The sequence below is a fragment of the Olsenella sp. Marseille-QA0557 genome (assembly GCF_965119725.1).
Lineage (GTDB): Bacteria > Actinomycetota > Coriobacteriia > Coriobacteriales > Atopobiaceae > Coprovicinus > Coprovicinus avistercoris.
On record NZ_CBCPMI010000001.1, the window covers coordinates 1 to 115,343 of the forward strand.

The following is a 115,343-nucleotide window of genomic DNA, read 5'->3' on the forward strand; positions in this document are numbered from 1 at the left end:
CAGCTCAAGGTTTACGCGCCGTAGCTCGCGTACCGGAAGCAGTTGCTGCTAATGCTATGACTTTCGATGTGGAAGTTCAGCAGGGAGACCGCTGCGACCAGGAGCGATCGGGACGTTGTTGGATGTTTGCTTCGCTCAATACGATGCGTTTCCGCATTATCCAAAAGTACAACCTTAAAACATTTGAGCTTTCACAGGCCTATCCCCTGTTCTTTGACAAGCTTGAGAAGTCCAACTGGTTCTTGGGCAACATTATCGACACGCTGGATGAGCCGCTGGATAGCCGCCTTGTAGCATTTCTCCTTACCGACCCCATAGGCGATGGTGGTCAGTGGGATATGTTCCGCGCACTGGTACGGAAGTACGGTGTTGTGCCCAAGGAAGCCATGCCCGAAACAGCATGCTCGCGCAACACTTCAGATCTCGACCGGTATCTCACGCGCTATCTGCGCGCTTGCGCAAAACGACTGCGCGATGCACATGCCGCCGGCTCTAACAGCGACGAACTCGCCGCTATGCGCAAGGACATGATGGGTAACGTTTGGCATTTGCTTGCCGTATGCCTGGGCGAGCCACCCGAGCACTTTGAAGTTCGTCTGCGCGATAAAGACAACAAGCTTGCACTTGCTGGCAGCTTTACGCCAAAGGAGTTCTTTGCCGAAGCCGTGAACATGAACCTGGACGACTATATTTCTCTTATCTCCGCTCCTACAGCAGACAAGCCCTTTGGACACACCTACACCGTTTCGCGCTTGGGAAATGTTGTAGAGGCAGGTCAGGTACGCTACCTCAACCTGGAGCCCTCCGAGCTCAAACGTGTTGCTATCGCCCAGCTCAAAGATGGCCTGCCTGTATGGTTTGGCTGCGATGTTATGCAGAGCTACCTGCGCGACGAAGGCATTATGGACACCGCCGCTTTGGATATCGACTCCCTCTTTGGCTTTGAGGTGGAAGGCGCACTCGATAAGGCTGCACGCCTGGACTATGGCGAGTCTCTCATGACACACGCTATGGTATTGGAAGGCGTAAACCTCGATACTCACGGCAATCCAACGCTGTGGAAAGTCGAGAACAGCTGGGGTAAAGACCATGGCCGCAACGGCTTTGACACCATCTCCGATGCATGGTTTGACGAGTATGTTTACCAGGTGGTTGTTGACAAGAAATACCTCACGCCCGAGCAGCGTGACATCTATGACAACGAAGAGCCTACGGTGCTTGCCCCGTGGGATCCCATGGGATCACTTGCTTAAAAAGGAGTACGTATGAGTATAGATGCAGCATCTACGGCAATTATCCCTGAACAGGTTTCTGACCTCTCCCGTGTATTTTCCGAAAGCCGCGCCAATCGCATTGCCCGCAATGCCGTAACCTCGTCCGACATAGTTAAGGCGGCGCGCAATCCCAGCGCCATGCGTACGTATCGCGATACGTACGGCATTAGTCGTAAACGCACCGGACAAGTTACCAACCAGCGCCAATCGGGACGTTGCTGGCTGTTTGCCACTTATAACGTAGCCCGCGCTAAAACTATGGAGTTGCTCGACGTAGACTCCTTTGAGTTTTCGCAGGCTTACGGCATGTTTTACGACAAGCTCGAGAAAGCCAACGCGTTTCTCTGCCACATCTGTCAAACTGCCTCGCTGCCTATGGGAGACCGCTCAGTAGCATGGTTGTTGGACAATCCTATTAGCGACGGTGGTGAATTTCGTTTTGCCGCCAACCTCATCGCTAAGTGGGGCTTGGTACCTAAAGATGTAATGCCAGAAACGGCATGCTCGAAGAATTCGTCGCAGATGAACACGCAGCTTGAGCGCCTGCTGCGCCACGATGCCGTAATTTTGCGTAAACATGCAGCTCAAGGAGCTTCTGCTGATGAATTGGCAGACCTTCGTAAGGAAATGCTCGCTGGGGTGCACCGTATACTGAGCGTGTGTTTAGGTGAGCCCCCAGAGCGCTTTGATTTTGAGGTTGCAATTGGCAAGGATGCACAGGTAAACACCGGTGTTATCAGCGAGGTCCTTCCAGGAGAGCAGGCCAAATCTGACACGGACGATTCTGCCGACAATGCCAGCACTTCTCCACGGCGCATTCTACGTGACATGAATATCACGCCGGTTGAGTTTCGCGATCGCTATGTGCCATTTGATCCTGCCAATTACGTTGAACTTATCTCTGCGCCTGGTGAGGAGCATCCATTCAACCATCTCTTTGGCATTCCTCTTATGGATACCGTTGTAGGTGGCGACCGTTGGCGCTTCCTCAACGTGGAACCCACAGTTGTTGAACAGGCTGCTATCGCCAGCTTGAAAGCAGGTGTGCCTTGCTACATGGCTTGTGATGTAATGCAGCAGTTTGGTCGTAATCTCGAGGATTTCCCTGGGGTACTTGCTTGCGACACCATGGATTTTGAGGGCTTGTTTGACGTGGATCTCTCCATGACGCGCGCAGAAATGTTTGATTATCACGAGACTTCGTTTACTCACGCCATGACATTCCAGGGCGTAGAGCTTGACGGCGATGGCTCTCCGCTCGCTTGGCGTGTTGAGAATAGCTGGGGTAAAGATGCATGTAAAGACGGCTATCTCATTATGAGTGCAGACTGGTTCCGCACCTATGGCGCCAATGTGGTGGTTGAGCGTCGCTTTGTAGATGACGCCACTCTCAAGCTATGGGATACACTTCCTATCGAAGACACGACACCCTGGAGTGGGCTGGGCACCGCTTTTAGCAAGAAATAGCGCCGGTGCTGCAATTTAGTTGCAGTCGCTGTGCAGCGCCCGGGAGTAGCCCAGAATAATCTTGAGTAATTTCGAGGGCCGTATACTCGCTCTGCGATTTGAAAGCCGCAGGGCGAGTATGTTTATGCGAACACAGCCTTGCGACATTAAGGCGAGAAGAAAAATGAGCGCACCACTTCGTGGCGATTGTGGTAAGGCCTGCGGGCGTGGGTACGCAGCAAGCATTCGCACATACCATTTCACTTCGATTGTGGTAAGGGTTTCGGGCATGAGTGCCATCCCATAATGATTGTGGTAAGAGTGGCCAGCTCTATGGAAGTGATAAGTGCCACAAACGTGCTCGTTTGGTCGTATTTTGAGGATATGTACCATTTCACATCGATTGAGTACACTCTGGCTTTACCTAAAACGTCCTCGTTTGGTAAAAACAACGCTCTTCTTACCTCAATCGATGTGAAATGGTCTCAAAAACCCTCTTTTACAAGCTCTCTTGCTACTCTCGTTTACCACAAACGTTATGGAATGGTATGCGCAGCTGTACGCTTACCACATTCGACATGGCATGGCACGCTCGCGCACGCACAGCCCCGCAAGCCTACCTCAAACGCAGTGGCATGGTACGCGCGAGCATGCACACGCGACCCCGCCCACTTACCTCAAACGCTGTGAGATGGTAAGGCACGGCATCGTATCCCGTTACAAGGCACAACGCCACACCTGTACGCACAACCATCAGCAGCGAAAAGTGCCGTCAGTTTTAGTAGATATTAAACTCCGAAATAACCGTATCGTCGTAATAGCTACCAGGACGAACCTCAAGAATTTCTACTCGAACGTAGCTGGTAAGATGCGTATTCTCAAAAGAAGCTGCCTGCATTTCTGTTCCTGACGTCAGAGAATCTTGCAGCGTCATTTCCATTGAAGCACCATCCGATAAGGACACACGAACGCGCGTTGGGCAGCCATTCTGTTCAAACAGTTTTTGCGACTTTGCATAGCCGGGACATAAAGCAACGCCGAACACTTCCTGCGGAGAAGAGAAATTGATCTGGAACCACTGCCCTACACCCGGGCCGTCTACACCCTCGGCCCAACCGGTACCCAGATCTCCATCTATCAGATTGTCTGGACCGTAATAGCTCGTTACATTGTCACCGGCAAGCGTAGAACTTGCTTCGGTTGAGGAAACAGCAGCCATTCCTTGCTGAGCAGAGCTTGTAGAATCTGAAGCGCTATCGCTCGAGCTGTTGTTCTGTGAATCCTTCTGCGCAGTCCCCTCATCCGCAGACTCGTTATCCTGCGTATCGCTCTCGTCTTTATCGTCAGACGTTTCTTTCTCTTCATCCTCTTTGTTTGCATCTTGCTCTGTGTTTGCGTCCTCCTCTTCATGTGTATCGGAAGACTCATTCGCAAGCCAGGGCAACGGCAAGCCTGGGCCCAAGAAATGGTAAGCCGTAAGGCCACCTGCAGCGAGTAGTACTACGCAGAGAATAACCACAGCAATAATGGGTCCGCGAGAACGCTTGCGCCGCGGCGGTTCGCTTGGCACAAAGGGCGGCTGACTTTCCGTTGGCTGTTGCTGCACAGTTGGCTGTTGTTGGACACTGCTCCCGTAGAGCGGCTGTGTGAAATCAGGCGTTTGAGCATTGGGTACCGTGTTGCCCGGAACTGCATCGGCTGAAAAAGCACTATCAGCTGTAGGAGTAGAAGGATCTTTTTCGTTGGCCACAGCAGTTGACGCGCCGCAATTGGTACAAAACGCTGCATCATCAGGAATTTGTGCACCACACTCAGTACAAAACATCAGATCCTCCGTATACATATAAGCCATTTTGACAACGGCTTTATCTCACTATTTGCCAAATGCCCAAGCGCACTTAGACTAAAACTCGGAGAACATCGGATTGCCCACCTTGCAGACATCCTCGCCAGCCATAAGTTCGCACATGGTATCTACAAACGCTTGTTCTTCTCCGGAACGAAAAGCGCAGGTAAGCTGTACGTCCTCTGCAAAGATAGTATCGCATATATGTCCCGAGCAATCCGACACAAGCCGTTCAACACGGCCATAGGCAGCATACGGAAGCACACACGTTACGCGAGTCACCAGAGTCATTTCTACGATGCCGCCAGCTTGTGCCGCACTATCTACCGCAGCTTGTATAGCCGCTGTGTACGCACGTACTAAGCCTCCAGGCCCCAGCAGCGTGCCACCAAAATATCGCGTTACCACACAGCACACGTCCGCCAAACCAGCACCACGCAACACCTCCAGCACCGGCATGCCTGCCGTACGCTGTGGTTCACCATCGTCGGAACAGCGCTCGCGACCGTCTACCAAAATCCATGCGGGTACATTGTGACGCGCATCGTGATGACGCGCGCGTACTTGGGCGAGAAAAACCTCAGCTTCTTGCTCGGATGAAACGTGTACCAGCTGCGCGATAAAGCGGCTTCGCTTTTCGACTATCTCGGCAGAATATTCGTTGCCCTGCCGAAGCGTTGCGTATCCTTCGCGCATGTATAACTCCCTGAGTTCGTATTTCCTCATATTATATGGTGCCTGCAGACATACAAGCATGCTACAATCTCACGCGCGAGGTGAGCTAGACGACCGCGGGGCGCACGAGCAATCGTGTGTCATGAGGAAAGTCCGGGCTCCACAGGGCAGGAAGCCGGCTAACGGCCGGGCGGGGTAACCCGACGGAAAGCGCCGCAGAAAAGAAGACTCCCACTGGCGAAGAAAGCGCTCACGCGCTGAAACGCAAAGAGAAAAGCTGAAACGGTGGTGTAAGAGACCACCAGCGTCGTGGCAACACGGCGGCTTGGCAAGCCCCTTCCGGAGCAAACGCAAATAGGAGCGCCATGGTGTGGCCCGCACTGCGCTCGGGTTGCGCGCTCGAGACGGTTGGCAACGACCGTTCTAGATAAATGGCCGTCCACGACAGAACCCGGCTTATAGGCTCACCTCGTGTTTTGTTTGTTTAGTTGCCCCTCTGATGATATGCGGTGGTGCAAGCAGTGGTGCAACGCAGTGGCGAAGCAACGGCGGCAGCCGGCCCACTTCTGGCAATAGCTCCTACAGCTTTACTACCCGTGTTCCATGGACTTCAGATACACCTATCTGCTGTGCAACAGATTCAGCGTTTTCCCAGGTAACTCCGCCGCCTGGCAAAATAGATATGCCAATACGCCTGCTCTGCTCAGCAAGTGTTTTTAGATGCGTAAGAGTACTTGAAATAGGCTGTGAAAGCGCGCCACCGTGAGTAAGAACCCGGTCAACGCCATGAGATGCAAGCCAAGTAAACGCATCAGATTGCGCTTCTTGATGAATTTCATCAAATGCCATATGGAAAGTGACAGATAAGATCCGCTCATTTGGAGCATGAGCTGTGTCTAACAGCAGGTTTGTTGCTGAGGTATCGAGCAATTGATTGCGTATACAACCGAAAACAACACCGTCTGCTCCGAGTTTTCTCGCCCATTCAATATCATGACGCATAATCTCAAGTTCATCGGCAGAGTACGAAAAATTACCCCCACGAGGGCGAATCATAACCATCACACTTGCTGATACAGCATGCGCATAAGAGCATGCAGCCTGAATAACACCTGCTGAGGGAGTTGTACCTCCGCAGGCAAGGTTGTCGCATAGCTCAATGCGTTCTGCACCAGCTGCTAAGGCTTGTAGAACGAGCTCGACATTTTCAGCGCAAAACTCTTTTCAGAAGCATGCTAGCTCCCTATCCTGCAAATTCTTGAGAAATGAAATTCTTCATCACTATGCCATATTGCATCCAAAAGTATGCGCTGAGAGATCAAGTGATCTCCCGCATTTCTCGCCCTCTGTTGTTCGTAAGGCCCTTTTTCTAGAACTTTGCATCGTCTAGAGACGTGGGCTCCTTACAAAGTATTGGCTCCCTCTTGATTTGCCGTTCCTCCATTTGTGCATTTCGTACAAACCGAAACACCCCTAATTCAGAGGGGGGGTGCGCCCATAATCCTGGAGACCTTGTCATCTCAGGAGATGGATATGACCTACCCTCAAGAAGTTGTAAATAACGTCCTTGGATATCTCCGCTCAGGACATACCGTAAGACAGGCAGCTGAAAAGTTTGGAGTTAGCCCTTCTATTGCTGCACAATGGCGCAGAACCTATGATGGCAAACTCAAAGATGTGCCCCCCATAAAGTACAATATTCTCAAGAGGTGGTAAGACTTGCTCTTGGTCTTGCATATGGCGGTTTCGGATTTAAGCTCGGTGAAGTTGCTCATATGTTGGGAATATCAGCAAATACTATCTCTCAGTGGAAAAAGAAGTACCTTGTAGGTGGGCATATGGATATTCCTAAGGTCACTCAGGGTGAATTAAAGCACTTGAGTGCAGATGATCTTGAAGCAATGACACTTAAAGATCTCAAAGCCTATATTCACAAGCTTGAGCTTAAGAATGCCATCCTCGAAGAGAAGATGAAACTTTTAAAAGCAGAGGGCATCGACAAGCTCAGTAATAACGAACTTTCTGTACTTGTCGATGCCCTTTCCCAACGATTTGCAAAAACAGAGATTCTCAAGGCTCTTGGTATGTCCTCAAGTAGCTACTACTACACCAAGACAAAGAGCAAAAGACCTGATAGGTATGGCGCAGCACGAGCTGCCATAAAAGAAGAGTTTTACCGTGTAGGAGGAAGACGAGGATACCGCTATATACGGCAGCGTCTCCGTATGCGAGATGTCCCTATTATTCTTTCAGGAAAAACGGTACGTCGTCTTATGGCCGAAGAGCACTGCCATGTCTCATATGCCTGCAAGAGACGTAGGTATACCTCCTACAAAGGAGAGATAAGTACCGCCCCTGAAAATATTGTTTCTCGCAACTTTCATGCAGATGAGCCTAACAAGCTCTGGCTCACCGATATTACAGAGCTTCATATTCCTCAGGGTAAAGTCTATCTCAGCCCCATTATCGATTGCTTTGACGGGATGCCTGTAGCCTGGAAAAGCAGTACTCATCCCAATGCAGACCTTGTTAACTCCATGCTGGATGAAGCAGTAAAACAACTTGGTAGTACAGATCATCCCGTCTGCCACAGTGATAGAGGGTGTCACTATCGCTGGCCTGGCTGGATCGATCGCTGCGATAAATATGGCATCACTCGCTCAATGTCACACTTAGGGTGCTCGCCAGACAATGCTGCAATGGAGGGATTCTTCGGCAGACTTAAAAACGAGTTTTTCTACGACAGGGACTGGAAGGGAGTGAGTATCAAAGACTTCATGGATCAGCTCGACAACTATATGCTCCATTATAGAAATACCCGTATTAAAGAATCCCTCGGTTGGATGAGCCCGGTACAGTACAGAAGGTCACTTGGTATTGCAGTTTAGCCTCTCCAGTTTTTGGGGCGCATCCCCGGGAACACAAATGAAATCAGGCAACTAAACTAGAAAACCCTTTTCCACCAACTAACAGGAAGAGCTTTACGATACAAACGTGTGCCAGAAAAGGCATTCACATACATCTGCTAGGTAACTTTGGCGAAGGCACTGACGTTGGGAGCATATAATTGTGCTTCCAGAATGCAAGATATGGGATTAAGGCGGTAAGCAAATCGGCATGGGTAGAGGCAAAGACAAGGGCAAGATAATCATTGAGCCCGGAGTCAACGTATGGCCTCACGAGCTAAAGACAGCGGAGGCACTGGCAATGGCGGGCTACACCGTTGAGTTCGTACGGCGCAGTGAGCAGAAGCGGATGCACTCAGCAGACGTGCTGATAGACAACGAGCTTTGGGAATTCAAAGCACCAACCTCAGACAAAGTGTCCGCAGTAGATAAGAATGTGCGCAAGGCATTGCATCAGGCAAAGCACGTAGTGTTCGACTCTCGCCGAATGAAGAAAGTGTCCGACATCCAGATAGAACACGAGTTGCGCAAGAGTGCGCAAGTTCTGCGCAGTATGCGGCATTTGGTTTTTGTGAACCGTCATGCCGAGGTGATTGACATCAAGTAGGAACCGGATACTATACAGTTAGCAAAGCGCCCGAACGGTGTGTAATACACCTACCTCCGGCGCTTTCTTCATGTCTGTAGCTTAAATTCAGGGTTAAAGGACAAAAAATGTGTCCGATTTATCCCAATCTGAGCAGGTAGACGCCTAAAAATAGGGCGCTCAATCTCCGTCGACATAATAGGTAACTTTTTTCACTGTGCCGTCCACGAGCCCTTTAGTGCATCATATATCTCATTCATTGGCACGCATGTCAATGAGCAGTTCGCGCAAGGCCACCGGAAGCAGATATGCGTGGTCGTTAAAAAACAGACTCAGTCGATGTTTCCAGCTAAATCGTACGGGAACGAGATAACCCTTAACAGCTTCAATCCCTCCAACGTCGAAAGCCGACCAGAACTCTTCCTCTTTCGGATTGGCAGGAAACGCAGACCGCAAGGGCCCGTTGCCTTTAACAGCCTCGGAAAGCGACTTCTTAATCGTATGGAGACCCGTAAGAAGCTCGACGACGCTTTTTCCTTTTGGAGTATTGGCCAGAACGAGACTGATACCCTCCTCCGTGTTTCTGTTCCTTCTCGTCTCGGAAACGTATCCCCAGAAGTCAGCCAGCGTTATATCGCTCACGCGCCCTGTTCCAACGTACGGACACTCATGGCATACCTCCTGCGTGATGTAGTCACCGAGAAATGCCCGCAGGTAGAGATCTTCGACTGTGCACCATGCACGGAGACGGTGTTCAGTCTTGAATGTCAATTCAAGACTGAACACCGTCCATGATGGCTCCTTCTTACGAAAGCGTGCGCCGATGATCTCATCACCCTCCTCCCACTCGCGGTAGTCGAGATACGCGCGCCAGAACCGAGGAGAGGGCGCACCGTGGCACAGGACGTCAACAAGGAGAAGGCTGTCTGCGTACCTGCTCCCGGCGACGCGTCGCATGGCGTCGACTTGGCAAGATACCCCCGTGAACAAAACCTCCTCGCCGCCCTGCAGGTGGGCAAGGCATTCGGCAATCGCCTCTGAAACATCGCTTTGCACGTACTTCGAGCCCCGCATGTCATCTACGACTTCTCGATCACGGGTCACGACATGTCGCACAACCATGTCTTGACCCATCACCGCCCCGCAAACCCAGCCGCCCCGAGCGAGAACGGCGTCAGCGACGAGCATGAACGCACCGCCGGATGTCGCCTTCGCCCTGTCGTCGGCGTCCTTGTCCCATGCTGCCAAAGTCGCCAGCGGCTCGGTCTTCTGGGTTGCCGCGCCCACGGCCGGGCAAGCGAAGGCGCACGCTCCGCAGTCCCTGCACCTCTCTGCATTCACGTCGGGGCGGTAGAAGCCCTTGGCATCGGGAACCATGCTAATCGCCCCAAAGCCGCATGAGGCATAGCATGCCCCACATCCCATACACTGCTCGGGCGCCGCAAGCTCGATTCGCGTTCCACTCGCTCGCATCATCTGCCCTCTTTCAGCAATCCGACTATTCGTTTCCAAGTATCCTGGTACCGTACTGCGGTGAATATGATCAGAACAGCAGAAACTCCCAGCGCGATCACGGTAGCCGAGGGTATGTCCAGGCTAAGGATGATCACTTCGGCGAAAAGGGCGCACAATCCGACTGCCTGATAGACGATGTCGATCCAGACCCGCACCAGCTTCCTGGTGTCAAAAGCCCGCAGAAGGGAGATCAGCGCGTAGGCGACAACGGCGCCGATGATAGGGCCCCACGCTCCGACGAAGCCGCTGAGCATCACCCCGACGGCGATGTTTGCGAGCGCCCCAACCAAGGTCGTAACGAAGATCATCCCGTTCTGCTTCGCCGCGTTATAGAGCGTGCCGAAGTAGGTCGAGTAACCGTTCATGACGGCCCCCAACATGAGGAGAGGGACAAATAGCCGTGCCTCGTAGAACTCGCCGCTGAGCATTATCTGGGAAAGGGGGTTGGTGAGCGCGATTACCAGCGATCCGGCGCAAAGCAGCGCCGACGAGAACACTCGCAGCACGGTTCCGAAAGACTCGTCTCTATCTCCAGAGGAGTACTCACGGGCCGAGAAGATCTGCCACGCCTGCTGAAAGATCGTAACGACCATGTTCATGACCGCCGGCAATTTCGAGGCGGCGGTGTAGAGTCCGGCAACCGCCGCACCCTCTGCGAAGAGGACCACATAGCGCCCTGAAAGGTTTACGAACCACCAGGCGAGAGCGTTGGGAATCATCGGGAGGCTGTAGCGGAGAAGCATCCGTATAAGGCTGCCATCGACGGCCCTTGGGGAGAAGTATCGCCATATCCTCGCCCCGTAAGCGACGATGACGATCTGGAGGAGCTGCGAGACCAGAAGCGCCGTCAGGTATCCAGAGACGCCGGATCCGAAGACGCCGAGCAGCAGGTAGCCCAAGATGCAGAGCGCAAGCGTGCTTGCCACGCCGGACGCCGCGTAGAGCTTGGTCATTCCAAGCCCCTTAGCAAATTGCATGCACACCGCTCGAAAGGAGGAGGCAAGACAGAGTGCGACGAGGTACCAGGTGTAGTCAAATCCCGTGAGAGAGTAACCGGCAACGCCGACAGCCGCGACGACAGGCACCAAAGCAAGCGAAACGGAGAAGCTCGACGAGAACACCTCACGCTTGTTTGAGTCACGGTCGACCGCATAGCGGAAGACGCCCTCGTAGATCCCCAGGCAGCACATGGGGTACAGGAGCTCGGACATGTTGTTGACGAGCTCGCCAACGCCGTACTGCTCGGTGGTCAGCAACGCCGTATACATCGGCAGCAGGAAGAACTGTATGAGCTTGGTGAGCATATTGCCTGCAGCGAAAACGAACGTATCGCTCGCGAGGCTCAGGTAGCTCTGCTTCACGCAACCACCCCCAGGATGGAAAAACGAAACACAGTTACATCGCCTCGATGACATCTTTCAGCCCCTCGTAATAGGACACCGCGAACGCCGGGGCGGGAGCCCCGTCAGGATACCTCTCCATGAATCCTTTTGTGAGTGAGGGAACTTGCTCGAGACCTTCGGCGACGGCAATCGCCTCGTCTCCGGCATTCGTGAACCATTCGGCCTCTGAAGTCACCTTATGGTCTGTGGTGCGAAGCACTACGACCGGCGTTCCGGCAATTCGGGCGAAAATAGTTCCGTGGTAGCGGTCGGTTACAACCACCCTATAGCGAGAGTACGAAGCGATTACATCCTCGATGCGTCTCCAAGCCTCGTCAGAGTTCAAGTCGACGCCCCTCCAGTCAACGGTAGTGTCGGTTCGATCAAGAGGGCCAAGCGCGGAGAGTTTATCAGCCAATCGATCGATCTCTTTGTAGGAGTAGAGCTTCTCTCCGTCGTTTCTTGTGCAGAAGAGCAGACCGCCTCTCGGATCGCGGAAACAGTATCGTCCGATAAGCGAGGTGACAACGTCAGGGTAGAGGCGAACGTCAATGTCCGGGTAGAGCTCGCGCGCCTTTCCAGCGGACACAGGATCACGTGCTAGAAATAGGATACGGGGATGTTTGTTGATAGCACTAGCATCTTTCAACATTCCCCGCTTGCTCACGAACTCGATACTCGTCGGGAAGAAGACAACCCTGTTGTCTGGGAAAGCATCAGGGATCGCACGATGAGCGGTCTCATCCGGGTGCAGGCCGTCCATTGTATGCCCGCTTTGCATGACGATAAGGTCTTCCGGGCTGATGGCCTCGCGAATCGCCGAAATAGTTCTATGGACGCTACCGTTGAAGCAAGCACTCGGAATCTTGATAACTCGATACGTGGGGTAGTTTCGTGCCAGCCAGGATAGAATAACGAACTTCTGAGCCTGATCGCCAAGGTTTTGGTGCGTCGGCACACCAAAGTACCATATGTTGTGTTCATCTCTAGACGCGTTTTGCGAGATACACTTAAGGAGCTCACGATTGTTCTCCCTCAGCCTCGGAAACGCCAACGTAAATTTCAGCGATCTCACGATTGTACGATTAGCCGTTTTAGCTAAAGTGGAGATTACGGGGACCGATTTGATTGCCATTTTTAGTCGGTTATCCATCTTCTAGCCTTTTCTGGTCGTTTGCATTTAAGCGCATTGCCTAGGAGTACTAGACCCCCAACAATGCTTCAATGTTCGAAAAGTCGATTGCATATGGAATAACCCCTTGCCATTCGGGCCTGGTAAAACCAACTACCAAGAAATAGGCAAGAACTATCGAGCAAATCATTACTGACAGCAGGTTTCTTTCCTTTGATTCGGCAAACTTAAGCGCACAAGGGATTGACAGAATGGTGAAGATTTCAAAGTAGTAACCCAGCCTTCCAAAGATCTCGGCCTGCATCCCGGTAAGCTGGAACAACAACCAGAGCATCACCGCATGTTGGTAGACTGCCACCGACCCTTTTGCCGGTAAACCCTTCTTCTTTCCTATCTCTAGATAGTTCACGACAAACAGTGCAATGAAGGCAATGAAAGCCAGCTGGATAAGCGCGCCGAAGTAATTTGATGACATATACATGCTTCTGTACACCTCATCGCGACCAAGAACAAACCGCGCCGCGTTCATCACTATATCGTTGAATGCGAAAATGACGACAATGGCCGCAATTGCGTAAATAAGCAGATGTCTTGCCCTAAAGCCAAGTTCAGAAAGAGGTAACAGCACAAGTGTGATCAGCGAATACACATGGAACAGAGACGATGCGAGGATACATAAAACAAAACCTATATCTTTACGTTTGACGAGACACAGGAATGCTAACATCACTAGAGCGATGCACATTCCCTGTCTCATTACATTTAGATAGCTCGTAAAGATGTTTAGCGCAATAAATAGGTAACAACTTAGCGTAACGTTCTCGGAGAGACGATAGATCACATAACCGATCGGCACGTAGGTAATAACCGCCGTAGCAAACAGAAGCATCTGATAGTTACTCGATATTTGGTTTAAGAGAAGACAGAGCGCGGTGAAGCCGGGCTCGTATCTCTCAATTTGAAATGCATAAACACCTTCGATGTCGATACGTCTGTATGCTCGTACGAACTGCTCCGTATCGGCACCGACTGTATAGCTTCGGCAAGCCGCAACAACTATCAATATCACGAAGACGATGGAGACATATGTTGCCTTCGCCCTCTCCGAGCTAGAAGGCCTAATGATCACCGATAAGATTACCGCGGCAAACAGTAGCACTATATAGAAAAGCATCAGCAACTCACCTTACGCCCAGATGCTCGATATGCCCCGTCCAACCCGAAGGTGGAACAAACCGAAACATCGCAGGAACCTCGCCTATTTCGACATAAGGCCCTCCATTGATGCTACATCTGAGGCTATTGGCCCTCCCATCTATAAGCGGAAGCTCTTGAATATCAAACGCTTTCGCAATTGATGGCACCTTTTCGTAGTCAAACCCTATCAGCTTCGAAGCAATAACGTCTATGGCAACAGGGTTATTCCCGCAGATAAGTATTCCAGCCTCGACGCGGTCGGGTTCCAACGGACCCTCTCCCTCTCCTGCCACCACACCATCTACTATTGCGACATAACGACGAGCGACGGCTTCTCCTATGTTCCCTTTTGTATCCCCATAGAAAAGAATTTTGTTCAAATCGAGGATAGTTCTCCAAATTGTGTCATTCCCGTACCAGCTACCGTTTCTTACAACGGAGCGGTTGTCGCCCATGAGCTTCTTTGCCGCCCACTTCATGGGGACAAGCAGACGGGCAGCGATACGCGATGACCGGGCCAAACGCTTCGCCTTCTCGGTCATTGCGCCTTCAGCCTTTCGCGATGCCCCGCTAGAGGCAAATTGATCTCCTCCTATTTCCGGAGTGCCGGCAGTGTGATGAGGGAGAAGGTTTTTGTTTGTGCTTACCCCTACAAGGTTCTTAAGGCAGCAGGTCATCCCTGCCTTCTTGTGTGTCTTGAGCTTTGGGAGGTTCACAAAAACATCCGAGAGCATCACAGATGCGCCCATCTCGTATAGATTGTTTATACCATCATGCGCTCTGTTCGTTTCTGCCGTGTCGTAGCTTGCTCCGTAATAACCGCCTGGAGTAACCTTCTTTCCATGGAACTCGCTTAACCGGTCTTCGAGGTTGTACAGTATCTTTCCATCAGGATCTCCAGGCAACTGGAATGATTCAAGTATCACACCGTCTTTTGAGGTGTTCCAGCGCTCATTGCGCATGTCTACGAGGGAAAAGGCGACCCCGTTTTCTTCGCAGTGTTTGCGCCACCGCTCCAAAGGCATAAGCTCGATAATCTTACTGAAATCTGCAGGGGTCATCGGACTGTCCCCGAGGATTATCGACCCATTGCCCTGCAGTCTCTCCACGACGAGATCGAGCGTCGCAGTTATGACCGCCGGATGGGTGATCATCTGCTCCCATTCATCACGAGTCTGATGCCTTTCTTGAACCCAATTCGGCTTAATGAAGACCCTGTCACCCGGCCTCACGCAGTCCAAGACTGACGAATCCGCTATCGCGGCTCGCAGGCGTTCGATATCGTATTGCTGGTTCGTATAGCAATAGCAGCTCGTGCTCGCTAGCACTTCACCGCCCGCATACTTAGCTTTAATCATGCAACGCTCCTATAGAAATCGAGCAGAAGGGCGGACGACGATTTCAGTGAGTAGCCAGCATCGGCAACAGATTTCTCGCCGTCTGGATTCCTCCCTTTGAGGGCCGAGTCCATAAGCGCGCAGCTCCACTCCGACAGAGGCGCGCTCCTATCTACAAATGACGAGACATTTGCTATATCCGCCTCGGCGGGAACGTCGCATGAGAATACGCACCTGAGACCCGCTGCCTGCGCTTCAACCGCAGCAACGGGTAACCCCTCACAAAGCGAGGGCATCGCCAAAACATCCATGACCGAGTAGAGTTTATTGACGTCTTCTCTAATTCCTAGAATATGGACTTTTTGCTGCAACCCCATCTGCATAACGAGCCTCATAATCTTTTCCTCTTCAGGCCCGCTACCTGCAATAATCAGCTCTGCATGGTTTTCCGTTTTTAAAAGCTCTTGAAAGACCTTGAGCATGAACGGGTAGTTCTTCTGCTTCGCAAGGCGGCCAACGCATCCGATTACTGGAAAGGCGGATGGATTCGTAAGTACCTGACCTTTCAGGATTCGAGCCGCCTCTTCGTCGTACCGGAACTTGTCTACATCAATGCCGTTCCGAAATACTCGAAAGGGTTTTCTTCCGAATAGGTAGCGCCCCGCCTCCTCGGAGCACGCAAAGTTGTGTGTGGCGAACCTCTTGCCGTATTTGATGAGAGGGTAATTTCTAATCCGGCGGACTAGGTGCTCCGAACTCGTAGCAAGATGGCTGTGGATGATCCTGGTTTTTATCCCGGCATTCGCTGCCGCCCTGAGAACGCAAAACGCCGTGTTGGGAACATGGCAGTGGACAATGGAGTAGCGATATGCCTCTCCGCCTATAAACCTGTTTACATATCTGATGTAACCAATGGGGTCTTTTGCCACGTTGGGCGCTTGGATCATCCTCGAACCCGACGCCATAGCCTCTTTCTCGAATGAAATTTTCGAAGGTATGTGATAGAGGAAATCGAACTCGAATTCCTCCTCATTAGACCCCGACATCATATTCCAGACGTAGCGCATGACCCCAGACTCTTTGCTCATCGCTGGGACTATTTGCAGTATTCGCTTCTTTTGGGATGTCATTTTTTAGCACCCCCCCCCTTTTTTTCGCGGGAAACGAAGCGATCGATCGCTTCCAGTAAAACACCAAGAATTCAGTTTTGTTTCCGCCCAATCTGAAGAACCTCCCCCCAACGTTTGATAAACTCATCGGTAAAATAAGGAAGCACGCCGACGGCGGGTGAGAATGTGAGTTCGCCGAAGTAGACCTTTCCGCCCCTCTCGTAGAGGTCGACCCTCACGAAATCGAAGTCAGATGAGAGCGTTCTGGCCATGTCAACCATTTCGGAAAGAGCGCTCGGTCTAGCGATTCCGGCGGCATTCTTCATGGAGCCTTGAAGCCCCTCAATGGCATTCCAGTCGAGGTCATAGAGATTGAGCTTGAGGGATTTCTCCCTGTTCGAACAGGTAAGCACGAACGAGGGCACACCGTTGAGGCAGTGGAACTTGTAGTCGATCACGCCATCCATACCACCTATGTACCGCTCTGCGTAAATTCGGTGCGGGATAAGCTTGTAATGTGGTTCCACGCATGCACGCGAGTAGTCACTCGCGAGCCATCTCTGGGCATGAGTGACCATGTCGTCAACATTTAATGTCGACTTGTCACGGCAGATGTAGTTCATCTCGCAACCGTGTGTGGCTTTGAGAACAAATTGATGTGGAAGAGCATCAACGTTTATGTCATCAGCGCTCGTCCAGGGACCACCACATAGCGGGATAAGAGCATCAGACAGACCTTTTTCCGCCACGTATCCTCTTACTTCGAACTTGTCGGTGAGACGCGCCATCGTTTCGCGATCGCCGTTGAGCTCGAGCCACGAGATCTTGTCTGCAAGGGTTTGCGGATTGACCAGATCGAGCCTGCGCCCATAACGGAAATGAGCATCGAACAATTTAGCTCGCCTTGTTCCGAGACAACGAGCAAGACCGTTGAGCAATCCCCTGTATACGTCTCTTCCGAATCCAGCTGACGTCACGACTAGTCCCTCCGAAATAGGTCGCGAGTGTAAACTTTCTCCGACACATCGGCAAGCTCGTCCGACCAGCGGTTGGCAACGATGAGGTCGCAGCGGGACTTGAACGTTTCGAGGTCGTGGGTAACCTCACTGCCGAAGAACTCGGGGGCGTCGAGCGTGGGTTCGTAGACCACCATCGGCACGCCCTTGGCCTTCACGCGCTTCATGATCCCCTGAATGGAGGAGGCGCGGAAGTTGTCGGAGCCGGACTTCATGGTGAGGCGGTAGACACCCACCACCGGCGCCGGGGTGCCGGAGTAGGTCAGCTTCGCCACGCGCTTGAGCACCTCGTCTGCGACGAAGTCCTTCCGAGTGCGGTTGGACTCCACGATGGCGGAGATGAGGTTCTCGGGGACGTCGCGGTAGTTGGCGAGCAACTGCTTGGTGTCCTTGGGCAGGCAGTAGCCCCCGTAACCGAAGCTCGGGTTGTTGTAGTGGGAGCCGATGCGAGGCTCCAGACACACGCCCTGAATGATCCGTTTGGCGTCGAGACCGCGAGCCGCCGCATAGGTGTCAAGCTCGTTGAAGTAGGCAACGCGCAGAGCGAGATACGTGTTGGAGAACAACTTCACGGCCTCCGCCTCGGTGGACTCCATGATGAGCACGGGAATGCCCTGGCTTCCGTCGGTGTTCTCGCGTTCCCGCTCGGCGGGAGCGGCACCCTCTTCCAACAGCCGTGCGACCCTCTCCGCAGCGCCTAGCAGAAGCTCCCGCTCGGAGTCGTCCCTCGGCACGCCGACGATGATGCGGCTAGGGTGCAGATTGTCGTAGAGGGCATGGCCCTCACGCAGGAACTCTGGGGAGAAGAGGAAGCGACCCTTTGGGTAGCGTGAGCACAACTCGTCGGTGTAGCCCACCGGCACGGTAGATTTAATTACCATAACCGCCTGCGAGTTGACCTCAAGCACGAGCTCGATCACCTGTTCCACGTAGGAGGTGTCAAAGAAGTTGCGGTCTGGGTCGTAGTTGGTCGGTGTCGCAATGACAACAAGCTCCGCCTGCGCGTATGCGGAGTAGCCGTCGAGTGTCGCCTTGAGCGAAAGCGGGTGCTCACCTGACTCCGCGTCCGCAAGAAACCGTTCTATCTCCTCGTCGCGGATAGGGCTCTTCCACCTGGCGAGCATATTCACCTTCTCCGGCACCACGTCTACAGCAGTCACGTCATTATGCTGCGCCAGAAGCACCGCGAGCGAGAGGCCAACATACCCCATGCCGGCAACGGCTATGTTCATGATTACTGCCTTCCTTTCTTGCCCGACGTCTGCTCTGTGTACAAGCGCTTCCACACCGCCAGCGCCGCGTAGCGCGCAAAGCAGTAGAGGCTCGTATGGAGCGGCAGGTGCTCGACCTCGCGGTAGAGTCGCCACACGCCCTGAGCCGCTTTAGCCTTGTTACTTGAGAGCGACCCCTCAACCCTGCGGTAGGCGCAGAGCACGTCGGACAGCCCGTAGCAGTTATGACCCGCCTTGAGCACCTGCAACCAGGTAGCAGCGTCTTGCCGTCGTCGCATAGCGGGCATGATGAGCAGCTTTCTATCCATACGAGATGTATCAGCCATGATTCCTACCGTCTGCAGCAGGTTGTGGGTGAGGAATCCCATGTAGTCGCACTTATCAAGCATGCGTACTGTGCGTCCAAGAGGAACGCCATCCTCGCCAATCACTTCGTAGGAGCAGCAAGAAAACGCTGCTTTGTAATCACTCATAAAAGCAATCTGGCGCTCCAACTTCTCCGGGTACCAAAGGTCATCGGAGTCGAGATAAGCGACGTAACGTCCGTGTGCATGCGCAAGTGAGTGGTTACGCGCTGCAGCAGCACCGCTATTCTCCTTGAGCGGGAGAAGATGCACGCGGGAGTCAACCTCAGCAATGTCGGCCACAATCTCACGTGTAGAATCAGTCGAACAATCGTCGGTAACGAGAAGCTCCCAGTCGCTCAAGGTCTGTTTCTGTACCGATCGAATCGCTTCTCTTATATGCCGCTCTGAGTTATAAGAGGGCATAATTACACTCACCAAAGGAGCCATCATTATCAGTTCCCCTGAGCAGTGAGCACGCAGCCCACGGTTTGTACGATTAACTTGAAATCAGCCCACGCCGAGCATTGCTTGATGTAGAGCAGGTCAAGATCAACCCATTCATCAAACGTGATGGAATCGCGGTTGCGTCGTGTTTGCCAATAGCACGTAAGCCCGCCTTTCACCAGCAAGCGCTGGCGCTCACGCGGGGTATACAGCGCAACCTCTTTCGGCAGTGGAGGTCGAGGCCCCACAATGGACATGTCACCTTTAAGGACGTTGAGAAATTGAGGCATTTCATCAAGAGAGGTCTTGCGAATGAGCCGACCAACACGGGTAACGCGCGGATCGTCGCGTATCTTAAAAACCGGCCCGGTTTTCTCGTTAAACGCCAGGAGCTCATCAAGCTGCAGTTCTGCGTCTGCTCGCATGCTGCGGAATTTATACATACTGAATTGCCGACCATCTTTTGTAACGCGTGTCTGCTTAAACAGAACCGGACCCTGTGGGTCATCCAGCTTTATTGCAAGCGCAACTATCACGTACAGCCAGCTAAAACACACCAGCACAACGGCGCTAAACACAATGTCAAAGGCACGCTTGATAAACCGGTATCCATACCGATGCACCAAACCTTGAGCAGCTGCTGTTGCCTCAGGATCTTCCCCGAACTTTTTCGGATCGATAGATCTTGAAACGGCAGTATCTGCAGGCGCCGCTGATATAGCGTCACCATGAGCCGCCATGCCTAAAGCACCTTCTGTTGTAGCAGCCACAATGGGTTCTACAACGGACATGTCTCTCTGTCTCATAAGACATCACCGTGCACAGAGCACGTCAGTTGCCGTTGTAGTTTCCTTGAAAACATGCAACCCCCCCCCGCACTTTTCGCGGGGTTTTTCCTTTCTTGGCTCTTCGTTCCGACGTTTCTCCTCTTGGACGCTCAAGCTGTTTAACAGGCGATCACGTTCGAAAATGAGCAGCTCGTACGCGGTATTCATTCCGTGCGCGAGCGAGATAGGTGTAGTGCTCAACGCGATGTGCGTCGCTCGCAATAAAGCTGTAGAGGTTTTCTTCGAAGAGCTTTTTTGCAGGCTTTTTCTCGTTTCCAAAACGCCCGCCAGCAATAAAATCCGCAGAGGCCTGCAACTTGCAGCCCATACGTACAAACTTGCGCGCAATTTCAATGTCGTTTTGCACTGCGCGATAGCGCTCAGGATGGGCGATTATGACAGTATAGCCCATGCCCTGAAGCTCAAATACCGTGCGCTCATACTCGGCAAATTGTAGATTGTCTGCCGTGGTAGAGAGCTCAAGCAAAAACTCTTTTCCACCATCAAAAGCGAGACGACTCGCCCACTCCATGCCCAAATCCATAAGCTTGGCATGGTTCACTTCAAAGCCCATGGTAAGCGGGAAACCATCTGCATGGCTTTTGAGCAGTTCAAAAGCGTCCCACATCGCGTCGTAATCAAAATACGGATCGCGGCAGTGAGGAGTGCACACAATACTCGTCACTCCCACGCTCTTGGCAGCTTCCAACATGCGCAAGCTTTCATCAAGATCACGCGCCCCGTCATCCACCCCCGGCAATATGTGGGAATGCATATCTCGCATTGCAGTACACCTCCTTTTGTGGTTAATGCATCCAGCTCAAATCGGATCTCATTCCATGCGCAGTACATCTCCCCCTACCTGCGCTTTTATCGGCACAGGAAGAGAGTTGCCTTACGAGGGATGTCGTCGTGAATTTGTGTACGGATCTATATCGCGATGTCGTGTGACAGGCTGAACTGGCTGTACGGTTTGTGCGGCAGCAAGAAACTGTGCTGTCGAAGAGGGATCAACCGAAGAAGCGGGCTTTGCTACATGTGATGACGAGACGTCCTTATCGGCAGACGCCGCAGCATCAAAACTTGTGGCACTGCGCTGTACAGGCATAAAAGATGATTTCTCAGCCTTGTGTTTGCGCACACGCTTGCCGTCTTCGTTGTAGTAGGCGTAGTAATACTCGTTGGCTTCCACCTTGCACATGTTCATAACCGCGCCAATTACATTGGCGTCAGCCTTCTTGAGCTGCGCGTATGCTTCAACAATTTCATTGCGATGAGCAAAGCGCTCGCGCACAACAAAAAGCGTGGCATCGGCCATAGCGGCTACCACTGCTGCATCAATAAAAGCACCCACAGGAGGCGTATCTATAACCACATAGTCATAGCTATCGTGCAGCGTTTTCATGAACTGCCGAAAGCGCTGAGAGGAAAGAATGTCCGCTGGGTTTGGAATGTTAGGCTCGCTATCCAAGAACCAAAGGTTGGTATACGGCGTGGATACTGCTGCACCTTCAAGACTTATCTGTCCTGCAAGCACGGCATATACGCCATAACGAGCATGGGCGCCAATACGCTCTGCGAGCGTACGGCGACGCATATCACATTCCACGATGAGTGTGCGTTTGCCAGACGATGCCATTGCTTGCGCAAGGTTATAAGCGACAGTGGATTTACCCTCGTGCGGAATCGACGAGGTAATCACCACGGTTTTTACCGGTTCATCCACACTGGCAAAACGTATATTGGCCAGCAAGGTTTTTACTGCGTTTTGAACAACCTGCTCTTCGGCAGCCTTTTTTGAGGTACGACGCATGCTAATTCACCTTCTTGAATTCAGGCACGCGCCCAACAACAGGTAGACCGAGCAACTCTTCTACCTGCTCGGCACTGCGAACGCGGGTATCCATCATGTCCATGACAACCACGGCGGCCACAGCAACAAATAACCCGGCCAGAGCCGCCACTACTACATACAGCGGACGATTAGGACCGCTGGGATTAACCGGAACTGAAGCTTCGTCAATAACGTTGACGCTTTGGACATCCATAACCTGTTGCGCCACATTGGACACCGTGGACGCCATTGCATTGGCTACGTTTGCCACACCGCGAGGATCTGACCCTGTTACAGAAAGCGTGATAACGCGCGTGGTAGTTTCGCTGTTTACGGAAATGTCGTAGTCACTCAGATCTGCCAGACCAAGAGAGGCTGCAGCATCATCCTTCACACGGTCGCTTTTCAGTAAAGTCACCGTGTCGTTTGCAAGCATTTGACTCGCACTGAGGTCGCTTGAAAGCTGCGAGTTGCTCTGCTCGTTGGTGGGTGCGAGCACATACATGCTGGTGCTGGCAGTATAGGTATCACGCAATAAGAAAAGGCTTACTACCGCTGTCACAAACACGCAGATGAGCGGGAGTGCTACCACAAATTTTATATGCTTGCGTAGAAGCGTTATGAGCTCCAGAAGTGTCATTGAATACCCTTCATGCACTGGAGCACTACTCGATGCATGCATCGCACCAAGAGTTACTCCTGACACTTTGGAAATGTGTTTATGTACACTTTTTCGCGCGCCATTTCATGACGTGGAAAGCTCTATCTATGAGTTGTGAAAACTGGTGATTTTTTAGGAAAAAGAGTGAGGGGACATATATAATTGCCTAAGTTTGAAAGTGTTGGAAAGGTGTACTTTTTCACGCGCCCGTACACATGTTAAAAAATCCCTCTTTATCTGCGGAAATGTAATAATCAATTGCAGCTAGTTAGCAACTGCTGTCACTATCTTGGCGCAACCACTTATTAAATGTACTGATGGAGACTTTCAGTTTTGCTGCAGCTTCACGCTTGGTAATTTCATGTCTCAAAAAGCTGTCCCGCAAAGAATAATAGTTCTGAGGACGGTGCTTTTCCGGCCTCCCAAAGCGAACGCCACGAGCCTTAGCCGCGGCAATACCTTCTGCCTGACGTTGACGAATATTCTCACGCTCAACCTGTGCCACATAGCTCAAAAGTTGGAGCACTATGTCACCAATAAGAACGCCTGTAATACCGCGCCCTTCCTGACGTGTATCCAGCAGTGGCATATCCAGTACAACTACTGCCGCGCCAATATGCTTAGTAATATCTCGCCACTGTTCGATTATCTCTTCATAATTACGACCAAAACGATCGATGCTCTTTACTACAAGCACATCACGCTGCTGCAGTAAAGCTTTCATACGTAACCATTGCGGCCGTTCAAAATCTCGACCACTTGCTTTATCTGCAAAGATCTCATCTACCCCAAAGGCTGAAAGCGCATCTACTTGTCTCGCAAGATTTTGGTCACGAGAACTAACTCGCGCATAGCCATATCTTTTTGCCAATAGAAAACCCTCCCTGTCTCTTTCATAAAACATCCCCTCATCTGCTGTTTTAGTCCAAGGCACATCCAAGAAGGTTTCCAGCACACGTGCATTCTGATTCTTTTTTGTCTTTCTCAGCAGTTATACTAGTATCTATAGAACATCTGTTCTCCTTTGTAAGGAGCTGTGAGATGGACACGCTTACTAAATTGGGAATTCTTGCCGAAGCAGCCCGTTTTGATGCAGCTTGCACCTCCTCGGGTGTAAACCGTGGTCCAGCGCCAGGCAAGCTTGGCATCGCTTCAAGTGCAGGATGTTGCCATACTTTTACGGCAGATGGGCGCTGCATTACACTTCTCAAAGTACTCATGAGTAACGCCTGTAGTTACGACTGCGCATATTGCGTTAATCGCAGTTCTGCTTCTTGTGCACGTGCCACGTTCTCTCCACGCGAGCTTGCAGAGCTAACCGTAGATTTTTATAAACGCAACTACATTGAGGGACTTTTTCTCTCTTCAGGCGTCATGGGTTCTCCGGATGCTACCTCGGAGCGCATGCTGGAATGCCTGCGTATTTTACGCAAGGATCTACACTTTGGCGGCTATGTGCATGCAAAGCTCATTCCCGGCACTTCATCCGAGCTCATTCACACCATCGGCCTGTTGGCAGACAGACTTTCTGTCAATCTTGAACTGCCCAGTTCTCATTCGCTTGTTTCTCTCTGTCCAGATAAAACCGCAACAGATATCCTGCAGCCCATGGCGCAGATAAAGCACGAGCGGGATGAGGAAGAGCAATGCTTGTTAGAAGCTAAATCCTCCAAATCGCGCCGTTTGTCTCAAACTTCCTCCGCTGCCGCCCGCCCTGCTCATATTGAACAAGCAGATAAATCTATACATCAGTCATTGGCCTCGGGTACATCGCGCTCATCTTCCAGTAAGGGGCACACAACACGAAGCTACTCTGCCACCAGCGCTATGCTTATGCATGGTTCTGCTCTTGTAATGCGTAAGCACTCACGCGTTGCCGCCTCTCGGCGCACGTTCGCTCCCGCCGGTATGGCAACCCAACTTATTGTTGGCGCTTCTCCCGAAAGTGATAGACATATCCTTACGCTTACTAGCTCTCTTTATCAGTCTTACGACTTAAAACGCGTGTTTTTCTCCGCTTATATTCCTATGTTGTCAGATAATCGCCTTCCGGAGCCTGGCACTCCGGTGCCACTTCGTAGAGAACACCGTCTCTATCAGGCAGACTGGCTAATGCGCTACTACGGCTATGATGCTGATGAATTGGTAACCCCCGAGGCACCTTGGTTAGATCTGGAAGTAGACCCAAAACTCGCGTGGGCGCTGCGCAACATTGATCAGTTTCCTGTTGAGGTTATGGATGCCTCACTGGAGCAGCTTCTTCGTGTACCGGGGATTGGGCCGGTTGGCGCACGGCGCATCGTGGCTGCACGCAGAAGCACACGTCTTGATTTCGAGAGTCTCCGCAAGCTCAACATTACCCTCAAACGAGCTCGTCACTTTCTCACCTGCTCAGGAAAGCGGGATAAGGCATGCCCTCTCGATCCTGAACTTATACGCACAAGGGTGATAGCAGATGCCAAACAAAGTTCATACAACCGTACACGCCGCACGATTGAGTCAGACCAGCTCTCACTCTTCTAGCAGCTCCCTATCAAATACAACCAGATGCGAGCCAACATCTGTACGGGAAGTAGCTCGCAGTATTCAGGAAGCATGTGCATCGGGGATGAATGTCGCGCTTGTCTGTGGTGCTTCCGTTGAAGAACTTCTCTTGACAACCGGTGCTGTCTATTTAGCTCGCCCAGAACACGACGCGGCCGCTATTCGCCTGGTATTACGCGATGCTTGCCAGCCGGCGTTAGGCGAAGCCCTTATCGAAACACCTCCATGTACCTCCGAAGAAGAACTCGCTTTTGCAAAACGTGTTTGGACTGGGTTTGAACATGCTACCGCTGGAAAGGGCGCGCCAAAATCGAATACAAATCTTCGGCACTTTGCCTACGCATGTGCCACGGAAGATGAAACAATGCCCGAGATTGTCCATCGCTACCTGCGCCTGGGATTTCGCGAAGGCCCATCCATTTATGCCAATATCACCAATGCGCATGTGGAGCAGTTTTTATCGCTCGTACGACGCACCTCCAATGAGTGTGAGAAAACGCGCCAATTTGCCCGCTTTACGCAGCAAACCGATGGCTCATTTGTTGCAGCCCTATCCCCCGCTGCCAACACTATCCCTCTGGTCGCCTCATATTTTGCAGCCCGCATGCGTCCAGAGCGCTTTGTCCTTATCGATAAAAAGCGTCGCATCGTTGCGTTTCATGAGCGCAATAGGGCTCGTTGTGCTCTTGCGGCTGTTGAACAATCTTTTATTGAAGAGCTTACTGCATCCAAACACACCTCATCTGAGGAGCAATACATCCAAGCCATGTGGAAGCATTTCTATGATGCCATGGAACTTGAAGGACGTAGAAAAGAGCAGCGCGGCTATGATCTGCGGGTAAGTTGGATGCCCAAGCGCCTTTGGGCAGATTTGCCCGAGCTCTCTGCACTCTCAGATGATCCGGGCACGTTTGTTCCCAAGCGCTATGCAAGTTCTCGTGATTCAGACACGTCCAAATTGAGCGCGCCTATCTCCAATGCATCTTTATCCAAACTGGGGAGTCCTGAACGCAGGCATGCCATAGATTGAAACGTGTTTTTGAATAACGTCTCAAGCAACAGTAGTCCAAAGCGTAGGCTTATGTCTGAAGACACCTTTAGAGACACCTTTAGCTTTGTTGAATTCAAAGCTCCTCGATGAAGCGCTTAGTCTTAGCATTGCAAATCATTCATTTCATCCAAGAGTCGCGAATTCCAGCAAGGGGCTGAGTATGCACCTCAGTATGGCAGTACACGTACCATACACGTGCCATCCCAGGTCGATTGTGGTAATGCGTGCAGCGGCGCGTACGTTGCAAGCATTCGCACGTGCCATTTCACTTCGTTTGTGGTAAGGATTGCGGGGGTGCGCGCCATTTCATAGCGTTTGTGGCAGGGTTTGCTGGCGTGGATGCCACTTCAATTCGATTGTGGTAAGACGCGCAAGCGCGCGTGCCATTTCATAACGATTGTGGTAAGAGTGGCCGGCTCTATGAAGGTGATAAGTGCCACAAACGTGCTTGTGTGGTCGTATTTTGGGGATATGTACCATTTCACATCGATTGAGTACACTCTGGCTTTACCTAAAACGTCCTCGTTTGGTAAAAACAACGCTCTTCTTACCTCAATCGATGTGAAATGGTCTCAAAAACCCTCTTTTACAAGCTCTCTTGCTACTCTCGTTTACCACAAACGTTATGGAATGGTATGCGCAGCTGTACGCTTACCACAAACGTAGCGAAATGGTACACGCAAGCACGCACACGCACGAGCGCGAGCATGTGCCCGCACACCCACGCGGTCACGCACCCGCACCCGCACGCCTTGCCAACAAAAAAGGGGTGCTGAACTGCGTCAACACCCCTGAAACGGGCGGGATTATTTTGAGAGTCCCTCACAATACATTCAGCCGCAATCACAGATGCTCGCGCATGCGGCTGAATGAGCAACAACTAAGTTGTTACAGCCTAGTCCAGATCATCAACATTTACTGGATTTGCATTTGCTGCAGGTGCCGGAGTAGGGCTCACTGCAACTGGCGAAGCGGCACTTGCACGGTAAGAAGTGCTTGCCGAACCATTAGGTGTTGAGAGCACTTCGCTGGGGAATGCCGCATCAGCGTCATCCATAAAGTGCTGCAGCAGTGCCTTGTACTCAGCGCGGAACTCTTCACGGGACTGCTTGAGACGATCAATCTCATCAAGCTCGTTCTGCTTCTCGGCGAGTGCCTGACGGATGACCTCACGTGCCTTCTGATCAGCATCGGTACGAATCTGATCGGCTGCTTCACGAGCCTCTGCAACCATGCGATCGGCACTCTGCTGGGCAACGATAAGAACCTTGGAGATCTGGCTCTCAGAAGCACCCAGATCATTGCTCGGTGCAGGAGCAAGAGCTGCAGGCTGGCCAGCATCTTGCAGCTGAGCAATTTGAGCCTGTGCGGCAGCAAGCTGCTGCTCAGAAGTATTCAGACGCCCCTTAAGATCGGCGATCTTCTGAAGCATGGCGCTAACTTCCTCAGTCAGCTGCTCAAGGAAAGCATCCACCTCCTCAGTATCATAGCCGTGCTTGGATGGGGAGAAGGTGAGCTGTTCGATATCAGTTGGAGTAATTGCCATGTCTTTCCCTTTCCAGTTGAAACGGCGCGGAATACACCTTGGACCTCATGGTTCAGATGAGTATACCCACAACGAGCTGTTGGACGACACCAAGCACCACAACAGCAATAACAGGACTGAAGTCAATACCAGCGATAGCTGGAATAAACCGACGAAAAATAGAGAGATAGGGTTCAACTATCTGTGCAAGGACTGAGCTTATATCATCAATAAGACCACCTGGCTTGCGCGGAATCCACGAAGCAATGCACCACAGAACAATGAGCAGCTCATAAAAGTTGAGCAGTGCAATCACAACGCTTACGAACGAGTACATGTCTTAAAGAACCCTCTCTGTCTAGTTTTACTCGCGAACGATAGTGCCGTCTGCAACGAGCTTATCAATATCAGACTGGGATAGTTCACGACCTGCGGGCAAAACTACAAAACACCGATCTCCCAACTCCTCAATAGCGCCACCTACGCCGCAGGCGAGGCCGGCGCAGAAGTCGAAGATGCGCTTTGCAGCATCAATGTTGGTAGTACGGAACGAAAGAACTACCGGCTGATTAGTGCGCACGCGACGCACAACAGACTGCACATCATCGTAAGATTGCGGCTTCAATACATACGCAGGAAGCTGGCTTGAGCTTGGGCGAGGCACTGCCGTAAGCTGATGATCTTCATGCTTCACTGGCTTCTCTTCAATGGAAGCCGGTGTATAGCTGCGTGTGGGTGTGGGAGTATACCGCCTCGGTGAAGGAGCTTCATCATAATGACGAGATGACTCCGAGTAGGAATAGCTCTCGCGTGCAGCTCCCATACTCTCAGAGTGACCAGCGCCATTTCCTCCCAGAGGACGGCCAGAGCGTGTATAGACAGAGACGCTGTCTGCCTCAGGGCGAGGCGTATTGCCTAACAAGCCGCTGGAGTGAGGTTCCTCTTCACGGCGACCAGACTCATCGTAATCGTCATACTCGTCGTACTCATCATATTCATCGTACTCGTCATCGTAATAGCCATTGTCAGCAGAATCGATACCGAGCCTGTCTTTTAGTGTGTCGAGAAAACTCATTGCTCCCTCCTCCTTTCAAACCGGCTGCAGCCACCGGCGCACCGTTATTGTTTGCCCAAAGACTGATAGCCGGGGTCAAAGGCAACTCTTCCAAGCCTAACCAGCGTTGAGCCCTCTTCGATTGCGATCTCGAAATCATCACTCATTCCGCAGGAAAGTGTTGCAAGTTCAAGCCCGGTAGCGTCTCGCATCCGCTCAGCAAGCTCTCTCAGGCCAGAAAAAGTACGCCGGGCAGCATCTGGATTATGGGCAGGAGCCATCGTCATAAGGCCTTCAACAGAGATACCTTCGAGCTCCATAAGACGCGGAAGCGCATCGAAAGCCTCCTGTGGCGTAAATCCCGACTTGCTCTCTTCTCCAGAAACATTGACTTCTAAAAGCACTCTGCTTACAACCTCGTGCACCTGAGAACGCAAAGCGACGGCCTGAGCCAGATGTTCAGATGAAATGGAATGAATAAGGCGAACTTTACCCACCACAAGATTGATCTTGTTCGTTTGCAAGTTGCCAATCATATCGAAGCTTGCCTGTGCTGCAGCAAGCTCATCTGAAAGTTCGCTCAGCTTCTTCTTAAGCTCCTGAGGTCTATTTTCTGCAAAATGACGCCATCCAGCTTGTAAAGCCGCACGAACTTGATCTGCACCAACAGTCTTGGAGACCGCTACCAACGAGATGTCTTGAGGGTCTCGCCCAGCTCGCTGCGCTGCATTGCAGATACGTTCAAGAATTTCTTCACGGCGGCGAACTGAAAACTGCTCATACGATTCTGTTGTAGTCATATTTGCTCGCCTCCTTCAGAGATATCAAGCGTATTTCTTGTCGCATCTGTTCAAACAGACATGTTGTTGTTACCCCATGGCTCCATTGGGCGACACGAGCGCTGCTATAGCACCATGACGTCCACAGGTACCCGCCTCTGCTCTATACGAATAGAACTTGTCGGTATGACTGGGTGTGGACAGGTTGGAAACAAGTATTTGATCTGAGGTAATCCCCTCGTCTTCAAGCGCAATACGAATAGCCTCCGCCAAGCAGAGATAGTTGCCTTGCGCATGCGTTCTTACGCGTGGACCAAACTCAGCAACAAATCTTCCAAGCAATTCTTTTGATACCTCATAGTCTTCAGCACCAATATGAGGACCCACATACGCAAGAACCTCTGATGGTTGAGAGGCAGTCTCAGAGAGCAGAACACGCGCTGCTTTTCCCGCAATTTTTGCCATAGTGCCACGCCACCCTGAATGAATCACTGCAAATCCATTCGGGGTGACCAAAATAACGGGAACACAGTCTGCAAAACACATGAGAACAGGTACGTCAGAAGCAACACAGACAACAGCATCGCATCCTTGCGCCACCTCATCCCGTACGCGTGCAAGCTCATGGCTCTCTGAACTGTGAATAACACAAACGTTATCTCCATGCACCTGGTTTGGAACAATAAGGTTATCCTCAAACTCAGACAAACCCATTGCCGTAAGAACACGCCTGCGGTTTTCTTCTACCGCACCAAGATCGTCTCCTACATGAGCTCCCAGATTAAGACTTGCGTATGGCACAGACGAAACGCCACCCATACGCTCTGAAAAGGCAAGCGAAACCCCGCAGGGACGACGCCAGTCGCCCAGCAGGGTTACACCTTCACAGGTTCTCTCTGTAAGCTCAGGAAACATCTTAGGAACGACTACGCCTGAGGAACTCAGGGATATCGAAGTCGTTATTTCCGCCGCCGAAGCCCGAATTGGAGCTCGAGCTTGAAGATGCGGGCTTAGAGCTTGTATGAGACGGCGCATGGGAAGTCATGTTAGAAGACGGACGCGATGGAGCTGCCTTCAGGCCTGCATCGAACGAAGTCTGTGCATTTGAAGTGTTAAATCCAGTGGCAATAACGGTTACGCGCACCTGATCGCCAAGCGACTCATCCACAACAGTACCGAAGATGATATTTGCATCCGGATCAACATTTGAAGCAACCAGATCAGCGGCGTCGTTGATCTCTTGGATACCCAGATCTTTATTGCCTGCGATGGAGAGCAGTACGCGTGTAGCACCATCGATGGAGCTCTCCAGCAGAGGACTGGAGATGGCCTCCTGTGCTGCATCAGCAGCACGGTTATCGCTTGAAGCAATACCAATACCCATCATGGCTGTACCGGCACCACGCATAACGGTGCACACATCGGCAAAGTCGAGGTTGATAAGGCCCGGAACCGTAATGAGATCGGTGATACCTTGAGTGCCCTGGCACAGCACGTCGTCTGCCATACGGAAGGCCTCGAGCATCGTGGTCTTCTTCTCAGAGATGGAAAGCAGGCGATCATTAGGAATAACAATGAGGGTATCCACCGCATCGGAAAGGGTACTAATGCCATCTGCAGCGGCATTGGCACGCTTACGACCCTCAAACGAGAAGGGCTTAGTAACAACCGCAACCGTAAGTGCACCAACGTCGTTCTTAGCGATGTCTGCTACAACAGGAGCAGCGCCGGTACCCGTACCGCCGCCCTCGCCAGCAGTAATGAAGACCATGTCTGCACCAGCAAGCGCCTGCTTGATATCGTCACGGCTTTCCTCGGCGGCTTGTGCACCCACCTCAGGATTGGCGCCAGCTCCAAGACCCTTGGTAATATCGGTACCAATGTGTACCTTGATGTCTGCGTCAGAGATGGCAAGAGCCTGTGCATCAGTGTTGATAGCCACAAACTCGACACCGCGGATGCCTTCTTCAATCATGCGGTTAACCGCGTTGGTGCCGCCACCGCCCACGCCGACGACCTTAATGACGGCGAGATAGTTGCTCGGGATGTCGGTGTCGTTCATGGTTCCTCCTTGCGTGGTTTTTGTCGCGTGTATCGCACTGTGTGACGACTTAGAACGCCTACGCGACGCTGTGCTACGTGCTTTGTGTGTCTTTGCTACCATGTCTCAACCCTCAAGCTCAAGTTAAACTCGATGTATTGGGTAAAGCGATTTATGTTGACACACTTATCGCTCAATTACCAGTAAAAATTGAAAAAAGTATGTTTTTGCAGGTAAATAATGCCATTTACAGCAGTTCAAACCCTGAAGTTTAAGGTTAGTCTTTCAAAATTCCTGCAGAAATATCCCTCAACCTTCTAGATCTTTCCTATAAAAAGCCTCTATCCCGCCGAGAGTGAGGGATCGATTTCTGCAGAAGATCCTCCGGAACTCTCATTGGTAGAGCTCTCGTTACTTGACTCATCCTCTTGTGAGGTGTCATCAGATTCATCTTCTGAATTTGTCTCAGAATTCGATGAGGTATTACTGCTGTCTTGGTTGGCAGTGGTCTCATCGTTATTGTCAGTAGTCTCTTCATCTTCGTTGAGTACGCGCGCTCCCGAACCAGCCACAACATTATCAGCAGAGATGGAACGATAGCTCGGACTTGATGGAACACGAACATTTATATAGGTAACCTGATTGGGATGTTCGGCAAGGATCTGCGTAATAATCCGCTCCTTGGCGTTGATATCAGTTGCATTGCCAAGAGAAACCTCAACACCGTTGGTGAGGGTGCAGGCAATAGCATCAACACTTGTGGCAGAGAAGCTCGAAATCTGAGAGCGGAAATCTTCCGAGAATCCATTGAGATACTCCAGAACAGCAAGGATGGTATCATCCGTTACCTCAGCCCCTGCCTGTGGAGAAACCGATGATGGAACATCGGTAATAAGCAAGCAACCCAACTCAGATGCACGCTCAAGCGCAACCTCTTCTGCAGAACGTTTGTCAGACGTATTGAGCTGAACAGGTTCTATCCAAACACCATCGGATCCCAAACACCAGGCCGCATCACCAGAGCCCATCAGAACAATGGCGCCCACTTCACGTTCGGTTACCACAATGCGTAAACGATCTGGGAACTCTCGAATTATTTTTACAGAACCAACCCACGGATTGCGCTGCACATTCGCCGTTATCTCGCCAGTATTGAGGTTGAGAAGCGTTGTTCCTTCCTCTACTTCGGCGAGACGAGCAATAGTTTCTGCATTTACATGTTCAGTTGAATCTGCATCAATTGCTGTAATGACAAACACAGGAAGCTGCGACAAAACGAGCAATGCAACCAATCCCACCACGGCAAGGGCAGCTACGCCAGCCGCAATGAGTGCGGGCATAGGAATGCCTGTTGAGGCGGACTTTCTGTTCTTGTCACGGTTGCCCAAAAAGCCTTTACCACCACCGGACCCACCGGGCGTGTTCAAACGTTTCTTTTTTTGAGAAGTGCCAAGCCCAGCTGTTCCCGATCTACGAGATGTCGCCCCTGAAGTGGACTGACGTAACCTCGCGCGGTCCTTATCTGAGGCTGTATTCCTACGTAAACGAGCCGAGGAATTTGACTTCTGGCTGAAGCTCAATGCCATAGTCTTCTTTCACCCTTTGGAACATCTGGCGCATCACTGCAAGCGCATCCTGAGCTGTAGCGCCACCATTATTGACAATAAAGTTTGCATGTATATCTGAGATTTGCGCACCGCCAACGAAATATCCCTTAAGGCCACATGATTCAAGCAGTTTTCCCACCGATTGTCCTGGTGGGTTGCGGAAGACCGATCCACAGCTCGGCTTTCCTGTAGGCTGTGTGCGATGACGCGCCTGCAATCTCCTGTTCATCTCTCGAGAAATACTCTCGCGATCAGACGGCGTAAGCGCCAGTGTGGCTTCCAGAATAATCTCGTTAGCAGGAATTGAAGTTTTGCGATACTCCCATGCAATCTCAGATGCATCGTAACGTACCAGACCATGACCGGGACGCAGCGTTACCACATCGCTCACTACGCTCCCGATCCATTCGTGTGCAGTTCCTGCATTCATTGAAACCGCTCCACCAACGCAGCCTGGTATGCCAACACAGCATTCAAGGCCTGCAAGGGAACGTTTGAGCACCTCTCCCACCAGGCGAGCGAGAACGACGCCAGCACCTGCGGTTACGATGCCATCTCCTGCATCAGAACTAATGCGTGAAAAATCACGACCAAGGGTTATAACGCATCCGTTATAACCCTGATCGCTCACCAATACATTGGAGCCTTTACCAAGAATGACCCATTCCACACCCTCACGACTTAACACATCAATTGTCCGCGTAAGAGCTGTCGTTGTATTCGCGCGGACATAGAGTGCGGCAGGACCACCGATACGCCATGAGGTATGACGACTCATGCGCTCTTCTCTGAGCACCTCTCCATCAATTGCGCCTGAGAGCGCAACATAGGCATTAAACAGGCTCACCGAGCCGCTTCCTCCTTCTCAAGACGCTCACGAAGCGCATCAATAATCTGTGGTCCAATAGCAGTAACATCACCTGCACCCTGCGTAATGAGCAGATCGCCAGGCTGTAACTCGTCACAAAGTGCATCGATGAGCTCATGGCGATTGGGAATGTAGCGAACAGAAGACACCTTTCCTCGCTGGGCTACAGCGCTCGCTACCGTCCTACCAGAGACACCCGGAATCGGCATTTCCCCTGCTGAGAAAACATCCATAACAAAAAGAATGTCAGCATCGTCAAAAGCGGTGCCAAATTCTTGTGCAAGCATTTGTGTACGAGAATAACGGTGGGGCTGGAAACACTCAACCACACGCGAGAAGTCCAATTGAGCTGCTGCTTTTAGTGTGGCAGCTATCTCGGTAGGATGATGACCATAGTCATCTACCACCGTAATACCTGCAATATCTCCAACATGCGTAAAGCGTCGATGTGCACCACGAAACGCTGAAAGAGCCTGAGCAGCTTGCTTAACATCAAACTCAAGTATGTCTGCCACTGCAAGGGCAGCTGTTGCGTTCACCAGATTATGAACGCCAGGATTTGCTGAAAGCACAACCTCAACCGAGGCACCCGATGGTGTTGTAACCGTGCAGCTGGTACGAAGCCCTGGACCAGCCGATGCGGGAGCACAGACATAATCACAGGCAGAAGAGATGCCATAGGTCACGAAACGAGCGCCACATCTCTGCGCTACGTTCAGTGCGCGTTCATCATCGCCGCAGACAACCACACAGCCCTTATCGCCAACAAGTGCCATGAACTTCTCAAAAGCACGCTCAACATTTTCGATTGAGCCATAGTGATCGAGATGGTCGGCCTCTACATTAGTTACGACTGCAATTGAAGGCGTGAGATACAAAAATGATCCGTCTGATTCATCCGCCTCACAGACAAAATAGCCACCTTTGCCATCCCGCCCATTGGTGGCATATTCCTCAACAATGCCACCAATCAAAAATGAGGGGTCGGCACCAAGATGATCAAGCATTGAAGCAATCATGGAAGAGGTAGTGGTTTTACCGTGTGTGCCGGCAACGGCAACCTCACTAAATCCAGATCCCAACGCTGCTAGCATCTTTGCACGAGGCCATACCTCAATACCAAGCTCGCGTGCCCTAATAACCTCAGGATTGGTTTCGGGAATAGCCGAAGAGGTTACTACCACGTCAGGGTTTGTTTCATCGATTGTGGCTGCATCGTGGCCAATGTGTACATCAACACCAGCTTCTTCGAGCTCACGCACATAGCGAGATGCCTTCAAATCAGAACCGGTAACGGTGCATCCGCGCTCATGTAGAACAAGCGCGATACCGCTCATACCAGCTCCACCTATACCAATGAAGTGAGCACTGTCAAAAGGAAGTGCAGCTTTAGCCTCAGCCATAGGTGAGACTCCCTTCGATGTTTGTCATGAGATGCCAAATTTTGGCCGTGATATATCACTTTATCGCATCAGTATTGGATGGAGTGTCTGGAACCACACTCTCCACTTGGTCTGCGAGAGCTTCTGCAGCTCTATCTTGTGCAAGACTACGAGCCGCCTCACGCATCTCCTCTCTCGCCTGAGGACTGTCGAGAAGCTCAAGAAGCTCTGACGAAAACACCGGAGAATCAAGTTCATCATCTGGCACGAGACGCGCAGCTCCACAATCCACTAGATAGTGAGCATTTGTGGTTTGATGATCCGCGGTTGCAAAGGGATACGGCACCAGAATGGAAGGAACCGCAAGTGCAGCAATCTCTGCCACCGAAGAAGCGCCGGCGCGTGAAACCACCAAATCTGCTGCAGCAAGCATAGCTCCCATATCAGAGATGTAGGGAACCACGTTCCACCGATGCTGCTCCTCATCAGAGAGTTGAAGCTCGCTCAGTGCCTCATCATATCCATCCGCTCCAGTGGAATGGATAACATGCACATCCGGACGAGAAAGAATGTCCGCTTTCAGCGAAGCGAGAGCTTTATTGAGATGCGCTGCTCCCAAGCTTCCGCCAAATACCAGCAAGAGACGTTCCTCATCGCTTATGCCCAACTGCTCACGTGCAGCCCCACGCTCGGCAGAAATCACGCTCGAGCGCACGGGATTGCCCGTTACCACCAACGATGCTCCCTGAGAAACAAGCGGCTTAAAAACATCAAGCGCATGAGGAAAGGCGACGCAGATAGTATTTGCTATGCGTGCTGAAACTTTGTTAGCCAAACCGGGTGCAGAGTTTTGCTCGTGAATAACACAAGGGACCCGATGGGCGTGACACCACTCGATAAGCGGCAGCTCCACGTAAGCACCGAAACCTACAGCAACATCAGGTAAACCCACTTGAGCAAAGCGGCGTCCAAGTGTTCGGCGAGCAGCAGCAATACGCACAAGGGAGGACACCAATGTCCAAGGCCTTGAGCGGTCAAACCCCGTAACCGTTATTGGTACAAAATCGAAACCCGCTTCCGGAACAAGACGCGCCTCAAGACGTGTAGGTTGCCCATAAAACGTTACATGATGTCCGCGATTGCGGAGCTCCTCGGCAAGCGCAAGGGCGGGATTAACATGTCCGGCAGTACCACCGGCTGCGATAGCAATTTCTAGCGAGTGAGAAGACAAGATCTGCTACCTCCTACCTATCAAACCGAGAAGATCTGTTGTTGGAACTGTTACGCGATGACCTTGAAGGCCTCAATCTATCGTAGGCACCGCGTCCAAGATCTATGCGATTGCGACTCGTATTCCCTCCTGACACGAGCGTTAAGCCTCGTGGTCGCATGCTCGGTACGCCACCTTGATTCTGAGAAGTGCTTGGCGATGTTGGCGCTACACCAAGTTGACTTCTCCTCCGATCATGCACGGTTTCAGGAAGATTACTCGCCCGGGATACCGATATTATGAAGCCCACGAGCATCAAACAACTCATTATTGAAGATCCACCATATGAGATAAACGGCAAAGGTTTGCCTGTCATAGGAGTAATGCCCAATATGCCGCAGACATTTACCAAAAATTGGAAGCCAATGAGCGTTGTGCACCCCGCAGCAATAAGACGCCCCGACAGATCGGATGCATAGCGTGCAATGCGCATGCCCGCCCAGATAAACAGCGCAAACAATCCAACAACAGCGAGGGTTCCCACGAGTCCACATTCCTCACCAATAACTGCAAAAATAAAATCATTGTGAGCCTCGGGCAGATAGGAATATTTCTGACGAGAAAGGCCTATGCCCACGCCAAAGAGTCCTCCATTTCCAAAGGCGTAGAGACCCTGATTGAGCTGGTAGCCCGCACCATAAGGGTCGGCCTGTGGATTGAGCGCGGTGAGCACACGGCTTCGTGAATAATCATCGCCCAAAATGAGGACGAGCAAAAATGCGCCGCCAAGGCCAAGAACGAGCATGATATACCGCAGAGGCACGCCTGCAAGATAGGCCATCACAAGGAGCGTAACAACCAAAATAATGGTTGTGCCCTTATCGGGCTGTATCAAGATGAGGCCGAGCGGAAGCACCACACCAAATGCCAAATAAAGAAGCATCTTTGAAGAGGAGTAATCATGCTCTTCAAAGAAATGCTGAGCGATATTGGCCGCTGCAAGCACTACAACGATCTTTGAAAACTCAGAAGGCTGAATGCTTATGCCAGCTATTTCTATCCACCGAACAGCTCCTTTGGTAGCAACACCTGTAGCTGCAGTAAAGAGCAGAAGCGCTATTGCAATCGCCCAGATAACGAGCAGCAAATGCTGACTCCAGAGGTGGTAATCGGTTTTAGCCAAAATAATCGCAGCCACAACACCAACAGCCGTGGTCAATACTTGGCGTTTAAAGTAGTAGGCAGCATCTCCGGTGCTTGTAAGCGCCTCTACGGAGCTTGCTGAATACACCATGAGAAGACCAAAGGCCACCAACAGCACGGTGGCAACAATGAGCATGATGCGCGGCTGCATAAAGCGAGCAGGTACTACATGTTCGCGAGAGCGGCCTGTTGTAGATCTACCACCAATGGCCATTTATTTGCTCTCCTTATCAGCAAGATCCTGCGCAACCAAAGCCTTAAAACGCTCACCGCGCTCCTCAAAACAAGAAAACTCATCAAATGACGAGCACGCTGGAGAAAGCAGCACCGTTTCGCCTGCATTAGCAAGAGAGCGTGCAAGCTCATAGGCATCCTGCATATGAGCAGCTTCATACACTTCAAGATTTCCGTGCTCACAAGCGTTTTCCTCTCGAAAAGCCTGAGCTATACGAGAGCCCGCTTCACCATAGCAAACAGCCACACGACAGGTTGCAACCACATCGCGAGCAAGAGATGCTAGCTCGGTTCCTTTATCATGTCCGCCTGCAAGCAATACGATTGTGCCTGGAGCAAAAGCAGTAAGGGCCTTAGATGTTGCATCCACATTGGTGGCTTTTGAATCATTGACGTAGCGTACGCCATCAAGTTCACCACAAGGCTCGATACGATGCTCAAGTGGTTGAAATGCACAAAGACCCGACCGAACATCCTGAGGAGTAACACCTGCTTCCAAAGCAAGCGCTGCAGCAGCAAGTGCATTTTGATAGTTATGAACGCCTGCAATAGCAAGCTGGTTGGCGCTCACCAGCTTATGTGTGTCGCCATCGAGACGAACTACTAACATCTCACCGTCTAAATAGGCAGCACAGCTTCCACCAGGATCACCAGTCACATCCAGCGTGCATACACGCACACCACGCTCGTTAAGGCTGTTTGCTATGGAGCGACAGTACTCATCAGAATTGGAGATAACTGCCAAATCGCCGGCGTTCATATTTTGGAAGATACGTGCCTTTGCCGCGGCATAGTTGTCCATGGTCTTGTGCCACGCCAAATGGTCGGGCGTAATATTGAGAAGACAGGCAGCAACAGGATGGAATGCCTGCGTTGTTGCAAGCTGATAGCTGGAAAGCTCGGCAACAAGCCACTCGCCCGCTTGACGCTCTTCCACCTCAGTTATGGCTAGTTTGCCGATATTGCCCACAGCTTCTGCCACAAAACCACCAGCGCGCAACAGGTCGCGCACAAGCGTCGTAGTCGTGGTTTTACCGTTGGTACCTGTAATAGCAAGCCATCTAGAAGGGCTTTCCCGCCAGGCGAATTCTGGCTCAGAAATAACTTCTTTCGAACAAGCTTTGGCAGCAAGAAAGAACGGAGAAAACTCCGAGATGCCAGGTGAGGCTACCGTAAGGTCATAAGAGCCTTCAACTGCCTCGGTGCCCAAAACAACAGTACAACCCATCTCTTGAAGAGCACGCGTCTCATCATTTGCTTGAGAAGTTTTCCCACCAAAAACTGTCACACTGGAAATACGCGTACCCAAACGCTTGGCAAGATACCTTGCCACCGCTTGTCCGGTTGATCCCAGTCCTAACACACACGTATTTCCGAGTGCAGTAACCCTACTCGTGGCAGAACTATCTTGAAACTCCATAGGTCTTCCCTATCCAAGTTGGAAATAAAGTGCAAATCCAATCATGGCAAACGCCGCAGCAACAATCCAAAAACGAGTTACCACCTTAGTCTCGCTCCAACCGAGCTTCTCAAAATGGTGATGAATTGGCGCCATGAGAAAAACGCGTTTGCCCGTAAGCTTAAAACTTGCAACTTGGATAATGACTGAAAGAGCTTCAACAATAAACAGGCCACCCATAATGAGTGAGATCACTTCAGTTTTTGTAAGCACTGCTAAGGCAGCAAAAGCAGCACCAAGTGCAAGCGATCCCGTATCTCCCATAAAAATGGTAGCGGGAAAGCAGTTATACCAGAGGTATCCAACGAGCGAACCTGCTATTGAAGCTGCAAATACTGCAAGGTTTATCTCGTCATAGCGGAATGCAACCATAGCCATAGCAAGCATAACTACGAGCGTACAACCACCCGACAAACCATCGAGGCCGTCGGTCAGATTCACCGCGTTGGACATACCTGCCATGAGCAGGAAAACGAAGATGAGATAAACCCAAGGAATAGTCAACTGCCCGTCGCCGATAGAAATAGTGGTGCTCAGAAAACCAAGGTCAACAGAGAAGCCACCTGGAAAGAGAATCACAGGAGCAATTCCGCAGACATTAACTGCTGCAAGACAAAAGATAACAGCTATAAGAATGAGGCCGATCATCTTTTGCGAAGGTGTGAGGCCGAGTGAACGTCTATGCGCCACGCTCTCAATGTCATCGAGCAGACCGAGCAAAGCTGTTGCAATTGTAGCTAGTACACAAAGAATCAGATCTGGTGTCCAGCGCGCCATAATAAAGCAAGTGAGCACCATAGATAGCAGAATAACTACGCCACCCATGGTAGGCGTGCCTTGTTTTACGAGGTGTCCCTGAGGACCATCAGCTCGAATCTGCTGACCGACGCCCTCACGCCGCATCAAGCGAATAAAAAGCGGCATGAGCACAAGCGAAATGACGGCCGCAATGCCAATGGAAAGAAATACTTGATAGGTAGGGTAATCGGGATTACCGAGCATATGAGGAGAGCACCTCCTTGACAAAGGCGTCCAAACCGGCTGCGCGCGAAGCTTTCGCAAGTACCAAATCCTCAGGACAAAGTACTTGACCCAGCACCTGAGCAGCAGCCTCTGCGGATGCAAATGTCTCTATCGAATCTGTTGACATTCCCATGGTAATAGCACCTTCACGCATGGATGCGGCATCCTTGTCGCCAATCAAACAAAGCATATCAAGTGGCTTTGCAGCAGCATAGGCACCAACCAATGCATGAAGTTCTTGGGCATTATCGCCAAGCTCGCCAATCTCACCCAATACTGCAATACGCCGTCCAGAACACGGAAGTGAACACAATACATCGAGCGCAGCAGCCATGGATGAGGGGCTTGCATTGTAGGTATCATCAATAATTCGAGGGGCACCATCACTACCCCCTCGTACTTCAAGGCGCATGTGGGTGGGAGGCATAGCTTCTACTGCCTTACATGCTGCCTCACGATCCACACCCAACCGCCATGCAACCGTCAAGGCAAGCAAAAGATCGGGAACAAGGCGTTTTCCAGGAACAGGAAGGCGTGTGTGACGAGACCATCCATCGGGATAGCTCACCACACATGAAGCATGTCCCTCTTCGTCAATTTCAATCTCAGAGGCACGCACTGCGTCCTTATCGCTTGTTCCCACATAGGTAACGGCCACGCCGGCAGGCTCTGCAAAATCGTGAGCAATAAAGTCGCAGAAGTCATCTTCACCTACGAGTATGAGCTCGCGTGCTACTTGTTCTCCTTCGGGCAAAGTGGCGTCACACATACCCGAAACAATCTCTGCTTTTGCTCGCGCAATATTTTCACGAGAACCGAGAAGCCCAATGTGACTCGTTCCAACATTGGTAATAACAGCGAGGGTGGGTTTAGCCATTGCAGCAAGCGCTTCTATCTCGCCCGGATGGTTCATACCCATTTCGAGAACAACAACTTCAGTTTCTTCTGGTGCTGCGAGAAGCGTGAGTGGCGCTCCAATAAGATTGTTGAAATTCCCCACAGTGGCATGGACGCAGTATCGAGGGGAAAGAGCACAGGCAAGCATATCTTTTGTTGTGGTTTTGCCCACCGACCCCGTAACACCAACTACTATCCAATTGGGGTGAGCTTGACGCCATGCGCCTGCAAGGCGTAGGAGAAACGCTTCACCATTGTCTTCGCTTGCGCGCAAGACAGCGCAGTTTTTCTCAGCACAAATTGCAAGGAGTTCCTCGGTTGGGTCAGCCGTAATAACAACACAAGCCGCACCCGCCTGAGCAGCGCGCGGAGCATACGTATTACCATCCACCCGCTCGCCTGGAAAGGCAACAAAGAGCATCCCCGGCTCAACGTTACGTGAGTCTATACACACACCTGAACAAACTCTTGTACCAGAACCAGCAATAAGCTGAGCGTCAGTCGCACAAACCACTTGAGAAACTGTCATTTCAACCATGTGTTGCGACCCTCCTCTTTGAGCTATTACGACGTAGGCTGCACACCTGTGTCGGTGAGGGCCTCTGACATAATAGCCGAGAAAACGTGTGCTGCAGAAGAAGATGCAAGATATGCAGTTCCATTTAATCCTACATAAACCATAACATTCGGATCATCTGCATTTGCAAAACCAATGAGGGAGCTTACGTAGTAGAAATCCTCGTAGCCGTTTTCTCCAGCTTGTTCTCCAGTACCGGTCTTACCAGCAACATCATAACCCTCAACCTGAGCAGCCACACCAGTGCCCTCATTTACAACAACGCGCATCATATCGACAACCTCATCGGAGGTTTCCGAGGAAACGACACGGGTATCCCCCTCACTCCAATCAACAGTCTCGCCATTTTTTGAGATGAGAAAATGTGGGGTTGTCATAACACCATCGTTTGCAATTGCTGCCATAGCACGAATGACTTGAATCATTGGTATGGCCACACCTTGTCCAAACGACATAGTTCCCTGTGTGGTTGATGAATAGTCATCAAGGCTTGTTACGATGCCTGTTTGTTCGCCAGGAAAATCTATACCGGTAGTCGAGCCAATGCCAAATTTAGTCATACCTTCAGCAAATTGCTCTGCTGTCAATGTTCTTCCAACCAAAATCATGCCGGTGTTTGAAGAGCGCCGCAAGATTTCCGTGCAATCCATATCCATGGTGTAATCGCGCTCATCATCATCGCCCACCAGATCGTCGCCAACCTGTATCTTTGGTGGTACCGTAAAGGTACTTGTAGGAGTAATTGTTCCTGCATCAAGTCCTATGGCCATAACGATCGGTTTCATAATTGAGCCGGGCTCATACGAATTCGTAACCAGCTTGAGCTGCATGGCTTCATTGGTAATCGTTGACTGGTCGGTCGGATCAAGCAATGGAGTTGAGCAAGCAGCAAGCACTTCTCCTGTTTGCGGGTTCATAACCAAAGCAGAGCCGGAATCAGATTTGTACTCTTCCACACCTTCTTGAATTTGCTCTTCAACAACCTGTTGAATATTCACATCTATCGATAGGACAACATCTTGCCCATCAATGGCGTCTTCCACTTCATAGGCACCGCCAGCAACAGGAGTGCCATCGGCACCTCGCTCAACATACATTTGTCCATCAGTTCCGGATAGCACATCGTCATAAGTCAGTTCTATGCCTGACAGACCATGGCCATCGTCACCTACAAAACCAAGGATCTGGCCACCTACATTGCCGTAGGGATATACGCGCTTGGTGTCGTTTTCATAGTAGATCCCAGTCAGGTCAGCATCTTCTAAGTCCTGCTTGAGCTTATCAGCCTGATCGGTATCAACTTTCTTCTTGATATAGGCATACTGAGAATCGCCTGAAAGTGCCTCGGTAAAGTCGCTTGCACGACCACCAAGATCTTGCGCAAGAATACGAGCTGTCGCCTCAACATCGCTCACCTCTTGCGGATTACAAACTACTGTTTTGCAATCAACCGTAGTTGCCAGCACATTGCCATTGCGATCATAAATAGTGCCGCGTTTTGCCGTAATAGCAACCGCACCCGATCGCGCCGACTCCATCTTGTTTACTAAATCGCCTGCCTCAATAACTTGCAGATCGATAAGACGAATGCCAACCACTACAAGTGCAAAAAAGAGCATCGCCATAATGACGACAGGACCCTTTGATGGACCAGGGCCTGCAGCTGGTCTCACTTCACCACGAGAAGTAACCCGTGGAGACTCATCGTAGGAGGAACCACGGGTTGATCGTGTTGTTCTATATGAACGAGAATTATTTGTAGCGCGATTACGCCCTCCGCGAGGAGTGGGGCGCTGGTCTTGCCTAGACATACTGTTTCCTACTGCTGAGTAGAAGAAGTTGCCCCATCCGCCGTAGATGTCGAAGAGGATGCAGCCTGATCTTCAAGCGTAATCTTTTCTGTCTCTGTAGGAGCCACCATGCCGTAGTTTTGTGTAGCGATCCTATCGATACGTGTTGAACTTGAAAGCGTCGATGCGCTTATCTGAAGATCGCTTTTTGTTGCCTGTGCAGAAGCAATTTGTGTGCGAAGGTCTTCGTTGGCAGTAAGGCTACTTACTGTCGCCGAATAGAGTGCTACACGGGCTAATCCCAAAACTATGAAGATGGCAACTGCGATGAGCACCACGCGAACACGGAGCAAAAACTCAGGGGAAACCCCTTCACGGACCCTAGCATCAAGTCCCGCGCCCTCGACTACCTCGAAAGACGGTCGAAGTGGCATACGCTCTACAGTATGTTGTGACCGCCTCCTCTCGGCGGTCTCGAGACGCTGAGCCTCGGAGCCTTGGTATCTCATGATCTCCCCTTCGTGCAAGTCGCTTAACAAGCAACTCCGGCCGGTCACCTAAGACCGAGTGGTGCGAAATAGTGCGATGGTTGTGCGTTTAAGCTTCGTCGTAGTACGGTAGTGGTGCATTTCCCTTTATGCACGAGGTCCTGAGACCTTGGTGCCTGTTTGAGCAAAGACCTTTGTCGTTAAACCTCGCATCTTATGGCGACACGGGTCTTTGCGCTTCGCGCTCGTGGGTTTGAGCGCACCTCCTCGTCAGATGCAACGAGGGGCTTTTTTGTCTTCACGCGAAGTGCCGGCACATTTCCACACACGCACACCGGAAAATCTGGTGGGCAAGTGCAGCCGCGAGAGAGCTCGGAGAAGACGTGTTTGACGATGCGATCCTCCAGCGAGTGGTAGCTAATAACACAGATCCTCCCGCCAGGGTTAAGCCAGCGCACTGCCGCGCGCAAACCACGTTCGAGCACCTCAAGCTCATGGTTCACCTCAATACGCAAGGCTTGGAAGGTCTTGCGTGCTGGATGATGACCGTGACGCCTATCAGCTGCAGGAATGGCTGCTTTAACCACGTCAACCAATTCAAATGTGGTTTGGATTGGTTGTTTTGCTCGACGGCGTACAATTTCTCGTGCTATACGAGATGCATGCCGCTCATCGCCGTAGGTTCGCAGAATCCGGATGAGGTCGGTTTCGTTATAGGTGTTAATGACCTCAGCTGCGGTTGTGGTACATACATCCGGAGACATGCGCATATCGAGCGGAGCGTCCTCGTTATATGAGAAGCCCCTTTCGGCAATGTCGAGCTGTGGCGAAGAAACACCGAGGTCAAATAAGAAACAATCGACCCCGTCTATCTCTGCCTCAACGAGAAGATCGTCGAGTTCGCCAAAATTTCCTTTAAGGAAGAGATGGTTCCCATCTGGAACCTCGCGCTCAAAACGCTCGGTTGCTGCGGTAAGAGCCATATCGTCCTGATCGATGCCAATAGAGAGACCATCTGGCGCTATACGCTGAGCGAGAGCGACCGTATGGCCAGCTCCCCCTAACGTGCAATCACAGACGATGTCTCCTTTGTGAGGGTCCAATGCGTTCAGAACCTCTTGAAGCATCACGGGTACGTGCCGGTATTCCTCTGTCAAGACGCTTCCCCCTTTTTATTTTTCGTAGAGCAAAGACTCAAAGTCATCATCAAAGGCTTCCTGAGCTTTATTCCATTTCTCAGCATTCCAAACCTCGAAATGGTCATAAGCGCCAATCACCACAACGTCACCTTCGAGTCCAAGCTTCTGACGCCTTCCAGGCCGAGCGTTATCGATTTTGCCAAGCGCAACTCGCCCGGCCGAATCGATATCAACCTCAACGGAATTGGCGGTTATGCCAACTCGAAGACGTTTATCAGCCTGGTTGCGGGGATTAAAACCCTGACCGTCCCGCTCAAAGAGCGATTCGATCCAGGAATTAAACCCCTCAGGGGTAAAGCCATTCACGCAATCACCGTAGGGAACAAGTACGATCTTCTTGTCCATCTGTTTTCTAAACGAGGCGGGAAGCGTTACACGCGCTTTGGCATCTACCGTCATCGGAAAGGTGCCCAGCAACATGTTGTCCCCTCCTTCCCCGAACGAATACAGGTGTCCTCTGGTGAGGCGTGGGACTACTATACGTCAAATGCCACACTTTGCCCCACCAGAAAACACAATCCGACATTTTTTGTCCCTTCAATGGTTTAGGATCTTTCAATCTGTTGGCAACCCCCACCAGATATTGGGGTTGTCACCGTCTCTAGACACTAGAGCGGAACAAACCCTCAACTTCCGGTGAACATAATTGTGTCGGTGTGGTGAATCCCCTGGTCAGGCATGGTGAGAGGAGAAGTTATTCATCCATGGAATAGTATTTCACCAGGTAAATGCCGGTAAGTAAGACCATACGCAATCATTTACGTATGGCATGAAATGTTGCTAAGCCTCAATGTTTAAGTGATGGTGAGCTAAGAGTTAGAGCTTTTCTTCGTGAGCGCGTGGATGCGCGCAGAGGTATGTCATACGAATGTGTGTTCTATCAACATGGGTGTAAAGCTGTGTGGTAGAGACACTTGCATGGCCAAGCAGCTCTTGCACAACACGCAAATCAGCACCACCCTCTAAGAGGTGAGTCGCAAAACTATGTCTCAACGTATGAGGATGGAGACCTTCGAGTCCGACTAACCGCCCGCGCTTTGCAACAATCATATGCACTGCTTGGCGGGTTATACGCCCACCGCGCGCATTGAGAAAAACTGCTCCGCCCGAGCGTTGTGAAGCAAGCACGCCACGTGCATTGTCTAAATACTCTGTAAGAGCGCCCTTGGCAGTCCCAACAAGAGGTACTAAACGCTCTTTTGAGCCCTTGCCAAAAACACGAACAATTTCATCGGCAAGTGAAACCGATACAAGATCAAGTCCGCAGAGCTCTGAAACACGTAGACCACAGCCATACAAAACCTCAAGAATGGCACGATCACGCATATCGGTAGATCTTGTGCCAAACGGTTGATCCAAAAGGCGCATGGCGTCTTCGGGAGAAATAACATCTGGAAGTGTTTCTGGAGCTTTAGGGAGTGGAAGCTCTGCCGTAGGAAAGTTCTTAGTAATTTGTTCTGCCACCATAAAACGATGAAACCCTTTAATTGCAGACAGGGCTCGTTCCACAGAAGATGGCGCAAGGCCCACATCACGCAATGCTGCGATGTGGGCCTCAACGATGTTTCTAGTTACGTCATCTGGATTATGAATGTCCTGCTCAGCAAGGTAGGTAATATACCGTGTGAGATCGCGTCCGTATGATTCGATCGTGTTCAAAGAACTGCCCCGCTCAACCGTGAGATAGCTGAGATATTCCTCACGCGCACGAGCAAGATCCATACGGCAGCAAACCTTCTTATACGACGACAACCAAAGAGATTCGTTATCTAGTTTATTCAGTTTCACCCGTATGTGCATAGGCAGTCACATCATGGCGATCAATGCCCTCATGGTGCGCAATGGCCGCGCGGACAAACTCGCGGAAGAGCGGAGCTGGACGATCGGGACGGCTCTTAAACTCAGGATGCGCCTGGCTTGCCACAAACCAAGGATGCACCTCTTCGGGCAGCTCAATCATCTCAACAAGACGCTCGTCTGGAGACAGGCCAGAAATCCTCAAGCCTGCCTCAATCAAGCGATCACGATACGCATTGTTTACCTCAAAGCGATGACGATGGCGCTCGTAGACCAAGCTCTCGTTATATGCCTCAGCTGCCAGAGTATCTGGAATAACCTTACAAGGATAAGCACCGAGTCGCATGGTGCCGCCCTTGTCGGTTATCTCTTCCTGATCGGGCATGAGGTCGATGACAGGATAGGGGCAATCCGGATCAAATTCTGCCGAGCTTGCCTCTTCAAGCCCACAGACATTGCGTGCGAATTCGCATACTGCCACCTGCAAGCCGAGACATACGCCCAGATAAGGAATTTTGAGCGTGCGAGCTCTGTGAACTGCACAGACTTTGCCCTCTATACCGCGCAAACCAAAGCCGCCGGGCACCAAGATGCCATCTGCGCCCCCAAGCACCTCTTCGACATTGCTGTCGTTAAGAGCCTCGCCATCAACAAGTTCAATGTCAACATGACGGCCAAAGGCCACTCCAGAGTGATGCAGGGCCTCAATAACGGAAAGGTAAGCATCGGGAAGCTGCGTATACTTGCCCACTACATAAATTTTGGTAGTGTCTTCGCTCTTGTTTGCCTCATGCATGGCACTGGTGAAAGCATGCCAACGCTCCATATGGCTTTCATGCGGATCCATGCCCAAGCGCTCGCACACTTTGAGATCGAAGCCCTGATCAGCCAAATGTGCCGGCACGTCATAAATCGACGGCAGGTCTGAGTTCTCAAAAACACAGTCCTCATCCACATCGCAAAAACTTGCAATCTTGGCACGAATGTCAGCATCGACCTCATGATCAGAACGACAAACAATAAAATCTGGCTGAATACCCATAGAACGCAACTCGCGAACAGAGTGCTGGGTAGGCTTGGTCTTCACCTCATGGGCGGCGGCAATATAAGGAACTAAGCTCACATGGATAAGGCAGCAGTCGCGTGCGCCCTTCTCCTTACGAAATTGACGAATTGCCTCGACAAACGCTTGGCCCTCAATATCGCCAATCGTGCCACCGAGCTCGGTGATAACAACATCGGCACCCGTCTGTTCCTCAATACGACGAAAACGCTCTTTAATGGCATTGGTAACATGAGGAATTACCTGTACCGTTCCGCCAAGAAAATCTCCGGCACGCTCACGATTGATCAGCGATTGATAAATAGCACCGGTCGTAAAGTTGGAAGAACGCGTAAGGTTTTCATCGATAAAGCGCTCATAATGACCCAGGTCAAGGTCAGTCTCTTTGCCGTCTTCGGTGACAAAAACCTCGCCATGTTGAAACGGGCTCATGGTGCCTGGATCGACATTGAGATAGGGATCGGCCTTTTGCATCATGACCTTATAGCCACGCGACTTAAGCAAACGTCCAAGAGATGCCGCGGTAATACCTTTGCCCAAAGAAGATACAACGCCGCCGGTTACAAAGATATGTTTTGTCATGAAAGACCTTCCCGTAGATAGAACCAACCACTTCCACGGGTCTTCATGATAGCGCGCACAAACACCGTCAGCCGCGTCAATTGCCGATAGTCTTTAGCATGTAACAATACCCACATTTTTATTCCACTGCATGTCCTCGAACTCATGGAGCTTTACAAGCATTCCTTTTACAATAGCCCGCTTATACCATGGCAGGCTTAAAATAAGTCCTTCTCGATGGTTTCTGTCAGCTACACTATCGGTTGTTATACATACAGGTAAAACCTCTTCGTGAAAGGATTTAGAGCATGCGCACGGGCTTTGATAACGAGAAATACATTTCCTTACAAACTGCCCGCATTAAGGAACGCATTGCTCAGTTTGGTGGCAAACTCTACCTCGAGTTTGGTGGCAAATTATTCGACGATTACCATGCAAGTCGAGTGCTTCCGGGCTTTGAGCCCGATACGAAATTTCGCATGCTCTCTGCTCTTGCAAACGACATGGAAATACTCATTGCAGTAAGCGCCGAAGATATTGAGCGTGGAAAAGTCCGCGGTGACTTGGGTATCACGTACGACGAAGAGGCGCTGCGCCTTGCAGATATTTTCCGTTCCAAAGGTCTTCTTGTCCGCTCAGTCGTACTTACACGATATGCTTCTCAGCCTGCTGCCGACGTTTTTCGTCGCCGCCTTCGTGAGCTTGGTGTACCGTGCTGTTTGCACTACCCTATCGACGGCTATCCACACAACATTGATTTAATCGTTTCAGAAAATGGCTATGGCAAAAATGAGTTTGTCAAAACCGAACGCCCGCTTGTAGTAGTAACAGCCCCAGGCCCCGGGTCGGGAAAACTTGCCACATGCCTTTCTCAGCTCTATCACGAGAATCGCCATGGTGTAGCCGCAGGATACGCAAAATTTGAAACATTCCCCATTTGGAATTTGCCACTCAATCATCCCGTCAATATTGCCTATGAAGCAGCGACGGTAGATTTGGACGACTCCAACATTATCGATCCGTTCCATCTTGAAGCACATGGTCAAACGACGGTGAATTATAACCGCGATGTGGCTGCATTTCCGGTCCTTAAAGCCATGATGGAACGCATTATGGGTGAAAGCCCTTATCAAAGCCCTACTGATATGGGCGTCAATATGGCTGGCATGGCCATTATCGATGATGAGGCATGTTGTCAGGCGGCCAAAATGGAGATCGTGCGTCGCTATTTCCAAGCTGCTGAGCAGTTCAAACGCACTGGTATGGGAAAAGAACAAGTGGATCGCTTGCTCAATCTCATGAAAAAAGCCGGCATCAATGAAGACTTCTCCCCTGCACGTTCCGCAGCACTTCTTAAAGAGGAAACCACCGGTTTGCCCGCTGGCGCCATGATGCTTTCTGACGGCACCATCGTAACCGGCAAAACTTCCACTCGCCTTGGCGCTGCAAGCTCTCTTCTCATGAATGCCCTGAAAGCGGCCACTGGTGTAGATATGGAGCTCGAGGTTATTACTGATGAAGCCATTGAGCCTATTCAGCGGCTCAAGACCAAGAGTCTTGGTTCACGCAATCCTCGCCTGCATCCTGATGAGACACTCATCGCCCTTTCTATCAGCTCTGCCACCAGTGAGCTGGCAGCAAAGGTACTAGGAGGCCTCAAGATGCTCCGCGGCTGCGATGCATTTTTCTCCGTCATCGTTTCTGCTCGTGATGAGGAAACCTATCGCCGCCTTGGCATAAATATATGCTGCGAACCGAAGTATGAAAAAGGCTGGCACATCAGGAATTAGCCGAGGGGCCGCCGACCCACTCACTCATCTGATTGTTGGGCTTGTTCAAGCATCTGTCGTGCAAGATCTTGTGATGAAGAAGATATCTCTCCGGAAAGCATTCGAGCTATTTCCTTCACGCGATCTTCCCCAGCAAGCTCAACAATCTCCGTTTCAGGAATACCCAGCGCGTCCGTATGTTTACGCACCAAATAGTGGCGCGTACCCATTACAGCCACCTGAGCCAAGTGGGTAACCACAATCACCTGATGCGTTTTGGCAAGATCTGCAAGCACGAGTGCCAAAGCCCGCGCTGTTGCTCCGCCAACGCCAGCATCAACTTCATCAAAGACAAGGGTGTCAACGCCATCGGCGTTACCGAGCGCCACCTTACATGCCAGCATGACACGGCTCACCTCACCGCCTGATGCTATTTTTCGCAAGGGTCGTGCGCTCATGCCTTCGGCGGGGCGGTAGAGCATCTCAACTTTGCTTGCTCCAGCAGGTCCCCACTGATCGCGCGGTAAAGATTCAATATCGATGCTTATTTCTGCAGTTCCCATTTCAAGGCGATGCATCTGATCACACACTTTTTGCGCAAGGCGCGGTGCAGCCTTTTGCCGTACTTCATCAAGATGCTGAGCAGCTGCCTTCAGGTGTACCTCTGCTTCTTCACAAGCCTTTTCGGCAGCCTCTTCAAGCTCCCCGTTATTATCAGCAGCATCAACCAATTCACGCGCTTCTTGCTGCTTGACCAGCACATCAACCATGCGCGGGCCATAGGTGCGCATAAGCCCCTGCAGCTGTGCCATACGATTTTGCATACGATCAAGCGTCTGAGGATCAAACTCGACGGTATCCTGATAATCACGAAGTGCTGCAGCAATATCTTCTATATCCAAAAGAGCGCTTTGCAATGTCTCGGCAAAGGTAGCAAGTTTTTCATCATAGCGGGCAGCATCTTCGAGCGCGGCAATTGCGTCCGATAGCTTATCGGAAGCACCTTCATCACCAAAAAGTGCCTCTCGAGCAGTCTGAGCAGCAAGCATGAGAGCTTCAGCATGCTCTGCGCGCGGCAACGTTTCTTCGAGCTCTTCAAGCTCCCCTTCTTGCGGATGCACTTCTTCAATACGGGCAAGCACAAATCGTGCTTGGTCTACACGGGTATTATCAGCACGGCGCGCATCACGAATGCGTTCGAGCTCGGCATGTGCATCCTGGGCTTCTTTCAGCGCTTCGATATAGGCTTGACGTGCTTGCGCAGCAACAGATCCTATCCAGGCATCGAGCAGCTCAACATGAGTAGCTGGAGTGAGCAGGCGCTGGTGTTCGTGTTGGCCGCACAGATCTACGGTAGAACCAACACCTTCTGCCAACTCGCGAACAGATGCCATATGGCCATCAAGCTCAACGCGACCACGACCGTCCGCCGCAACACGTCTCCGTACAATGTGGCCTTCAGGATCCTCAGCGCTTACCACGCGACCCTCAACCACCAAGGCGTCGGCACCCTCGCGCACAAGCCCTGCATCGCCACGCTCACCAACAAGCAGCTTGAGTGCTCCTAACAGGGCCGTCTTACCTGCTCCTGTTTCGCCTGTAAGCACCGTAAGACCATCGGCGGGCTCTATGGCTGCCTCACGAATAAGTGCAACGTTTGAGGCACGAAGTTCATCAATCATTTGCCCACCTGACCGTAAAAGACACGAGAAACCGACTTATAGAAATTGGATGGTCCCCCATCAAGCAGCACAATATCGCCAGGCCCACGTCTCACTGCAGCTCGCTCAACAAAAGCATCTCGTTGAGCAACTTGTCCATCTACAAAAGCAATGCGATCTGCAGGGCGCTCAGGAACCATTTCCAACTCAACAACATCGGACGGAGCGGCTAAAAAGGCGCGCGCCAAGATGGTATGAGGCGCAATTGGCACACAGACCATTCCTCTAAAATCGGGGTGCACAATGGGTCCTCCCGATGCAAGGGCGTAACCGGTAGATCCTGTTGCTGTTGAAACGACAAAACCATCGCCACGCAAACGGTCGATATGGATGCCAGATACCGCCAAATCAAACTCGATCATATCGCCCTCACCACCTCGGGTAAGCGCAAGCTCATTGAGGGCGAAGAAGTGCTTACAGCTATGAGCACCCTGGGCATCGACCATATCGAGTTCAACATCGAGAGTAGCACGACGAGAAACATGCATATCTCCAGCAAGCGCTCGAGATACAGAACCAATCACATCATCTGAACCCGCACCGGTAAGAAACCCGAGGTGTCCAAAAGAAAGTCCTAAGATGGGAATCTCGGCATACCCAACAATACGCGCCGCACGCAGTAGCGTTCCATCGCCGCCAAGCGATACCACAAGTTCACAGCCCTCGGCACTTGTCTGCCTTTGGGCATCAAGTTTTTTATCGTGTGCCCACGCAACCTCTACGCCTTCAGACTCGAGCCAATTGGTAATTGTCCGAGAAGCATCAATTGCATCGGGTCTCGAGTAATTTGGCACGAGAAGTATCTTCACAGGACACACTCCTCAATAGTTTGCTCTCATGTAGCCATACTTCATTCTCATAACAAAGTACAGCACGAATAACATACTGCCAACGCAGCAGCGCTTTTTACCATAGGAAGTTTACCCCGGATAGCTCCGTGCGACGTTCAGAAACTAATTCGATTGTTGTGCCTCTTGTATGACAACGTCAATATCGAGGACTGAAGCTTCTGTGCCTTTTTGGCCGAGAAGCAAGAATTCATGATTGCCTTTGTGACCTGTTATGGGGCTTGCACATACTTTGAGCGGCGCTATGCCAGATTCTAAAAAGGCTTCCGTAACCGTTTGTAGAACGCTCCGCCATACCTCCGGATCGCGTACAATTCCGCCTTTTTCTACCTCGTTTCTCTCCGCTTCAAACTGTGGTTTCACCAACGTAAGGAAACTTCCTTTTTCGTTGAGCAGTGCACAAACAGCAGGAAGAATGGTGCGGATTGAGGTGAACGACACATCACAAACAGCTAAATCAATGGAGCCCACACGCTCCGGTGTTGCAACATCGCAAATATTGGTTCGTTCGAGCAAAGTAACACGGGGGTCATTTCTTAACGACCAGTCAAATTGAGCATAACCTACGTCAACCGAGAGAACAGATGCTGCTCCACGACGCAACAAACAGTCGGTAAATCCTCCTGTAGAACATCCAACATCTAAACAAGCAAGTCCCTCAGGACTCACGTTAAAGGCATCGAGTCCCTGTTGGAGCTTCAGACCCCCGCGACTCACATAAGGAATATGACCACGAACATGAAGTTCAATCCCGGGCTTCACCCGTTCACCCGGAGAAGTAAGACGCCGATTTGTAGTTGAAACTTCACCGGCAAGCACCGATCGAAGCGCCTCGTCTGTATCACGAAAAAAGCCTTGGCGAACCAGTTCTTCATCAAGACGCGGACGCACGCCGTTATGCCTCCTTATCGGAAGAGGCATTTTCCTCTGTATCAGATGCTTGCTGCTCAGAGCTAGACTGTTCGCCCCCAGATAAAGCTTCACCGCTCAGCTGTTTACGCTCTTCTTCAGAAAATTCTACGCGATCAACCATTTCCACGGCTTTTGAGCCAAGCGCAATTGCTTCATCAAAAAGGTCGAGAGAACGTTCAAGCGATGCGTCCTTATCACGCACCGCTTTAACAATCTCATCAAGTCGATCCGTAACTTCGGAAAAGGTTTTATAAGACGAAGTATCTATGCGTGCCATAGGCTCTACTCGCCAATCTCATTAGTTACCGGAACCTCTGAGGATGCTACAGGATGAGAGAGATCTTTTCCCTCATCAATTGCAGTGGCAATTGCACCAAGAACACCGTTGATAAAACGGGAGGATTCATCAGTGCCATATGCCTTTGCAAGCTCTACCGACTCAGAAATGGTAACTGCAATTGCAACTTCATCAACATAAAGCAGCTCATACAGGGCAAGGCGCAAGAGATTACGATCTACCGCTGGCATGCGATATACATCCCAGTTCTCAGAGAACTGAGACAGAATGCGATCGAGTTCAGGAATCATTGCCCCGGTTCCGCGTGCGAGAGTCTCACCGAAGGAATCAATCGGGCCTGCAAATACTGCCAAACCATCCTCTTCATCTGTCTCCACGTGAGAAACACCAGAAGAGCGTCCTGTTAGGACATATGAACCTGAGAGAACATCATCGACAGAACGACCGGTGGCCTCTGCTTGAAAGAGAACTTGCAGGGCCTGGCTTCGAGCGAGTGTACGCCCGACTAGATGAGAGCGAGACAAAGTTAGTTACTCCTTGGGAAACACGAGGCTATCGATGCAGACATTAACAGCTGAGACTTCGACCCCTACATGCTCGGAAATGGCACGCACCACAGCAGAGCGGACTTGTTCAGCCAGCTTAGTAAACACGTAACCAAAGAAAACCGCAAGATGTACGGTCACAATTAAGCCATTTTCATCTGTTTCACATTCAACTGCACGGCTGGATTGCAGGGATTTACGAGTAAAAACCGACACAAGACCTGAAGCAATATCGTTGCCCCCAACACGTGCAACACCCTCGACCTTCTCAACAGCTGTCGAAACAATCTGGGCAATAACACTTTTGGAAATACCGATGCCGGAGAGTGTAATCTCGCTGTCTTCCATGAGAGTCCTTTCAAGCACCGAACACACTCAGCGAGTGGCCCGGACCGAGACTGCAATAATTGCCTTTAGTATAAGACCTTACATCGATAAATACCCAATAAGCATCGATAAGACACGAATGAAAAGGCCCGCACTAAAAGGCGAGCCGATTCATAACAAAGTAGTGATGCGCTCTTCGCTTAGAGACGCTGAACAAACTTGCCGGTGCGCGTATCGACTTTAATACGCTCGCCCTGGTTGAGATACATCGGCACCTGAACCGTTGCACCCGTTTCGATAACTGCAGGCTTGGTGCCACCTTGTACAGTATCACCCTTAAATCCAGGATCCGTCTCGGTTACCTCTACCTCAATAAACATTGGAGGATTGACACCGAGAAGCTCTGTGTCAGCATAAAGCAGCTGGCAGATATCGTTTTCCTTGAACCACTTAGCATTGTCGCCAATATAATCGGTGGATACAGGAATTTGGTCATATGTTTCCATATCCATGAAGTAGTAAGCGTCTGAATCGCTGTAGAGATACTGCATCTCCTTTGTGATGAGCTGTACGCTCTCAAACTTTGTACCAGCGTTGCATGTCTGATCAATCGTACGACCATCGCGCAGATCCTTGATCTTATAGCGTACGAAAGCGCCGCCCTTGCCAGGCTTTACATGCTGAAACTCAACAATGGTGTAATACTTACCATCGATCTTAAGGCCCATGCCATTACGAAAATCTGCAGTGCTAATGGTTGCCACAGTTACTCACTTTCTCGTACTAAACCCATGTAGGACTCATACTGTCCGTTCTTTATTATAGCGCGATGTATTCTATCGCTCAGATTGCACAACATTCGTCAGTCAAACTACCCTTTTTTCTTACGAACAGTAAAGAGTCGCTTCAAGCCTGCCCCAATAACCTGGAAAAAGGTTGGGGATCGTACGAGACGATCGTCTGGAACATAGGGGCGCATGGCACGCAAAGTTCGCTTGTTATCCCGCGTTGAGAATGAATAGGTACCGTTTTCTTTTGTGAACACGGCAAATCGAGAAATATATTTTCCACCAAACATGACCGAAGCAGCCACATGGTCAATTTCACTCCAAGGAATTTGTATATAGTCTTCAACGTTTTTTTCGTTGTAATACTCAAGCGCTTTGTTTCCTATCATCAGGTCGCCATAGCTTGCAAGACCAAGGAATGAAGTTGCTTTGATAGTAAGGTCAACTGAACTATTTTGGGACTGTGCCATTGATTCCCCTTAGGTGAAACTGTCTGGATGAGACTGCGCCCCACCCGAGAAATCTCGAGATGGGGCGCGAACAGCCTATCGTTATTGTATGGCTTTTTTACATGAAGTTAAGCACACGGCCAACAATACCAACAACGAAGAGGGCCAGGATGATAGCGATCGGTGAGACCTTCTTCTTCAGCAACCAGCAGCACAGAAGGGTAAGACCAACAGCCGCAAGGCCCGGGATAAGAGAGTCGAGGTTAGCTTGCAGTGTCGTGACCTTATTCACATCAAGTGCATTGGCACCAAGGGATGAGAACTGAGTGAGAGCTCACGAATACCTGCTGCGACACCATCATTCTGGATGACCTCAGAGATAATCGGCACACCGGTATTGTGAACTTCAGCCAGCACTGAAGGATCTGTTGGTGTCTCCCACACAATGTAGGAACCAACCGATTGCTGTACCGACGAGACGATCGGGGTAAACGAGATGGATACCCAACGCTGAACCAAAGAACCAATGATAAACATACCAAGGATGGAAGCGCCCTCGGTAATCTTGCCCATCAGACCACCGGAGAGGTCCTTAGTAATTGAAGTGCCCACATGATAGCCAAATTCCTGGGTGTACCACAGGAATGCCATACGAATGATGTTCCAAGCAAAGAAGAACAGCAGTGGGCCAATAATGGAGCCGGAAAGTGCAAATGATGCACCAAGAGCACCAAGGATTGGACGAAGCGTGAACCAGAATACTGGGTCACCAACGCCAGCCAGCGGGCCCATCATGCCTACCTTGACACCCTGAATTGCAACGTCATCTACAGGAGCGCCGTTTGCACGGTCCTCCTCAAGGGCGAGCGTTACGCCCATAACAGGAGCGGAAACATAAGGATGAGTGTTGTAGAACTCCATATGACGCTTAAGCGCGGCAATCTGGTCGTCCTTATCCTTATAAAGCTTCTTAATAGCGGGGATTATCGAATAGCACCAGCCGCCATTCTGCATACGTTCGTAGTTCCACGAGCCCTGCAGGAATTGATGGCGCCATGCAATCGAAAGACGATCACGCTTAGTAAGAGCAACTCTTTCTTCTGCCATAAGTCTCTCCTCCCTTCCTACTCGTAGTCATTCAAAATGTCGCCAAGCGGATCACCCGATCCGCCACCTCCCTCATTGGACTGTGCAAGCTCCTTGAGGCCGAGGTAGATAAGAGCAAGGGAAACACCAATAACGCCGAGAGCGATAAGGGTGAGCTCGCTAATGGCAGCAACAGCAAAGCCGAGAGCAAAGAACGGCCAGGTTTCCTTTGTTGCCATCATATTGATAACCATGGCATAACCGACTGCAGCAATCATGCCGCCGCCAACAGCCATGCCACCAGAAAGCCAAGCAGGCATCATGTTGAGTGCATTGGTAACAATCTGAGGATCTACGAAGCACAGAACTGCTGCAGGAATGGCAATACGGACGCCCTGCATAGCAATAGCAATAATCTGCCAAGCATCAATAGCGCCAAAGTTGCCCTTTGCAGCTGCCGCATCCATTGCGTGGACAATAGGAATAGCAAGGGTACGGCAGATCATAGTAAGGAACAGACCTGCTACAGAAAGAGGCACTGCTACTGCAATAGAAGTATTGATTGCAGTCTGGGGATCAACTGTACCGCCATCAAGTGCCAGCACCATGATAATGGCAGAGGCAACTGAGGCGAGAGCGGCGTCAGGCGCTACTGCTGCACCTACGTTTGCCCAACCAAGAGCAATTAACTGCAGGGAGCCGCCCAGAATAATACCTTCGGTGAGGTGTCCGCTCACCAAGCCGATGAGCGTGCAGGCAACCAGCGGCTGATGGAACTGAAACTCATCGAGAATACCTTCCATGCCTGCCAGGAAGGCGACGATGATGATCAGTACGACCGTGATAATCGACATTTAGTCAAACCCTCCTTCATTAGGACGCGGCAAGCTCAGACTTGGCCTTCTTCATCACTGCATCAAACGATTCAGGAGAATCGCTGGGGACCTTACGAACGTCGAACTCAATGCCTTCTGCAGCAAGCTTCTCAAGGCAATCGACATCATCCTGATCCATAGCAATAGCGTTGGTGACAACGACCTTGCCCACAGAGTGAGCCATAGAGCCGAGATTGACCTTCTTAATGTCCACACCACCCTCAACACAACGCAGTAAATCCTGGGGTGTCTCGAAGAGCAGCAGCGCCTTTGTGGCACCAAAACGTGGATCGTGAGCAACCTCAATCATCTTGTTAACAGGAATGACGTGCGCCTTAACTCCTGGAGGGGCTGCTTGCATGATCATCGTCTTACGAAGGTCATCGTGAGCAACATCATCAGAAACAACAATGATGCGATCGGGATTGGTTTGCTTTGTCCAGGTGGTGGCAACCTGGCCATGAAGCAAACGAGTGTCTACACGGCAAAGGACAAACTTAATGTGACCGTCACCGAGTACCGTACCCTCCGGAATAGCGCCAACGGCTGGAGCCGATGCCTGTGCAGGAGCTGCAGCAGGAGCAGCAGCAACCTCAGGCTTTGTACGGATACCCGACCTTGCTTCTTCGAAGATCTCCTTAGCCACATCTTCAGCTGTTTCTGCACCCATCCTCGCGCCATAGGCAGAAACGAGCATTGGAAGGTTAAGGCCGGTCATAGCGATCCAACCTGGATGACCCTCTTCTTCAATCAGACGAGAAACCTGATTGAAGGGAGTGCCTCCCCACAGATCAACGAGGAACAGGACTTGCTCCTGATCGTCAAATGTGGCGATAGCATCCAGCAACTTCCCATGCATATCGTCTGGGCCCATGTCTGGGGTAAGCACGACAGCCGCAACGTTTTCCTGCGGACCAAAGATCATCTGACCAGACTCTTTGATGCCTTCAGCAAACGAACCGTGGCTGGCAAGGACAATGCTGACCATTCTTCCTCCTTTTCATCATTACTCGTGGCTTACAAAACAACTTACGGCCGGAAGCAAAACATCATCACTCTGCTACCACCTGAAAAGGGTGAAGAAGCTCATTGTTCCGGATAATACACATGAAGGAATTATGAATGAGTATGAAGAATTTGTAAAGATACCTCACAGATCACATTTGGATTAAATTTGCGTTCTACCTGTATAGTAAAATGCGCAATTTTTTGTTTCCAATAGTTGTACCAGGCAACTATTTCAAACGAGTAATTCAAATGTAACCAGCTTGTGTTTCTCAAACCTCTAAACAGACAAGATCATGCGTTGAGGCAGTAAATGGCGAAAAGCCGTCATCTGTAACAACGCCAAAATCCTCAAGACGAATGCCAAATTTGCCTGGTAAATAAATCCCAGGTTCAACAGTTACAACAGAGCCTGCTGGCAGCTCCTCATGCCAAGCAGTACCCAAACTGGGCCACTCATGTATTTCAAGACCAACACCATGGCCAAGACCATGGCCAAAGTAGTCTCCATAGCCCGCCTCAGCAATTATCTTACAGGCCAGCTCATGAATCTCGGAGCCAATACATCCTGGTTTAATTGCGGCAGCACACGTCTCATGAGCTTCACGCACCACCTCATAGACCTTACGCTGCTCATCTGTAGCGGCGCCAACACAAACCGTACGCGTCATATCAGCGTGATAGTCATGTACGGCGGCACCGTAATCCATAACGATAAGATCGCCAACCTCAATTACGCGATCACTTGGACGGGCATGTGGATTGGCGCCCTGAGGGCCAGAAGCAACAATTGAAGGAAATGAAAGAGCATCGGCCCCGTGCGAAAGCATAAAACCCTCAAGCTCTGCTCGGACTTCCAGCTCAGTCAAACCAGGTCGAATAAACTCGCAAATATGTGCAAACGCATTGTCGGTTATATCTTGTGCCTGCTGAATGAGGGCTAGCTCCTCTTCATCCTTTACCATACGCAAACGACGAATATCACCATGTAAACGAGGTGTTAAGCAAGCAACCGAACGTGCCGATAGCGCTTCTCCAAGCGCATCAAAAAAGGCAAGATCACATGTATCTTCAAGAGCCACCACACGCGCACGCGTTTCAACTACCCGTGCAGCCACCCATTGAGCAGGACTTATGCGCTCCTGATCAAGCAGCCACGCCTCATTCAACCGCTCAACAAGTGTGTTGTAGTAGCGCGAATCGGTATGAAACCACAGCTGATTTTCCGTAATAAAGGCGACGTGTGCCACTTCTTCGTCGAATGTCTGTGCTGCTCCCGTTAACCAGCGCAAATCGGGGATATTTCTCACTACCACCGCATCGTATCCCCGCTGAGACATTAACTGACGCAAGCGCGCAATACGTTCAGACGTATCCACAGCTACTCCCATACCTGTCCCCTATTCTTCAGACGCTGTTTCAGACACTACGTCGTTCTCATCCAGATCAGCCAAAAGGTCAACACGTGAATCACACCAAGCAGCAATATTTGCCGCAAACGCATCATCGTCTATCGAAGACAAACGAACACGGCCTATGGCTTCGGGCAATGGGAACATAAATCTATTTGAATGAGCAAAACAAGCTGCTCTTACAGCATCGGTAAGCTCCTGAGCTGATACATCACAGGCAACTTCGCCTAAACCAAAACGTTCGAGCAAAGCATCTTGAGCATACACGAGGTCTATTTTGGCTTTACCGCAACCGACTGCCAAACGCGAAGAGAATCGCAGATCCTCTGCAATAAGTACTGCTTCCGGACAACCTTCCACCAGCTCATTAAGCGCGCGAGCAAACACTGTGCCATAGGAAAGTGCCTGACGCATGGCAAGCGACGTTGCAGATGCCAGCTTGCAGCGAGAACGAACAAGCTCAAGAAGATGTGTCGCAAAAACATCAACATTGCCAGCAGCTATAGATTCAGCATCACCTGCAAGTGAGGCAAGCGCATCATTTCCGTCACATACGGCAGTTGCAACACTCAAGGCGAGAGCTGCCTCAAAAGCATCGCCCTCAACCAACCCAGGAAGATCCAAATCGAAAAATGCCATGCGAGGATACGTTTTCACAGATATCATGCGACCGCGGCCATCCTCAACATCCAACGCTCGCGGAGAGGCAATACCTTCCAGCAAGGCAAACGTATCGGTAGGAACAACCGCAAGTGGGGTTCCTCCACACCAAACACCGCTTACAAACGATGCCAATCCTAAAGTCTTGCTATCCCCAACAGCAAGTATGACATCGTCGGCAGTAATGCCTGCAGCATCGAGCTGCTCTATAAGCTCTTCAGCCGATTTGAGCGTACAGCTCTTGTCGGTTGGTGATGCAAGTATGACAGCATTAAATCCTCCGTCTGAGAGCTGGCGACGAACCTCTTGAGAGATTTCCTCTGAAACACCTTCGCCAATAAATGCAGCTGCCAATCTTGGTTTACCGGTAAGAGAACGCAGCTCCTTGCCCATCGAATCAAGCGCACCATGTCCCATGCGCAAATCGCACGATGTTCCAGGCAAGGCCATAGTTTGACGCTTTACCAGAACTGCGCCAAAAGTCTCCTCGCTCATAGCAAACCCCTCTCCCACAGAATGCAGCCCGCTTCCTGAGCTACTTCGTCGAATGTCTTTCCAGTAATACTTATAGTGACGTCTGCCACCGCTTCATAGAGCGGACGCCTATGCTCATAAAGAGCAGGCGCATCATCCAAAGTTGTAAGTTCTGGACGGCGAGAAAGACTTCTTATCTGGCGCAAAGAATCATCAAGACAACCATCGAGAAAAACAATGGTTCCCATATGCGCCATCAATTGCCCGTTCTCCCGACGCTCTACAATACCTCCACCGCAACTTACCAGAAGGCTTTTACGTCGAGCAAGGCCACGGAGCACCACGGTTTCGGCATCACGAAACGCATTTTCACCTTCTGCTTCATATATTTGCGCCACCGACTCATGGCATGCAAGCTCTACAAGCCTATCGGTGTCAACGTACGCACGTCCAAATAAGCGGCCCAAATTTCGTGCAACGGTAGATTTACCTGCACCGAGGAAGCCCACGAAAAAGATGTGGTCACACCCCTCGTGACTCACATAGCCCTTTCTGTTGCTCGAAACTTGCATCGCATGCTCCCGCCTGTATACGCATGATTTTATCATCCGACACAGCGGCAGACATCATACGGTGGTACCTCACAGTGCAACGAAAATGCAACAGAGAAAGAGTGCAGCACCTGAAAGCCACGGTCCGAGAGCAAAGGTTGACTGCCGTCTTTTAAGGGCCCACAACATACCCAATAAACAGCCCGCACACAGGATAAAGAGAACCCAAAAGCCAAGAATTGTTGCCCAAGCAGCAAGATATTTAATGTCACCAAATCCAAGGCCGGTAACATTTTTCAAAGAACGGATAGAGAGCTCTAGTGCCGTCAAAATACTCAAGGTAACAAAGGCGAAAATTATGCACTCCGATGGTGAAGGAAGCATGCGGACAAATCGTATAAGCGGAATAGATGCCGAAGAAAACCCCACCACATTCATCGGCAAAAAATGAGTTTGTAGAAGCAACCGAATGAGTTGGAGCAACAAGCCAAAAAGAGCAAGCACACCTGACAACGTGTTAGGTATTTCTCGGTTGCGAGCATCCTTAAGACCAACAAGGAACGCTATCGCAACCAAAATAATCACGAACGGGTAGTATCCCCTTTCTCAGATGTCGAATCATCATCCTGCTCAAAGGTTACTCCAGAGAGCACAATATTCTCGACAACGCGAAACGCTTGCGTATAGAAAAGGTCAGTACGCGACTGAGGTCGTACGAGTATAGTACGCACTCCTGCCAAATTGCCAGCCATAACATCAGTAAACACTTGGTCCCCCACCAGCACTGCCGCCTCGCGTGGAATTCCAAGACGCTTCAACGCTGTCCAAATGGCAAAAGGCGCTGGTTTCATGGCATGATCAACCTTCTGGACACCGAGCTCGCGCGCCGACTGTGCCACCTGAGTTGAATGGAAATTATTCGAGACCAAACAAAGCTCAAGACCGAGCTCGCGCGCATGGTCAAGCCAGTCGAGTACGGCCTGTGGGGCATGCTCTGCATCTCTGGGAACACAAGTATTATCCCGGTCGAGCAGGATTGCTCGAAGGCCAATATGGGCTAACTCATCTACATCAATTGCTGGAACGCTCGAAACGTAGCGCCACGCCTTTAGGATGGCCACAGACACTCCCTACTTACTGAGCTGCTTGATCAGCCAGAGCTTTATCAATTGCCGCCTGATGTTCCTCATAGGTCTTCGAGAAGGTGTGGTTTGAATAGTTGCCATTCTCAATAATGAGGAAGTACAGGTAATCCGTAGATGCCGGCTCCATTGCCGCCTTTATAGATGCCATGCTCGGAGTACAAATGGGCGTTGGAGGCAGCCCTTGATTGAGGTAAGTATTGTACGGACTTTCCTGTTTCAGGTCGTCAGCGGTTACTTCTCCACCAGTTACATACCCCATAGTAGCATCGCTTTGAAGCGGCATACCATCCCTCAGACGGTTATAAAATACCGATGCAACAAGCGGTCTATCTTCATCTGTGACCGCCTCGCGTTCAATAATTGAAGCAATGGTAAGAATGTCATAACCGTCAAGCTCAATACCATAAGCAGATGAAATATTTGCAGCGGCCGCATCAAGGTTGAGCGGCACAACCTCTGCCTGATACTGATCGAGCATCGCACGAATTACCGTATCGGCATTTACTTCTTTTCCTGAAAAATCGTATGTCTTGGGATACAGGAAACCTTCAAGCGAATCGTCCTGCGCTTCAGACAAGAAAGGATAATCATTCACATAGTTTGAAGCTTTTGCCTGAGCCAGAAAAACATCCTGCGGAATCCCTAAGGACGACTCAACCTCGCTTGCAAGACGTGCCTCAGTAAGTCCTTCTGCAACAACAAGGCGCGACTCAGTGGTGTTAGGCCCCTGAACCAGCTGTTTTACGACATCAGAAACATCTTCTCCGGTGACAAAGGAGTATGTGCCACTCTTAAGGTTTTGCTCAGCACCCTGCGCACGCAATTCTTTGTAGAACTCATCCTGGCTAGAAAGAACTCCCGCCTCACTCAGTTCAGAGTAAATGGTTGCCGCTCCTGAGCCCTCAGGAATGGTAATGGTAACTTGCTGGCCTGCAGGCACCCCTGCATTTTTCTCAGAACCATTCAAAACCGAACAGGCGACAAAAACTATGAGGACAAGAGCGATGAGCGCTGCGATTGTTCCAACTAAAACGGGAAGATGTGAGGGTTGCTGCGTCCGATGACGAGAGTGTGCTCGACGTGTTGTATGCGTTGATAAGGATGAACGACGATGGCTAGATGCTGTCGTGCGAGCAGATACTCGCGGAGAAGCCTTGCGTGTCGTGCGCGATGTCCCATGCGCAAGCGTACGACGTGTAGCCATGAAACTCCTTTTCAGAGATAACCGTATTAGTTACTCGAAACCTGCTTGCGTGAATCGAGCCAGGTCTGCAAAAACAATGATGCAGCAACCATATCTACTTTGCCGCGCATTGCACGTTCTGAAAGCCCCTCTTCATGCAGGATACGCTTTGCCTCTTTTGAGGACAGCCGTTCATCCACAAACTCCAGCGGAAGACCGCAATTTTTAGCAATTTGTTGGGCATGTGTTACTGCTTCTTCAGCCTGTGGACCCAACTCTCCAGAAAGTGTCAGCGGACGCCCACATACTAAAAGCTCGGGTTCCCAATCTTCCAAAACACGCCTAAAAGAAGAGGCGTGAGCGAGTACCTCAGCAGCTGGCAAAACACAAACTGGTGAAGCTACTCGCTCGGAGGGATCGCTTATTGCAATCCCTACGCGCACTCTTCCTATGTCAAGCGCCATAATGCGCACGTTAGCAATCCTGCGTAAGAGCACTGCGCGCAGCTGCAAGTGCTTCGTCAATGCCTTGTGCGTTGGCGCCTCCAGCCTGAGCCATATTTGGCCTACCGCCACCACGGCCACCAACATACCCAGCGAGCTCTTTAATAAGCTTTCCAGCAGCAAAGCCGGCGTCAACCGCCTTATTATCCGCAGCAGCTAGCAAAGCGACTTTACCCTCTGGCGTCTTGGTGGCAAGCACACACGCAATAGGACCTGTTGCCTTATCACGAATAGCATCCCATACCTCGCGCAAACCCTTAGCATCTAAGCCATCGCGGCGGACAACAACACAGTCGTAGTCTGCAAGTTTGATAGCAGAGGCAAGAGCTTCTTCAATACCACCTGAGTTTGCACCTGTAAGCGCCTCATGCAATTTCTTTTCTGCAGTACGTGCCTGGTCATGAAGGGCATCAACACGTGCAGGAGCATCTTCCGGACGACACTTAAGACGAGTAGCAACCTCATCAAGCAGCGTCAGACGTTCGGAGATATATGCCAGAGCGCCTTCGCTGGTGACAGCTTCTATACGGCGAGCATTTGAACCAACAGAGGATTCAGAGATGATCTTAAACAGACCAAGCTCTGCTGTTGAATGAGCATGCGTGCCACCACAGAGCTCACGGCTAAAGGGCATATCCGATTCTCCGGTGGATACAACACGAACAACATCGCCGTACTTCTCACCAAAAAGCGCCACTGCTCCGGAAGCCTTTGCTTCCTCGATGCCCATAATCTGGGTAACAATGGGTTCTGCAGCAAAAATCTCTTCGTTAACGAGCTTCTCAATCTCTGCAAGCTCTGCAGCAGTCACCGCTTCAAAGTGCGTGAAGTCAAAGCGCAGACGATCAGGTGCAACCAGCGAACCAGCCTGGCTTATATGTTCACCCAAAACACGCTTAAGCGCAGCATCCAAAAGATGCGTTGCCGTATGGTTACGACGAATCAGCTCTCGACGATGGACATCTATTGCAGCAACACAGAGAGCTCCGGGACCGACTGTTCCCTGAACAACAACACCTTCGTGAGCAACAATTCCACCGGCATGGAGTTTTGTGTCGCGCACTTCAATCTTGAAAGCGCCGCCAATTCCTTCAAGGACGCCGGTATCCCCAACTTGACCGCCCATCTCGGCATAAAACGGCGTACGGTCGAGCACAACAGAGACTTCTTCTCCTACCGAGGCACCATCAACTACCTGGGAGTCGGAAACTAATGCCAATACTTTTGCCCCATCAAGTTCATTGGTATCGTAACCGCAGAACTCGGTTGCAGGATAGCTATCGGAAAGCGCCACCCACACATCGTTTGCTGCACCCCATGCATCGCGGTTAGCGTTTGCGCGAGCACGCTCACGCTGTGCTTCCATCTCACGATTGAAGGCATCCATATCCACTTCATGACCAGAAGTGGCGCAGATCTCTCGGGTGAGATCGATAGGAAATCCGTACGTATCATGCAGTCTAAAGGCAACTTCACCAGAAAGCTGAGCGCCGGCCTCTAAAGCATGAAGTTCGTCGAGCAGGTTCTTCTCACCAGCATCAAGCGTAGAGATAAAGCGCTCCTCCTCAGCGTGAACAATGCCTTCAATGAGCGCACGATTCTCCTGAATCTCCGGATAGGTATCGCCCATCAGGCGCACAACCTCACCGATATACTCGGACAAGAACGCACCCTCAATACCAAGAAGACGGCCATGATATACCGCACGACGCAGCAAGCGGCGAAGGACGTAACCCCTTCCTTCATTGCTTGGCAAAATACCATCGCCAATCATGAAGGTAACTGCACGAGCATGATCGGCAACAATGCGAAGACTGCGATCAGCGCTAGGGTTGTCACCATACGCATGGCCAGACAAACGCACGCCTACGCCAATAAGACTCTGCAACAGATCGCCATCATAGTTGGTCGATTTGTGCTGCATGATAGCAGCAATACGCTCGAGACCCATGCCCGTATCGATATTGCGATGAGGAAGCTCCGGCATCGAGCCGTCTTCCTGACGATCATACTGAGTAAATACGAGATTCCAAAACTCTAGAAAACGATTGCAATCATCACAGCCAGGTCCACAGGTCGGCTTGCCACAGCCGAATTCCTCGCCCTGGTCAAAGTAAATCTCAGAGCATGGACCACAAGGTCCCGTAGGGCCAGCGGCCCAGAAGTTATCATCTGCACCCAAGCGGGAAATGTGATCATAAGGAACACCCTGCTCGTGCCAGAGCTCGATTGCCTCATCGTCGTCTTCAAAGACCGTCATATAAAGACGCTCAGGCGGAAGCCCCAAGTGGTCAGGATTAGTAATGAAGTCGTATGCCCAAGCGATAGCATCTGCTTTGGAATAGCCACCAAACGAGAAATTGCCCAACATCTCAAAGAATGACAGGTGCGTGGCATCACCAATGTTGTCGATGTCGTTGGTACGTAGGCACTTTTGGCAGGAGCAGGCACCAATTTCTGCCATTGTCTTGATGCCCTGGTAATACTCCTTGAACTGGTTCATGCCAGCATTGGTAAGCAAAAGTGACGGATCGTCGGGCACCAGCGACGACGACGGGTACAATTTGCAGCCCTTTGATTCGAAGAAGGAAAGGAAGTCTTCACGGATCTGGGCAGTAGTCATGGTCTTATAATCTGCGGTGCTCATGCGTCTCCCATGTGTTCAACTGAGGTTATGCAACTGTAGAAGTATACCGCGTAGGTTATCTTTTGTCCGCTTAAGCCCAAGGCACAACGAGAAGGACAAAGATGTATGAATAAAGCGGGGAGAAACCTTTGGTCTCTCCCCGCTTACACCGTTTGCTTTGGACTGGCTATTACATCACTGAAGCTATTTTCTCATTCGACGCACTCTTACGCCAACGGCCAGAGCAACCACGCCGAAACCAGCTGCAGCAAGCAAGACCGGAATGCCCAGCCATGAGCTATCGCCGGTACCAGGCAGCGCAGGTCCTCCCGCCTCACCTGGATTATCGGGGTTTTCTGGATTATTAGGTTCTCCCGGTTCTCCAGGTTTGCCTGGTTTATCAGGCTCTCCTGGTTTATCCGGATTGTACGTATTTGTCCACGCAAGGTCCGTAGATGCTGCAGAATCTTCAGCCGACCCCTCAACCGTAATGGTTGCGGGAGAAGCAACGAGCACATTGTTTTCCTGCGTAACTTCATAACTTACCAGGTAGACCGTATCGTCGTAGGTAACCGAATTATCATCACCAGCAATCTCCCATACCTTATAAGTATAGGTACCTGGCTGCTCAAACGTAATACGGCCAAAATCAACTGTCGCACTCGTAGTGCCCGCTTCAGGCGTTACAACAAGGGTAGCCGAAGAACCATCAGCATTGAGTGAAGCATTTCTAGGATACGGCACATTCACGCCCTCTGCTGCCCCTTCATACGTACCCTCAATACCAAAGGAAAGTGTTTCACCTTCAGTAAATGTTCTGCCTTCCATTGTCTTGGTACCAACAAGCGGCACCGTAACATTGGATGCGCGGTTCTCAATAGAAACAATCGTCACACCTGTGAAGAGTGGAGAGAGCTCCCTGTCCTCAAGATTTTGTCGCGGTTCGGTAACGTGCTCTTGACACTGATATATCGCAAGACCCGGCTCGCCTTCATCCACCGTAAAACGACGATCACTGCCTTCTACGGCGTCGTAATCAAGTACAGCATTACCAGCATCCGAGAAAGTCAGATGAATATCGTCGGCACCATTAACCTTTTCCCATTGAGCATCGCTGCCGTCACGCACCATACGCACGGCTCTCAGATCATGCAGGGTAGCATCGACATCATCATCGGTTGCAAACTGCACCATAGAGCGTACAAGACGTCCAACACCGCGAGTAACCGTCACGCCGTCGCCCGCTGCTCCAGCATCTGCAAAAACACCCTCGGAGGAGACAGTAATGCGTGACGCGCGCATATTCCGCTCGTAGCCACCAGGTGCATTTACCTCAGCAGCATAGTAGGTACCATCTTCAAGCCCAGTGAAGATCACAGCACCCTCAAGGTCGATAGCATCACCATCTGCTTTGGAAAGGGTTCGCGTCTCACCCGTGTAGCCCTCAATTGGAACGGCGCCTTCCTTCAAGGTGTAGCCACCATCCTCATCGATTGTCACATCGTTCTCGGTGAAGAGTCCCATAGTTGCACCGTTAATAGGAGCACCGTCTTGATCAATCTTTTGGACAATAACGCGATTCAAAATATTGGGTACGTACAGACGTGCAGAAAACTCGCGTGTAAAGCTATCGGCATTGGTAACCGCATAGGTATTTGCTGCTCCAGCGCTCGCAAGATCGTCGCGAGATGCAGTCGTATAGTAATAACAGCCGCGCAGCGTGCCATTACCATCACCAGAGCCGTTGAAATATACATAGTCCTGGAGACGCCCGGGCAGTTCCTCGATTTCTGCTTGCCATGCGCCTCCTGATCCCAATGTAAAGACCGCAGCAGAGCTGGATTCACCATCCATTGCTTTACGAAGCGCATCAAGCGCCGCTTCTGAACCAGTTCCTTCTTCAACCGTCCAACCGTCGAGTGCGTTACCCGTAACCGGGTGCCATACTCCATTCGCATCGCACTTCTCAACCACAACAAAAAGCGTGCCCTGTGTAATGAGTTCGTTACCGCTTACTGATTGGTCATCCCCATAGTTAATTGAGCCACGCACAGAAGTTGTTACTTTTGGTTCTGCGTAAACGCCCGTATTCCACTGATCTTGAGAGAGTAAAAAGGTGGCTTCCTGCTGATTTGCTGTCTGATTACCGTCGTAGTGCTTAAGGTAGAGTTCAATGTCTCCGCTTGAGCGGTAGCCAGCTGGGATCTGCGTCTCACGCAGGGTAATATTCCGTACGCCTTCATCCCAAAGATGATTAACGGTAATTGGGTAACCCTCATTATCGCGCAGCACAACACTGCCATCATCTTCCGTTACAGCTTGGCAGATAAGTGTATCTGCACTGGGCTCCATACCATCTGTTGTGTTGTAGACCTCAAACCCTGCACCAGGAAGCAGATTGCTATTCTGATCCACCTTCACAAGATCGGATTCGGGAATAGCTACCAGGTTATACCGCAGCGAGAGGTTGGAATCGTAATTGCCTCGCTCCAAGTAATAGAAGTCCAACGTATGATACGAGCCATCCTCAAGCGTATCCCCAGAGAGCCCGAGTGTGTCTTTAAGGGTGGTGTCGGTGTAGATAGACTCACCATCGTCATATTCATTGTTCATATTTTCATCGCGGTAAACGATGACCCTACCCGTGCGGAAATTGATCGTAATGGCTGCCGCATCATGATTGCCACCAAGGTCTCCCACAAGCTTGCCGTCGATAAAAATCCAAACATCGTCATCGCCGGAGAAGTTGTAGGTCACATCGATTGGAGTTCCATCAGGTGTGGTCGTCTGTCCACCCTCTTGCTGTACAAAGCGCGTGGACATACTAAGACCAAAGTAGTGATTCAACTCAGAGTTGATAGATTTAATACTCTTTGGAGAGAGTGTGCCTTCTGGCGTTAGTTCATCGCTATTAAATACCTGATCTGCCGTATTAAAAGGAAAGAACTGACCCTGCTTTGAGTTACCTGTTTCATTCACTGCCCAATTGTCGTACAGGGTAAAAGAATCGGTGTCTTCATTAAATTGGGCAAAGTTTTTGTGACTATCGTAGTAGTAATAGCCTTGATCATCCACTTGCAAAAGGCCGCTAACATTCGAGAAAGACTGCCGATAGTCTGAATTGGGATAGTCTGGATCAAAGAGGTAAGCAAGGGACTCCCCTTTAGTCTTACCAACTGCAAGTGTGGGATAGCCATCGCTTCCGAGCACATTTTCTACGATGCCTACGCGAGGGCCTCGGCGATCTCCAACATAGTTATTGAGATTGTCATCTGTTGCAGCACTCGTTTGACCCTCTGGGACCTCAACACTTGGGCCCATATTTTTACCAAAAAAGAGCGAGTGACCTAAGTTAATTCCAATTTCCTGCTGGCCTGTTAGCTGGTCATCAGGATCTCCACGACCGTTTAACCAGTAGTCAAAAAGATCGATCGTAGTACCACGCGGAGTAACGCCGGGAACCGTATGGTCACTGAAATTAACTGCACCGAACGCTCGTGCGGGGCACATGCTCACAATAAGCACCCAAACAAGCGAACACACTAAAACTAATGCACGCCACACTACATGAGGGTGCTCAAGGAGGTGCACCCCCCCCCGAGTCGTTTCAGACGTTCAACCATCACTCACTCCTACTTCAGGTTTCCAATAAAACAAATGGAAAAATTGAGAAGTAAATTCTCTGTTTATCAGTATAAGCCCTGAAATGATTTGAGAGATGAGCCAATCCGGTTAGATTTTTCTACCTGAAAATATCTATTCATAAGGTCTACATAAACTTGCATAAAGTGACCTCAGTGACATTGCCTCAATCAGCACGTATCCTTTTGAACACTCGATACACTATGCATTATCGTGCTTATTGTCCTCGACTGTTGTATCTGAAGGGGTATTTGTATTCTCAGAAGTTGTGTCTTTATGAGCATGAGTCATGTGATGCAAAGCACGCTCCCAGCCCTGCTTCGGACGAGGTTTAGCTATTGCTTCTCCGGTAGAAGGAAGTGGCGCGATTTCTGAATCGCCAAAACGATCATCCCCCACCGCGTCACAAGCAGGTACTGGCGATCCTTGTGCATCTACATAGGGCGTACCGCGGAAAAGAGCGCCTTCATAGGAAACGATCTGTGTGTCAGTTTTTGATTCAAAATAGAACACAAACACGCCTTTGATGATGGCGCAAAGCGGCAGAGAAATAACCATGCCGAGTGTACCGAGAAGCGTAGAGCCCAGCACCAGAGCCGTAAGCGAAAGTACGGGATGAATTTGCATGGTGGATTGGTTGATCCTTGGAACAATAACGTTATCGGTAAGGTTTTGAGACAATACCGCTACGACAAGAGTCCAGAATGCCATGACAGGGCTATAGAGCAAGGCAATGACGGTAGCAATTGCTGCGGAAATTGTTGGTCCAACCACTGGAATAAAATTCAGAATGCCCGAAAGAACACCCATTATTTCTGCATAGGGATGCCCAACAAGCTTAAAGCCCACAAAAGCTAAAAATCCTTGGATGAGCGAATTAACGACTGTTGATCGTAAATAACCACCAACTGAACGAGCAACAACAGCGCTTAATACTTGATAATCATGCGAACGGCCAGGGCCAAGAATGCGACAGATTTCCCTATTGATCTTGGGATAATCCAGAACCAGCCAATATGCAAAGACAAAGCCAAGAAAAACAAGAAAAACAGCTGAAGCAATATTGCTCACTGCAGGCACAAAGCCATTTCCTATTGCCGAAAGCAATGTGGAAACCATCGTGCCCAAAATACCTTGTACAGAATGAATTATCTCATCCATGCGGACATGCTCACTGATTTGCCGCACGATATCGTAGTTGTTCTGCAGATTGGTTATCCAGGAGCCTATAGAAGAGATGCGTTCGGGAAGATTCTGCAACAAGCTTGTCATCTGAGAAAGCAGAAGCGGGATCACAAGCGCAAAGAGCAGAACAACGCATGCAATAACTGCGATTACACCAAAGAGTGCCGCAAACCCACGGGGAACATGATGGCGATCAAGCCAATTGACAAGAGGAGAAGAAACGTAGGCTATTAACAATCCAATTGCAAGGAAGAGCAGCACACTCGAAATGCGACCGAGCACCATAATAGCCACTGCAGCCAGCACAATAATGCCCACCACAAGCCATGCTTTTGCACACATATCACGAACATGCGCACTGCGTTTATCGCACGTATTGATACGGTTTCCTGAAGTAAATTTTGTTGGCTGCATGGCTACTTCTCTCTTATTGTTTCACCAACACCTGCAGTGTTATCGTCCAAGACCCTCCGGGTCAATCTTTTCCTGAATCCGCTTAAGAGTGCGTCGTAGCAAACGGGAAACCTGTACCTGCGAAACACCAAGTCGTTGAGCTATTTCAACTTGTGTAAGCCCTTCAAGAAAACGCATGCGAATAACTTCTTGTTCGCGCGGCGAGAAATCACGAATGGTATCTTCTATCACCATACGATCATCTGCTGAGTCAAGCGCTTCATCCTCGCTTGCATAGCGATCGATAATCGAAGGTGCATCTTCTTCATCTGAAGAAGATGTCTCAAGCGATACAGAGCTATATGCCCCACTGGATTCCATTGCCTCAAGTACCTCATCAACACTTGTATTAAGACTTTTAGCAATTTCCTCGACCGATGGGGTGCGTTGCAGCTCTTTTGTAAGTTCTTCAGTCGCCTGATTTACCTTTGCAGAGAGCTCCTGCAAACGACGGGGAACGCGTACACTCCAGCCTTTGTCACGGAAATGACGCTTGATTTCTCCAAGAATGGTGGGCGTTGCATAAGTGGTAAATTCCAAACCACGCGAAGGATCAAAGCGATCGATTGCCTTGATAAGACCAACGGTACCCACCTGAACAAGATCGTCTAACGGCTCGCCACGGTTCTTAAACTTAGCCGCAAGAAAATGCACCAGGTTGAGATGATTCATTATGAGTTGCTCACGAGCGTCCTCATCGCCGTGCTCTTTATAGCGTCGGAAAAGCTCATGGGTCCGAGCTTTATCCCAAGCAAGCTTACTGCGAGAACCACGCCGAGCAGACTCATGCACAGCATTCTTACTCGGCATGCGTACCCCCAGCAACCTTCGCTAAGCGAAGAAGGTTATGCTCTCGATCTACCTCGTACTCATCGCAAACCGCTGAAAGAAGTAAGTCGGCATAACGTAAGGCATCTGGTATTTCTTCTTCATCCTCAGAGGCATGAGAAAACTGTTCACCTAAGGAAAACGTCATATCAATACGACTGTCATCCAAAGAAAAAGCTACCTCACAGCCCGAAGTGTTCGTAGCACAGGCAAAGACAAAGCCCTCTTCTGCTGCCATACGCACTTCATCAACATCGTCAACATCCATACCGCAAACCACCGCAAGATTAGAAGCAAGCATACGCACGGTACGGGCAAATGATGGCTCAGCAGGAACAGTGAGTCCTACAACCCTATCTGACATAACTGTCCTCGAATTCTCTTCAGGATACTTGCACTAGATATTTCTGTGAGCTTATATACCCAAGCCCCTAATTCTCTGCAGCTGCATTATCTTCATTTTTCTCAGCAGTGTTTTGGGGAGCCTCATTTTTATCTTGAGGTGCAGCGTCAACTGGATAGGTAATATAAACGCGCTCACCACGCTCATGCTTTGCTGCTTCTGCTGGTGTTGCTTCAGCATTTTCCGCCTGAGAATTGCTGTCTTCTGGAGCAGCTAATTGTGCCGGCTCATCCGAGCTGGCATGTTGTTTTCCAGTAATGCGATGCGCAAGCCCCACCAACCCATCAGCTGCAGCATTTGTAGCCTTTGTTACGGCATCTGAAACAGAGGCACCCGTGCTTGTTACCGTTGAAACATCAGTCAAAATATCATCCACACGAACAAGGTCTACCGAGAGGGCATCAACAGCCGTACCAACCTTGTCCAACAAAGGTTCCACGCGAGCAGAAGCTGGCTCCAACTCTTCGGTAATGCCGTCGAGTCGCTGTATAACAGGTTGGGCATCAGAAAGTACACTGCTCACATCATCAAGCGTTCCATCAATCTTCTCAACAGCATGATTTACCGCCTTGCGTGAAGAGCGCAAAGTAAGTGCCAATTCAACGACAGCCCAAACAAGCACTAAAAGCAAAGCAACAATGGCAAGAAAAAGAACCGTCGACTCCATGACACCCTCCTATATAGGCACACCACATTCTGCGATGACGTTGAAGAGATTCTACCCATTCGTAGAGTTATCTGACGCATTTCCTCGATTGCTTGTATCATCCGCTCGGTCACGAAACACAGAATCTATGCGCCATGCCTCCCAGCCTCGAGGACTGGGATGGAAAAAGGCACCTCGTTGAAGTCCATCTGGAAGATACTGCTGGCTCACCCAGCCGCCTTCAAAATCATGTGGATAGAGATAAGATCCATAGGCATCTGACCCAGGACGATGTCTATCGCGCAAATGATTGGGAACTTCGCGACGCGGTCCTTTTCGCACCTCAGCAAGAGCCGCATCTATACCAGCCTCAGCAGCATTGGATTTAGGAGCCAATGCCATATACAGCGCCGCTTGTGCCAGATTGATACGACATTCCGGATAGCCAATAACTTCCGCGGAACGAAAAGCTGCTTCAGCAATGAGAAGAGCTTCTGGATCGGCATTACCAATATCCTCAGAGGCAAGAATGAAAATACGCCTTGCAATAAACTTTGGATCTTCGCCCGCATCTATCATGCGTGCAAGCCAATAGAGTGCTGCATCCGGATCGGATCCACGCATCGACTTGATAAATGCCGAGATAATGTCGTAATGCATATCGCCGGATTTATCGTACGGCAACCCTCGACGAGGATTTGCTTCAAGAACATGCTCTGAAGTAATGCGAACTTTATTGTCTTTACTTGCCACCTCACCAGGAGCGAGTGCCATCTGACTGGCCAGTTCCAACGAGGTAAGCGCTGCTCGTCCATCTCCCCCAGCAAAGGCAACAATTTCATTAAGGGCATCGTCTTCAAGGGCAAAAGCCCCATCAAGCCCATGAGGACTCTCGAGAGCTCGTGCAATTAAGACCCGAATTGAGGCATCATCAAGCGGCGTAAGCTCCACAACGCGCGAGCGACTGAGAAGAGCAGAGTTCACTTCAAAATAAGGGTTTTCGGTTGTGGCACCAATAAGAACAACGGTGCGATCCTCAACAGCATGAAGTAACGCATCCTGCTGAGAGCGATTAAAGCGATGAATTTCGTCCACGAACAGGATGGTACGGCGACCTCCGGTGAGCAAACGCTGCTCAGCAGCCTCTATCTCACGGCGCAAATCCTTGACAGTGCCGGTGATTGCAGACACTTCAATAAACTCTGCATGCGTTGTGTTAGCAACAATCCGAGCAAGGGTAGTTTTACCCGTGCCAGCCGGCCCATATAAAATGACACTTGAGAGCGCGTCGTGCTCAATAGCACGACGCAACCATGAATCTGGACCGACCGCCTGGGACTGACCTACATATTCTGCAAGCGTCTGCGGACGCATGCGCACAGCCAGCGGAGCGTTCTCATTGCGCTTAAAACGTTCTATGTTAGTGAAGAGCGTATCCATTCGAACAATTGTACGCCTTACAGCTTGAAACGGCCATAGTAAAACTCAAAGCAAACAAGAACTATGTTATGCATGTACACCCTCGACAAAGTAGCCCCGATATGGGAAGAGCGATGACGCAGCTGGAAAAAGCTTCTCACACGTGGCAATAAAATAATCATCAGTCATAGCAGAAATAAAATCCACTACCGTCTGGTCGAGATCCTCTTGCCAAGCATACCGCTTTCCATAGAACGACAAACGGCGCTCGGTTGGCAAGATATGATGCGCAAATATTGCAGCAGATTCATCGCCAGCTTCAAGAGCTTCGTATTCATGACAATAAAGCTCTTCAAACAGCTCTGCAACATCTGAAGAAAAATCGCCATTGACCTCAGCTGCTCCATAAATCTTTTCGTAGTTTTCACGCTTAGCACGGCGCATCTCAGAAAAGCCGGCTTCGCTCATAACAATTTTGTCTGCATGCAAGCTGTGTTCAACAATGTCTACAACGAATGCCGATAAAGCCCATGCATTATAGCCTCCACCCATGCCATCTTCGAAGTCTTGTTCTGACAAAAGCCCTGCGCGAATAGCATCTTGTCTATCTTTTCCCACATAAGCAATGATGTCGGCAACGCGCACGACACAACCTTCAAGCGTCATAGGACGTAAATGATTAATACGAGTAGCACCACGCTCCCAGCAATCCTCGACCGTCTCATCAAATGTCAGAAAATCTGAGAGGCTGCTCGTTTCAAAAACTTGCTGTTCAAACTCACCGTTATGGCAGAGCACGCCATCAAGCACTTGCAGAGATACATTGCGACCACAAAGAGTGTCGGCTACACGAACACTTTGGACATTATGGAAAAACCAACGCCCTGTGCGACGATGATATACCTCAGATAAGAAGCGCTCCCCCGCATGACCAAAAGGGGTATGCCCCAAATCATGGGCAAGTGCAATAGCCTCAATAAGGTCTAAATTGAGACCTAAAGCACGACCAATATCGCGTGCAACACGCGCAACAAGTTGAACATGCAAACCACGCCGTGCAAGATCATCATTCGCACGAAATGAGAAGACTTGCGTTTTGCCTGAAAGGCGATTGTACGCAGGAATATGCACGATCTTCTCGGCATCTCTCACAAATGCAGGACGCAGGGGGCTTTGTTCGTCACGTTCGCACGTCTCTCTACGAATAGCTGCATTCGATGGGCAAGCATGTGGCCCTGGCACACCACGACGAAGCGTTTCTGCAACTTGAGCAGACGCAGCAGAAGAAAGCTCAAGGGGTAAGTTAGGGGCGCAGCGGTTAAAAGTTACGCTCATACATCCTCCTCAAAATGATGTTATGGCCCTACTGTACCCAACAAGGCGGACAAAAATGGAGGGGTGTTCGTTAGAGTTATTCGGCAAAATCGAGAGGGAGTGGTGCATTTTTGCACGTTTTTTGAGGCATTTCTTTGTGCAAGTGAGCTAACAGACGCTTGGCAATGAGCTTATTTCCTTCTGCATTTGGATGCTCTAACCCATCGGCAAGCAAATGTGCATCACGCGCACCCAACAGCTCCATACCATCAATAAAAGACATATTTTTATGGTTCTGTGCAGCCTCTTTAAGAAAAGATGCGACCTCAGGAAAGCAACTGCGTGGATGCGTAGACCAGCGTTTCTCAGAAAACCAAGTCGTAGACATAACAGTGCAAGGTACGGTAGGCCACGCACGCTCAACAAGATCGAGATACGTTTTGATTTCTCGACGAACCACGTCTGCACGACAGGGCTCATAGCGATAATTGCCACCATATTCCACTATGACCATTGCCGGAGAAACTCGTTTTGGCACATCCGCTATAGAGCTAACTTGGACAACTTGCCCACCAACACCTTGGTTGACTACATCAAGGCCAAGCTCGTCCGCAACAAGTGTGGGCCAAGCAAATGCCGGATCGTCACACACAAAACCTTGTGCCAGCGAATCTCCTAATACCAGCAGCAAAGGTCGCTCAGGAACAGGGATAAGTTGTGATGAGGGTGATGCGAAAAGTGTTCGTATAATGCATCCTCTTAAACAGGGCAGGAACAGGCGCACGCGCCGCATTTCTCCAATACCAGGAAGATGCTGAATACCAGCAGGAACCGGTGTAGTTGCAATCTCTGAAAGAGAAAAAGCTACAACAGTTGTAGCTTCTTTCCCCTCCCCAACACGTATAGGAATAATGGGAGCAGCATGTGTTGTGCCCACGGTTACCGAGAAACCATCATGTATACGTCGGGGACCATCGCCATCTACAAGCTGAAGAGACTCAGCCGTACCATGACTCTCTTCATCAAGCTGCACTTCGAGAGCTATCTCAGATGCATCAGTATCAAATTCAAGCCATATTCCTGCTGTACAAAAAGCCATCTGCCGATAGAGTCCGGGATGCCATGCCAAACAGCTCGAAATTGACCGAACCTGCTGTGAGGTAAAACGCCAGGGACGTACCCAGCCCATTCCTTCATGAGTCGTAGCAACCACACCATGGAGAAATGATGCGGCTGATACACCAATCAGGCCCGCCCGAGCTCCGGGCGTCTCCAATCTTTGGACTAGTTCCATCCCTCACCTTTCCTTTGTATAGCCCGGTCATTTTCTCACGTTTTACCTCAGACCGACAAAGGAACATCAAACTCACCATTGAGAAGACGAATGATGAGTCGTCGAGCAGCCTCAAGGAGTGTTTGACGAGGGTATAACAGAGCCTCATCATGGCCTCTGCCGCCTCCATCACACGTTTCAAGTGCAGCAAGGCCCATTGTTCGCAGGTCCTCTGGCGTTGCATCACTGCCACCAGCAATAACAAAGCAAGGCACCTGGAACTTTGCACAGCGCTCAGCAACCACTGCTACCGCTTTGCCCCCTGCTGTTTGCGCATCAAGATGACCTTCTCCTGTAATACAAAATGAAGATTCTCTGAGAAGCTCATCAAAATTCGCAAGATCAAGGATGCATGATGCGCCACTGACAAGTTCTGCTCCAAGAAAGGTATGAAGCGCACAACCCAAACCTCCAGCAGCACCAGCCCCTGGCATTGATGCAACATCTTCCCCAAAGATCTTTTCGAGAAGAGCGGCATAAGAAGTCATACCTTGTTCGAGTATTTCGAAGTTTGAATCGGTAACTCCTTTTTGTGGTCCAAATACCGCTGTTGCACCACGTGGTCCTACCAAGGGATTATCAACATCGCACATAACTCGAAAAGACGTTTGCTTAATCCGTGCGTCTAGTTCGGAATAATCAATTGAGGAAACATGTGCGAGCGATGCACCACAAGGTGGTAATTCGCAGCCACAGGAATCTAGGAAGCGCATGCCTAAAGCAGAAAGCACTCCCATACCCCCATCGTTGGTAGCACTTCCTCCAATACCGATGAGAACAGTGGTTGCACCTTCATCCAAAGCCGCGCGAATAAGCTCTCCGGTGCCATAGCTCGTAGCTTGCAGTGGATCTTTTTGTGATGGATTTACCAACGTAAGGCCAGATGCCTCGGCCATCTCCACAACTGCTATTTTACGTTCGGGCATAAAGCCCCATTTTGCTGTGTGAGGATGTCCTAACGGATCCATAACAATATTTGATTGGATTGTCAGCGGCATACTCGATGCCAAAGCGCTAAGCGTACCCTCACCACCGTCTGCCATGATTATGCGAGCTACATTTGCATGCGGCATGAGCTCATCCAACACTTCTTTTATCCCAGCAGAAACCTCAGCGGAAGAAAGCGTTCCCTTAAAGGAATCGGGTGCAAGGATGATAGTTGGAGCTTCAGCTGAACTATTCACCATCGCGCACCGCTTCATAAAACTCTGCTCCATCATCGAGTCTGAGTGTTCCCAAGCGACCAAAGCCTGCTCCTGCAGCTCCACAACAATCAATATCAATGCGATCAGCAACAAAGCCAGTAGCCTCACAGCGACCGCAGTAAAGAATTTGTGCAAAACCTTCTTCGTTTATCGCTGCATTATTTGGCAGGTCGCAGAGCTTCTCAGCAAAAACAACAGGAGTATGACCAGCAATAACCACTGGACCCGTTCCGTCTTGTACTATCAGTCCAGTGGGACGTGACCAGAAATCTTCCCTTATCCAGATAAGATCCTCTGAGCTTTGTGAAGCCAAATAAAACTCACAACCCTTTTCATCCCAGAGTGACGGCACACGGCCTACACCGGGACGTATTCCTGCATGTGCGAACAGATAGGGACGGCCATCTATGAAGGTATAGGCATATGTTGGAAGCGATGAGATCCAATCGATGAGCTCAATGCGTTCCTCATCTGCACATGATGACAGCCCAAGCGCCGTTGAAATGCCTCCATTGCGCGCCCAATTGTCCTGCGCTAAGGCATCTTTAGGATGATTGAGTGCATCAAGCATCAACTCTTCATGATTGCCACGAAGAACGCGCGCATTGGGAAGTGCGCGAATATGACGCAGAACACCCACAGGATCCGACCCACGATCAACCATATCTCCCAGAACAAATAGCTGGTCATCATCACCAAAAGCCAGTTGTTCAAGCATCCGGTCAAACGTGGCGAGACGTCCGTGAATATCGCTTAGGACATACGTTGCCATGCTACCTCCTTAAAGAGATAGCATAGCAAGCCGTCTGTTCTGCGGTTATAAGATGCCGATCATTCCAAACAAAGCCCCTATAACTAACAGGAGAAGCATGAGCACTGACGAATTTAGCCCTCGAGAGCGCAGCAACCACACAAAAAGCCACACTGCCGCAAGACTTGCAAAAGCCGGACAAATACCTGCCATAAGCTGAACAAATACTTCGAACGTAGCGCTCTGAGCCAGCGGAGTCACAACGGGTACATTCACATAGAGTGCAACTAAGCTTCCTACTACAGCTGTACACACCACACAGCAAACATCGCTAATCTTTTGGATAAGCCCTGAACCTGCCAATAGTTCCATAACGCCGGTACCATCTTCAAAACCAAAGCGAATTCCAAACCAATGGACAAGATAATTTGGGATATTGAAGACCAAGCAATACACCACCAGACCCAATGGATTACCGGAGAGAGCAAGAGCAGCTCCCAAGCTTGCTGAGAGCACACGAAATCCTCCCGAGTGGAAAAGCGTGTCTCCAACAATGCCCATGGGACCCATCATGGTCTCTTTGGCTGCCTCAATAGCAGCTCCCATCGTGTTGTTTGCTTCTGCATTCATGACTTCAAGCGATGCGACAACACCTATTTCTAACGGTTCAATCTGTGGCGTCGTATTTTGAAATTTCATGTGGCGCACAAGCGCCTCGGTTAATGCATCTTTATCATTGGCATAAATCTTGCGCAGAATTGGAGCCAGGCTAAAGACATACAACATGTTATGTTCACGCTCAGTGTTATATGAGATCTCTATTGGCAAACTGCGCCAAAACATTGAGCGAATATCACGCTTGGTAACACCATACTTCTCGCCAGGAAGCTTGTCGCTCACCTTTTTCTGAGATGGCGCTGAGCTCTTACTCATAAAAGCCCAGGTCAAAGCCAAAGCGATAGCCAGTACAGCAACTGCTGGCGTACTTGCTCCCACATAGGCGCTCAAAGCAAATCCCGCAAAAAAGAGCGGAACAAATCGACGATCCCAGAGAAGATTGAGCATGCATGCAAGCGCCACAGCCGGAAGCAGTCCTGCGGCTAGCTCTAAGCCATTTAACGCCGCTGCAGGAACCATAGAAAGTGCCGTGACAATTGGGCCGAGTACTACAAAGCCACACAGACACATGACGGCAGACATGATGAGACATTTGATAAAGCCAACGGCAAGATGATACCGACAGATCGCTTTCAGATTACCTTCACTGGCCCATGGGTCACACCAACGTGCCATCACAGATCCGTTAAGAGAGTTATATCTGCTTGAAATAAAGCCGCCCAAATAGGCAAAAGGAATAGCAACAAGCAGGGCCACGCCTGGGCCAAATCCACCAGCCAAAGCAGCACAGGCACCCGGAATAGCACCAAAACGTGGTTCAGAATCTATAACGCCAGCAAAACTCAACATACCCATCCAGGCGAGCTCCATGAAGCCGCCAATAATGAGTCCTGTCAGCGCGTCACCCAACACAAGTCCCACCAGCGGACAGCAGACAATGGGACGATCCATGTATGTTCCGCCGGCAAGGTTATCGACAGCCCACATAAGGGCATAGATAAGTGCAAGGGCAAACGGCACTGGCATAGCTTCTCCCTAAATCAAGCCTGCAATAGATACGCGGCGATCTTCTGGTGTTACAAAAGCCTGGACATCAACACCTTCGTCAAGCAGCGTCTTCAGGTTTTCCCGATCGTTTTCTGAGATACCTAACGATGGTGTGATCATAGTTTTGCCTTCCCCACCAGGCAGAAGAGCTGCATTGAGCTCACGAGCTTCAGGAAGCAGACGAGCCATACGCAAAGCATCATCGGTGGAATCAACAAGAAGCTCGACAGTACGAGCCTCAAGGTCGCCCCCTGGTCCAAGGCGGCGTGCAGCATCCTCAATAGTCAATATTTCTAATGCGCAAGATGACGGGGCCGACATGCGCATCAAACTTGAGCGCAAAGCATCACCAACCACTGCATCGTTTGCTACAACAATTGTGTCGGCACCGAGTTTTGCTGGCCAAACTTTTGATGTCTGAAAATGCAGAAGACGTGAATCAATCCTAAACAGCGCAAGCATAACTTTCTCCCTACAAAAGATCACGGACTTTGGAAGCTGCCGCTTCGTCGAGAATAACTGTCACATCGGGGTGCAGCTGGAAAATTGAAACGGGGAAGTCCGTTGAAATTGGCTCAAAAAAGGCACGATGTACCGCATCTGCTTTTTCTTCGCCGGAGAAAAGGAAGATGATGTGGCGTGCATCCATAATGGTTTTGGGGCCCATTGTTATGTAGTGGCTTGGCAGAAGTGACATGTCGTCGGTGTGGAAATCCTCGTGCAGAATTGTTTCCACAACATGGGTAACACAGTCTTCAGGGCTCTCCAGAATAGGAATGAGGTGTGTTTCCTCATCCCAGGAAGAGAAGGTTCCAGGCTGGTTGCCCGTAAAATGGCCATTAACACCTACGCCCATAATGACGGTATCAAGTCCACCGAGTTCCTTGATGTCATCATCGAAGGTCTGATAATTGTCGTAATCAAGGGTATGAATATGGTCTGGTGCAATATGCGCTCGATCAAAATACTTGCGGTCAAGGCTTACTTTGCAGTCGGGAATATCCGGGCCACCCTCTGGATCATGAATCCAAAATTCGTCAAAGACGTAATAGTGCACGTTATCAAACCAAGGCTTGTCACAAACCTCTTTAGCAAGCAGCTTGTAGCCATCAACCGGCGTTCTTCCCGTAGTAATGGCAATGTTAATACGCTCATCATCGCCATACATGCGCCGCAGCATTTGATGCATCATTACGTGGCTGAGCTCTTCGTAGTCTTTTGTCACGATAAAACGCATAAGATACCTCCACGGAATACACAGGGATTGGAACCACCGAGTAGCATCGTAGAGTATTGGTATGAAAAGGTATCAATGCTATCTAGTTGAATCGGCATATGGCAGAGACACGTCGGGAGACGAATGACCTGTGAAACCTTATGGTTCAAAAACCCATACTAGAGTTCCTGTGCTATAGATATTCAGACTAGTTTTTCATGCATTGAGGGGATAGATATGTCTGAACTCAATACCATACGGGTAGCTGCCGCAATTATCTCGAAAGACGGCGCTGTTCTTGCCTGCAAACGCTCTCAAGGTGAGTTTGCTGGCATGTGGGAATTTCCCGGAGGAAAGGTTAAAGAAGGTGAAACAGCTTTTGATGCCTGCCGCCGAGAAGCGCTCGAGGAACTCGGAGCAAAACTGAGCACAACCTACTATTACGACACCGTTGAGTATGACTATCCAACATTTCACCTCTCTATGGACTGTTATGTATGCTTTTTAGCTCAGGGAGAAGAACCTCAGGCTCTAGAGCATGAAGAGATTCGTTGGGTCACACAAGAAGAGCTTGCCAGCCTAACCTGGTTGCCTGCTGATCAGAACCTTGTACAAAGTCTTGCTTTTGCCTGGGACACCATCTTTGCAACGGAACCCTTTTAATCTGAGCACAAGGAGATAGCTCATGAGCAAAGCCGACGATCTGTTTGTCTCAATGTGTAGCGATATTCTCGAAAATGGGACAACAACCGAGGGAGAACGCGTTCGTCCACACTGGGAGGATGGAACGCCTGCCTACACAATAAAGCGCTTCGGCGTGGTTAATCGCTATGATCTTCGCGAAGAATTTCCAGCTATTACGCTCCGTCGCACCGCACTGAAAAGTTGCATGGATGAGGTTCTTTGGATTTACCAGCGCAAGTCAAACAATATCCATGATCTTCATTCACACATTTGGGATGAATGGGCAGATAACGACGGCTCCATTGGCAAGGCATATGGATATCAGATAGCCCAAAAAAGCCATTATCCGGAAGGCGATTTTGACCAAATGGATCGCGTGCTCTTCAATCTTGAGCACACACCATATTCACGTCGCATTATGACCAACACGTATGTCTTTTCAGACCTGTCTGAAATGAATCTCTACCCTTGCGCCTATAGCTGTACCTATAACGTGACTCAACACCCTGGAGACGATCGTCCTACGCTCAACCTTCTTCTTAACCAGCGTAGTCAGGATGTTCTTGCGGCAAACAATTGGAATGTATGTCAGTATGCTTTGCTCTTAATGATGGTTGCACAACATGCCGGCATGATTGCTGGCGAGCTGGTGCACGTTATTGCTGATGCTCATATCTATGATCGCCATGTAGATATTATTCGTGAACTTATCTCACGCCCGCACTACCCGGCTCCTCATGTATCCCTCAACCCAGAGGTCACGAATTTCTACGACTTTACCACCGATGATCTTATCGTTGAGAACTACGAGCATGGACCACAAGTTCGCAATATCCCCATTGCTGTATAGGAATTCGTAAGGATAAGGGCACTATGAGTATGTTTGATGCCACGCCAAAAGGTACTCCCCAACCCAATGTATATGCCCTTGTCGCTGTTTGCGAGGACTGGGGCATAGGGTTTCATGGTGGGCTTTTGGTACGCAACTCTGCCGATATGCGCCATTTTAAAGAACTAACCTGGGATCATACGGTTCTTATGGGCAGAAAAACACTCGAGAGCTTTCCGGGTTCTCGCCCACTGCCGCACCGGCGAAATATCGTACTCACCCAAAGCCAAGAGCTTGCCAAGCGCAGTGATATTGAAGTTGCCTCCACACTTGAAGAAGCACTTGCGTTAGCTGGCACGGATCTTACCTGGGTTATTGGCGGTGGGGCCACGTATCGCGCACTGCTTCCCTACTGCTCAAAAGCTATTGTCACAATAAATCACTGTGTCCGTCCTGCAGACACGTTCTTTCCCAACTTAGATGATGCTTCGCAATGGTGTGCTCGCCAGCGCATTACCACTGACGAGCACGGAGATACACTCACAACGTCTGAAGGCGTTGCATTTGAATATGTTACGTACGAGCAGACGGCAATGGACTAAACGTTGATGACATCACCAAGATCGGTATTGATTTCCTGAGATTCTCCAAAGAGGGCTGTAGCAACCTGATCGGGATCACTGAAGTCCCATGCTCCTCCCGAAGTGCGCTCCATATCAATCGTAATCTCTGAGGTAAAGGTGGTTACTTCGCCGCTGGACAGCATATCGACAAACAGCTGCATTCCAGCAGCCATCAGGGCATCCTCACCACCCTGATTGTATATATCGACCGCTTCTTGAGTCCCAGCCCACTCCTGAAGTACATCCTCAAAATCAACCAATGCCTCGTCTATATCGACATTGCTTACGGTGAGTTCTACTGTTGCCTCATCGCCATCAACACGTATATCGTCGATGGAGTAATCAAAGTTAGAAAAAAGCGCCTGATAAAACTCGTAAGGATCAATACCCATCGATTCCATTTCTTGGCACGTATCCCTACCGAAGACATCTCGCACATCATCTTCATCAAGCGCGCTAAGCATCGAGAACGTAGCATCTACCTGCTGCTCGATATCATCTTCATCATCGGCCTTGCTGGCTCGATCGCTTTTTTCGTTGTCGTCCTTTTCGGTATCGTCCTTCTTTTCGGCAGCTTCATCCTTTACAGCCTCATCATCTGCAGAACCGCCACAGGCGCTTAATCCAAATGCAAGCGATAAAGCCATTATCAAAGACAGGATACCCACGAGTACTCTATTTCGTTTATTCATAGCGAGCCTTTCTCAAGAGGTTAAACGCGAATCTAACCTACCGTGCATAGTCAGGTTAAAGACTCGCTGAAATAAAGCTTACCTGAGATTGTATGGTCTTACCAAAATCTAACTCTAACGGGTTTGTGATACCGGGGAACGGTCCGGATGTCTCACGTTGCATAAGCTTTTAAGGTTCACGAAGTTGTCTATCCGCTTATGCAATGGTATTGCAGTGTCGCATTAAGCTCACAGACGATATGAGCTGAACATTGGGCCCTCCCCCTGTCGCAGTTCCGTGGGTCGGGCGACAATGGTCGTACCACCAACCGTGGCCGCGCGCCACATGCGACGGAGGAGGGCACCATGTCCAATTATGTCACAGCTATCGGCCTCGACGTTCACGCCCGCAGCATCAAGGCCTTCGCCCTAAATCCCATGAGCGGCGAGTGCGAGCGCGCGTCGTTCGGCTACGACCCGGCAGCGATCGCCGAGTGGGCACTCAGCTTCGAGGAGCCCAGGGCGGTCTACGAGTCTGGGGTTACCGGCTTCCACCTGTGCCGGACGCTGCGCGCGCTCGGGCTGGACTGCGTCGTCGGCGCTGTCTCAAAGATGCAGCGGCCTGCCGCGGACCGCGGCAGGAAGACCGACCGACGCGACGCCGAGTTCCTGGCCCGCCTGCTCGCCACTCGTAACGTCGTGGAGGTCTGGGTACCCGACGAGAGCACCGAGGCCGCCCGCGACCTTTCGCGTGCCCTTGCCGACGCCCGCGACGACCTCCAGCGCGCCAAGCAGCGGATGTCCAAGTTCCTGCTGCGCCACGGGCACGTCTTCGACGAGACCACGCCGACCGGCGCGCGCAAGGGGAACTGGACGCGCGCCTACTGGAGGTGGGCCGACGCGATCGAGTTCGCCGAGGCAGACGACGCCGCAGCCTACGAGCACTACCGCGACTGCGTGAGGCGCTGCCAGGAGGCGCGAGATGCGCTGGCGAGGAGGGTCGCCGAGTCCGCGGGACGCCCGGGGTGGAAGCCAGCCGTCGACGCCCTCAGGTGCGTGAAGGGCGTCGACGTCGCCACCGCCTTCCTGCTCGCCTGCGAGGCCGGCGACTTCTCGAGGTTCCGCACGGCGCCCGAGTTCGCGTCGTGGTGCGGCCTCACGCCCTCGGAGCACTCGAGCGGCGAGACGTTGTCGAGGGGAGGGATCACGCGCGCGGGCAACGCCCACGTGCGCTCGGCGCTCGTCGAGGCGGCCTGGCACGTACCGATGTCGTCGCGGGAGGCTAAGCCGCTCGCATCCGACCAGGAGGTCGCGCCGGCGGTGAGGCGCCACGCGGCGAAGTGCAACAGGAGGCTCCAAGACCGCCGGGAGGCGATGTCCGCGGCCGGGAAGAAGCCCGTCGTCGCCAACTGCGCCACGGCGCGGGAGATGGCGTGCTGGGTGTGGGCTATAGCGAGGATGGCCGTGGCGTAGCACCCCGCCGGGAAAGACAGGTTCCGACCCCGAGGACCGCTGCCGTTCGAGGCCGTTGGGAGGCCACTCGAGTCTTTTTTTATGGGCAGCGGGGCACCGCCACGCCCGCCAACAGACTTCGGTCGAGGCCCCCAGCCGTAGCAACGAAATGCGCAGCCGAGGAGGCCATGCGCGGATATTAGAATGCCAGACGTGCGTCGAACAGACACGCCCTCAGGTAGCGCCGGTCCCGGGCGAAGATAGGTAGGCCCGCCGCCTCCGATAGCTCCGGAGGGGGCGGGCCGGTTTTGCCTCTTGACAATGTTCAGCTCATATTAAAAAGGGACCCGTCAAAGTGACGGGTCCCTCAAACTAAATCTCTTCAGATAACTAAAGAGCAATCAAGCTGTTCGCTTAATCAATATCGGTTGCTGCATCAACCTGACCACGAAGGAACTCTTCCTTATCCTTACGATTGCGCGAAAGCTCAGCTGCAGCCATAACAGGCACCCAGTAATGAATCTTCTGCTTTGCAATATCTGCCTTCTTGGAGAAGAGATCCAGATATGCATCTGCATGAAGCTCGTGATACATCTTGAAAAGGATGTAGGTCATTGCAGCATCTGCCTCAGGCAAGCCACGGGTAACGTGCGTCCAGTCGCAGGCATACAGCATGCCATCCTCCGTAACAATAACGTTGGAGGGGTTGAAGTCACAGTGGCAAATACTACGACCCGGTGCCATACGGTCTGCACGCATCTGCAGGTCGTAACGAACGGAAGGATCGAGATCCTTTACCTTGCCAATCATGTTTGTGACTTTGCTCTTCTGGTCCTTGAGCAGCTCAGGAGCTTCAGTGTTCTGAATCTCAATCTGGAAATCAACGAACTGCTCAAGCAGCGAACCGTATTCCTCTGTACCTTCGGCAGCATCCATCAAAGAGCGCATAGTAACGCCCGGAACATACTCAGTGGAGAGTGCCCAAGAACCATCGGCAACCTGAGATACCTCGAGGACCTTAGGAACACGAACACCAGCCTCGGTAACACGAGCAATATTCAATGCCTCATTGAAGACATCAGAAGCAGGCTTTTCAGCCTTAAACACTTTGACAATCCTATCGCCATCAACATAGACGGCCTTGTTGTGACGCTCAACGATAAGCTGTTTATTTTCAGAAAGTTCCATTGCTGCCTCCTTCTGGGCAACGAAACACGCCCTCGTTAACTAGTCTTCGTAGCTGGTTGCCTCGCGGCCATAGAAGGCATCGAGATACAGCGACTTGATCTCAGAAATGAGCGGGTAACGCGGGTTAGCGCCAGTGCACTGGTCGTTAAAGGCATTCTCACTCATCTCGTCGAGTGTAGCGAGGAAGTCCTCCTCGGAAACGCCAAATCCGGCAATTGTCTCAGGAACACCCACGTGAGCCTTGAGCTCTTCAATACGAGCAATGAAGTTCTCAAAGACCTCACGATCGTCCTTGCCCTGAATGCCGCAGAAACGGCCTGCTTCAGCATAGCGAGCAAGGGTCTTAGGATGATCGTACTGAGGGAAGGTACCCATCTTCACCGGACGCTCAGCAGCGTTGTAGCGCATAACGCGAGTGAGGATAACAGCGTTTGCCAGACCATGAGCAATGTGGTGATAAGCACCAAGCTTGTGAGCCATGGAGTGGTTCACACCGAGGAATGCGTTAGCGAACGCCATACCAGCGAGGCAGGAAGCGTTTGCCATGTGATCGCGAGCCTCAACATCGGTGCCGTCATCATATGCGCGCTCGAGATAGGTAAGAACGAGCTTCATAGCACGGAGGGCAATGCCATCGGTGTAGTCAGATGCCATGACCGAGACATACGCCTCAAGAGCGTGTGTAAGAACGTCAACACCAGAAGCTGCAGTAAGGCCCTTGGGCTGAGTCATCATATTGTCGGTGTCGACAATAGCCATGTTGGGCAGGAGCTGGTAGTCAGCGATCGGCCACTTCGTGCCAGTGGTGGCATCCGTGATGATGGAGAACGGAGTGACCTCAGAACCAGTACCCGAAGAGGTAGGAATGGCAACGAAGAAGGCCTTCTCGCCCATCTTGGGGAAGGTGTAAATACGCTTGCGGATATCCATGAAGTCCATGGCCATATCCTCAAACTTGGCCTCTGGGTGCTCGTACATCATCCACATAATCTTGCCAGCGTCCATAGCGGAGCCGCCACCAATGGCGATGATGCAATCAGGCTCGAAAGCTTTAACCTGCTCAAGACCACGCAGGCAATCCTGAAGCTTGGGGTCTGGGGAGATGGACCAGAAGCTGGAGTAAACAATACCCTGCTCGTCGAGGGAATCCTCAATCTTCTTGGTGAAGCCAGACTTGTACAGGAAGGAGTCGGTCACGATAAATGCGCGCTTCTTGCCGTAGACCTCGGAAAGCTCGCGCAGGGCCACGGGCATGCAGCCCTTCTTGAAGAAGACCTTTTCGGGGACACGGAACCAGAGCATGTTCTCTCGCCTCTCTGCCACGGACTTATAGTTGAGCAGGTGCTGGGGGCCAACGTTGCCCGAGACGGAGTTGCCACCCCAGGAGCCGCAGCCCAGCGTAAGGGAGGGCGAAAGCTTGAAGTTATAGATATCGCCAATACCACCCTGAGCAGCCGGAGTATTAACCAGCAGACGGCAAGCCTTCATCGTCTCGGCATGCTTTGCCATCTTCTCGGTCTCGCGAGTATCGATGAACAGCGATGCGGTGTGACCATAGCCACCGTCGGAAACAAGACGAGAAGCCTTGGCAAGAGCATCGTCAAAGTCCTTTGCGCGATACATACCAAGAATGGTGGTGAGCTTCTCATGGGCCCAAGGCTCGGAAGGCTCAACAGAAGTTACCTCACCGATAAGAACCTTGGTTGAAGAGGGAACCTCAACACCGGCAGCAGCAGCAATCTTAGGAGCTGGCTGGCCGACCATCTTGGCGTTAACGCCACCGTTGACGATAACGGTATTGCCAACCTTGGCAATCTCATCGCCCTTGAGGAAGTAGCAACCACGACGCTCAAACTCGGCCTTAACGGCATCGTATACCTTGTCGAGAACAATTACGTTCTGCTCGGTAGCGCAGATCATGCCGTTGTCGAACGTCTTGGAATGAATAATCGAGTTAACAGAGAGCTCGATGTTAGCAGTGTCATCAATGATGGCAGGGTTGTTGCCCGGGCCAACGCCCAAAGCCGGCTTACCAGAAGAATAAGCGGCGGTAACCATACCAGGACCACCCGTAGCAAGGATGGTATCGGCAGAGTGCATAAGGGTGTTGGTGAGCTCGAGCGACGGAACATCAATCCAGTCGATAACACCCTTGGGGCAACCTGCAGCCTCTGCAGCATCGCGCACGATACGGGCAGCTTCGATGGTGCATGCCTTGGCGCGAGGATGCGGAGAGATCATGATTGCGTTGCGTGTCTTCAAGCAAATGAGGGTCTTGAAGATTGCAGTGGAAGTTGGGTTAGTGGTAGGGATAACGGCGGCGACAATACCAATCGGCTCTGCAATGCGCTTGTAGCCGAAGGCAGGATCGTTCTCCACAACACCGCACGTCTGCATGTTCTTGTACTTGTTGTAAATATACTCGGAGGCGTAGTGGTTCTTAATAACCTTGTCCTCTACGATGCCGTAGCCCGTCTCCTCCACAGCCATCTTAGCCAGTGGAATACGTGCCTTGTTAGCAGCCATAGCTGCTTCGTAGAAGATCTTGTCTACTTGCTCCTGAGTAAACGTTGCGAACTCGGCCTGCGCCTTGCGCATCTGGGCCAGTCGTTCGTTCAGAGCATCGACGCTGTCGATGATGGTGGACTGCACCTTCTCTGCCATTCCTTCTCCTCCCATATCTGTCCCACACGCCCATAAAGTGCGCATGTGGATTGCAGAACTATGGCGGGGCGAGCCCCACGCTTAACATAAATGTGGTATCTGCTGAAATATACCATGAACAGAAGAGCTCTCCTGCACAAACCGGTATTCATACATCATAAACTTGCAGAGGACATAAAAATACTTTCAAAATATGCACAGACCTAAATTGAGGTTTGTGCGGCATAGTCTCAAAAATAATTGTTATTGCACCAGCGCTTTTTCAAGCAGAATGCAATCCTGCAAGGGATTGTTTCTCTCGGCTTTCCAGAGAATCCAGTCGCTCTCCTGAAAGAGTCGCAGTGCGACATAAGGACCAAAACCCCGCTGCAAGGTACAAGAAGCCTGTACATAAAGCGGATCGGACTTTAGACCCGGATAACGAACTTCACTCACGCGAGGATGACGTATGAGATAGTTTGCAACTGTCTGCGCTTCGTCTGACACCTGACGCCATGCATCAGGTTCCATATTCTGTGCCAACTCACTCAACGAAAAAAGAGAAAGGGTATCTGCAACCTCAGCTGCAGATACCCTTTTACCTATAAGGTCATGCGATCCCATTGTTAGCGGCGCTCATCAATCTCATCACGAACGGAGAGAATGAATTCTTCGAGATTGGCAACGTGCGTCTCGTTGGTACGATCGCGTACAGAAATCGTGCCTGCCTCGGCCTCCTTTTCACCAAGGATAAGCATGTAGGGCGGACGATCGATGTTGCGTGCCTCACGAATCTTATAGCCGATCTTTTCATCGCGCTCATCGAGCACAGCTCTGATGCCCGCGGCCTCAAGTTCATCGGTAACAGCGCGTGCATAGTCGCGGCTCTTCTCGGATACAGGAAGCACCTTAACCTGCGTTGGAGCAAGCCAAGTGGGGAACTTACCTGCATAGTGCTCAATCAGGATGCCGATAAAGCGCTCAATGGAGCCGAAGCATACGCGATGCAGCATGATGGGACGCTTCTTTGAGCCGTCTGCATCTGTGTACTCAAGGTCAAAGTTGAGCGGCATCTGGAAATCGAGCTGAACGGTTCCGCACTGCCAGGTACGACCAAGTGAATCCTCAAGATGGAAGTCGATCTTAGGACCATAGAAGGCGCCGTCACCCTCGTTAACAACATAATCCTTACCGAGCATCTCGAGGGCATGGCGGAGCGCTGCCTCAGCGCGCTCCCAATCCTCGTCGGAACCCATGGAGTCCTCAGGGCGCGTAGAAAGCTCAAGATGATAGGTAAAACCGAACTTCTGGTACACCGAGTCAATGAGGTTTACCACACCTACAATCTCATCGGTAAGCTGGTCGGGGCGAACAAACAGGTGTGCATCGTCCTGGTTGAAGCAACGCACACGGAAAAGACCGTGAAGCGCACCACGGAGCTCATGGCGGTGTACAAGTCCAATCTCGCCGGCACGAATGGGAAGCTCGCGGTAGCTGTGTGGCTTTGCCTTATAAACGAGCACACCACCCGGGCAGTTCATAGGCTTGATGCAGTACTCCTCATCATCAATCATCGTGGAGTACATATTGTCCTTGTAGTGGTCCCAATGACCAGAAGTCTTCCAGAGCTGCTTATTCATGATAAGCGGCGTGGAAATCTCGACATACCCAGCCTTACGGTGGATCTCACGCCAGTACTGCAGCAGCTCATTCTTCAGAATCATGCCGTTAGGAAGGAAGAACGGGAAGCCTGGTGCCTCGTCACTCATCATAAAGAGGTCCATCTCGCGACCAATCTTGCGATGATCACGCTTCTTGGCCTCTTCAAGCAGACGCAGGTGCTCGTCAAGTTCTTCTTTTGTTGCAAAGGCCGTACCATTGATACGGGTGAGCATCTTATTGTTCTTATCACCCTTCCAGTAGGCACCTGACACACCCGTAAGCTTGAAAGCCTTAAGCGCCTTGGTATAGGTGAGGTGGGGACCTACGCACATATCAATGTATTCACCCTGCTGGTAGAAGGTGATACGAGCATCGTCTGGCAGATCGTCAATATGCTCGACCTTGTATTTCTCGCCGCGCTCCTCCATAAGCTCAATGGCTTCAGGACGAGGAAGCTCATAGACGCTGAACTTAAGATTCTCTTTCACTATTTTTTTCATCTCTGCCTCAATGGCAGGAAAATCTTCTTCTGTGATTTTCTGGCCTTCAGGCAGATCTACATCGTAATAAAAACCATTGTCAGTGGCAGGACCATAGGCAAAGTCTGCCTCAGGATAGAGACGCTTGATTGCCTGAGCCATAATGTGTGCGGCGCTATGACGAACAACGTGCGTAACCTCGTCTGCCGGACACTCATCCACATGACCGTCGTTGTATAGAACCTTCATACGAAACCTTCCTTATATGGTTCGCGGTTAGCGTGTATGGTGAGTCCTCGGATAGGTTTACCACATCCTGAGGGCAAAGATGTTTACAAAGTATCTTGCTTATTATGGTCGCTTGCCAAGGATTTATGCGTACTTTCAGAAACTTCCTGATTTTTTTCGCGCTGCCACGCATTTTTACGCGGCGAATCATCCTTTGAGAAAGGACTTGCACGATAAAGTCGCTCAACAATGGACTTTTTCTTTGTCGCTGCAGCCGGTGCAAAAGCAAGACCACATGCGAATCCCCACAAAACAAAAAGCATGGGGAATGAATGAAACAAGACTGAGAGTACAAAAGGCGGAAGAGCTACTCCCTCACTTACTGCAGGCATGGAGAAGAATGAAATTACAAACCACACCAAAAGAATAAGTTCGGCAAGCCGAACAATCCATCGCACCCACCTGTGGAGCACAATGCGATACACAAGCGCAACCACACAGCCCAATACTGCGCCAATACCGCAGGCAATGCAGGGAGCAGCAACAATAGAAAGCGCCACAAGTTCAGGTGAGGTTTGCGAGCTACGGGAAAGCCCAAAGATGACGCAACTTACCAACGTTACAACTAGCCAGAAACAGAGATTCACGATAGTTGCTGTTCTCTTCATACGTGCTGCTCCAAAATTTGACGTACCAGCAGAAAGAGATTCTACTACTGTGCCGTCGTTCTTGTACCGGATGCAGCATCACAATAAGAGCAAGCCGAGGGCGAAAACCTCACAAGAAAGCCGGGAAACTTGCAAGGATTTCCCGGCTTAGAGTTATGCAACAAACGCAGGCAGATGAACACTAGGCAGATTAGTTTTGATGTTTGCCTGCACGTGTGCGCATATAGGCACTTGCTCCCAAAAGAGCACCTGCCAGTACTGCCACACCAGCAACTACTACTGCGGTATAAGTGTCACCTGTTGCAGGAAGCACGCTCTCCTCTGCATGAGAGGTGTTTTCATCCCGATTTGTAGTGTCAGAGGTTTGCGTTGTATTGGAATTGTTGTTCTTGTCGTTGTTATCGGTATTGGGCTGTTCAGTTTCTTCGTCTTCAGACTGCGATGGCTGCCCAGGTTCGAGGGAAGTAGCAGGAAGCCAGAAATCACCATCATTCTGGAAGGCAAGCTCTGCGGGATTCCAGCCATTCTGACCAATAAGCATGCTCGAAAGATAATCTTCAAGTTTCTGAGCAGCATCCTCGTCTATGACTTTGCCGAGCACAATGCTGTCATTGTTAACCACCGGTGTGCCATCGGCGTTGAAACACCCAATTTCGGTAAAACGAACCGTGGGGTCATAAGTAATAGAGACAGTATCGCCGTCCTCATTATGGCCAGTCCAGCGGCTCCAACGCTCGGGCATGATGTTATCCGGCATCGTGCAGCCGATAAAGGTTACTGCTGAAGAAATGTTTGCATAGTCTGGGTTGGGCGTATTCGTATCTATTTCGCTATAGATGGTTCTTCCCGTGGCATCCACATGAGAAGTGTAAGCGCAAAGATTTTGCCATGGACGACCAAGGCTTACATCGGTAAGCGAGGGGTCTGCCGTGAGTGTGCAGTTATAGAAGACAAGACCGGTATAGCCGCTCTTAGTATTAGCCGCTGTGAAATACCCACTATCGCGTCCAGGGAATGAAGCCATGTGGATAGAGCAGCCATTGAAATAGGCGTCGGCGTCACCAAAGATGAAGTCTACCGTGCCCTCAATGTAGCAGTTGGTAAGCGATGCACGGTTACCCACCCCCATGAGGTAGAGCGTATCCTGGCGACCAATAAAGCTGCAGTCGACAAAATCGATTTTATCGGCATTAGAGCAGAAGGCTACCGCGGGTGTTTGATCATCTTCTCCTGTGTGACCATAACCTTCGAGGTTGTAGTCATTCTGGAAGGTAATACCGCGGAGCCGAGAAACCCTTACCCGATGCTCTTACCAATACGGTAGCGCATTCGTTGGTGCCAAGGTCAAACTTGTCTTGCGGGAGGTAGGTTCCATCAGTATCCCACGTGTTAGACGAGTAATAGGCAGCGTGAATAATGACAGGGTGCTCGTTTGTTTCATCGGCATTTTGGAAGATAACACCCTCTTTATCGATAATCACACGCTCGTTATATGAGCCTGGTGCGATAGAAAGAACAAGATGGTCCTTCAAAGAAGAGTCATTATCCGCCAGCGCTTCATTAATGGTTTGGTAGTCACCATTCGCACCCACAGTTACCACATGGTAGGACTCAGCTTTGTCTGAGCCATAATCCACCGAGATAGACGAGAGGTAGCAACTTGGACTATTACCATTGCCACCAGAGAAAGTTAAGGCCACGTAGTGTGTGTTAGTTGCATCTATAGCAATGTCACGACCAAGCGAAACCGACTCATGCTCGATGTTTCCACCTAACAAACTATCATCGAGGGTGATATCAAGATTGCCGTTGTTATTGCCCTCAATACGCAAGATAGCACCCTGAGCATCTGCTGCAATAGGAACATAAATGACCGTTCCAGGATTTACTTGTGTATTTGATTCACGCGGGTCAAATTTTCCGGATAGTGCATCTATCCGAAGGTTCTCATAGTCACCACGTGCATTTTGAATTGCATCGGCATCTGTGCCGGTAAGGTCCCAGGTGGTATCAGTTGCAGAGACGTCTGGCGTACCAGGGTACGTGCTGGTATCTTCTGCATAATCTACAGAGAGAGCCGTGATATAGCTGCTGCCAGAACCTCCGAAACTAATTGCAACGTAGTGAGCATTTTCGGTGGTTGAGAGGTCAATAGGTGTATTGAAGCTGGCATCTTTATCGTCAACTTTTACCGTAACCGAACTACCCTGTCCTGAAATCGTAAGAGTTGCACCATACTCGGACTGAGCAATAGGGACATAAATTACGGTATTGGCATTAACCTGTGTATCTCCCTCTCGAGGAGCAAATTTTGCTTCGCTCCCAGAAGCATCAATCTTAAGGCCATCAACCTCGCCGCGCTGGATTCCACTATTTTGGAAAGACTGGTCTGTCTCACTGAGATTACTTAAATCCCATGTGGTGTCTTTTACAGCAACGTCTGTAGGATCACCAGGAAACGGAACGATATACGTAAGGCTCATATAAGAGAGGTATGATTGAGAATTAAAGGAGAGGTTAATATCTCCTCCCGATTCAGGAATCTCAAAGGAGATGCTCTTGCCAGAAACCTCCCCTTGTATATCCGTGCCACCACACGTACACGAAACACCCGGCGCATTTCCACTTCCAGTCAGCGTGAGCGTTGCCCCATGCTCGCTATTCTCAGCAGATAAGCTCAGTTTTGTACCAGGGTTGATCTGTGTGTCCCCATTGTCGGTACGGGGACTAAACTTTCCATTGGTGGCATCAATATGAATGCCCTGCCAATCACCTATCTTGCCTTCAAAAGTCATGTCCACCAAATCCGTAGACACATTAGGATTAAAGTTCCACGCCACATCTGCAGGATTTGAATTCTCATCAGCAAGAACAGTACCCGGAAGCCTCATAAGCGACAGCACTAAAGCTACGCCCATCAAGGCAATTGCAACAAGCCCAAACCTACGCTTCGTGCAAACGTTCACGCACGACCACCTCTCTTATACAAACCTTGCCTCTCGTATGCGTAGCAGAAGTGTTACTACACTGCACATAGGTTTTTATTGTATTGCTTCCGAGCGGCAAAAGAACACGTCGTTACATACGCGAAAAGGCATGCCAGAAACTAGCATGCCTCAACACGAACTATAACTATTCATGTAACTCAAATGGGCTTATTCGCGACCGTTCCAGCAATAGGTACAAACTTTAGAAGGATCGATACCTATTGCGTCAAGCAAGCCATCAAGTGTCTGATACTCCAGGGAATCAAAACCCATCTCTTCACAGAGCGACTTCAGCAAACATCTGCCGCGCTCAGTACGCCCATCAGCATATTCGTCGAGATGACGCTCTCCTTCTTCGCCTTCGAGTTCACGCACTTTTCTGCGTGCAACAAGTTCATATTCAGAGCGACTCCGAGAGAACGAGAGGTACTTGCAGCCATACATAATCGGTGGGCATGCCGAACGCATGTGTACCTCAGAAGCTCCTGTATCACGCAAGAAATCGATTGTCTCACGCATTTGTGTGCCGCGAACAATTGAATCGTCCACAAGCAAGAGACGCTTATCGCGAATAAGCTCTGGAACCGGCACTTGCTTCATCTTTGCCACACGATTACGCACTTCTTGATTGGAAGGCATAAAAGAGCGAGGCCACGTTGGGGTGTACTTAACAAAGGGACGAGCCAACGGTAAGTGAGACTCATTGGCATACCCAATACCATGTGGAAGACCGGAGTCAGGCATACCAGCAACGTAGTCCACCTCAGGGAGCAGTCCAAGCTCACGCTCACGACGTGCCATAATCTCCCCGTTGCGGTAGCGCATTACCTCAACATTGACACCCTCATAGGTCGAGTTGGGATAGCCGTAGTAGACCCAGAGAAATGCGCAAATTCTCATGGTGTTACCCGCAGGAGCAACGACTTCAAAACCATCAGCAGTAATGCGCACTATTTCAGCAGGCCCAAGCTCATAAGCATCCGTGTAGCCCAGCTTGCCATAGGCAAATGATTCGAAGGTTACACAATAGCCATCGTCATCTTTACCAATAAGCACTGGCAGGCGACCCATGGAATCACGTGCAGCGATAAGCTCGCCGGACTGCGTCATGATAAGAACGGTCAGAGAGCCTTCTATCTGATCTTGTGCATAACGAATGCCATCAACTATGGTGTCTTGCGTATTGATAAGCGCCGCTACAAGCTCATTGGAATTCACCATGCCAGAGCTTGTTGCCATAAACTGATGGCCACGATCTTCAAAGCGCTGCACAAGGACGTCGGTGTTGGCAATAGCACCAACGGTTGAAATGGCATAGATGCCAAGATGAGAACGAACTAACAGCGGTTGCGGATCGGCGTCAGAGATACATCCCATCACACAGGTGCCCGAAAGCTCCGGCAGATCATGCTCAAACTTCGTGCGAAAAGGCGTATTTTCTATCGAATGAATCTGGCGACCAAAACTACCGTCTGGTTTTGCAGAAACCATACCTGCTCGACGCGTTCCCAGATGCGAATGATAATCTACGCCAAAGAACACATCGAGAGATACATCGCGATGCGAAACAGCACCGAAAAAGGCTCCCATTGATCTCCCTTACTGAATGCGCGTACGGCAATAAGGACAAACCTTCCAGTCTGCATTGAGCGGACGGTGGCAGGTTGGACAGACATTACGCACTTGCGTGTTGCAAATGGGGCAGACGATAAAATCGCGATCGATGGGGGTGCCACACTTAGGGCAAATGCCATAGTGAGAAAGCTGGTGCTCACGCAGAGCAATGTCCAAATCCTGCTCTTCACGATCTACCAAATAGGAACTTGGACGCAAAATGACATAGGCAAGCAATCCCACAATGGGAACCACAGAAATAATTGCCCAGAGCCACCATGGTTCAGCTCCACGGCGTTGCGCATCGCGTATGACATAGACAATAGAAAGTACATAGAGCATCACGATACACGCAAGCATAAGGTAGAGGACCATGCGAACCTCTGGTGTAAGCAGCTGTGAAATGAGGTCGGACATAGCGACCGCTCCTTTAACTCTCTTTGATACCAACCTTGTTCAATAACGTACGACAGAAAAGCGTACCGCATCCAAACAAACTTCGCACACGCCAGTTACAAATAAGCTGCACGATGTGAGAGTTCTCCACATCGTGCAGCAAACATACACATTATTTGCAACGAAACGCTATACCAAATGCAACTCTTTAACGCGTCGACAATACACCAGGTGCCCAGGAGCTACCTCAACCGCCTCAGGATTAGCAGCACGGCATGCTTCTTCTGCGTAAGGACAACGCGATGCAAAGCGACATCCCGCATCCACATTTACCAAACTCGGCACATCGCCCTTCATCGTATGACGCTCACGAGAACGCTCTGAAGGGTGCAGAGGCGGAACAGACGAAACGAGGCCGCGCGTATAGGGATGAGCTCCTTCAGAAACGATTTGCTCGGTATCCCCCACCTCCATCACCTTTCCGCCATACATAACGCAGATCCTGTCTGCCATATAACGAACCACCGAGAGGTTATGAGTAATGAAGAGATATGCCAAACCTTCGGATTCCTGAAGATCAAGCAGAACGTTTAAGGTCTGTGCCTGGACTGAAACATCCAAAGCACTTGTTGGCTCATCGAGCACGAGCAATGAAGGCTTGAGCATAACTGCACGAGCAACACTTACGCGCTGTTGCTGACCGCCAGAAAGCTCCTGAGGCCTGCGGTCAAGCAATTCTTTACCCAAACCAACTTTTTCACACGTCTCTTCAATGAGAGCATCCGCATCGGCTATGTGATTTACCACCAAGGGGCGACGCAATACTTGTCGAACCGTCCAACGAGGGTTGAGTGAGGATGCCGGATCCTGAAACACCGCACCCATTTTTCCTTGGTACTCTCGACGATTATGAGGAGTTACCTCCACACCATCTATCAAAATAGAGCCCGATGTCATAGGTGTGAGACCGAGCAAAAGCTTCGCAAGAGTTGTTTTGCCAGAACCGGACTCACCTACCAAACCAACGGTTTCACCTGGATTGATATTAAAAGAGACGCCGTCGACAGCATGCACTGCATTACCCTTACCGGCACCTTTGATGGCGAAGAGTTTGTACACATCATGCAACTCAACAAGATGTTCTGCGCTCATTACTACACCTCCGCCCTACTGCAAGCAACCAGATGACCCGGAGTAATCTCTACAAGCTCATGCTGGTAGTTCCGACATACCTCACATGCACGCGGACACCGGTCATAAAAACGACAGCCATGTGGAAGAGCAGCGAGATCAGGAACGGTGCCTGGGATGGTCTGAAGCCGACCTTCTCCTCGTGAAATGGTGGGCAGTGCACGCATAAGCAGACGCGTGTAAGGATGTGCTGGATGATCGAAGATCTCGAACACATCGCCGACCTCAACAATCTGACCGGCATACATAACACCAACACGATCAGCAACATCGGCAACAATGCCAAAGTCATGTGTGATAAGCAACAACGCCATGCCATGCTCATGCCTCAAATCGTTCATGAGGTCGAGAATGCCAGCTTGTGTTGTGACATCAAGTGCCGTTGTTGGCTCGTCTGCAATAAGCACTTCAGGCTCGCGGCACAGCATCATGCCGATCATGACACGCTGGCGCATACCACCCGAAATTTCATGCGGATATTGCTTCATACGAGCTGCAGCATCGGGAATGCGCACATCGCGCAGGGTTTCTTCTGCACGCTTCATGGCTTCGGCTTTGCTCATCCCGTCAACCATAAGGCTTTCGGCAATCTGTTCACCGAGGGTATAAACCGGGTTCAGTGAATCAAGAGGATTCTGGAAAATCATGCCAATGCGATGACCACGCACATGAGCCATCTCATCTTCAGAAAGTGCAAGCAGATTTTCTCCGTGAGAAAGAACCTGACCGCCTTTAATACGGCCTGGCTTTGAGACAATGCGCATTATTGCGGAAGCACAGGTGGACTTGCCACAGCCAGATTCCCCTACCAGAGCAAATGCTTCGCCCTTTCGCACATTAAAGCTCACATCGCTTACTGCTTGAACTTCTCCATGTGGCGTGTCGTATACCACTTCGAGATCGCGAATATCGAGCACCACGTCGGTAGTGCCGTTGGTCTGAATACCCATGGCTACACCTCAATCGTGGGGTCGAGAAGGTCTTTAATGCCTTCGGATGCCAGATTAAATCCAAGCACTGTCCAAACAATAGCAACACCGGGATACAGAGAAATCCAGGGAGCACGTGTGATGTACTGGATGCCTCCAGACAAAATCATGCCCCAGTCTGGCAGCGGCTCTTGAGCACCCATGCCAAGGAAGCCCATGGAGGTAGTGGAAAGGATGGCAGATGGAAGTGCAAGTGAAGCCATAATCACAATGGTGGAAACAAGGTTGGGCAAGACATAGCGGACAAGAATGGAGATATCAGATTCGCCATACGTTCTTGCTGCCTCGATAAACGACTCGGCACAGATAGTTCGGGTTTTTGCTCGAACGACTTTTGTGATTTGTGCCCACGTCACAACGGCAATAGCAAATGCCACATTCTCAGCAGAAGCTCCCACCAAAAGCACGATAGCCATTGCAAAGATAATGGGAGGAATCGACCAAACCATATCGGTAAAGAACGAGATGATCTTATCGGCCTTGCCACCGTAATAGCCCGCAATAACACCGAGCGTTACACCGATCAAACACTCGATGGCAACCGCGATTAAACCAACGCGCAAAGCAATGCGGCTACCGTAGATAATGCGGCTAAATACGCAGCGCCCATATTGATCGGTTCCCAAAGGATACTCAGCACAGGGAGCCATAAGTTTTTGGGCAAGGTTCTGCTCATCATAGGGATGCGGTGCAATCTGATTGGCAAAAATCGCCGCAAGAACTACCACAACAAGCATGAAAAGACCCACTACAAACATGGGCTTTTTTAATAGCAGCGCTATTTTTGAAGGTCGTACAGATCGTTTCTGTGCAGCCTTAGTTGCTGTTTGAGCATGTGCCATAGTTTCACCCCCTAGTCCTGAGCAAGGCGAACGCGCGGATCAAGCAGGCCAGAAACCACGTCGCCAATGAGGTTGCAGATAACAGTCAGAACTGAGATTACAAATACGATTCCCTGCACAATAGGAAAGTCCTGACGAGAAATAGCGGTCCAGAGAAGGCGTCCCATGCCAGGCCAGGCAAAAACGTTCTCTACGACCACGGCGCCGCCAATCAACCAGGGCAGCGAGAGGAAAAACGTAACGGTAACAGGGATAAGAGCGTTGCGCAGGACATGTCGAATGAGCACCTTGTTGCGCAGAAGACCCTTTGCAGTTGCCGTTTTAACATAGCGCGCGTCGAGAACATCAAGTACCTCTGAACGCGTAAGACGAAATATCTGAGCAAAGTTAGGAAGTGCTAAAGCGAGCGTTGGAAGTATCAACGACGCAGGACCAGACCAGCCGGAAATAGGCAATATACCCAAGTTGATTGCAAAGAGCAGGATAAGCAATACGCCCAGCCAGAATGCAGGCATCGACCAGAGAACAACCATGAGAACATTCATGACACGATCGAATGCACCGTCTTTATGCACTGCTGCATACAGGCCCAGAGGAATTGAAACGACATATTCAAGCACGATAGCAGCACCCGTAAGCATGAGGGTGTAAGGAAGACGTTCCAGAATAAGCGTTGTTACTTCTTGGCCGGTGGTAATTGATGTACCAAAGTCTCCGCGCAACACATTGCCAAGCCAATAGAAATATTGAATGACGGGCGGCTGATCAAGACCCCAATTTTGCTTGATCTGAGCAACGCGCTCTGCCGAGACACGCTCAGATGTCATCAGGTCAACAGGATCGCCTGGCATTGCCTGCATAATGGCAAAAATTGCAACACTCACGCAGAATACGACAAGGATGCCAATAAGTACTCTGTTGAGAATATAACGAGCAGTTGGGGACACCCTTAGTCCACCTCCTTCGTGTCGAGGAACAGCTCGGCGACATCGAGGAAGATGCCATCGCGATCAATATCCTCATCGTTGGTGAGAAGAACTACTGAAAGCTTCTCATCGGTAAACCTCGATGCAATAGAAATGAATCCTGTTGCACCTCCGGTATGCCAAATCTCAGCATGGTTGGGAAGATGACGTCCTCTCCCACTGGGAGCATTGTCTCGTCCCAAAAACAAACCCAAACCATACCCCGTAGGAGTACCATCCTGCAAGAGATAATCGCAAGTAAGAAGAGCTTTTGTCTCCGGCTTAATAAGTTCTGGCCCCTGATTATCGAACAGCCAGTGATGCCATTTCAGCATATCCTGCACGTTCGATGAGACATTGCCGTCGGCAAAACCAACCATCAGCATGTCATAGGGACGCACACCGAAAGATCCATCATCTTTGTGATAGTAGCCATTCACGAGCCATGGATCTCTACTCACAAGATCATCGGGTGCGAAGGAACGCTCCATGCCTAAAGGCCTTAAAACTTCCTGTTCCAGAAAATGACCGAAGCCCACACCTGTCAGCTTTCGAACAATTTCTCCAAGCATCACATAGGTTGAATTGGAGTAGGCCCACGAAGTGTCGGGCTCAAAGTCAGGACCTGCAAGCGTCTTGATGTAGTCGAGCACCTCATCAGCGTTAGCCTGCGCCAGAGCCATTACCTCCGGAGCAAATCCACCCTCAAAACCTTCTTCAAAATAATCGGGAATACCGGAGGTATGAGCCATCATCTGGCGAGGGGTGACCCGCTTCATATACTCAGGCACCTGCTCAAAAAACGGAGCTACGGGCGCATCCAAATCCAAAAGACCACGATCGGCAAGCATAAGGATGACCGTGCAACACATCTGCTTGGTATTGGAAGCAATGATGAAGTTATCAGAAGGAGAGATTTTCTTACCCTCTGCTATGTCAGCGCAACCAAAGCCACCTTCATAAAGCAGCTCGCCTGCCTTCTCAACCGCAAGCGCAAAGCCCGGTGTTTTATCGCCTACGCCATGTGCAGCTGCAATAGCAGCAATCCTCTCTTCAAACATTGGTCTCCTTAGCCCTCAGTCTTCTCTGCATGCCTGCCAGCACCTGCCAAAACGCAGCCGCTTAAAGCACCGGTGTCAGCGCTATCTTTCACTACGGTCACTCCACCCACAAGCACTCGATCAATGCCTACAGGCGCCTTTAGCGGTTCATCGAAGGTAGAGCCGTCTTCAATAAGTTCAGGATCAAAGATGACAATATCGGCATCTTTACCAGGCTCAATTGAACCCTTGGTTGCACTTAACCCCAAACGTTTTGCAGCTTGAAGGCTCATTTTTTTCAATGCTTGCATGAGCGTCAATGATTTTGTTCCACGCACGTAACGAGCTATAACTCGAGGGAACGATCCTGCAGCTCGTGGATGTGCCTCACCGGCATATACGCCGCCGTCTGAGCAAACAAGACCCAGCGGATTTACTATCGCTGCCTCAATTTCAGGCTCACGCATGGCAAAGCAGACGACGTTTTGCTCGGGATGCTGGCTGCGCACTTCTTCATAGGTCTCACGTGTAGCCCTCTGTCCACGATACGGTGGATATAAGAAGCGAATAGCGTCGTAGTCGCAACCCCACTTTGCACGCCAGTCCACATCAAAGACCGCCGATCCTATGCCTGTGGAAAATGCGGTATAGGGATAGGTGTCATAACCAAATTGAGGGTTCTCTGCCATTTCTTGCTCGATAAAAGCAAGCGCTTCATCCATATAGCCATAACCTGCAAGACTTGAGAGATGAGAAGCTTCTACACGAACCTGTGTCTTGCGTGACAAACGCGCCATTTCTTCAAGTGAGGCACGCGCGTCAGCACAGTCGGCACGAAAATGGATGGAGACAAAGGGATCAAGGTCGGCCACAGCAGAGACAACCTCATACATTTCTTCTTCGGTGATACCTGGATCGTATTCCAGACCAAACGAGACCCCCGCGCAACCAGCTTCAATTTGTTCACGCACTAATGCTGCGGCTTTGCGATATTGCTCTGGCGTTGCCTTATCGTAAGTGCCAAGACTCAACGACTGGCGATAGCTGTTGTAACCAGCAAGAATGAGGTAGTTCACAGGGGCGCCGCCCTTAGAGTTCACCCACTGAGAAAACGTTTGAAAATCTTGAGGTGATTCACCACAGTTACCAGCAACGCAGGTGGTAACCCCCATACGCGCCATAAGTCGACCAATGCCATACTCATCAGTTTCAGCAAGGTTCTCTTCATGCATGTGCACATCAATAAAACCAGGTGCTACTACATGACCCTTTGCGTCTATAACTTCAGAAGCATGATGAGTAAGGTAGTCGATACGATCCTCATTGGTTGTATCAACTATCTCTTCGATACAACCATCGTTAAGAGCAAGTGCTGCTGAAATAAAGGTGTCAGTAGCAAAATTTGGAATCCTGCCATTTACGATGAGCGTGTCGAATTCGTTGCTCACTGTTGTACCCCCGCATCATGTAAGAACGCGCAACCATTATTGGTAACGTGTCAGCCAGTAATTGACGATTTTGCTACAAGAGCAAATTTATCTGCAAACCGGGGCTGAAAGTTCTCGTTCACCTTGGTTGCTCTCTTTTTTCCGGAGTTGGCCTCCCTAAGGACCAATCCTTAGGGAGGCCTCATGTCAAAACACGTTGTGTTATATGCCAGGCATACTGCTCGGAAACCTCATCCCCTACTAGAAGGTTTCTTCGTTATTCAGAAACACCTGCATCGGCAAGGAAGAGACGGCCGTCGTTAGTAACGTGAACGCCCGTAATGATGTTCTTAGCAGCAATGGCATACTTGTCAGCAAACAGAGAAATGGCCTTAAAGCGGGTTGCCAGAAGATCCTGGAAGTTTGCATAGGCTGCAATACGCTCTTCGTTGTTAGCGGTCTGACGTGCCACCGTAAGAGCCTCGGTAATCTCAGCATCTTCCCATGGATAGCCAGAAGAAGGCGTAAAGACGCTGTAGAGAATATCGGGATCGAGCCATACGAAGTTACGAGAACCCATCGTAAAGTCGTTAGCCTCCATGGAAGCCTTAATGTAGGCGGCCTCCTGCTCAACAATCTGAGCATCGATGCCAACATTCTTCAGTTGCTGCTGAATGACAGGAGCTGCATTCTTAAGAGAAGCGCGGTCAGAAGGAATGAGCATCTCGAAGGAGAGGGGCTCGCCGTCTTTCTCAACAATGCCGTCGCCATCGGAATCAGACCAGCCAGCATCAGCAAGTGCCTTACGTGCGCGATCGGGATCGAAGGCAAGCTCGCCAGCAAGCTTTTCCTCCTCCTCGGCTGAATAGCAGGCCTGTGCAGAAGAAATATAGCCATAGGTAGGTGTTACCAGACCATCAAGTGTTGACTGAATCTCATCACGATCGATGGCATAGGTTATGGCTTGACGTACAGCAATATCAGCAAGAGGACCAGACTCGGTCTGCATGTACAGATAGCTCACGCCGGCTTGCTCATAGTCGAAGAGTTGGACATCTTCATTACCCTCAAGCTCTGCATAGGACGAAGTGGGTACGTCGAAGATCAAATCGACACCGCCAGACTCCACCTCAGAAACGCGGGTAAATTCATCGGGAATAAAACGAATAACGATCTTATCAAAGGCAAATGCGCCCTTATTCTCAACAAACTCGTTCTGAGTCTTGTAGTTCTCATTCTTTACAAAGGTAATTTGAGAACCCTGCTCCCAGTTCTCCACAACATAAGGACCGTTTGCTACAGGAGCACGGTTGAACTCGGCGTCATCAGTAATGGCAGCCACATCTACAATGCCGCTATAGGTGTTGGAGAGCGGCGTAATAAAATACGGAGCCGGTACTGACATGTGGAAAACAAGGGTGCGGTTATCAGGAACCTCAACAGAGGCAACATCAGCATAGTCTGATGAATATGGAGAAATCTCAAGATAGCGATCGAGCGATGCCTTATAGGCATTGGCATCAAGCGCATCACCATTCGAGAACTTTGCATCCTCGGGGAGCACGATGGTGTACGTAAGGCCATCCTCAGAAGCCTCAAAAGACTCTGCAAAGGCGGGGCTCACCTGAGAGAGATCGTCGGAATAGTTTAACAGGGGTTCATAAATGAGCCAGTGGACGTAGTTCTCCCATGTAATCTGCTGAATATCAAGGCCTTCAGGCTCATCCTGAATTCCGATGGTGAGGGTACCCTCAGCTGCCTGAGAGCTACCTGAACCGGACCCTGAACAACCAGCAAGTGCTGCCGCTCCTCCGGCGGCTGCAAGAGCGGCAAAAAACTGGCGACGTGTGGTAACAACGCGATGCTTCACGAGTTGCCTCCTCCAATTCCAAGCATTCCGTCAGCCCCAACGGTGACGGTCAATGCACATGATGCCTATCATGCATATCTGAAAAATGTTTCAAATAAGTTACACGGTTTTGCATACCACTTCGTAAAACATGTACCGAAGTGTAAAAAACACCGTGTTAACGCAGTGCTCCGATAATCTCTCCCGCCAAGGAAATCGACCCACACGCAATAAACGGTTCATCGGTAAGCGAGTCCAAAGCACGTCCCACGTTGTCAAAAACTGCTTGAGGTGTGGCCTGATGTGCTTCGAATATTTGAGCCAATTGATGGGCAGGCAAGGCTCGCGCAGATGCTGTAGCTGTGACATACACGCGAGGAAATGCTCCTGCGAGTAGCTCACAAATACCTTCAACGTCCTTATCGGCAAAAACAGCAACGAGCAGAGCAGGACGACGAGCTACATCGGGTTCTATTGCGTCAAGCGCCGACAGAAAAGCACGGATTGACTGGGGGTTATGGCAGGCATCAACCAGCACAAGCGGCTCAGCGCGCACCACATCAAATCTTCCAGGAGTGGGACACAAAACGATGGACTGCTCAAGCTGCTCATTATTCAATGCGCGACCAAGAAACACCTCGGCAAGTGCGATGGCGCATGCAATATTGCCAGCTTGATATGCCGGTTTGAGAGAGCCTACGGTCTCATAAAGAGCAAAAGGTGTTTCTACGCGCTCAATAAGCGTATCTCCAATACGGTGTGGCATATGGATGTTATGCCAACGAACTACAGGATACGAACGGGTATCACGCGCCTGACCCTTCTCAAGGATGCCTGGCGCATCGCATGTCTCATAAGGACGAACAAGTGTTGGTGTAACTCCTTGCTGAGCACACTGATTAAGAAAGACATCCTCAACAGAGGTGGGTGTAGAAGTGCCCGCTCCCAGCACACAGGCGCGTCCAGGTTTGATAACCGCTGCTTTTTCTGAAGCAATCTCTTCAAGCGTATCGCCAAGAATACGTATGTGGTCAAGGCCGACACCAGTTACCGCAACCGCCTCAATTGATTCCACAGCAGAGGTTGCATCCCAACGGCCTCCCATGCCGCATTCGAGCACTGCAACATCCACCTGAGCATCGGCAAATATGCAGACCGCTCCTACGGTGAGGAGATCAAACTCTGTTATATCGTATGGACGCTCGCCAGCGTCTCTGCGGCGACTATTCACACGTTTGCCCGCTTCCATTGCAAGAGCAATGCCTCGAGCAAACAACTCCTCAGAGATGGGTTTGCCATCTATTTCCATACGCTCGGTATACGAAACAAGCTCTGGTGACGTATACAAAGCCACCCGAAAACCCTCGCCTGCTAAGATTGCTGCCGTATAGCGAGAAGTTGATGTTTTCCCATTGGTACCAACCACTTGCACGCTGCGAAACGCTCGGTCGGGATGACCAAGCTCTGCAAGCATGTCCTCGACGGTTTCAAGCAGAGGACTTATTCCAAAACGTCCAACGCCTTTGAGAGTTGCAAGTGCCTCTTCATAACTCATCGCCGGAACTTCAAACGGCGAACACCAAGACAGAGTGCTTTTACTCATGCACGTCCTCCGAGACCAATCAAGCGCAAAGCTTCCTGACGCGAACGTGCATCTCGACGCAGACCGCCACGCACAGCAGAGGTAACAGTTAAAGCTCCTGCGCTCCGAACACCACGCATTGTCATGCAGGTATGTTCTGCCTCAAGCACCACCAGTACGCCAAGTGGATTAAGCGATCTCACCAGCGCATCGGCAATTTGAGAAGTAAGGCGCTCTTGTAGCTGCAAACGATGGGCATAGCCTTCTACACACCGAGCAATCTTTGAGAGCCCTGTAATCCGACCATCTCGAGGGATATAGGCAACATGCGCTTTGCCCACAAAGGGCAGCAAATGATGCTCGCAGAGGGAGGAAAAGGGAATGTCTTTTACAATAACCAGCTCCTCATTTCCCTCTTCTCGAAATTGCTTGAGCAAATGGGCGCCGGGATCTTCCCATTGACCAGAGAGAATTTCTGCCGCAGCACGCACCACTCGATCAGGAGTTTCCACTAAACCAGGACGATCGGGATTTTCGCCCATAGCACAGAGAAGTTCCCGCACAGCAGCGCGTGCACGCGGAAGGTCTATTGGGGAAAACTCCTGTTCATCTCCGGTGTTGGCATCTGTATTTGTCACTGCGAGTCCACCATTCTTTCAGCTGCTTCTACGACATGTGAGGCAAGGACGGCCGTCGTTATTGATCCAACTCCTCCTGGAACAGGTGAAACTGCCGCCACAAGAGGATCCACCTGATCGTGGGCAACGTCACCCACGAGGCTTCCAAGATTTTCATCCCAATTTGTTCCCACATCAATGATGGTTTGGCCGGGCTGTACACATGCAGCATCTATCAAGCCTGCCCTACCAACTGCGGCAACAACAATATCAGCCTGACGAAGAACTTCGGCAAGATTATTGGTTCGGGAATGACACAAAGTAACTGTTGCATCACGGCCGAGCAGCAAGAGCGCAAGAGGACGACCTACCACAAGCGATCGACCAACTACTGCAACACGTTTTCCGGAGAGCTCGATATGGTAGAAGTCAAGCAATTCCATTACTGCAGCTGCAGTACAAGGCGGAAATCCCGTATCAAATCCGCAAAAAACGCCAGCAAGCGATCCGGGCGTAATGCCATCGATATCTTTCGAACTTGAGAGACGCTCACATGCCGAGCGCTCATCAAGATGAGCAGGCAATGGACGCAGCAACAAACAACCATGAACCGACGCGTCTGCATTTACCACATCAATCGCTTGCTCAAGATCATCTTGAGAACAATTTTTATCAAGTACGGTGCGATGCACCACGATACCGAGGCGCTCAGCGCGACGCGAAGCCGCACGCTCATACGCAATATCATCTGGTCGCTCGCCCACACGCACAATAGCAAGACCCGGAGTTATACCCGCTTGCTCAAGTGCTTCTATGCGCCCAGCTAAACGCTCACAAAGCGCGGTTGCCACAGGAGCACCGCGGAGCAGTGTTGCCATACCTAGTCCCTCTCACGAAGTCTGTCATTCACATGAACATACACGCTATGAGCCCGAGTGCCAAATTCTGATAGTTGGGCATCAATATCTTCTTCTACAGCTGCAGCAAATTCGCGATCTGCCAACGAGCCTGTATTAACAAAAACATTGAGTGCCGCACACTCTAAGGCAGCTGCTGCCAAAGAAGCTGCACATCCCACATCCGACTGGAGCATCTTGGTGCCTTTTATAGAAAGCTCCTCAAGAAACGGCACTATTTTGCAGATACATCCAACCACTTTACGCGGAACCTCAAGAGCGCCACGTGTAGCTTCTTCAAGAACGGCAGGTTTTGTTGGATCGCTGGAGGGAAGCGCATATGCACGAGAAAGGGGCTCAAAAGCCTGTGCATCGGCATCCATAAGGGTAACAAGCTCCTCGGAAAGCTCATTGAGATGGTTGACTGCCCTCTGAACATCTTCCTCATATTCAGCGTACTTACGCTTCCCGAGCGTATATTGGCCAGTCATTGCACCCAGAGCTGCACTCAGTGCGCCAACGTAAGCAGCTACCGCGCCTCCACCAGGTGTAGGCGCTTTTTCCGCAACCGCATATACAAATTGCGAACAACTCTTATTCGCAAGCTCATGTGACATAAGCTAACCCCTTCAACGGCAGCGCTTTAGCAATACTGTCCAAGCTTAATGAATGAAATATACCTTCACATAATAAAAATGACATTTCTGATGCTCGTCAGGCACATTCGCTATGCAGTATCTCATGCTCACACACCACATATTCCACCGGAAGATCATGCTCTTCCACACAATGAAAGACCGAGAGATCCTCTACAAGTTGACAAGAACGAGCAAGGCCAACAGTAGGACTGCCCGTAACCTGCGTGAGAAATGTGTCGTAATAGCCCCCACCATATCCCAAGCGCATGCCATGCTTATCAAATACCAACCCGGGAACCACAATGAGTGCTTGATCTACCTGATTAAGGTCAAACAAAGTCTCTTCCCTATCGGGTGGCTCCTCAATTCCCCATTTTGACTGTTCAAGACCATCAAGGCTTTGTATGGTATGCCATCTCATGCGCCGAGGACCAACGCAGCGTGGCAACGCAACCGTCTTGCCTTCCAACAGGGCTGCCTCGATGAGCATTCTTGTATCAACCTCAGCTCCAACAGAGAGATAGCTCAATACCTGTGTTGCATTGCGCCATAGCTCGCTTGCATGCAGACATGAAAAAATGGCCTCATCTGCTGCGCGGCGCAATGACACATCTAACGAGTCACGTTTTTTGCGCCAAACGCGTCTCATCTCATTTTTTGCTACCGTGGATTTCTGAGCGACCATCAATTCTACCTTTCGCACATCCAAAGGAGTCAGGCATGAAAGCACAGACAATTACGCGCTGTGGCATGCTCATAGCTCTTCTCAGCGTAAGCGCATGGGTAACACTACCACTTGGCCCTGTCCCTTTTACCCTTCAGACATTGGCTCTCTCTGCACTTGTTATTGTTGCTTCTCCAGGTGAGGCAATGCTCTCAGTGGGCTTGTATCTTGTACTCGGAGCCGCAGGACTACCTCTCTTTTCTCATTTTGGCGCTGGTGTTGCTCAGATAGCAGGACCAACCGGCGGCTATCTCTGGGGATTTTTTGTTGGCACAGCTGCCGCACAACTGATAAGGGGCTCACACACTCAAACAACAAGTGCCAGCCGCGACTATTTCGCAGCTGGCACCATGCTTGTTATTACCTATCTTTTGGGAACAGCTCAGCTCATGTTCATGATGCAGATATCACTCACAGAAGCGCTCGGGATAGCCGTGCTACCTTTTGTTATTCCCGATGCCATCAAGCTGGTTATTGGCGTGCGCGTCGGACAAGCTGTTCGACGCGCACTCACAGCACTCAAAAGCGCTTAGGCGAGATCGTTTACCTGTGCACGCAGCTGCTCAATGACATCATGCAACTCAGCTGCCTGAGCGCGCTTCTTCTCAACAACTTCAGGAGCGGCTTTGGCAAGGAAGCCTTCATTAGAAAGTGTGCGCTCGACACCAGAAAGATCCTTTTCTGCACGCGCAAGCTCTTTCTCAAGACGAGCACGCTCTTGAGCCAGATCAACCAGGCCACCGAGCGCGACATAGGTTTCCAGCACGCCGTCCACAACAGTAATGGAGCCTTCAGGACGAGCAACGTTTTCACCCGCCTCAAAGCTATTCAGATGACCCACAGAGCATACGAATCCTGCTTGCTCCATCAAGGCGCAGGCATCATCAGCCGAACAACGCACAGCAACACTCAGGTCTGCACGAGGAGAGAGACGATACCTCGCACGTGTTGAACGCACGCAGGAAACAACCCTTCGGGCAAGCTCAAACTTATGCTCTGCCGCATCATTAATGAATGAAGCATACTGAGCTGGCTCTGGCCAAGCAGCAAGCATCAGGAACTCTGCTGAATGATCATCAAGACCGCTGGCAGGAAGAATATCCCAAATATATTCGGTCACAAATGGCATAACCGGATGGAGGAGACGCATGCATGTATCGAGGACAAACACCAGATTACGCTGCACCTGCAGACGCTCTTCAGGCGTGCCATCGAGCAGGCGACTCTTGCAGAGCTCCACATACCAGTCGCAGACTTCACCCCAGAAGAATGACTGAAGTTCACGAACATACTCGCCAAACTCATAGGTTTCAAGACGCTCGGTTGATGCAGCCACAATCTTGGCAAGACGGCTGAGCATCCATGCATCTTCCGGAGTCTCAGCTGAAGCAGGGCCAGGCTCATAGCCATCAAGATTCATCATTACAAAGCGGCTTGCATTCCAAATCTTCGTAACGAAAGACCGTGCTTGTTCAGTACGAGGACTATCGATAAGTTCACGCGTTTTCTTATCGATATTGGCGTCAAACTTAACATCCTGATTGTTCGTGATAAGCGTAAGAAGATTAAAGCGCATAGCATCTGCGCCGTACTTATCCATAAGGTCCATCGGGTCAACGCCGTTGCCCTTGGACTTTGACATACGGCTGCCATCCTTAGCAAGGATAGTAGCGTAGATATACACATCATGAAATGGAATCTCATCGGTGAAATAGAGGGAGCTCATAATCATGCGAGCAACCCAGAGCGCAATAATATCGCGGGCTGTTACCAGCACCTTTGTAGGATGATGACCTTCCATTTGCTCGGGATGATCGGGCCAACCCTGTGTGGCAAACGTCCACAGCTGGCTGGAGAACCAAGTATCGAGAACATCTTCATCTTGATGGACATGATCCGAGCCACAATGAGGACACACATCGGTGTCCTCCATAAGTGCGTCTTCCCAGCCGCAGTCCTCGCAATAGAACACAGGAATACGATGTCCCCACCAAAGCTGACGAGAAATACACCAGTCTTTGAGGTTATCCATCCACGTAAGATAAGTTTGTGTCCAGCGAGAGGGATGGAAGGTAATCTCGCCATCCTTCACCACCTGGGTTGC

At 50.6% G+C, this 115,343-nt stretch carries 105 protein-coding genes, 1 other RNA gene and 1 pseudogene (1 of these 107 running past the window's edge); 14 read left to right on the forward strand and 93 right to left on the reverse strand.

Going from position 1 to position 115,343, the window contains the following annotated elements:
• Together ACQY6Y_RS00005 and ACQY6Y_RS00010 are read left to right on the forward strand one after the other, a co-directional pair.
• Positions 1-1,253: aminopeptidase C (locus ACQY6Y_RS00005; RefSeq protein WP_428378257.1), on the forward strand; the 1,253-nt coding region annotated here is incomplete at its 5' end.
• 12 nt (positions 1,254-1,265) lie between these two features.
• Positions 1,266-2,741 (forward strand): aminopeptidase C, encoded by a 1,476-nt coding sequence (locus ACQY6Y_RS00010; protein WP_428378258.1) that lies wholly within the window; start codon positions 1,266-1,268, stop codon positions 2,739-2,741.
• A 757-nt stretch (positions 2,742-3,498) separates the two neighbouring features.
• On the opposite strand, the gene ACQY6Y_RS00015 is transcribed toward ACQY6Y_RS00010, so the two are convergent.
• Complete coding sequence (locus ACQY6Y_RS00015; RefSeq protein WP_428378259.1) at positions 3,499-4,545, reverse strand: NADase-type glycan-binding domain-containing protein; 1,047 nt, start codon at positions 4,543-4,545, stop codon at positions 3,499-3,501.
• Positions 4,546-4,623: 78 nt separating this feature from the next.
• The gene (locus tag ACQY6Y_RS00020; protein ID WP_428378260.1) at positions 4,624-5,262 is read right to left on the reverse strand and encodes an IMPACT family protein; all 639 of its coding nucleotides are present in this window, start codon (positions 5,260-5,262) and stop codon (positions 4,624-4,626) included.
• Between the two features lie 77 nt (positions 5,263-5,339).
• On the opposite strand from ACQY6Y_RS00020, the gene rnpB reads away from it, so the two are divergent.
• An RNA gene (gene rnpB, locus ACQY6Y_RS00025) (RNase P RNA component class A) lies at positions 5,340-5,716 on the forward strand.
• Between the two features lie 104 nt (positions 5,717-5,820).
• On the opposite strand, the pseudogene ACQY6Y_RS00030 reads toward rnpB, so the two are convergent.
• Positions 5,821-6,450 (reverse strand): annotated as a pseudogene (locus ACQY6Y_RS00030) (copper homeostasis protein CutC); the annotation flags it as partial.
• Between the two features lie 324 nt (positions 6,451-6,774).
• On the opposite strand from ACQY6Y_RS00030, the gene ACQY6Y_RS00035 reads away from it, so the two are divergent.
• The 3 genes from ACQY6Y_RS00035 (at position 6,775) to ACQY6Y_RS00045 (ending at position 8,754) form a co-directional block, all read left to right on the forward strand.
• The gene (locus tag ACQY6Y_RS00035) at positions 6,775-6,957 is read left to right on the forward strand and encodes a helix-turn-helix domain-containing protein (protein ID WP_428378261.1); all 183 of its coding nucleotides are present in this window, start codon (positions 6,775-6,777) and stop codon (positions 6,955-6,957) included.
• On the forward strand, positions 6,951-8,129 hold the full coding sequence (locus ACQY6Y_RS00040) for an IS3 family transposase (RefSeq protein ID WP_428378262.1): 1,179 nt from the start codon (positions 6,951-6,953) through the stop codon (positions 8,127-8,129). The genes ACQY6Y_RS00035 and ACQY6Y_RS00040 overlap by 7 nt, the downstream gene beginning before the upstream one ends.
• A 229-nt stretch (positions 8,130-8,358) precedes the next feature.
• Positions 8,359-8,754 carry a hypothetical protein gene (locus ACQY6Y_RS00045; RefSeq protein ID WP_428378263.1) on the forward strand — a complete coding sequence of 132 codons (396 nt, stop codon included), beginning with the start codon at positions 8,359-8,361 and terminating at the stop codon, positions 8,752-8,754.
• Between the two features lie 231 nt (positions 8,755-8,985).
• Here the strand turns inward: ACQY6Y_RS00045 and ACQY6Y_RS00050 are convergent, their stop codons facing one another.
• The 14 genes from ACQY6Y_RS00050 to ACQY6Y_RS00115 form a co-directional block, all read right to left on the reverse strand.
• Complete coding sequence (locus ACQY6Y_RS00050; protein WP_428378264.1) at positions 8,986-10,209, reverse strand: Coenzyme F420 hydrogenase/dehydrogenase, beta subunit C-terminal domain; 1,224 nt, start codon at positions 10,207-10,209, stop codon at positions 8,986-8,988.
• The gene (locus tag ACQY6Y_RS00055) at positions 10,206-11,609 is read right to left on the reverse strand and encodes a lipopolysaccharide biosynthesis protein (RefSeq protein WP_428378266.1); all 1,404 of its coding nucleotides are present in this window, start codon (positions 11,607-11,609) and stop codon (positions 10,206-10,208) included. Before ACQY6Y_RS00055 ends, ACQY6Y_RS00050 begins: the two co-directional genes overlap by 4 nt.
• Positions 11,610-11,643: 34 nt before the next feature.
• A complete protein-coding gene (locus ACQY6Y_RS00060) occupies positions 11,644-12,783 on the reverse strand; it encodes a polysaccharide pyruvyl transferase family protein (protein WP_428378267.1) in 1,140 nt (379 codons plus the stop codon).
• Between the two features lie 49 nt (positions 12,784-12,832).
• A complete protein-coding gene (locus tag ACQY6Y_RS00065; RefSeq protein WP_428378268.1) occupies positions 12,833-13,936 on the reverse strand; it encodes an EpsG family protein in 1,104 nt (367 codons plus the stop codon).
• A gap of 7 nt (positions 13,937-13,943) precedes the next feature.
• On the reverse strand, positions 13,944-15,317 hold the full coding sequence (locus ACQY6Y_RS00070) for a DUF362 domain-containing protein (RefSeq protein WP_428378269.1): 1,374 nt from the start codon (positions 15,315-15,317) through the stop codon (positions 13,944-13,946).
• Positions 15,314-16,363, reverse strand: coding sequence for a glycosyltransferase (locus ACQY6Y_RS00075; protein WP_428378270.1), 1,050 nt, complete (start codon positions 16,361-16,363; stop codon positions 15,314-15,316). The genes ACQY6Y_RS00070 and ACQY6Y_RS00075 overlap by 4 nt, the downstream gene beginning before the upstream one ends.
• 134 nt (positions 16,364-16,497) lie before the next feature.
• Entirely contained in the window at positions 16,498-17,298 is an 801-nt protein-coding gene (locus tag ACQY6Y_RS00080; protein WP_428378271.1) for an ATP-grasp fold amidoligase family protein, read from the reverse strand.
• A gap of 86 nt (positions 17,299-17,384) precedes the next feature.
• Entirely contained in the window at positions 17,385-18,653 is a 1,269-nt protein-coding gene (locus ACQY6Y_RS00085; protein WP_428378272.1) for a nucleotide sugar dehydrogenase, read from the reverse strand.
• Positions 18,654-18,655: 2 nt separating this feature from the next.
• Positions 18,656-19,450 carry a glycosyltransferase family 2 protein gene (locus ACQY6Y_RS00090; protein ID WP_428378273.1) on the reverse strand — a complete coding sequence of 265 codons (795 nt, stop codon included), beginning with the start codon at positions 19,448-19,450 and terminating at the stop codon, positions 18,656-18,658.
• Positions 19,451-19,452: 2 nt separating this feature from the next.
• Positions 19,453-20,235: a sugar transferase gene (locus tag ACQY6Y_RS00095; RefSeq protein WP_428378274.1), complete on the reverse strand. Its 783-nt coding sequence runs from the start codon at positions 20,233-20,235 to the stop codon at positions 19,453-19,455.
• A gap of 166 nt (positions 20,236-20,401) precedes the next feature.
• Positions 20,402-21,055, reverse strand: coding sequence for a tyrosine-protein phosphatase (locus tag ACQY6Y_RS00100; RefSeq protein WP_428378275.1), 654 nt, complete (start codon positions 21,053-21,055; stop codon positions 20,402-20,404).
• 111 nt (positions 21,056-21,166) lie between these two features.
• A complete protein-coding gene (locus ACQY6Y_RS00105) occupies positions 21,167-22,084 on the reverse strand; it encodes a CpsD/CapB family tyrosine-protein kinase (RefSeq protein ID WP_428378277.1) in 918 nt (305 codons plus the stop codon).
• Between the two features lies 1 nt (position 22,085).
• Positions 22,086-22,745, reverse strand: a complete 660-nt coding sequence (locus ACQY6Y_RS00110; RefSeq protein WP_428378279.1) for a YveK family protein — start codon at positions 22,743-22,745, stop codon at positions 22,086-22,088.
• Between the two features lie 289 nt (positions 22,746-23,034).
• The gene (locus tag ACQY6Y_RS00115) at positions 23,035-23,721 is read right to left on the reverse strand and encodes a recombinase family protein (RefSeq protein WP_428378280.1); all 687 of its coding nucleotides are present in this window, start codon (positions 23,719-23,721) and stop codon (positions 23,035-23,037) included.
• A gap of 86 nt (positions 23,722-23,807) precedes the next feature.
• Here ACQY6Y_RS00115 and ACQY6Y_RS00120 point away from each other — a divergent pair, with 86 nt between their 5' ends.
• Together ACQY6Y_RS00120 and ACQY6Y_RS00125 are read left to right on the forward strand one after the other, a co-directional pair.
• Positions 23,808-25,289, forward strand: a complete 1,482-nt coding sequence (locus ACQY6Y_RS00120; RefSeq protein ID WP_428378281.1) for a putative DNA modification/repair radical SAM protein — start codon at positions 23,808-23,810, stop codon at positions 25,287-25,289.
• 85 nt (positions 25,290-25,374) lie between these two features.
• Positions 25,375-26,340: a TIGR03915 family putative DNA repair protein gene (locus ACQY6Y_RS00125; protein ID WP_428378282.1), complete on the forward strand. Its 966-nt coding sequence runs from the start codon at positions 25,375-25,377 to the stop codon at positions 26,338-26,340.
• Between the two features lie 916 nt (positions 26,341-27,256).
• On the opposite strand, the gene ACQY6Y_RS00130 is transcribed toward ACQY6Y_RS00125, so the two are convergent.
• From ACQY6Y_RS00130 to ACQY6Y_RS00225, 20 genes are all read right to left on the reverse strand, one after another.
• Positions 27,257-27,907, reverse strand: a complete 651-nt coding sequence (locus ACQY6Y_RS00130) for a DivIVA domain-containing protein (RefSeq protein ID WP_428378283.1) — start codon at positions 27,905-27,907, stop codon at positions 27,257-27,259.
• A 52-nt stretch (positions 27,908-27,959) separates the two neighbouring features.
• A complete protein-coding gene (locus tag ACQY6Y_RS00135) occupies positions 27,960-28,223 on the reverse strand; it encodes a YggT family protein (RefSeq protein ID WP_428378284.1) in 264 nt (87 codons plus the stop codon).
• A 27-nt stretch (positions 28,224-28,250) separates the two neighbouring features.
• On the reverse strand, positions 28,251-28,961 hold the full coding sequence (locus tag ACQY6Y_RS00140; protein ID WP_428378285.1) for a cell division protein SepF: 711 nt from the start codon (positions 28,959-28,961) through the stop codon (positions 28,251-28,253).
• Positions 28,962-29,005: 44 nt separating this feature from the next.
• Entirely contained in the window at positions 29,006-29,740 is a 735-nt protein-coding gene (locus ACQY6Y_RS00145) for a YggS family pyridoxal phosphate-dependent enzyme (protein ID WP_428378286.1), read from the reverse strand.
• A gap of 69 nt (positions 29,741-29,809) precedes the next feature.
• On the reverse strand, positions 29,810-30,634 hold the full coding sequence (locus ACQY6Y_RS00150; protein ID WP_428378287.1) for a polyphenol oxidase family protein: 825 nt from the start codon (positions 30,632-30,634) through the stop codon (positions 29,810-29,812).
• Between the two features lies 1 nt (position 30,635).
• Entirely contained in the window at positions 30,636-31,781 is a 1,146-nt protein-coding gene (gene ftsZ / locus ACQY6Y_RS00155; RefSeq protein WP_428378288.1) for a cell division protein FtsZ, read from the reverse strand.
• 320 nt (positions 31,782-32,101) lie between these two features.
• Positions 32,102-33,346 carry a cell division protein FtsQ/DivIB gene (locus ACQY6Y_RS00160; RefSeq protein WP_428378289.1) on the reverse strand — a complete coding sequence of 415 codons (1,245 nt, stop codon included), beginning with the start codon at positions 33,344-33,346 and terminating at the stop codon, positions 32,102-32,104.
• Positions 33,297-34,214, reverse strand: coding sequence for a UDP-N-acetylmuramate dehydrogenase (gene murB / locus ACQY6Y_RS00165; RefSeq protein ID WP_428378290.1), 918 nt, complete (start codon positions 34,212-34,214; stop codon positions 33,297-33,299). The genes ACQY6Y_RS00160 and murB overlap by 50 nt, the downstream gene beginning before the upstream one ends.
• Complete coding sequence (gene murC / locus ACQY6Y_RS00170; RefSeq protein ID WP_428378291.1) at positions 34,211-35,638, reverse strand: UDP-N-acetylmuramate--L-alanine ligase; 1,428 nt, start codon at positions 35,636-35,638, stop codon at positions 34,211-34,213. The genes murB and murC overlap by 4 nt, the downstream gene beginning before the upstream one ends.
• A gap of 55 nt (positions 35,639-35,693) precedes the next feature.
• Complete coding sequence (gene murG, locus ACQY6Y_RS00175; protein ID WP_428379925.1) at positions 35,694-36,851, reverse strand: undecaprenyldiphospho-muramoylpentapeptide beta-N-acetylglucosaminyltransferase; 1,158 nt, start codon at positions 36,849-36,851, stop codon at positions 35,694-35,696.
• Between the two features lie 10 nt (positions 36,852-36,861).
• A complete protein-coding gene (ftsW, locus tag ACQY6Y_RS00180; RefSeq protein ID WP_428378292.1) occupies positions 36,862-38,244 on the reverse strand; it encodes a putative lipid II flippase FtsW in 1,383 nt (460 codons plus the stop codon).
• Positions 38,245-39,684, reverse strand: a complete 1,440-nt coding sequence (gene murD, locus ACQY6Y_RS00185) for a UDP-N-acetylmuramoyl-L-alanine--D-glutamate ligase (protein WP_428378293.1) — start codon at positions 39,682-39,684, stop codon at positions 38,245-38,247. It abuts the gene before it with no gap.
• A 9-nt stretch (positions 39,685-39,693) separates the two neighbouring features.
• The gene (gene mraY / locus ACQY6Y_RS00190) at positions 39,694-40,725 is read right to left on the reverse strand and encodes a phospho-N-acetylmuramoyl-pentapeptide-transferase (protein WP_428378294.1); all 1,032 of its coding nucleotides are present in this window, start codon (positions 40,723-40,725) and stop codon (positions 39,694-39,696) included.
• Positions 40,715-42,181, reverse strand: coding sequence for a UDP-N-acetylmuramoyl-tripeptide--D-alanyl-D-alanine ligase (locus ACQY6Y_RS00195; RefSeq protein ID WP_428378295.1), 1,467 nt, complete (start codon positions 42,179-42,181; stop codon positions 40,715-40,717). Before ACQY6Y_RS00195 ends, mraY begins: the two co-directional genes overlap by 11 nt.
• A gap of 26 nt (positions 42,182-42,207) precedes the next feature.
• Complete coding sequence (locus ACQY6Y_RS00200) at positions 42,208-44,031, reverse strand: peptidoglycan D,D-transpeptidase FtsI family protein (protein WP_428378296.1); 1,824 nt, start codon at positions 44,029-44,031, stop codon at positions 42,208-42,210.
• 8 nt (positions 44,032-44,039) lie between these two features.
• Positions 44,040-44,519: a cell division protein FtsL gene (locus ACQY6Y_RS00205; protein ID WP_428378297.1), complete on the reverse strand. Its 480-nt coding sequence runs from the start codon at positions 44,517-44,519 to the stop codon at positions 44,040-44,042.
• Positions 44,520-44,698: 179 nt separating this feature from the next.
• The gene (rsmH, locus tag ACQY6Y_RS00210; RefSeq protein WP_428378298.1) at positions 44,699-45,655 is read right to left on the reverse strand and encodes a 16S rRNA (cytosine(1402)-N(4))-methyltransferase RsmH; all 957 of its coding nucleotides are present in this window, start codon (positions 45,653-45,655) and stop codon (positions 44,699-44,701) included.
• 15 nt (positions 45,656-45,670) lie between these two features.
• Entirely contained in the window at positions 45,671-46,117 is a 447-nt protein-coding gene (locus tag ACQY6Y_RS00215) for a division/cell wall cluster transcriptional repressor MraZ (protein ID WP_428378299.1), read from the reverse strand.
• 396 nt (positions 46,118-46,513) lie between these two features.
• Positions 46,514-47,419: a site-specific tyrosine recombinase gene (locus ACQY6Y_RS00220; protein WP_428378300.1), complete on the reverse strand. Its 906-nt coding sequence runs from the start codon at positions 47,417-47,419 to the stop codon at positions 46,514-46,516.
• 52 nt (positions 47,420-47,471) lie between these two features.
• Positions 47,472-49,139 (reverse strand): CTP synthase, encoded by a 1,668-nt coding sequence (locus ACQY6Y_RS00225; protein WP_428378301.1) that lies wholly within the window; start codon positions 49,137-49,139, stop codon positions 47,472-47,474.
• Positions 49,140-49,426: 287 nt separating this feature from the next.
• Between ACQY6Y_RS00225 and ACQY6Y_RS00230 the strand changes: the two genes are divergently transcribed.
• Positions 49,427-50,908 (forward strand): DUF1846 domain-containing protein, encoded by a 1,482-nt coding sequence (locus tag ACQY6Y_RS00230; protein ID WP_428378302.1) that lies wholly within the window; start codon positions 49,427-49,429, stop codon positions 50,906-50,908.
• Positions 50,909-50,928: 20 nt separating this feature from the next.
• On the opposite strand, the gene recN is transcribed toward ACQY6Y_RS00230, so the two are convergent.
• The 33 genes from recN to ACQY6Y_RS00395 form a co-directional block, all read right to left on the reverse strand.
• The gene (gene recN / locus ACQY6Y_RS00235; RefSeq protein ID WP_428378303.1) at positions 50,929-52,569 is read right to left on the reverse strand and encodes a DNA repair protein RecN; all 1,641 of its coding nucleotides are present in this window, start codon (positions 52,567-52,569) and stop codon (positions 50,929-50,931) included.
• Entirely contained in the window at positions 52,566-53,417 is an 852-nt protein-coding gene (locus ACQY6Y_RS00240) for an NAD(+)/NADH kinase (protein ID WP_428378304.1), read from the reverse strand. The genes recN and ACQY6Y_RS00240 overlap by 4 nt, the downstream gene beginning before the upstream one ends.
• A gap of 144 nt (positions 53,418-53,561) precedes the next feature.
• Positions 53,562-54,347, reverse strand: a complete 786-nt coding sequence (locus ACQY6Y_RS00245) for a TlyA family RNA methyltransferase (RefSeq protein ID WP_428378305.1) — start codon at positions 54,345-54,347, stop codon at positions 53,562-53,564.
• Positions 54,348-54,351: 4 nt separating this feature from the next.
• Complete coding sequence (locus ACQY6Y_RS00250) at positions 54,352-54,645, reverse strand: exodeoxyribonuclease VII small subunit (RefSeq protein ID WP_428378306.1); 294 nt, start codon at positions 54,643-54,645, stop codon at positions 54,352-54,354.
• A 5-nt stretch (positions 54,646-54,650) separates the two neighbouring features.
• A complete protein-coding gene (nusB, locus tag ACQY6Y_RS00255) occupies positions 54,651-55,190 on the reverse strand; it encodes a transcription antitermination factor NusB (protein ID WP_428378307.1) in 540 nt (179 codons plus the stop codon).
• 6 nt (positions 55,191-55,196) lie between these two features.
• Complete coding sequence (locus ACQY6Y_RS00260; RefSeq protein ID WP_428378308.1) at positions 55,197-55,559, reverse strand: Asp23/Gls24 family envelope stress response protein; 363 nt, start codon at positions 55,557-55,559, stop codon at positions 55,197-55,199.
• Between the two features lie 179 nt (positions 55,560-55,738).
• Positions 55,739-56,302 (reverse strand): elongation factor P, encoded by a 564-nt coding sequence (efp, locus tag ACQY6Y_RS00265; RefSeq protein WP_428378309.1) that lies wholly within the window; start codon positions 56,300-56,302, stop codon positions 55,739-55,741.
• Positions 56,303-56,409: 107 nt separating this feature from the next.
• Positions 56,410-56,796, reverse strand: a complete 387-nt coding sequence (locus ACQY6Y_RS00270) for a DUF956 family protein (protein ID WP_428378310.1) — start codon at positions 56,794-56,796, stop codon at positions 56,410-56,412.
• 97 nt (positions 56,797-56,893) lie between these two features.
• The gene (locus ACQY6Y_RS00275; protein ID WP_428378311.1) at positions 56,894-57,067 is read right to left on the reverse strand and encodes a PTS system mannose/fructose/sorbose family transporter subunit IID; all 174 of its coding nucleotides are present in this window, start codon (positions 57,065-57,067) and stop codon (positions 56,894-56,896) included.
• On the reverse strand, positions 57,064-57,882 hold the full coding sequence (locus tag ACQY6Y_RS00280) for a PTS system mannose/fructose/sorbose family transporter subunit IID (protein WP_428378312.1): 819 nt from the start codon (positions 57,880-57,882) through the stop codon (positions 57,064-57,066). The genes ACQY6Y_RS00275 and ACQY6Y_RS00280 overlap by 4 nt, the downstream gene beginning before the upstream one ends.
• A 17-nt stretch (positions 57,883-57,899) precedes the next feature.
• The gene (locus tag ACQY6Y_RS00285) at positions 57,900-58,715 is read right to left on the reverse strand and encodes a PTS mannose/fructose/sorbose transporter subunit IIC (protein ID WP_428378313.1); all 816 of its coding nucleotides are present in this window, start codon (positions 58,713-58,715) and stop codon (positions 57,900-57,902) included.
• A gap of 19 nt (positions 58,716-58,734) precedes the next feature.
• On the reverse strand, positions 58,735-59,724 hold the full coding sequence (locus ACQY6Y_RS00290; protein ID WP_428378314.1) for a PTS sugar transporter subunit IIB: 990 nt from the start codon (positions 59,722-59,724) through the stop codon (positions 58,735-58,737).
• A gap of 289 nt (positions 59,725-60,013) precedes the next feature.
• A complete protein-coding gene (locus ACQY6Y_RS00295) occupies positions 60,014-61,132 on the reverse strand; it encodes a M24 family metallopeptidase (protein ID WP_428378315.1) in 1,119 nt (372 codons plus the stop codon).
• A 9-nt stretch (positions 61,133-61,141) separates the two neighbouring features.
• On the reverse strand, positions 61,142-62,308 hold the full coding sequence (locus tag ACQY6Y_RS00300; RefSeq protein ID WP_428378316.1) for a 3-dehydroquinate synthase: 1,167 nt from the start codon (positions 62,306-62,308) through the stop codon (positions 61,142-61,144).
• Positions 62,305-62,859: a shikimate kinase gene (locus ACQY6Y_RS00305; RefSeq protein WP_428378317.1), complete on the reverse strand. Its 555-nt coding sequence runs from the start codon at positions 62,857-62,859 to the stop codon at positions 62,305-62,307. The genes ACQY6Y_RS00300 and ACQY6Y_RS00305 overlap by 4 nt, the downstream gene beginning before the upstream one ends.
• A 69-nt stretch (positions 62,860-62,928) precedes the next feature.
• Entirely contained in the window at positions 62,929-63,423 is a 495-nt protein-coding gene (locus ACQY6Y_RS00310; protein WP_428378318.1) for a prepilin peptidase, read from the reverse strand.
• Positions 63,420-63,959, reverse strand: coding sequence for a YqeG family HAD IIIA-type phosphatase (locus ACQY6Y_RS00315; protein ID WP_428378319.1), 540 nt, complete (start codon positions 63,957-63,959; stop codon positions 63,420-63,422). The genes ACQY6Y_RS00310 and ACQY6Y_RS00315 overlap by 4 nt, the downstream gene beginning before the upstream one ends.
• Before the next feature lie 13 nt (positions 63,960-63,972).
• Positions 63,973-65,187: an endolytic transglycosylase MltG gene (gene mltG, locus ACQY6Y_RS00320; RefSeq protein WP_428378320.1), complete on the reverse strand. Its 1,215-nt coding sequence runs from the start codon at positions 65,185-65,187 to the stop codon at positions 63,973-63,975.
• Positions 65,188-65,213: 26 nt separating this feature from the next.
• Positions 65,214-65,639 (reverse strand): Holliday junction resolvase RuvX, encoded by a 426-nt coding sequence (gene ruvX / locus ACQY6Y_RS00325; protein ID WP_428378321.1) that lies wholly within the window; start codon positions 65,637-65,639, stop codon positions 65,214-65,216.
• Position 65,640: 1 nt separating this feature from the next.
• Positions 65,641-68,316, reverse strand: a complete 2,676-nt coding sequence (gene alaS, locus ACQY6Y_RS00330) for an alanine--tRNA ligase (protein ID WP_428378322.1) — start codon at positions 68,314-68,316, stop codon at positions 65,641-65,643.
• A gap of 183 nt (positions 68,317-68,499) precedes the next feature.
• Positions 68,500-71,805 carry a SpaA isopeptide-forming pilin-related protein gene (locus ACQY6Y_RS00335; protein WP_428379926.1) on the reverse strand — a complete coding sequence of 1,102 codons (3,306 nt, stop codon included), beginning with the start codon at positions 71,803-71,805 and terminating at the stop codon, positions 68,500-68,502.
• A 333-nt stretch (positions 71,806-72,138) separates the two neighbouring features.
• Positions 72,139-73,536: an AI-2E family transporter gene (locus tag ACQY6Y_RS00340; protein ID WP_428378323.1), complete on the reverse strand. Its 1,398-nt coding sequence runs from the start codon at positions 73,534-73,536 to the stop codon at positions 72,139-72,141.
• Between the two features lie 39 nt (positions 73,537-73,575).
• Entirely contained in the window at positions 73,576-74,385 is an 810-nt protein-coding gene (locus ACQY6Y_RS00345) for a SigB/SigF/SigG family RNA polymerase sigma factor (protein WP_428378324.1), read from the reverse strand.
• The gene (locus tag ACQY6Y_RS00350) at positions 74,375-74,767 is read right to left on the reverse strand and encodes an ATP-binding protein (protein WP_428378325.1); all 393 of its coding nucleotides are present in this window, start codon (positions 74,765-74,767) and stop codon (positions 74,375-74,377) included. The genes ACQY6Y_RS00345 and ACQY6Y_RS00350 overlap by 11 nt, the downstream gene beginning before the upstream one ends.
• 67 nt (positions 74,768-74,834) lie before the next feature.
• Complete coding sequence (locus ACQY6Y_RS00355) at positions 74,835-75,473, reverse strand: hypothetical protein (protein ID WP_428378326.1); 639 nt, start codon at positions 75,471-75,473, stop codon at positions 74,835-74,837.
• 51 nt (positions 75,474-75,524) lie between these two features.
• On the reverse strand, positions 75,525-76,892 hold the full coding sequence (locus ACQY6Y_RS00360) for a replication-associated recombination protein A (protein ID WP_428378327.1): 1,368 nt from the start codon (positions 76,890-76,892) through the stop codon (positions 75,525-75,527).
• 66 nt (positions 76,893-76,958) lie between these two features.
• Complete coding sequence (locus ACQY6Y_RS00365) at positions 76,959-78,206, reverse strand: deoxyguanosinetriphosphate triphosphohydrolase family protein (protein WP_428378328.1); 1,248 nt, start codon at positions 78,204-78,206, stop codon at positions 76,959-76,961.
• Between the two features lie 76 nt (positions 78,207-78,282).
• Positions 78,283-79,479 carry an SGNH/GDSL hydrolase family protein gene (locus ACQY6Y_RS00370; protein ID WP_428378329.1) on the reverse strand — a complete coding sequence of 399 codons (1,197 nt, stop codon included), beginning with the start codon at positions 79,477-79,479 and terminating at the stop codon, positions 78,283-78,285.
• A 47-nt stretch (positions 79,480-79,526) separates the two neighbouring features.
• Positions 79,527-80,720, reverse strand: coding sequence for a glycerate kinase family protein (locus ACQY6Y_RS00375; RefSeq protein WP_428378330.1), 1,194 nt, complete (start codon positions 80,718-80,720; stop codon positions 79,527-79,529).
• Positions 80,695-81,495: a metallophosphoesterase family protein gene (locus ACQY6Y_RS00380; protein WP_428378331.1), complete on the reverse strand. Its 801-nt coding sequence runs from the start codon at positions 81,493-81,495 to the stop codon at positions 80,695-80,697. Before ACQY6Y_RS00380 ends, ACQY6Y_RS00375 begins: the two co-directional genes overlap by 26 nt.
• 45 nt (positions 81,496-81,540) lie before the next feature.
• Positions 81,541-83,118 (reverse strand): PTS system mannose/fructose/sorbose family transporter subunit IID, encoded by a 1,578-nt coding sequence (locus tag ACQY6Y_RS00385; RefSeq protein WP_428378332.1) that lies wholly within the window; start codon positions 83,116-83,118, stop codon positions 81,541-81,543.
• Positions 83,119-83,127: 9 nt separating this feature from the next.
• On the reverse strand, positions 83,128-83,601 hold the full coding sequence (locus ACQY6Y_RS00390; RefSeq protein ID WP_428378333.1) for a PTS system mannose/fructose/N-acetylgalactosamine-transporter subunit IIB: 474 nt from the start codon (positions 83,599-83,601) through the stop codon (positions 83,128-83,130).
• 10 nt (positions 83,602-83,611) lie between these two features.
• Positions 83,612-84,376, reverse strand: a complete 765-nt coding sequence (locus ACQY6Y_RS00395; RefSeq protein ID WP_428378334.1) for a 6-phosphogluconolactonase — start codon at positions 84,374-84,376, stop codon at positions 83,612-83,614.
• 216 nt (positions 84,377-84,592) lie between these two features.
• Here ACQY6Y_RS00395 and ACQY6Y_RS00400 point away from each other — a divergent pair, with 216 nt between their 5' ends.
• From ACQY6Y_RS00400 to ACQY6Y_RS00410, 3 genes are read left to right on the forward strand one after another with little or no spacing between them, the layout of a single operon-like run.
• Positions 84,593-85,018 (forward strand): (deoxy)nucleoside triphosphate pyrophosphohydrolase, encoded by a 426-nt coding sequence (locus ACQY6Y_RS00400; RefSeq protein ID WP_428378335.1) that lies wholly within the window; start codon positions 84,593-84,595, stop codon positions 85,016-85,018.
• Between the two features lie 22 nt (positions 85,019-85,040).
• Positions 85,041-85,889 (forward strand): thymidylate synthase, encoded by an 849-nt coding sequence (gene thyA, locus ACQY6Y_RS00405; protein WP_428378336.1) that lies wholly within the window; start codon positions 85,041-85,043, stop codon positions 85,887-85,889.
• 23 nt (positions 85,890-85,912) lie between these two features.
• A complete protein-coding gene (locus ACQY6Y_RS00410) occupies positions 85,913-86,470 on the forward strand; it encodes a dihydrofolate reductase (RefSeq protein ID WP_428378337.1) in 558 nt (185 codons plus the stop codon).
• Here the strand turns inward: ACQY6Y_RS00410 and ACQY6Y_RS00415 are convergent.
• The gene (locus ACQY6Y_RS00415; protein ID WP_428378338.1) at positions 86,467-87,159 is read right to left on the reverse strand and encodes a hypothetical protein; all 693 of its coding nucleotides are present in this window, start codon (positions 87,157-87,159) and stop codon (positions 86,467-86,469) included. The genes ACQY6Y_RS00410 and ACQY6Y_RS00415 overlap by 4 nt on opposite strands.
• Before the next feature lie 369 nt (positions 87,160-87,528).
• On the opposite strand from ACQY6Y_RS00415, the gene ACQY6Y_RS00420 reads away from it, so the two are divergent.
• The gene (locus tag ACQY6Y_RS00420; RefSeq protein WP_417147477.1) at positions 87,529-88,635 is read left to right on the forward strand and encodes an IS110 family transposase; all 1,107 of its coding nucleotides are present in this window, start codon (positions 87,529-87,531) and stop codon (positions 88,633-88,635) included.
• Between the two features lie 393 nt (positions 88,636-89,028).
• Here the strand turns inward: ACQY6Y_RS00420 and ACQY6Y_RS00425 are convergent, their stop codons facing one another.
• The 21 genes from ACQY6Y_RS00425 to ACQY6Y_RS00525 all read right to left on the reverse strand — a co-directional run bounded on the left by ACQY6Y_RS00425 (position 89,029) and on the right by ACQY6Y_RS00525 (position 113,200).
• Positions 89,029-89,802 (reverse strand): aminoglycoside phosphotransferase family protein, encoded by a 774-nt coding sequence (locus ACQY6Y_RS00425; RefSeq protein WP_428378339.1) that lies wholly within the window; start codon positions 89,800-89,802, stop codon positions 89,029-89,031.
• Between the two features lie 39 nt (positions 89,803-89,841).
• The gene (adhE, locus tag ACQY6Y_RS00430) at positions 89,842-92,466 is read right to left on the reverse strand and encodes a bifunctional acetaldehyde-CoA/alcohol dehydrogenase (protein ID WP_428378340.1); all 2,625 of its coding nucleotides are present in this window, start codon (positions 92,464-92,466) and stop codon (positions 89,842-89,844) included.
• A gap of 243 nt (positions 92,467-92,709) precedes the next feature.
• A complete protein-coding gene (locus ACQY6Y_RS00435; RefSeq protein ID WP_428378341.1) occupies positions 92,710-93,069 on the reverse strand; it encodes a PLP-dependent transferase in 360 nt (119 codons plus the stop codon).
• A 2-nt stretch (positions 93,070-93,071) separates the two neighbouring features.
• A complete protein-coding gene (thrS, locus tag ACQY6Y_RS00440; RefSeq protein ID WP_428378342.1) occupies positions 93,072-94,835 on the reverse strand; it encodes a threonine--tRNA ligase in 1,764 nt (587 codons plus the stop codon).
• Between the two features lie 83 nt (positions 94,836-94,918).
• The gene (locus ACQY6Y_RS00445) at positions 94,919-95,482 is read right to left on the reverse strand and encodes a hypothetical protein (protein WP_428378343.1); all 564 of its coding nucleotides are present in this window, start codon (positions 95,480-95,482) and stop codon (positions 94,919-94,921) included.
• A 190-nt stretch (positions 95,483-95,672) separates the two neighbouring features.
• The gene (locus ACQY6Y_RS00450) at positions 95,673-96,758 is read right to left on the reverse strand and encodes a pectinesterase family protein (RefSeq protein WP_428379927.1); all 1,086 of its coding nucleotides are present in this window, start codon (positions 96,756-96,758) and stop codon (positions 95,673-95,675) included.
• On the reverse strand, positions 96,742-98,448 hold the full coding sequence (locus tag ACQY6Y_RS00455; RefSeq protein ID WP_428378344.1) for a hypothetical protein: 1,707 nt from the start codon (positions 98,446-98,448) through the stop codon (positions 96,742-96,744). Before ACQY6Y_RS00455 ends, ACQY6Y_RS00450 begins: the two co-directional genes overlap by 17 nt.
• Positions 98,449-98,637: 189 nt before the next feature.
• Complete coding sequence (locus ACQY6Y_RS00460; protein WP_428378345.1) at positions 98,638-100,059, reverse strand: amidophosphoribosyltransferase; 1,422 nt, start codon at positions 100,057-100,059, stop codon at positions 98,638-98,640.
• A 9-nt stretch (positions 100,060-100,068) separates the two neighbouring features.
• Positions 100,069-100,500, reverse strand: coding sequence for a double zinc ribbon domain-containing protein (locus ACQY6Y_RS00465; RefSeq protein ID WP_428378346.1), 432 nt, complete (start codon positions 100,498-100,500; stop codon positions 100,069-100,071).
• Positions 100,501-100,668: 168 nt separating this feature from the next.
• Entirely contained in the window at positions 100,669-101,631 is a 963-nt protein-coding gene (locus tag ACQY6Y_RS00470; protein WP_428378347.1) for an ABC transporter ATP-binding protein, read from the reverse strand.
• A gap of 2 nt (positions 101,632-101,633) precedes the next feature.
• Complete coding sequence (locus ACQY6Y_RS00475) at positions 101,634-102,620, reverse strand: ABC transporter ATP-binding protein (protein ID WP_428378348.1); 987 nt, start codon at positions 102,618-102,620, stop codon at positions 101,634-101,636.
• A gap of 2 nt (positions 102,621-102,622) precedes the next feature.
• The gene (locus ACQY6Y_RS00480) at positions 102,623-103,501 is read right to left on the reverse strand and encodes an ABC transporter permease (RefSeq protein ID WP_428378349.1); all 879 of its coding nucleotides are present in this window, start codon (positions 103,499-103,501) and stop codon (positions 102,623-102,625) included.
• 11 nt (positions 103,502-103,512) lie between these two features.
• The gene (locus ACQY6Y_RS00485) at positions 103,513-104,448 is read right to left on the reverse strand and encodes an ABC transporter permease (protein ID WP_428378350.1); all 936 of its coding nucleotides are present in this window, start codon (positions 104,446-104,448) and stop codon (positions 103,513-103,515) included.
• A gap of 2 nt (positions 104,449-104,450) precedes the next feature.
• The gene (locus ACQY6Y_RS00490) at positions 104,451-105,527 is read right to left on the reverse strand and encodes a serine hydrolase domain-containing protein (protein WP_428378351.1); all 1,077 of its coding nucleotides are present in this window, start codon (positions 105,525-105,527) and stop codon (positions 104,451-104,453) included.
• An 8-nt stretch (positions 105,528-105,535) separates the two neighbouring features.
• Positions 105,536-106,954 carry an amidohydrolase family protein gene (locus ACQY6Y_RS00495; RefSeq protein WP_428378352.1) on the reverse strand — a complete coding sequence of 473 codons (1,419 nt, stop codon included), beginning with the start codon at positions 106,952-106,954 and terminating at the stop codon, positions 105,536-105,538.
• Positions 106,955-107,210: 256 nt separating this feature from the next.
• The gene (locus ACQY6Y_RS00500; protein ID WP_428378353.1) at positions 107,211-108,803 is read right to left on the reverse strand and encodes an ABC transporter substrate-binding protein; all 1,593 of its coding nucleotides are present in this window, start codon (positions 108,801-108,803) and stop codon (positions 107,211-107,213) included.
• A 157-nt stretch (positions 108,804-108,960) separates the two neighbouring features.
• A complete protein-coding gene (locus tag ACQY6Y_RS00505) occupies positions 108,961-110,385 on the reverse strand; it encodes a bifunctional folylpolyglutamate synthase/dihydrofolate synthase (protein ID WP_428378354.1) in 1,425 nt (474 codons plus the stop codon).
• A complete protein-coding gene (gene folE, locus ACQY6Y_RS00510) occupies positions 110,382-111,002 on the reverse strand; it encodes a GTP cyclohydrolase I FolE (protein WP_428378355.1) in 621 nt (206 codons plus the stop codon). The genes ACQY6Y_RS00505 and folE overlap by 4 nt, the downstream gene beginning before the upstream one ends.
• Positions 110,999-111,859 carry a bifunctional 5,10-methylenetetrahydrofolate dehydrogenase/5,10-methenyltetrahydrofolate cyclohydrolase gene (locus ACQY6Y_RS00515; protein WP_428378356.1) on the reverse strand — a complete coding sequence of 287 codons (861 nt, stop codon included), beginning with the start codon at positions 111,857-111,859 and terminating at the stop codon, positions 110,999-111,001. The genes folE and ACQY6Y_RS00515 overlap by 4 nt, the downstream gene beginning before the upstream one ends.
• 2 nt (positions 111,860-111,861) lie before the next feature.
• Complete coding sequence (locus ACQY6Y_RS00520; RefSeq protein WP_428378357.1) at positions 111,862-112,494, reverse strand: cyclodeaminase/cyclohydrolase family protein; 633 nt, start codon at positions 112,492-112,494, stop codon at positions 111,862-111,864.
• A gap of 97 nt (positions 112,495-112,591) precedes the next feature.
• The gene (locus tag ACQY6Y_RS00525) at positions 112,592-113,200 is read right to left on the reverse strand and encodes a 5-formyltetrahydrofolate cyclo-ligase (protein WP_428378358.1); all 609 of its coding nucleotides are present in this window, start codon (positions 113,198-113,200) and stop codon (positions 112,592-112,594) included.
• Between the two features lie 35 nt (positions 113,201-113,235).
• Between ACQY6Y_RS00525 and ACQY6Y_RS00530 the strand changes: the two genes are divergently transcribed.
• Positions 113,236-113,772, forward strand: a complete 537-nt coding sequence (locus ACQY6Y_RS00530; protein ID WP_428378359.1) for a biotin transporter BioY — start codon at positions 113,236-113,238, stop codon at positions 113,770-113,772.
• Here the strand turns inward: ACQY6Y_RS00530 and ACQY6Y_RS00535 are convergent.
• A protein-coding gene (locus ACQY6Y_RS00535) for a valine--tRNA ligase (RefSeq protein ID WP_428378360.1) crosses the window boundary here: on the reverse strand, positions 113,769-115,343 show its 3' portion. The gene runs 1,113 nt beyond the window's last position; only the last 1,575 of its 2,688 coding nucleotides appear in the window; its start codon lies off the right edge, out of view — the gene reads right to left on this strand; the stop codon is at positions 113,769-113,771. The genes ACQY6Y_RS00530 and ACQY6Y_RS00535 overlap by 4 nt on opposite strands.

Bases quoted from the DNA above. Each gene is read 5' to 3' on its own strand.
- ACQY6Y_RS00110 (WP_428378279.1), bottom strand. From the start codon at position 22,745: ATGACACTTCTGGAGCTCATAACGCTTCTACGCAAGCATATAAAATTT.
- ACQY6Y_RS00375 (WP_428378330.1), bottom strand. From the start codon at position 80,720: ATGAAGCGGTGCGCGATGGTGAATAGTTCAGCTGAAGCTCCAACTATC.
- ACQY6Y_RS00490 (WP_428378351.1), bottom strand. From the start codon at position 105,527: ATGTTTGAAGAGAGGATTGCTGCTATTGCAGCTGCACATGGCGTAGGC.
- ACQY6Y_RS00305 (WP_428378317.1), bottom strand. From the start codon at position 62,859: ATGCAAGTTTCGAGCAACAGAAAGGGCTATGTGAGTCACGAGGGGTGT.
- alaS (WP_428378322.1), bottom strand. From the start codon at position 68,316: ATGAGCACCGCAGATTATAAGACCATGACTACTGCCCAGATCCGTGAA.
- ACQY6Y_RS00385 (WP_428378332.1), bottom strand. From the start codon at position 83,118: ATGCCAGTGCCGTTTGCCCTTGCACTTATCTATGCCCTTATGTGGGCT.
- ACQY6Y_RS00370 (WP_428378329.1), bottom strand. From the start codon at position 79,479: ATGGAACTAGTCCAAAGATTGGAGACGCCCGGAGCTCGGGCGGGCCTG.
- ACQY6Y_RS00160 (WP_428378289.1), bottom strand. From the start codon at position 33,346: ATGGCATTGAGCTTCAGCCAGAAGTCAAATTCCTCGGCTCGTTTACGT.
- ACQY6Y_RS00200 (WP_428378296.1), bottom strand. From the start codon at position 44,031: ATGTCTAGGCAAGACCAGCGCCCCACTCCTCGCGGAGGGCGTAATCGC.
- ACQY6Y_RS00215 (WP_428378299.1), bottom strand. From the start codon at position 46,117: ATGTTGCTGGGCACCTTTCCGATGACGGTAGATGCCAAAGCGCGTGTA.
- ACQY6Y_RS00135 (WP_428378284.1), bottom strand. From the start codon at position 28,223: ATGTACTCGTTCGTAAGCGTTGTGATTGCACTGCTCAACTTTTATGAG.
- ACQY6Y_RS00390 (WP_428378333.1), bottom strand. From the start codon at position 83,601: ATGCTTGCGCTGTTTAGGATTGATTCACGTCTTCTGCATTTTCAGACA.
- ACQY6Y_RS00515 (WP_428378356.1), bottom strand. From the start codon at position 111,859: ATGGCAACACTGCTCCGCGGTGCTCCTGTGGCAACCGCGCTTTGTGAG.
- murC (WP_428378291.1), bottom strand. From the start codon at position 35,638: ATGGCTGAGGCTAAAGCTGCACTTCCTTTTGACAGTGCTCACTTCATT.
- ACQY6Y_RS00070 (WP_428378269.1), bottom strand. From the start codon at position 15,317: ATGATTAAAGCTAAGTATGCGGGCGGTGAAGTGCTAGCGAGCACGAGC.
- ACQY6Y_RS00475 (WP_428378348.1), bottom strand. From the start codon at position 102,620: ATGGGTATTCAGACCAACGGCACTACCGACGTGGTGCTCGATATTCGC.
- ACQY6Y_RS00360 (WP_428378327.1), bottom strand. From the start codon at position 76,892: ATGGATACGCTCTTCACTAACATAGAACGTTTTAAGCGCAATGAGAAC.
- ACQY6Y_RS00350 (WP_428378325.1), bottom strand. From the start codon at position 74,767: ATGTCAGATAGGGTTGTAGGACTCACTGTTCCTGCTGAGCCATCATTT.
- ACQY6Y_RS00285 (WP_428378313.1), bottom strand. From the start codon at position 58,715: ATGTCGATTATCACGGTCGTACTGATCATCATCGTCGCCTTCCTGGCA.
- ACQY6Y_RS00100 (WP_428378275.1), bottom strand. From the start codon at position 21,055: ATGCGAGATATGCATTCCCACATATTGCCGGGGGTGGATGACGGGGCG.
- ACQY6Y_RS00525 (WP_428378358.1), bottom strand. From the start codon at position 113,200: ATGGTCGCTCAGAAATCCACGGTAGCAAAAAATGAGATGAGACGCGTT.
- ACQY6Y_RS00260 (WP_428378308.1), bottom strand. From the start codon at position 55,559: ATGGAAGACAGCGAGATTACACTCTCCGGCATCGGTATTTCCAAAAGT.
- ACQY6Y_RS00120 (WP_428378281.1), top strand. From the start codon at position 23,808: ATGGACACGCTTACTAAATTGGGAATTCTTGCCGAAGCAGCCCGTTTT.
- ACQY6Y_RS00250 (WP_428378306.1), bottom strand. From the start codon at position 54,645: ATGGCACGCATAGATACTTCGTCTTATAAAACCTTTTCCGAAGTTACG.
- ACQY6Y_RS00090 (WP_428378273.1), bottom strand. From the start codon at position 19,450: ATGATGGCTCCTTTGGTGAGTGTAATTATGCCCTCTTATAACTCAGAG.
- ACQY6Y_RS00300 (WP_428378316.1), bottom strand. From the start codon at position 62,308: ATGAGCGAGGAGACTTTTGGCGCAGTTCTGGTAAAGCGTCAAACTATG.
- thyA (WP_428378336.1), top strand. From the start codon at position 85,041: ATGAGCAAAGCCGACGATCTGTTTGTCTCAATGTGTAGCGATATTCTC.
- ACQY6Y_RS00225 (WP_428378301.1), bottom strand. From the start codon at position 49,139: ATGACAAAACATATCTTTGTAACCGGCGGCGTTGTATCTTCTTTGGGC.
- ACQY6Y_RS00130 (WP_428378283.1), bottom strand. From the start codon at position 27,907: ATGGCAATTACTCCAACTGATATCGAACAGCTCACCTTCTCCCCATCC.
- ACQY6Y_RS00460 (WP_428378345.1), bottom strand. From the start codon at position 100,059: ATGGGAGCCTTTTTCGGTGCTGTTTCGCATCGCGATGTATCTCTCGAT.
- mltG (WP_428378320.1), bottom strand. From the start codon at position 65,187: ATGGCTACACGTCGTACGCTTGCGCATGGGACATCGCGCACGACACGC.
- ACQY6Y_RS00280 (WP_428378312.1), bottom strand. From the start codon at position 57,882: ATGGCAGAAGAAAGAGTTGCTCTTACTAAGCGTGATCGTCTTTCGATT.
- ACQY6Y_RS00295 (WP_428378315.1), bottom strand. From the start codon at position 61,132: ATGGGAGTAGCTGTGGATACGTCTGAACGTATTGCGCGCTTGCGTCAG.
- ACQY6Y_RS00340 (WP_428378323.1), bottom strand. From the start codon at position 73,536: ATGCAGCCAACAAAATTTACTTCAGGAAACCGTATCAATACGTGCGAT.
- thrS (WP_428378342.1), bottom strand. From the start codon at position 94,835: ATGAAGGTTCTATACAACGACGGTCATGTGGATGAGTGTCCGGCAGAC.
- ACQY6Y_RS00205 (WP_428378297.1), bottom strand. From the start codon at position 44,519: ATGAGATACCAAGGCTCCGAGGCTCAGCGTCTCGAGACCGCCGAGAGG.
- ACQY6Y_RS00065 (WP_428378268.1), bottom strand. From the start codon at position 13,936: ATGCTTTTCTATATAGTGCTACTGTTTGCCGCGGTAATCTTATCGGTG.
- mraY (WP_428378294.1), bottom strand. From the start codon at position 40,725: ATGCTCGGTAATCCCGATTACCCTACCTATCAAGTATTTCTTTCCATT.
- ACQY6Y_RS00015 (WP_428378259.1), bottom strand. From the start codon at position 4,545: ATGTTTTGTACTGAGTGTGGTGCACAAATTCCTGATGATGCAGCGTTT.
- ACQY6Y_RS00195 (WP_428378295.1), bottom strand. From the start codon at position 42,181: ATGGTTGAAATGACAGTTTCTCAAGTGGTTTGTGCGACTGACGCTCAG.
- ACQY6Y_RS00335 (WP_428379926.1), bottom strand. From the start codon at position 71,805: ATGTGCCCCGCACGAGCGTTCGGTGCAGTTAATTTCAGTGACCATACG.
- recN (WP_428378303.1), bottom strand. From the start codon at position 52,569: ATGATTGATGAACTTCGTGCCTCAAACGTTGCACTTATTCGTGAGGCA.
- ACQY6Y_RS00445 (WP_428378343.1), bottom strand. From the start codon at position 95,482: ATGAAGAGAACAGCAACTATCGTGAATCTCTGTTTCTGGCTAGTTGTA.
- ftsW (WP_428378292.1), bottom strand. From the start codon at position 38,244: ATGGCCATTGGTGGTAGATCTACAACAGGCCGCTCTCGCGAACATGTA.
- ACQY6Y_RS00435 (WP_428378341.1), bottom strand. From the start codon at position 93,069: ATGGGATCGCATGACCTTATAGGTAAAAGGGTATCTGCAGCTGAGGTT.
- ACQY6Y_RS00400 (WP_428378335.1), top strand. From the start codon at position 84,593: ATGTCTGAACTCAATACCATACGGGTAGCTGCCGCAATTATCTCGAAA.
- murD (WP_428378293.1), bottom strand. From the start codon at position 39,684: ATGGAGTTTCAAGATAGTTCTGCCACGAGTAGGGTTACTGCACTCGGA.
- ACQY6Y_RS00290 (WP_428378314.1), bottom strand. From the start codon at position 59,724: ATGGTCAGCATTGTCCTTGCCAGCCACGGTTCGTTTGCTGAAGGCATC.
- ACQY6Y_RS00150 (WP_428378287.1), bottom strand. From the start codon at position 30,634: ATGTTTCCTGAGCTTACAGAGAGAACCTGTGAAGGTGTAACCCTGCTG.
- ACQY6Y_RS00425 (WP_428378339.1), bottom strand. From the start codon at position 89,802: ATGGAACTTTCTGAAAATAAACAGCTTATCGTTGAGCGTCACAACAAG.
- ACQY6Y_RS00145 (WP_428378286.1), bottom strand. From the start codon at position 29,740: ATGACTACAACAGAATCGTATGAGCAGTTTTCAGTTCGCCGCCGTGAA.
- ACQY6Y_RS00395 (WP_428378334.1), bottom strand. From the start codon at position 84,376: ATGCGTTTTATCGTGACAAAAGACTACGAAGAGCTCAGCCACGTAATG.
- ACQY6Y_RS00105 (WP_428378277.1), bottom strand. From the start codon at position 22,084: ATGCGTCGTACCTCAAAAAAGGCTGCCGAAGAGCAGGTTGTTCAAAAC.
- ftsZ (WP_428378288.1), bottom strand. From the start codon at position 31,781: ATGAACGACACCGACATCCCGAGCAACTATCTCGCCGTCATTAAGGTC.
- ACQY6Y_RS00520 (WP_428378357.1), bottom strand. From the start codon at position 112,494: ATGTCACATGAGCTTGCGAATAAGAGTTGTTCGCAATTTGTATATGCG.
- ACQY6Y_RS00230 (WP_428378302.1), top strand. From the start codon at position 49,427: ATGCGCACGGGCTTTGATAACGAGAAATACATTTCCTTACAAACTGCC.
- ACQY6Y_RS00020 (WP_428378260.1), bottom strand. From the start codon at position 5,262: ATGCGCGAAGGATACGCAACGCTTCGGCAGGGCAACGAATATTCTGCC.
- ACQY6Y_RS00355 (WP_428378326.1), bottom strand. From the start codon at position 75,473: ATGGAGTCGACGGTTCTTTTTCTTGCCATTGTTGCTTTGCTTTTAGTG.
- ACQY6Y_RS00270 (WP_428378310.1), bottom strand. From the start codon at position 56,796: ATGGCACAGTCCCAAAATAGTTCAGTTGACCTTACTATCAAAGCAACT.
- ACQY6Y_RS00380 (WP_428378331.1), bottom strand. From the start codon at position 81,495: ATGGCAACGTATGTCCTAAGCGATATTCACGGACGTCTCGCCACGTTT.
- ACQY6Y_RS00140 (WP_428378285.1), bottom strand. From the start codon at position 28,961: ATGAGTTTTCTCGACACACTAAAAGACAGGCTCGGTATCGATTCTGCT.
- ACQY6Y_RS00420 (WP_417147477.1), top strand. From the start codon at position 87,529: ATGTCCAATTATGTCACAGCTATCGGCCTCGACGTTCACGCCCGCAGC.
- ACQY6Y_RS00365 (WP_428378328.1), bottom strand. From the start codon at position 78,206: ATGAGCGTAACTTTTAACCGCTGCGCCCCTAACTTACCCCTTGAGCTT.
- ACQY6Y_RS00045 (WP_428378263.1), top strand. From the start codon at position 8,359: ATGGGTAGAGGCAAAGACAAGGGCAAGATAATCATTGAGCCCGGAGTC.
- ACQY6Y_RS00505 (WP_428378354.1), bottom strand. From the start codon at position 110,385: ATGAGTAAAAGCACTCTGTCTTGGTGTTCGCCGTTTGAAGTTCCGGCG.
- ACQY6Y_RS00075 (WP_428378270.1), bottom strand. From the start codon at position 16,363: ATGCGCTACGTCTGGAATATGATGTCGGGGTCTAATGAGGAGGAATTC.
- ACQY6Y_RS00410 (WP_428378337.1), top strand. From the start codon at position 85,913: ATGAGTATGTTTGATGCCACGCCAAAAGGTACTCCCCAACCCAATGTA.
- ACQY6Y_RS00085 (WP_428378272.1), bottom strand. From the start codon at position 18,653: ATGAACATAGCCGTTGCCGGCATGGGGTATGTTGGCCTCTCGCTCGCG.
- ACQY6Y_RS00480 (WP_428378349.1), bottom strand. From the start codon at position 103,501: ATGGCACATGCTCAAACAGCAACTAAGGCTGCACAGAAACGATCTGTA.
- ACQY6Y_RS00220 (WP_428378300.1), bottom strand. From the start codon at position 47,419: ATGGATCTTGCTCGTGCGCGTGAGGAATATCTCAGCTATCTCACGGTT.
- ACQY6Y_RS00345 (WP_428378324.1), bottom strand. From the start codon at position 74,385: ATGCCGAGTAAGAATGCTGTGCATGAGTCTGCTCGGCGTGGTTCTCGC.
- ACQY6Y_RS00035 (WP_428378261.1), top strand. From the start codon at position 6,775: ATGACCTACCCTCAAGAAGTTGTAAATAACGTCCTTGGATATCTCCGC.
- ACQY6Y_RS00060 (WP_428378267.1), bottom strand. From the start codon at position 12,783: ATGGATAACCGACTAAAAATGGCAATCAAATCGGTCCCCGTAATCTCC.
- ACQY6Y_RS00470 (WP_428378347.1), bottom strand. From the start codon at position 101,631: ATGAGCGCAGAACATCTTGTTGAGTTGCATGATGTGTACAAACTCTTC.
- ACQY6Y_RS00050 (WP_428378264.1), bottom strand. From the start codon at position 10,209: ATGATGCGAGCGAGTGGAACGCGAATCGAGCTTGCGGCGCCCGAGCAG.
- adhE (WP_428378340.1), bottom strand. From the start codon at position 92,466: ATGGCAGAGAAGGTGCAGTCCACCATCATCGACAGCGTCGATGCTCTG.
- ACQY6Y_RS00530 (WP_428378359.1), top strand. From the start codon at position 113,236: ATGAAAGCACAGACAATTACGCGCTGTGGCATGCTCATAGCTCTTCTC.
- ACQY6Y_RS00465 (WP_428378346.1), bottom strand. From the start codon at position 100,500: ATGTCCGACCTCATTTCACAGCTGCTTACACCAGAGGTTCGCATGGTC.
- ACQY6Y_RS00095 (WP_428378274.1), bottom strand. From the start codon at position 20,235: ATGTCCGTTGTAGAACCCATTGTGGCTGCTACAACAGAAGGTGCTTTA.
- ACQY6Y_RS00010 (WP_428378258.1), top strand. From the start codon at position 1,266: ATGAGTATAGATGCAGCATCTACGGCAATTATCCCTGAACAGGTTTCT.
- ACQY6Y_RS00125 (WP_428378282.1), top strand. From the start codon at position 25,375: ATGAATGTCGCGCTTGTCTGTGGTGCTTCCGTTGAAGAACTTCTCTTG.